The organism is Rhizobium sp. RU20A (genome assembly GCF_900155885.1).
Classification (GTDB): Bacteria; Pseudomonadota; Alphaproteobacteria; order Rhizobiales; family Rhizobiaceae; genus RU20A.
Genome location: NZ_FTMB01000004.1, coordinates 57672 through 172538, shown reverse-complemented (window position 1 = coordinate 172538; position 114867 = coordinate 57672). Strand labels below are relative to the sequence as shown.

Sequence of the window (114867 nt, the reverse complement as noted above, 5' to 3'; positions counted from 1 at the left end):
GTCGCGATCGGCGACGCCGCCAAAGATGCGGTCATGCAGGGGATTGAACCCCATGCGGTAAACGAGCTCGGCCGGCTCGCGGATCGACCACAGGCAGAAATCGGCGCGCTTGCCGACTTCCAGCGTGCCGATCTCGTCAAGGCGCCCGAGGGCCCGCGCCGCCTCGCGCGTCACGCCGGCAAGGCATTCGGCGACGGTCATGCCGAACAGCGTTGCGCCCATGTTCATGGTCAGCAGCAGCGAGGTCAGCGGCGAGGTGCCGGGGTTGCAGTCCGTGGCGAGCGCCATCGCCGTGCCGTGCGCGCGGAAGAGATCAACGGGCGGCTTCCTGGTCTCGCGGATGAAGTAGTAGGCGCCGGGCAACAGCACGGCGACCGTGCCGCTTGCGGCCATCGCCGCTGCTCCGGCCGCATTGGTGTATTCCAGATGATCCGCCGACAGGGCGCCATAGGAGGCCGCGAGCGCAGCGCCATCAAGATCGGAGAGTTGATCGGCATGCAGCTTGACGGGCAGACCATGTGCCGCGGCATGGTCGAACACGCGGCGCATCTCAGCGGGCGAGAAGGCAATGCCCTCGCAGAAACCATCGACGGCATCGACAAGGCCGGCGGCATGGGCGGCTTCAAGACCCGGCAGCACGATCTCGTCGATGAAGGCGCCGTTGCGGCCCTTGTATTCGGCTGGAACCGCATGGGCGCCGAGATAGGTCGTCGTCACCCCGACCGGACGCTGCTCCCCGAGACGCCGCGCCGCGGCAAGCATCTTGATCTCGTCGGCCACCGTCAGCCCATAGCCGGACTTGATCTCGACCGTCGTCACGCCTTCGGCCAGCAGTGCATCGAGCCGCGGCAGGCTTTCGGCCACGAGTTCCGCCTCGCTCGCCGCCCTGACATGCCGGACCGAGGACACGATGCCGCCGCCGGCCCGCGCGATCTCTTCATAGGACGCGCCGGCGAGGCGCATTTCGAATTCGCGGGCCCGGTTTCCGGAATGGATCAGATGGGTGTGGCAGTCGATCAGACCGGGGGTGATCCAGCGGCCACCGCAATCGACGCTTTCGGCTTGAGCGGTAAAATCGGTGGGCAGGTCGGCGTCCGGCCCCACATGGACGATCCGTTCGCCGGACACCGCCAGAACCGCGTCTTCGATCAGACCAAGTCCCTCGCGGCTCGGATCGAGGGTGATGAGGTTGGCATTGCGCCAGATGCGAACCCTGCCTGCCATTCCGCTTCCTCCAAGATCGACCTTGCATCCCGTCTGCGGATCAAATATGTATATACTTATTCCAGTCGGCGCAAGTCGAATTTTTGAACCCGTGACGGAGGGCGGCATGACGGTGATTCACGTGGAACGGGCATGGATCGATGCAGGCTGGGCCGAAAATGCGCGCATCACCGTGCAAAACGGAGTGATCACCGACCTCGTTACAGGGATGCCGCCACAGGCCGGCGACGAGCGCCATGCCGTCGTCATCCCGGCCATGGCCAACCTCCACAGCCACGCCTTCCAGCGCGCTATGGCCGGCCTTGCCGAGCGGCGCGGCCCTGGCGATGACAGTTTCTGGAGCTGGCGCACCGTCATGTATCGCTTCGCGCTCTCCATGACGCCCGAGCAGGTCGAAGCCGTTGCCGCGCAGCTCTACATGGAGATGCTGGAAGCCGGCTTTGCCCGCGTCGGCGAATTCCATTACCTGCACCATGATATCGACGGCCGGCCTTTCGCCGATATCGCCGAAATGGCAGGTCGCATCGCCGCAGCAAGCCAAACGACAGGGATCGGCCTGACACTGCTTCCCGTCTTCTACGCCCATTCCGGTTTCGGCGGTGCGGCGCCCATCGAAGGCCAGCGCCGCTTCATCAACGACATCGACGGCTTTGCCCGGCTTCTGGAAGGCGCCCGCGCCCACCTCGCCCCGCGCGATGGCGTTATCCTCGGCATCGCGCCCCACAGCCTGCGGGCCGTGACGCCGGATGAGTTGACCGCCATCCTGCCGCTCGTCGGCCCCGGCCCCGTTCATATCCACGTGGCCGAACAGGTGAAGGAGGTGGAAGACTGCATCGCGTGGAGCGGCCGGCGCCCCGTCGAATGGCTGCTGGACCATGCCCCGGTCGATGAACGCTGGTGCCTCATCCACGCCACCCACATGACCGAGACGGAGACGACCGCAATGGCGGCGCGCGGCGCCGTCGCGGGCCTTTGCCCGATCACCGAGGCCAACCTTGGTGACGGCGTTTTTAACGCCCCGACCTTCCTGGCGTCCGGCGGGAGGTTTGGTATCGGATCGGATTCCAATGTCCTCATTTCCATGGCCGAGGAACTGCGCACACTCGAATACTCGCAGCGCCTCGCGCGCCGCGCCCGAAACGTCATCGCCGCCCCCGGCGAGGCAACCGGCGACCGGCTGTTCAACCAAGCTCTTGCCGGTGGGGGGCAGGCGCTCGGAACCGCCGCCGGGCACGGTCGCGTCGTTCCCGCCGGCATTGCCCCGGGCCAACCCGCCGATCTCGTTTCGCTCGATCTCTCCCGCGCACCCTACACGCCCACGGAGGCCATCCTCGACAGCCTCGTCTTTGCTGGCACGATCGGCATCGATTGCGTCTGGGCGCGCGGCAGAAAGCAGGTGGAAGGTGGCCACCACATCCGGCGCGATGCCATCCGCGCCCGCTTCGACGCGGCCATGCGCAATCTTGTTTCGGACCTGTGACGCCTGACAAAGACCGCTGCCGCACATTTCCCGCTTTTCCGTCGGCGCAGCCTGCGCTTACAAAGAAAAGAGGCACAGCCCGGAGAAAGACAGACGCGTGACCGACAACAGCATGCATGGCGGGAAGGGCTCGCGTTTGGGAGCAGAGGCAACGGACGTAGAACCTCCGCGCGAACGCACGCGCCACCAGATGATTCTCGGTGAAATCGAAGGTCGAATCATGTCTGGTGAATGGCCGCCTGGCTTTCGCCTGCCCTTCGAAGTGGATCTTGCCGAGCAATACGGCGTCTCGCGCATGACTGTGAACAAGGTCATGACACAGCTGGTGAAGTCGGGTCTGATCGAACGGCACCGCAAGGCCGGAACCTTCGTTACCCAGCCCCGCGCGCAGTCAGCGGTGCTGGAGATTCACGATATCGAGGCCGAGGTCCGCTCGCTCGGCCTGCCCTACCGATTCGAATGCCTGAAGCACGAGCGCCGCACCTCCGGCGCCCCTGACCAAGCCGCGATGGATATCGCCGATGGCACGGAGGTGATGGACCTCGTCTGCGTGCACTTTGCCGGCCCCCGCCCCTTCTGCGTGGAGGAACGCCTCATCAATGCTGCCGCCGTGCCGGACGCGCTGCATGCCGATTTCACGGGAACGCCGCCGGGCCAGTGGCTGCTGCGGCAAGTGCCCTGGAGCACGGCCGAACACCGGATCCAGGCCGTCTCTGCCAGCGGGGACCTTGCCAAACGTCTTGCCATTCCCAAAGGCGCGGCCTGCCTTGTCGTGGAGCGCCAGACGTGGAACGCGCTCGGCCCCATCACGCGCGTTCGCCTGACCTATCCCGGCGATACGCACGCCCTGATCGCCCGCTTCACACCCGCTTCACAGTAAGTGTGAATCCGGCGAAGGATTGCGGCTCATACCGACGTCGTCAGGGTGCAAGGTGCCCGAAGGCGGCCACGACCTTCTCGTAGGCCGGCCGCTTGAAATCCACGATCAGCCCCGGAAGAAGCGCCATTGCCTTCCAGTCCCAGGCGTCAAATTCGGCCGTATGACCACCCGGCGGCGGGTTGATGGCGATCTCGCTATCATCGCCCTCGAAGCGGAAGGCGAACCAGCGCTGCTTCTGGCCGCGATACTTGCCCTTCAGGCCGATGCCGATGAGTTCGGCCGGCAGGTCATAGGTGATCCACTCCGGCGCTTCCGCCAGCAGCGAGACCGAGCGCATGCCGGTTTCCTCGTAAAGCTCGCGATGCGCCGCCTTCAGCGCATCTTCGCCCTCGTCAATGCCGCCCTGCGGCATCTGCCAGAGCTGCGGCGTGCCGGGAACGGCTTCGCTATTGCCCTCCCACAGGCGGCGCCCCACCCAGACAAGCCCATCGCGATTGAGAACCATGACGCCGACGCAGGGCCGATAGGGCAAATCCTCGGCACGCTTCACTGTCTTCTTGTTCATCCTGGTTCTCCTTCACAAGAAAATCCGCCGGATCATTGCGGCTGCGGCTCGCCGATCAGCACAGAGGGGCCGACAATCTCGATGCCGCGACCCGAGGCCTCATCGCTCCATTTCGCAATGGCGGCGACGCTTTCATCGAACGCCGAGGCGACGCCGATCGCGCTGCCGTTCTTGCGCGCGATCCGCTCCAATTCGTCCAGCTTGCGCAGGATCGCCCCTTCGTCCAGCGTGGCATCGAGCGTCAGGTCCGCAAAGCCATGCGGCGCTCCGACGGCACCCGCGACCTTGCCAGACAACGACTGGGCAGAGGAGCCATCATCGAGGAACAGCAGACCACGCCCGCTGACATCGCGGATCACCGTCTCCAGGGCATCGCTGTCAGAGAGGAACTTGCCGCCGAGATAATTCATCACACCCGTATAGCTGCCCATCCGCACCAAAGCGGCTTCGAGGTCGCCCGTCAGCTGTGCGCCCTTCGCACTGGTCAGCAATGTGAGCGGTCCCGGATCGTTTTGCGGATAGTCGAAGGGCTCCATGGGCAATTGCAAAAGCACCTCGTGCCCATCTCGGCGCGCCTGCTGCACCCAGCGCTGCAGGCTGTTGCCCGACGCCGCAAAGGCAAGCGTGATGGGTCCCGGCAGGGTGCTGATGGCGTGTTGCGTGCCTGTCTGGCTGAGGCCGAGGCCGCCCACCACAATGGCAATGCGAACCCCACGAGCACCCGACCAGGCGCGGCCGTAAAAGTCCATGGGCCGTAACCCGTCCGGCCCGATGATCGGGAGTGGGCCGTGCGGCGTGTCCTCGACCAACGCCGGATCGGGAAGACCGGCGCTGCGGGGATCCTGGCGACGATTGTTGCCGACATCGATGAAGGCGGGACCGTCTCCGGCCCGCTGCCCCGGAGAAAAGGTGGTCACGACATTGCCGTCTTCCATCGTCTGACGAGTGACGGTCGCGCCGGAAAGTGGTCCGCTGCGCGGATCGCGGGTGCCTGCTTTCACGTCCTGGGCGGGATCTCCAGCGGCATTTGTCGCGGCCTCATCGGTCTTCGCTGCCTCGACGACGGGGGCCCTGAGCGACGATGTGGAAAGGTGGCTCCAGACCGGCACACCGACAGCAATGCCCACGAGGCAGAGACCGATCAACCCGCCGCCGATGAGGCGACCGGAGCGCCGCCGGCCCTTTTCCGGCTTACGGGGGCCGCCGAGCGGTGCATTTAAATCCGTATTCAATGGTGATCCGGTCTTCGCAAAAAATCCGCTCCAGCCGGCCAATGCCGCGTCGGGCACTGGCGGGTCCGGCACCATCGCTAGCTGATTCGCCGCGCGCCCGCATGCGCGATTTGCCTGCAAGGCAGAGGCTCGAAACGGAAACGGCCGCCCGAAGGCGGCCGCATGATCGTGTTACTGCTTGAGTTCCGCTTTCTGCGGATTGGCCGGGAAAGACGGATCGGTCTTCTTGCCTTCGAGCAGGTCCAGCGCATAATTCAGCTGGATGTCATCCTTGGTTTCCGGCGGCACATAGGCAATTGAACCCGAGCCTTCTTCCGTCTCGCTCTGGCCCTTGATGTGGCCGGTGAGCTGCGATTCGCCGGCGGCCTCGACCTTGCCGAGCAGTTCCGGCGGCAGTGGCTGCTCCACCTTGATGTCAGGCGAAATGCCCGTGCCCTGGATCGACTTGCCCGACGGCGTGTAATAGAGCGCCGTCGTCAAACGCAGCGCCCCGGCATCGCCGAGCGGAATGATCGTCTGCACCGAGCCCTTGCCGAAGGACCGCGTGCCGACAACCGTGGCGCGCTTCAGATCCTGCAGCGCGCCGGCGACGATTTCCGAAGCCGAAGCAGAACCGCCATTGACGAGCACGATGACCGGCTTGCCGTCCGTCAGATCGCCCGGCGTCGCGTTGAAGCGGCGCGTTTCTTCCGGATTGCGGCCGCGCGTGGAAACCACTTCGCCGCGGTCGAGGAAGGCGTCGGAGACGTTGATGGCCTGGTCTAGAAGACCGCCAGGGTTGAGGCGCAGGTCGAGCACATAGCCCTTCAGCTTGTCGGCCGGCACTTCCGCCTTGATCTTCTCGATACCCTTCTTCAGGTCGTCGAAGGTCTTTTCCGTGAAGGAAATGACGCGCAGATAGCCGACATTGCCATTCTCGACGCGATACTTGACCGCACGAACGGCGATGATGTCGCGCACGATGCTGATCTCGATCGGCTTTTCGGCACCCTTGCGCAGGATCGTCAGCTTGATGGGCGTGCCAACGGCCCCGCGCATCTTCTCGACGGCTTCCTCGAGCTTGAGGCCGCGCACATCCTTGTCGTCGATCTTGGAAATCAGGTCGCCGGCCAGAACACCAGCCTTGGCGGCGGGCGTGTCGTCGATCGGGCTCGTTACCTTGACCAGATCGTTCTCCATGGTGACCTCGATGCCGAGGCCGCCAAATTCGCCGCGCGTCTGCGTGCGCATATCCTCGGCATCATTGGCATTCATGTAGCTGGAATGCGGATCGAGCGAGGTCAGCATGCCGCTGATCGCCGATTCGATCAGCTTGTTGTCCTCTGGCTTCGTCACATATTGAGCCCGGACGCGCTCGAACACATCGCCGAAAATCGACAGTTCGCGATAGGTGGACGGATTGGCCGCCACGGCGGGAACAACAGCCGAATAGACCGTGGCCGTCGCCGCGGCACCCACCATCGCCCCGACCATCACAAGGGAAACCCTACGAATCATTGCGCGCCTTTCCAGGTTCTGCGGCGGTCCACCAGGGTCCAGAATCGACCGGCTTCCCGTCCTTTCGAAATTCAATGTAAAGCGTTGGCCGCTCCGTTTCCAGCGCCAATGCCGTCGCACTCGCCACACGTTTGGCACCCATCGTCGCCAGCGGTTCGCCCGCCACCACGAATTGCCCCTGCGTGACATTCGTCGCCTCCATCCCGGTCAGCACCACATGGTAGCCGTCACCCGGATTGAGAATAATCGTCTGCCCATAACTGCGGAACTTGCCGGCGAAGACCACCCATCCGTCCGACGGCGCCGTCACCAGCGCACCGGGGCTCGTCTCGACGAGCGCGCCCTGGAGACTGTGGCCGGTTCCGTCCTCGTCACCGAATTTACGCACCAAGGTACCGGCAACGGGCAGAGGAAGTTTCTTCTTCAAGTCGATAAAAGCAAATGCGGGAGCAATGCGGTTTTTGTCGGGCACGGCCTGTTGGGCCCGCGCCCGCGCCGCCTCCCGCTGCGCCTCGCTCTGGCGAGCCCGTTCGGCATCCAGCTGGCGGGCAGCGTCCGCCGCATCGCGCACACTGGAAATCTCCGTCTCCAGCGCCGCGATCAGCCGGTCAAGGCTGGTGGACCGCGCAGCCAGATCCTCGGCACGGCGCTTTTCAATGGCAAGATCCGCGCTGTTCTGCTCGCGCAGCTTGGCTTTTTCGGCAATCAGCAGATTGGTGCGACGCTCTTCCTCGCTGGCCGACTGCATGGCGGTCTTCAGCGAATCGCGCTCTTTGACCATTTGCGTGCGTACATCCGTCAGCGCCTTGAGATCGGCGACAAGCCGATCCGTCTCCTGGCGAAGACCGGGCACCACCGCACCCATCAAGATGGCGCTGCGCACCGAGTTTAGAGCATCTTCAGGGCTGACCAGCATGGCCGGCGGCGGATTGCGGCCCATGCGCTGCAAGGCGGCCAGGACCTCGGACAGCACATCGCGGCGTGCCAGAAGCGAGGATTTCGCCACGGCTTCCTTGCCAAGCAAGGTCACCAGTTTCTTTTCCCCAATGAGGATCTGCTGTTCAAGATCCTGGCGGCGCTTGGCTGAGGCGACGATCTCGGCCCGCAGCGTCTGCGTGGTCTTGTCGAGATCGGCAATGCTCTTCTCGAGCTCGGCGGCGCGTTCGCGCGAAACGGAAATCGACTGGGAGAGCGCGTCGAGCTCCGCCCGCGTCCGGTCCCGCCGGCCGGCAAGGTCAGCCGCCGCATCGTGCTGGGGCGGCACCGAGGCGGTCGCCGCCGGCTCCGGTAGCGACGTCGCAGGCGTGTCGCCCTCCTGACTCCAGCCGGAAGAGGCCAGCAGCGCCACCACGAGCCCGCAGCCCGCCGAAAGGGCGAAATGCCTGCGCCATGCCGGAGAACGCTTCATCGACGAACGATCCTGAAAGTTGAGGCGGGAATCCGGCCGCCATTGATTCGCGCCGTCCCGTGCCCTGCGACTGTGCCTGTCACCCGCCGGGGTTTCAAGCAATGCAACAACACCGCCTGCCATGCCGATGGGGCCAAATGAGGAAAGGACGCGGCTTGCTGCATTAAGCCGCCTGAAGCTTATGCGACGATGACCTGCCGTCCCGAGAATCAGACACGATGGTAGGGATGGCCCGACAGGATCGTCGTAGCACGGTAGAGCTGTTCGGCGAGAAGGATACGGGCAATCTGGTGCGGCCAGGTCATGCGGCCGAAACAGAGAACCTCGGCGGCGCGATCATGGAGGGATGGCAGCAGCCCGTCGGCACCGCCGATAGCGAAGACCACATCGCGCCGTCCATTGTCCCGCCAGTTGCCGATGCGGCTGGCGAACTCTTCCGAGCCGATCATCTTGCCGCGCTCGTCCAGCAGCACGAGTTGCGTCTGCTCGGTCAGCACCTTCTCAAGCTCGGCCGCCTCGTCCCGCTTGCGCGTCTCGGCATTGCCGGCGCGACTTTCATTAACCTCGATCATACGGCCAAATTCGAGGCCTACCGCAGGCCCTGACTTGGCGAAACGGTCGATGTATCGATTGGCGAGGTCCTTTTCGGGACCTGATTTCAGGCGGCCGACGGCAAACAGGCTGACACGCATCTTGTCTCTCCCGCCGCCCACCGAGGGGAACGGAGGGCGTCAGCCCTCATCTGCGGTCACGGACGAGCCGTCAAGCCCTTCGCAACAGGCGAAGATGTCACGGCCTTATGCCCGGTTCGCTTGCCCGGCTAATGAATGGTCTCGTCGTCGAGGTCGGGCGCCTGCCACATCTTCTCGATGTTGTAGAACTCCCGGATCTCCGGACGGAAGACGTGAACGATCACGTCGCCGGTGTCGATCAGTACCCAGTCGCCGGCATCAAGCCCTTCGACACGGGAATTCCCGAAGCCTTCATCCTTCAGGTCGCTGATCAGGTGATCGGCAATCGCCATGACGTGACGCGTCGAGCGGCCGGAGACGACCACCATGAAGTCCCCGAGCGCCGATTTGCCGGCAATGTCGATTGTCACGATATCTTCTGCCTTGGAGTCCTCGAGGCTTTCGAGGACCAGTTGAAGAGCGCGGCCGGCTGCATCGTCGCTGCGTTCCGGGCTCTTGTGGAAAGTGCTACGAGCACTTGCCTTTGCGTGCACTGTTGTCAGAGTTTTCCCTTTCCCTATGACGGTAACAGGCAGTAAGCGGCGCGAATTGGCGCTTCGTCCGCTCGAAAAAAGTGGCACTGAAGCGTTAACGTTTCAAGACGCAAGAAGTTGCCGACAGGTTTTTACGCTGGTTTGTCCCTTTTGCCCCAAGATGCGGCCCTGAGCGCCGATGAGCTGAGGCTCGATCGCGGCCCGTGAATGAAGGTCCAGGCGGGCGCCGGGCAGGTCGCAAGCGTCGCCGCATGATCCTCGTCAACGCGCGCATAATCAAAGGTGCGCGCCATGCGGCTGGAGAGATAGGCAAGCGTCGATCCCGGCCGATCCACCACGGCAATCGGAAAGGTACGGGCGATATCCTGCCAACGCTGCCAGCGGTGGAAGCTCGCGAGATTGTCGGCGCCCATGATCCAAACGAATCGGATTCCGGGATTGCGCGCCTTGACGATCTTCAGCGTATTGGCCGTAAAGCTCTGGCCGAGCCGCTTTTCAAAGGCCGTGACCCGAATGCGCGGGTTTTTCGCCATGGCCTCGCACAGTGCCAGCCGTTCCGCAAGGGGCGCCAGCTGGCGATGATCCTTCAGTGGATTGCCCGGCGTCACGATCCACCAAAGCTGGTCGAGGTGAAGGCGCCGCAGCGCCGTTTCCGCCACCAGCACATGGCCCTCATGCGGCGGATTGAAGGAGCCGCCGAACAGGCCGATGCGCATGCCGCGCTCGACATGCGGCATCCTCAGATAGTGCTCGTCCACACCCGCGTCGTCACGCACTCAGGGCCTGACCTGACCGGTGCCACGCACCCTGTACTTGAAGGAGGTCAATTGCTCGACGCCGACGGGACCGCGCGCATGCATCTTGCCCGTGGCAATGCCGATCTCGCCGCCCATACCGAATTCCCCGCCATCGGCAAATTGCGTCGAGGCATTGTGCAGCAGGATCGCCGAATCGATTTCGTTGAAGAAGCGCGCCACCGCATCTGCATTCTCGGCAATGATCGCTTCGGTATGGGAAGAGGACCAGCGGTTGATATGGTCGATGGCGCCGGAAACGCCGTCCACGAGGCTGACCGAAATGATGGCGTCGAGGTATTCGGTGCGCCAGTCCTCGTCGGTCGCCGCCCCGAGATCACCGATGCGATCGCGGATTTCCTTCGTCGCCCGCACGTCGCAGCCCGCTTTCACCAGCGCCTCGACCAGCGGCGCCAGCAGCCGGTCCGCATCAGCGCGGTCGATCAGCAGCGTCTCGGCCGCCCCGCAAATGCCGGTGCGCCGCATTTTGGCATTGACGACGATGGCAACGGCCATGTCGAGATCGGCGGACCGGTCTACATAGACATGGCAGAGGCCTTCGAGATGCGCAAAGACCGGCACACGTGCCTCGTTCTGCACCCGCGCCACGAGGCTTTTGCCGCCCCGCGGCACAATGACGTCGATCGCGCCATCGAGGCCACCCAGCATGGCGCCGACGGCTGCGCGGTCCGCGACCGGCACCATCTGGATCGCATGTTCCGGCAGGCCGGCTGCCTTCAGTCCTTCGACGAGGCAGGCATGAATGGCGGCCGACGAATGCAGGCTGTCCGAGCCGCCACGCAGGATAACGGCATTGCCGGCCTTGAGGCACAGCGCGCCGGCATCCGCCGTCACATTCGGCCGGCTCTCGTAGATGACGCCGATGACACCGAGCGGCGTGCGCACGCGCTCGATATGCAGCCCGTTCGGCCGGTCCCATTCGGCAATGATGTCTCCCACCGGATCCTTCAGATCGGCAATCGCCCGGATGCCGTTCGCCATGTCCGCAATGCGCTGCGGTGTCAGTGTCAGGCGATCGAGGAAGGAGCCGGAGACACCAGCCTCCTTCGCCGCCTCAACATCGAGGGCATTCGCGGAAAGAACGGTGCTGCTTTCCACATCGATGCGATCCGCCATCGCCAGCAGCGCGGCACGCTTCCGCTGGGCGGATGCCGTCGCCAGCGGACGCCCTGCGGCCTTGGCCTGGCGGCCGATCGTCGCCATCAGCGTTTGGATGTCCGTCCGGTCCGCAGTCTCAAGCATTGGCAGTGGTCCTTGTTTCGGCGGCCTCGCGCTTGTCGGGCGTCGTCATCACCAGATCGTCGCGATGCACCATGGCCGCGCGTCCGGCATAGCCGAGAATCGCCGCGATCTCAGGCGACTTGCGTCCCGCGATCTGCCGCGCCTCGTCGGCGTCGTAGCCGGCAAGCCCGCGCGCGATCTCCCGCCCGGCAGAGCCGATGATCGCAATCGTATCGCCGCGGCTGAACGAGCCCGTCACCTGACGGACACCGGCCGGCAGCAGGCTCTTGCCGCCCCGCAGCGCCGTTTCCGCCCCCGCATCGATGGCAATACTGCCGGCCGGCAGCAACTGCCCGGCAATCCAGGTCTTGCGTGCCGTCACCGGATGACGCGCCGGCTGGAAGAAGGAGGACCGCGCGCCCGCCTCCACGGCAGACAGCGGCCGGTCGGTCTTGCCCGACGCGATGATCATCGCGCAACCCGCCGTCGTCGCGATTTTTCCCGCGTCGATCTTGGTGCGCATGCCGCCGCGCGACAATTCCGACGCCGCACCGCCTGCCATCGCCTCGATCTCGGCAGTGATCTCCGGAATCACCTCCAGGAACCGCGCATCGGGGTCGAGATGCGGCGGCGCCGTGTAGAGCCCGTCAATGTCGGAAAGCAGCACGAGGAGATCCGCGCCCGCCATGGTCGCCACACGGGCGGCCAGACGGTCATTGTCGCCATAGCGGATTTCGGTGGTCGCCACCGTGTCGTTCTCGTTGATGACGGGCACGACACCGAGTTTCAGGAGCTGCTGGATCGTGGCGCGGGCATTGAGATAGCGTCGCCGTTCTTCGGTGTCACCGAGCGTAAGAAGGATCTGGCCTGCCACGATCCCGTCTGTCGAAAGTCCATCGGACCAGGCGCGCGCCAGCGCGATCTGCCCGACCGCCGCCGCCGCCTGGCTTTCCTCCAGCTTGAGGACACCGGCCGCAAGACCAAGAACGGTGCGGCCAAGCGCAATAGCCCCCGAAGACACCACGAGCACCTCCACGCCCTGGGCACGAAGGGCGGCAATATCCGCGCACATGCCCTCCAGCCAGGCCTTCTTCAGGCCCGATCCGCGATCCACCAGAAGCGCCGAGCCGATCTTGATGACGATGCGGCGATGCTTTGCGAGCGGTTTGCGGTTGGCGCTCATGCTAGTCCGTCTCCCCCGCTTCTTCGGCGCGCGCGGTGTCGATCACCGAGCGCAGCGCCCGGAGCGCCTCTACCATGCCCGTGCCGACGACCGCGGAAATGGCCAGCGGCGTGCTGCCGGCAGCCTTTGCCAGCGCCTTGGTCTTCTTCTTCAGCTCGTCCGGCGTCAGCGTATCGATCTGCGACAGCGCCACGATCTCGTGCTTTTCTGTCAGGTCGCCGCCATAGGCTTCCAGCTCGTGCTTCACCGTCTTGTAGGCCTTGGCAACATCCTCTTCCTGCGCCGAGACCAGATGCAGCAGCACGCGCGTGCGCTCGACATGACCGAGGAAGCGGTCGCCGAGCCCCACGCCCTCATGCGCGCCCTCAATGAGACCCGGAATGTCGGCAATGATGAATTCGCGCCCGTCGGAATTGGCAACCCCGAGGTTGGGATGCAGCGTCGTGAACGGATAGTTGGCGATCTTGGGCCGCGCCCGCGTGCAAGTGGCGAGGAAAGTGGACTTTCCGGCATTGGGAAGGCCGACGAGACCGGCATCGGCAATCAGCTTCAGCCGCAGCCACAGCGTCTTTTCCTCGCCCTCGAGGCCCGGATTGGCCCAGGTCGGCGCCTGGTTGGTCGAAGTCTTGAAATGTGCATTGCCGAAACCGCCATTACCGCCGGCCGCAAGGCGGAAGCGCTGCCCTTCGGCGATCATGTCGATGATCAGCGTCTCGCCGTCATCCTCGAAGATCTGCGTGCCGACCGGGACCTTTAGCGTCACATCCGCGCCCTTGGCACCGGTGCGGTTGCGGCCCATGCCATGAATGCCGGTGCCGGCCTTGAAATGCTGCTGGAAGCGGAAATCGATCAGTGTGTTCAGACCATTGACGGCCTCGACCCAGACGTCGCCGCCACGCCCGCCATCGCCGCCGTCAGGACCACCGAATTCGACGAATTTCTCGCGGCGGAACGACACGGCACCCGCGCCGCCATCGCCCGAGCGGATATAGACCTTGGCTTCATCGAGAAATTTCATCGTTCTGTCCAGCGGGCGCGGAACGGCCCTTTTGTTTCGCCGCCATCGATATCGTCGCTTCGGCAGTAGGTCAAAGATAATGTGCGGCCGAACCACCGGTGAACGGCCGCAAAACCATGATGCCGACGGCCTTCGAGGAGGCCGTCGGCAGGATCGGATCGATCACGGCCGGGTCAGGCCCGCCGCATCGAGCGTCAGTGTGATCGCCATGACCATGCTGGCCCGTCCCGCGCTGTAGACCTCTTCGCAGCCCGTCACCTCGAAACCGAGCTTGCGGGCGAGCTCCAGCGAAGCCGGATTGTCGGCGAAGATGCTCGCATCGACCTCCGCCTCCGGCATGCGCCGGAAGAAGCGGTCGAGCGCAGCATGAACGGCCGCCCTCCCGATCCCCCTGCTCCAGAAGAAGCGATTGACCCAGTAGCCGAGCTCCCAGCGTCCCCCGCGCGGCTCGATCGAGACCGAACCGAGATGGGTATCGTCGCCGCAGGTGACGGCAAGCCGCCAGCCCGGCAGCAGGCCGGAGGTCACCGGCACCAGCCAGTCGAGCGCATCCTGGCGGAAATAGGGTGCAGGCACCCGCGCCAGCATGGAAGATACCCGGCCGTCAGACAGGGACGCCGCGATCGCATCAGCATCTGCGAGACGGTGGGGCCGCAAGGTGACGGAACCGGTGACAATAACCGGCTCCGGCCCCAGCATGGTCAGTGGCGCGCGGACGAGGGGCGAAACGACATGCGCGTTCATCGTCCGGTCCCCCAGCTTCGCAGCGACATCCAGGTCTTGCGATCCAGCCTGTACCATTCGACCGCAATGGAGCCGCCGAGCGCGAGACTCGGCACGAGACCGCTGCCCTGGAACTGGAACCCGCACTTCTGGATGACCCGGCGCGAGGCAACGTTCATGACCCGGCAGCGCGCATCCATATGGCTGATGTCACGGGTGCGGAAGGCCATGTCCGTCAGCGCCTGCGCGGCTTCCGTCGCATAGCCCTCGTTCCAGTACGGCTCCCCCAGCCAGTAGCCGAGCTCGACCGTCGTTCCCATCGCGTCACCCTCGATGCCGCAGCAACCGAGGAAGGCGCCGTCATCCGCTTTGGTAATCGCGTAGACGCACTTGCCAATCGTGCCCGCATTCGCGCGTCGGACAAAGTCCTGCGCGTCCACCACCGTGTAGGGATGCGGCATGCGCGAGACCATGGTGGCAATGTTGGCGTTGTTGGCAAGATGGGCAAGGGCGTCGACATCGTCTTCCAGGGGCGCTCTGAGAACGAGCCTGGGAGTTAACAATATCGGGCAATCGGTCCTTGACCTCTGCGGCCTCAACCGCTCTTCGGGAGACCGGGATGGGTCTACCCTCAACATTTCGCTTTGCATGATCAGGTCCTCCTTGGACAAGACGAAAAGGGGAGATGGGACTTGCCCCATCTCCCCTTCCGATTGTCTCGGGACCTGAGCGATTAGACGCTGCTCCAGCCGGGTCGATGGGACGCCGGCTGTTTTAGAGCGCTACCGGCTTATTCCGCTGCTTCCGCTACTGGCATGACGGACACGTAGACGCGACCGTTGGCTTTCGTACGGAAATTCACATTGCCGGCCGTAAGCGCGAAAATCGTGTGGTCCTTGCCAAGGCCGACATTGGCGCCCGGATGCCACTTCGTGCCGCGCTGGCGGACGATAATGTTGCCTGCAATGACGGTTTCGCCGCCGAACTTCTTCACGCCGAGGCGCTTGGACTCGGAATCGCGACCGTTGCGCGAGGAGCCGCCAGCTTTTTTGTGTGCCATGGGTTTTCTCCTTTACCTGTCCTGAACTTACTCGGCCGCTTCGACGGCTTCGGCCTTCTTGGAGGCCTTCTTCGTCTTGCCGCCGGCTGCCGCGATATCGACGATGCGGACAGTGGTCTGGTGCTGGCGGTGGCCACGGATGCGCTTTGAGTTCTGGCGGCGACGCTTCTTGAAGGAGAGAACCTTCTTGGCGCGGCTCTGGCCGACAACCTCAGCAACAACGACGGCACCTTCGACGAAGGGCGCGCCGATCGTGGCATCGGCACCTTCGCCGACAACCAGCACTTCGGTGAATTCGATCTTGTCGCCGGCTTCGCCCGCGAGCTTTTCGACCACGACGAGGTCGTTGGCCGAAACGCGGTACTGCTTACCGCCGGTCTTGATGACTGCGAACATTTTTTAACCTTTCATGTTCGATCCGGCTCTGTCTTCCTGACTGGAAAACGGCCGTCTTTTTATCAGCCTTAAGTGAAAGCCGCCGGAGCGCTGAAGCGCCCGCCTGCGGCCGGTGAAAGGAAAAGCAGCCTTCGCAGCCTGTCCAGCCTCCGGAGAACACAATGATCCCAAGAGACCGGCAGGCGTTACGTGAGAGGCCGCCCCCTGTCAAGACAATCCCCGGAAAATTCGAGAAAATCTCGCATACGGCCCCTTGCCAACCCCTCCCCCACCCGCTATGACCCCCTCCGCGCCGACAAGCGCCAACCAGCCCCGCGGAGAGGTGGCAGAGTGGTTGAATGCACCGCACTCGAAATGCGGCATGGGTGCAAGCTCATCGGGGGTTCGAATCCCCCCCTCTCCGCCATTTTCCGAGCGATAATAGACTGTTATATCGAGTTTCCATCCGGTGAAACGATTGCCGGAATACGGTGACGGCTCCGGCGATCGCTTCACCGCCGAAACAAACCATCACATCCTCCGGGCCGCCGCAGAGCGCCGGCAGTGGAGTGGTCGCGATTTTTTCGGACGAGAGCAAAGACAGCAGCGCGGGACGTATTGGGCCAGTCCCTCACGGCTGCGACGGACCTGCCGTGTTGGCATGCGCCGCAGCGCGTTCCAGTCGGCCGGCGCGCAGGCTTTCGAGCAGTTCCGGATCCAGTCTGCCGGAGGCGAACTGGCGGCGGATGGTGGCGAGGGAGCCGACGGGGCCGATGACGTTTGCGCCGACAATCGCCCCGTCCCTCAGCGCGATCGACCACCACTTCGTCGAGAAGGCCGGCGCCCTCAGAATTTCGATCTCCGGGTCCTTCGGAAACACGGTCCCGACGCTCAGCAGGTCGATGCCCGCGCTCTTCAATTGCAGAACAGGCTTTGACGTCTCGGTGACGGCCGGTGGATCCATATCCATGATCGCCGCCGCGGCGATGCGCGCATGGGTCACGGCGCTGGACCAGAGGCCGCTGACCACGCCGCCCTGTTCGGCACAATCCCCGATGGCGAAGATGGCGGGATCATCGGTGCGCATGCGCCCGTTGACGAGGATGCCGCGCTCCGTCGCAAGGCCGCAACTGGCGGCCAACTCCGTGTTGGCGGTGTTGCCGATCGCGGCGACGAAGAGATCGGCGTTCATCGCCGGCGGCCGTTCGAGCTTCACTGCCATCAGCCGATCGTCGCCGATCAGCCGTTCGATGCTGGCACCCGTCACGATATCGATGTCGAGGCCGGCGAGATACTGCTCGAGGAGCCGCGCGCCGATGCTGTCAAGCTGGCGTTCCATGAGGTGCCGGCCGCGATGGATGATGCCGACCGACAGACCGGCGCGCGCCAGCGCCTCGGCCGTCTCCACGCCCAGTACGCCGCCTCCGAGCACGAGAGCCCGCCTTGCATGGGTGCGCCGGATGCAGTCGGAAATGGCCAGCGCATCATGGGCGGTGCGCAGGACAAAGCTGTTCGAACGGCCGAGAAAGCCCGGCATCGGAAGGCTGGCCCTCGCGCCGGTCGCCAGCACGAGCCGGTCATAGGCAAGGGTTTCGCCCGTCAACGTGGTGACGGTGCGCCCCGCCCGGTCGATGGAGGACACGCGCGTGCCCAGGCGCACGGATACGCCGACACGCTGCGCCCAGCCTGCATCGATCATGGAAATCCGCTCGAGGCTTTCCTTGCCTGCTGCCACGGGCGCAAGCGCCATGCGGTTGTAGAAGGCATGCCGCTCGATGGACAAAAGCGTGATGCGCACGGCCGGGCTGATGCGACGAAGCTCCTCGGCAGCCGTCGAGCCGGCGACGCCATTGCCGATGATGACGACGTGGCCGACACCGGCGAGGTCCGCCTGATCGAGCGGGGTACGTCCTGCCGCCGCGTCAAGACTGGTGCGGGTGACCAGCACGCCCACCGGCAGGTCCTCGCGCCCCTCTGCCGGTCTCTCCCGCTTTTTCTCCGCATGGCTTTTGTGGCGGGACACATCCGTATCGATGACGAGTGGACCGGAGACGACGGCCTGGCAGGCAAGACGTGCGGCGGTCGGCACGGCAAGACGTGCCAGTGTGGCTGCCTCATCTGCGCCGATTGACGAGAGATGATCGCCGCCTTCGAGAATGACCACCGGGTCTGAGCCGCAGGCACCGGCGCGGCAGACACCCACCACGGGAAGGCCGGCGGCCTGCATGGCGGCCAGAAGGGTCTGGCCAATATCGGCGCTGAAGATGCGGCCCGTACCCCGATCCTCGATGGACACGCTAAGGCCCGTCACGGCGGCTGAGACCGGCTGGAGGGCGGCGGCCGCGGCGTCATAGCGCTGCGCAAGGCGGAACGACTGGAAGAGCAGTGTGCCGCCAATGATGATGCCGAGGGCGGCTAGGACGCCTTCGAAGACGTCGGGCAGGACAAGGCCCGTCAGCGCCTCGACGGCGTGCACGACGACACCGGCTGCCAGCCCGTTGAACAGGGCCACGGCCGCTGCCGCAAACACGGCGGCGGTGCGCGCCGGATCCGTGCCGAGGAAGCTGATGGCGAACTGGTAGAGGCCGACGGTTGCAAGGATCGAGCCGAGGAAGATCGCCAGCCACAGCGGGTAGCCGTGGTTCGCGCCGATCTGGAGAAAATAGCCGGCGATCAGGCCGGGCATCATACTCATGAAAAAGCGGCGCTGGCCCGCCTGGCGCGGGTCGTCGCCGAGAACATCGTCAAAGAGCGTCGCCTGCGGCGCGAAATCATAGCAGCCGCTCTGGCACCCCACACACGTCCCGCACTGCGTGTTGGGCACCACAATGGTCGGTGCGTGGCCATAATCCCGCTGCAGCGGACCAAGCGGACAGAAGGTACCGCACCAGCCACTGCGCCCCTTGAAAAGAAAACCCCCGACAAGGGCAAGAGCGGGTGCGACGAGCAGCAAGGTTGCAACAGCCGTTCCATGATCGTTGAGAATCAGAGGGCGCAGCGCAACGGCACTGACGAAAAGGCTGACGGCGATGGCAAAGGCGCATGCGGCGAGCCACGCGGGCAGCGATCGTCTGAGACCGAAGCCGAGAAGCGACGGCGCCTGATTGGCAAACGCCATGGGGCAGATGGCACGCCAAAGGCCCGGCGCCACGACGAGCAGCGCCGGAAGCGCAGGGACGACGAGGCCCCAGAACACCAGCAGGCCTTGCACCGGCGCAAGCAGCAGCAGCAAAACGAGGGCGAGATAGACGACGAGCACCGTCCAGCGCAGCACGCTTGCCAAGCGAGGCGACAGAAGAGGCGGCAAATGCTGGAAATTCGGGAAAACCTGCGTTCCCGCCAATCTCGTGTCCGCCACGCCCCGTCACTCCTGAAACCGCCGGTATTATGGCGCGGTCGTGCTTAATTTTTGCTTGCCGGCGGCGCGCAGACAATCGCAACGTCGAGCGGGCGGAACTGACGCCGGTCTCCCGGCGGAAAGATGAGTGTCAGGACCAGGCGATCCGGAAGAGGGTCGCCCTTGCGGATCTCGCCCAGGATTGTCTCGCCGCGCGCGTAGGTGAAGGTCGCGCTGCCGATCCCGGCAATGAGCACGGCGGCCCCCGTCTCGGGCGCGCCGTCCTGATCGAGCTGACGCCGCTCGACCAAGGCCGGCACGCCATCGACCAACTCGACCGAAAGGCGCACCCGCACCAGCCCCGGTGCTTCGAAGACGGGATCAGCCGCCGCCACGAAGCCCAATTGCTGCGTCGTGCCCTCGAAATAAAGATCCTGCGGCAGAAGGCTTTGCGACACAGCCTCCGAAATGGTCTTGCGCAAGTGGTCACGGGCAAGCCCCGTCTCGTCGCTGGCATCCATCATCCGGGAAAGCGGCACGGCAGCGCGGATCGCCCTCAGCCCGCCCGAGATGAAGACGCCGATCAGAGCCATCAGCCCGATCACCACCAGAAGTTCCACCAGCGTCAGACCGGCCTCCCCGCTTTCCGTGTCTGGAGTGCCGTGGAGATCGCCGGTCATGGCGCGGCCCCGACGATGACGGAGGTCAAAAGCGGCGGCGCGGCAAGATTGTCGACGCGGATGCGGGCGACCAGTGCCCGAGGGTGTGCCCCCCGTGCCGTGCCTGTCAGGGGCCGAAGATCGACCTGCCAGACAATCCCTTCCATGCTGCCGCTGGTGCGGCCTGCCCTGGCGTCCGGCTGACGGGTCAGGCGGGAGAGGATGTCTTCGGCGATGTCCAGATTGCGGCGGGACTGCTCCACCCGCCGCACCGTATCGGCCGTCGTGGCGAACACGCGGAACATGGCGATGGACAGGAGTGACACGATGGCGAGCGCCACCAGCACTTCCGTCAGCATCATGCCATCCTCGCCACCATCGGCGTCCTTAGCGCGTGGCATGACTGGCCTCACTGACAAGTCCGGTCAGCCAGTTGATGCGGATGTCGCGGGTGATGGCACCGACCTTGACCTGCACCTGCCCGCCAGAGGATCGGCCATCCGGCAGAAAGAGGATCGTGCCGCCGTCCCCGCCCCCGCCGCCCTCGCCAGCGCGCAGCGGCGCGCGGGCCCCTAGCGCGGAAATCACGACCCCCGGCTGAAGCCGGAGGGCCCGCGGTGCCGTCATGGTCACGCCATCGGGTGTGGCAACGAAGCCGACACTGACGGGCGTGCCGCTCTGGATAGCGGATAAACGCGCCTGACGCAGTCCGGCCGCCACAGCGCTGGCGGCTTCCGCGGCCTGCCGTGCGTCACGGGACGCCCCGGTACCGAGCAGGCTGACGCTGGCGACGACCGCTACGATCGCGAGCACCACGAGCACCTCGACCAGCGTGAAGCCAGCCTCGCAATGCGCGCTCGGCCCGTCGCCCGCCCGGATCATGGCGAGGCCGCGAGATCGTTGATCGACAGGATCGACGTCATGATCATCATGATGAGACCGCCGATGACGAGACCCATGACGCAGGTGATGACGGGAGTGAGCAGCGTAAACAACCGATCGATGCGAGTGCGCGCATTCTCCTCGGAAAAATCCGCCACGCGCAGCAGCATCGTATCCAGACGGTTCACCTCTTCGCCGGTACGGATCATGTCGATCATATGCGGCGCGTCCTCACGCATCGGCTCCAGCGCATCGGCAAGCCGCGCGCCCTCCTGCAGCCGGTATTTCGCAGCCGATAAGGTCTCCCGAAAGGCGAGCCCGGCCGGGAGATGTTCGACCACTGCAAGCGCGCGCGGCAGGGAGACGCGGGCGGCGACAAGGGCGGCCAGCACGCGGCAGGTGCGCCCCACATCGATCTCCGTCAACAGGTCGCCCAGAAGCGGCGTGCGGCGGATGAGGCGATTGCGCCGGGCCCGCGCGGCGGGATTGCGCCACCAGACCACGCACGCCGCGAGCGCCACGACAAGCCCGGCGGCCAAGACCTGCCAGTCGTCGATGATCAACCGTTCAGCGCCCTGCATCAACTGGATCGGCAGGGGCGCGACGACGCCGGGTGCATCGAAGAGAGGCGCAATGGACGGCAGGAGCGAGGAAACGACGATGATGATGATGACGACCGACAACACCACGAGCAGGGCTGGATAGATCAGGGCGGAGGTGACGGCACTGCGCATTTCCTCCTGCCGGCGCATGGTCTCCGCCAGACGCTCGAAAATGTCGGCAAGGGTGCCGGTCATCTCGCCGGCCCTCACCATTTCGATGGCCGTGGGAGAGAACACTTGCGGATGGCCGCGCATCGCATCCGAGAGCGCGCGGCCTGCCACGACATTCTCCGTCAGCGCCTGTACCACCGGTCGCATGCGCTTCGTCGCCTGCCGCGCCGAGAGTTTCAAAGCCTTGTCCACCGGCAGACTGGCACCGAGCAGGGTCGAGAAATCGATCAGAAAAGTGAGGACATCCTTGCGCCCCGGCCGATCGCCGCCCAGAAGGTCGCGCTTCCAGAAGGGCACGGCATCGCTTGCCGCTCTGAGTTCGGTCACGCGAACACCAGCCGAACGCAGGGTGGAAAGTGCGGTTTCGCGCGTTGCCGCCTCGACGCGCCCGCTCTTGCGCCGGCCCTCGGCGTCGATGCCGGAAAAATCGAAACCCATCACGCCGCCGCTCCCGTAGAAGCGTCCTCGCCGGTCAGATCCAGCGTGCGCATCACATCCTCGAAGGCGACGTCGCCGGCGAGCGCCTTGTCGATGCCGGCGCGGGCGAGCCCGTGGATGCCCTCGGCGCGCAGGTGGCTGGCGAGTGCCAGTTCGGGCACGCCATCGGCGATCATCTCCCGGATCGTTCTGTCCACTTCCATCACCTCCGCCACCACGGTGCGGCCGCGATAGCCGGTGCCGCCGCATTGCGCGCAGCCGCAGGCGTTGAAAAGACGGAGGGGGCCGGGTTTCAGGTCCGGCCGGTGTCGGCGAATGATGGCCTCGGTCTCCCGCGTCGCGATGCTGGGCAGCCGGCAGTCGGTGCACAGCAGGCGCACGAGGCGCTGGGCCAAAACGCCGTTCAGCACGGCCGCCAGCAAATAGGGCTGGAGGCCCATGTCGATCAGGCGCGTTACCGTCGCAGCGGCGGAATTGGTGTGAAGCGTGGACAGCACGAGATGACCCGTGAGCGCGGCCTGAACCGCAATGCGCGCCGTCTCGCCGTCGCGAATCTCCCCGATCATTACGACATCCGGGTCCTGACGCAGGATGGAGCGCAGCGCGGTGGCAAAGTCGAGGCCGATATCGGCCTGGGTTTGCACCTGTGTCACCCCGCCGATCCGGTATTCGACGGGATCTTCCACGGTGATGATCTTGCGGCTGCGGTCATTGATCGCGCCAAGCGCGGTGTAAAGGGTCGTCGTCTTGCCGCTGCCGGTCGGGCCGGTGACAAGCAGCAGGCCATTCGGGCGGTTGCTCATGCCGGCGATCTGCTCGGCCTGTCGGGTCGAGAAACCGAGATTGGGAAAACCATCGGCCGCCAGGCTGCGGCCCAGAAGACGCATCACGATGCTCTCGCCATGCGGCGTGGGCAGCACCGAGACGCGCACATCCACCTCGCTGCCGCGATCGACCATCTTCAGGCGCCCGTCCTGCGGCAGGCGGCGTTCGGCAATGTTGAGGCCGGCGAGAATCTTCAGGCGAGTCGTCAGCCCGCTCATCAGCGCCTTGGGATAGGTCTCTGGATGCACCAGCATGCCATCGACGCGATAACGCACCGCCACTTCGTTTTCACCGGGCTCGACGTGGATGTCGGTCGCGCCGTGGTCGAAGGCAGAGCGGAAAAGATGGTTTGTCAGTCGGATGATCGGTGCCCGGCGCGACAGGTCTTCCAGCCGGTCGAGCGCATCATCGACAAAATCGCTGTCCTCTTCATCCTCCACGGCTTCCGAGCCGAAGACGGTCTTCAGTCCGGCCTCGAAGGTGACGGGACCGATGATGCGAAAGATGACCGGGCGGGAAAGCGCATAGGCGATCGCCGCCATCAGCTCCTCGTCGAGCGGATCGACCAACGCGATGTCGACAGCGTCTTCGTGCTCGGCGAGCGCGAGGAAGCGCTTGCGCTGGCAGAAGTCGCGCGACAGACGCGCGGCAAAGAGCGGCGTCTCTGGAAAGGCCTGACCGGCATAGGGCAAAAGGCCGCTGAACTGGCAGAGCGCGCCGGTCAGCTCCGCCTCCGCCATGAAGCCGAGTTCGGTGATGAGAACGGGCAGACAATCGAGACGGCCGGCAGCCAGCGCAGCGCGCAGCCGTTCGCTCTGCGGTGCCTCCAGATGACCTTCCGTGACGAGGAAGTCGAGAAAACGATCAGCCGGCCCCTGTTCGGGGACGCGCCCGGCCGTGCGCCGGTCTGGGCGTGGCTGTGCCGGTCGGTTCTTGGATCCCCATATGAGCATGCGTAAAGCCGTCTGCCGCTGCCGAAATTTTAACGAAGCGTAAGGGATCAAGGTTTAGAAAGGCTTAAACAACGGCACGACAGCCAAGGATCCGCCCCCGATGCCCCCATCCGCTCGACATGCGGACAAGACGATCGGCCAGACGCCCGGTCTTACGGAACTGGGCGAGCGCTTCCTTTCATGGTGGCTCGGCGAGTTGCGGGCCATGGTCCCGGCAGCGCTTCTGGCCCGCTCTCCGCGCCGCGCCGCCTGCTCCGTCGAGATCTTTCTCGACGCGGAGGGATCGCTGACCCTCAGGGCCGGCGACAGGGTCGAGTATGTCGCAAATGCGGAGGCCCTTTCCGGCATCGCGGCCACCCTGCCCCTGAAGGGCCGCGCCCGCACTGTCCGGCTCGACGTACCGCGCGCGCTGTGCCTGATCCGCAAGAGCACCGTGCCCAAACGTGCACTGCGCGAGGCACGGCGGCTGATGGCGATCGAGACGGCTGAGAACACGCCGCTTTCGCCGGACGAGGTCCATGCCGATTGGTATGTCGAGAGCGAGGAACCCGAGACCGGGCGGCTGCTTATTCGCCACGTGCTGCTGGCACGAGAGCGGATCGCAGCGATCCGTGAAGCACTCGACGCTGAGCGGCTGACGCTGGCGCGGCTGACGGTGGGGCATAGCGAGGGGCGCCCCGTGCCGGTCGATCTCTTGTCGCGCGACGAACCGGGCCTGCGCGCCTTCCTGCAGACGCTTGGCTGGCCGGCCCGCATTGGCTTTGCGGGAGCGGTGCTCGTCTTTTGCGCCGTGCCGTTCCTTCTCGCCGACCGCGTCGAGCGGCAGACGCGCCTCATCGAGGATCGTCGCGCCGACATCATGCACCGGCTGCAATCCATCCCGGCCGCGACCCCGACCGCTCTCGACCTTGCGGCCATGCCGCCGGCCAATGACGTTCTGGACGAGATCGCCGCCCGACTGCCGGCCAATGCCACGCTCCAGACCATCACGCTCGCCGACGGAAGGGTCAATGTCTCACTCGGCGCCGGCGATGTCTCCGCCTTTGCCGAGGCGATGATGGGTTCGGCCATCCTCAAGGCGGAACCCACGACGGATCCGAGCGTCGCGACCTTCAGCCTGATACGCCGCGGAGCGAACCGATGATAGCGCTTAGAACCGATGGTCTTGCCAGCCGGTTGGCCGCCGTGGGCCTGCTTCTTTTGGTCGGCGTTGCGGTCTTGCCCCTGCTGTCCGCGCCCTTTGATCGGTATCGCGAGGCGCGTGCCGCGCAGGAAACAGAACAGGCCGTGCTCGACGCTGCCGAGACGCGCCTTGCCACCGTCATGACGCTCGCCCGAAACGCACCCATCATCAGGGCCGAAAGCCGCGATGCGGCGCAGGCAGCCATGATGCAGGCGCTGTCGGCCGCTGCACCGCCAGCTGCCATGCGCATCCTTTCCGTCGCCGGTGATACACCGGCCGAGCCGGAAACCGCGCGCATCGACATTGCATTCACGGCCGAAGCGACACCGGCCGGCCTGGATCAGTTCGCCACCGCGCTTTCAGGCGGACAGCCGCCATTGACGATCACAAGCATAGCGATCGCCGCCGGCAGCATTCCGGGCCGCGACGATCACGCGAGCCCCCTAAAGCTCTCGGTTCAACTCGTCGTCAGCGGTCTCTTCGTGAAGGAGGCACAACCATGAAGCTCCTCCCCCTGCCGGAGGGCGCCCGCCTGTCATCGCAGAGCGGGAGCCGAGCCGGTTTCGGACTGGCCGATCGGCTCGCGCTGCTGGCGCCTCTCGTTGCAGCAACCATCGCGGCCGGCATCGTGACCCTGCCGCTTGATGCGCCCGGCGAAGCATCGCGAACCGGCACCGTCTCCACCGCTCCGACCCCTTCGGCGGCCCTGCAGCCGGGCGCCTTCATCGATCTTGCGCCTTTCGATCCCTTCCGCCGGCGCGAAACGTCGATCGCGGCGCTGGATGCCGCCGCATCCGCGCCGATGGCCGCACCTAAAGACGGGACTCCCGTCATCGGTGGCATCCTGCTCGACGGCACCGCACGTCGGGTGATGTTTCGCACCGCGCCTGACCTTTGGCGCGCGGAGGGCGACAGCGTCGATGGCTGGCTGATCCGTCATGTCGAGGCGGAAATCGTGATCTTGACGCGCGGTGCGGACATCCTGACCCTTACCTATCGCGCCGCACTTGAAACGATCGAAGCGACCGCAAAACCGGCCCAACCCTGAACGGATGGAATCATGCGAACCGCACTGCGCATTCTCGGCCTTTCCTGTCTGCTTGCCTTCGGTAGCGTCAGTCCATCTGCCTTCGCGGCCGCTCCCATCGCCTTCTCGCTGACCGACCAGGACGGTCGGACCGTGACGGAGAAGGCGTTTTCAGACCGCTACGCGCTGGTATTCTTCGGCTACACCCATTGCCCCGACATCTGCCCCACGACGCTCTACGAACTCTCCGTTCTCGCAGATGCTCTGCCGGCTCACCTGAAGCGCCAACTCTCGATGGTCTTCGTGACAGGGGATCCGCAGCGCGACACGCCGGAGGTGCTGAAGGCCTATATGTCGCCTTTCGGCGACAAGATCATCGGCCTCTCCGGCCCCGTTCAGTCCGTCGATGCACTGGCATGGTCCTTGAAGGCAGTGGTGATCCGCCACGGCGACGGAACAGGCGATTATCCCGTCGACCACTCTACAAATTACACGCTGCTGCATAATGGCGCGATCGTCACGCAAATCCCAAACACGTTGACCACCGACGAGATGGTGAAGCGGCTTGGCGAGATGATGAAGCCTTAGAGTATTGGCCTTTACGGCGTATCGCTGGTGATGTCGGCATCCTCGCCCTCACCGCCAGGCTTGCCATCGCGGCCAAGGGAGGAAATCACGTAACCGGTTCCTGCCTGGCTGTAGACATAGGCGTGACCCCAGGGATCGGTGAGCGCGGAGCGGCTCTGGATATAGGGGCCGCTCCAGCCCGCCTGTCCTGCCGGTGCGTCAACCAGTGCGCTCAGCCCCTGATCGGGCGTCGGATAGGTGCCCGTGGAAAGATAGTACAGATCGACGGCGGAGGAGAGATTGCGGATCTGCATCTGCACCGTATCCCGCCGGGCACCGCCGAGATAGCCGAGGACCTTCGGCCCGATCAGGGTCGCAAGAAGGGCGATGATGGCAAGCACGACAAGGAGCTCGACCAGGGTGAAGCCCGCCTGCCCGTCAGCCCGCCGGCGGTCCGGACTTGGCAGTGTCGTCGGTTCGAAAGGGCTGATCATCATGTCGATCTCATCCGTCGTCAGGCGCAGGAAAAGGAAATGGTGACCGCTTCCTAGCAGACAAAGGTGAACAAATGCGCCCACGCGGCCTCCGCCTCGGGCAAGCCTGCGCGCTCAGGATCGCAGCATCACCGTGAAAGATCCCGATGCCGACCATTTCCTCCGACATGATCCTCCTTTCGCTCGATCTCGCCTTGCTCACGCTCTGCGCCCTGGCAGCCGTCATCGACTGGCGACACGGCATCCTGCCGAACGGCTGCAATGCCGGCATCGCGGCTCTGGGGCTGGCAGCAAGCATGGTATCCGGTGCAGACATTGTGTGGCGCATTGTCGATGCCGGGACTGTTATCGTCTTGCTGCTGCTTCTGCGGCTTGCCTATCGGCGTCTGCGTGGCCAGACAGGACTCGGGCTCGGCGATGTGAAGTTTCTCGGCGCGGCGACCCTGCGGCTCGGTCTTGCCGGCCTCAACATTCTGGTCCTCGCTGCCTGCCTGAGCGGTCTTGCGGAAATCGCGCTGCGGAGAATGCGGGGCGAGCAGCTGACACGACGCTCGGCCCTGCGGTTTGGTCCGCATCTGGCGATCGGATTTGCGCTCGCCCTTATGCTAGAGCGGGCGGCCGCCGCAGGCTGGTAACGTCACTGCTCCCGTTTCATGCCCGTCACAGGACGGTGCGCAAAGCCGAGATCATGTCCGCCAGCGGAACCGGCGGCTGGATATAGTAGCCCTGCGCGCCGGCACAATCCGCGGCCCGCAAGGCCACCAGTTGTGTCGCTTCTTCGACATTGGCGCCGATGACCGGCACCGAACGCGCCATCGCGCTGCCCGAGAGCTGGTCCAGCACGGCGCAATGGCGCGCATCGATCTTCAGACGGTCGATGCCGACCGGCAAACGCGGCGGCATATCCTCCTCCTCCGAGAGGGTAAGGGTAAGGCCGAAGCCGAGTGCCGAAAGGCTCACCAAGACAGGTGGGGTCCCGTCCGTCCCGCAAAGCGCAGCCAGCGGGAGGATTAAATCAACCGGCCCGCTGCCGCCTTCCCGCAGCGGCGCGAGAAGGTGAGCGAGCGCGGGCAGTCGCAATTGCGCCGCCGACAGATGCACGCACACGCGCAGATCACCATCCGCCGCCTGTGCAAGCCGCGCATGTTCCCGCGCGAGGCGAACGGCGCACCAGCCTGTAAGGTCGGGCAGAAACCCTTCCCGGTCGGCCAGCGCGAGAATGTCGCGCGGCGCACCGTCGCCGTGATCGCCACGGGGCCAGCGCAGCAAAGCCTCCACGCCATCATATCGACCGGTGCGCAGATCAACCTGCGGCTGGTAATGGAAGGCGAGCCCGTCGGCAGCAAGTGCCGCGCGCAGAGCCTGGGCTAGGTCGGGTGAAGCCTTGATCTCGACCGGGCTGCTTGCGAACACAACATCGCCACCGCCCTTGCCAAGGCGGGCCTGCAGCACTGCGGCCGTTGCGGCCCTGCGCAGGCTGCCAGCGTCCGTCCCGTCCCGCGGGCCGCAAGCAACGCCCAGCCGCACCTCCGGCTCAAGTCGTTGTCCGGCAAAGGTGACGGTCTCGTTTGCGATTGTCGCAAGGCGCCGCGCCAGCCCCTCGACCGGAGCCGTGTCTGCCGCGTCAGCACACGCTTGCAGGATCGCGAATTCATTGCCCGTCAGGCGGGCGACTGTCACCATTTCCGCACTCGCCAATGCCGCAAGCCGGCTGGACAGGGCACCCATCAGACCGTCGCCCACGATCGGACCGAAAGTACTGTTAATCTCGGCAAGCCCGGCAACATGGATCAGGTGCAGAGCGACAAGGCCACGTTCACGAGACGCCTTGGAGATCAGCGCTGCGAGGTTCGCAAGAACACCCTCCGGGTTGACGAACGGCCGCCCCCTTCCCGCTTCCGGGAGGTCATCGGGAATGGCTATGACGGCCCGAAGCGGCGTATGGTCCGAAGGATCGATCGTGTGGCTGACCAGAACCAGATGCGATTTTGCATCTCCCGCCTCACCCGACAGCCGCATGCGTCCAGCTGCAGGCCCCTCCGTTGCACCGGGCCCCGCGTCAGCGAGCGTATCGATGACATGCGCATCGCGCGGGCCAAGGCGCATCTCTGCCTGCGGGTCGGCACGCCAGAAGACGGCCGCCTGTCGATTCGCATGGGCAATCGCGCCATCGGGACGAATGAATGCCACTTTTCCCGGCAGCCGATCGAGCAGATCGGTCATCGACGGCTGAGACGCGGATGCCAGCAGGCGATAAACCGCCGTGACCAGTTCCAGGGGATCAACGGGCGGCCGCAGCAAAAGAGCTGCCCCGGCCTCAACCAGCGTCAGCCGACCGGGATGGTGATGGTCGGCAACGACGAGGACGGGGACGCCGGGTCGACGCGCGCCAAGCCGGCGGATGAACGCCTCGGCGGGCGCCGGATCATCATCGAGATCGACGACGAAGACATCGGTGTCGTCCACGACCAATCTCGAAAGAGCCGGCGCGGCGGCGGCGAAAATGCGCACGTTCACATTGGGTGCCGCCAAAACTGCGGCCAGCGGTGGCCAGTTCGTGCGGCTGCCAATCAGGGTCACACTTCTCATTGTCTCGCCGCCAAATTCCGTGGGTGGCTCGGTTACCGCACGAAGCTCCGAGGGAGCCGGATCAGCGTGATCCGCCCGGCCAAGAACTGTGAAAGATTAACATTAAGATCAACTTAAACCAATAAGTAATAGATCATTTATGAGCATACGCTATGGGTTGTATCAGCAGTTTTCGATGGACCAAGAGTCGATGCGTTTTCGTGTCCAAAGCGCACGAAAACCTGTTCCGCCTTGGTTACCGTAGTCTTGGAGAGGACTTCATGAGCATCCCGATCGCCAGCATTCGGCCCTTTGTCGCTTCCGCCGCCCTCCTCCTGCCCCTTGCAGGCGTTGCGCAGGCCGGCACCGTTTCGGAAGTCATCAATTGGGGCTCCATCCCGATCCACGCCGCCCTCACACCGGATGGACGGATCATGACCTTCGGCTCTACCCCGCAGGATGGCCAGGGGGGCTTCGATTACGTTCTTTGGGATCCCGCCAAGGGCAACGGCCCGGAATCGCGCATCCAGCTTCCGAACGGTGTGAATTTCAACTCTTTCTGCGTTGGCGGCGTCATCGATCCCGCAACGGGTCGCCTGATTCTCGCCGGGGGCGCCGGCAAAGCCTCCGATGCGGCCGTCTATGACTATGCCTCCACCCGCATGACGACGAGCCCTGCGCTCAAGTACCCGCGCTATTACGGCACGCTGACGACACTCCCGGACGGTCGGGTGCTTGTGGACGGCGGCTCGCCGGCCTATGGCAACCAGACGAACTCTTCCCCCATCGCGGAAATCTACAATCCCGTATCGGGCAGTTGGACCACCTTGCCGGGCACCGCCGGTTCCCCGCAGAGGCAGGGCGACATTGTCGCCACCGGCAATCCGTTCTGGTATCCGCATGAATACCCGATCGGCAACAACAGCGTCTTCGCACTCGCCGGCAAGTACAGCTATATCCTGAACTATTCCGGGAACGGCAGTTTTAGCGACGTGGCCACGACAACGCGCAACAACTGGGGTGCCAGTTCGACCTCGGTCATGTTCCGCCCGGGCCTTCTCATGCAGCTCGGCGGCGGCACGCCGGGCAATGATCTCGACAACAATCCGGGCTCCAATCTCGCCACGACCTATGACCTGCGCGCCAAGAACCGCGATTTTTCCAGGCCGATCACAGCGACCGACACGACCATGCGCCTGAAGCGCCATTTTGCCACGGCCACGGTGCTGGCAAATGGCGAAGTCGCGGTAACTGGCGGGTCCGAAGGCAACAACACCCTCCTCAACGTCGCCAACCGTATCGAGATCTACAATCCGGACACCAATCAGTGGCGCCTTGACGCCGCGCTGACCCGTCCCCGGCTCTATCATTCCATGGCCCTGCTGCTGAAGGACGGGCGCGTGCTCACCGGCGGCGGCGGCGCTCCAGGCCCGGTCGCCGGCCATGACATCGAGATCTTCACGCCCGATTATCTCCTGGACAGCAGCGGCAAGCCGGCTGTCCGCCCGTCGATCACCGACGGCCCGAGGGCAGCGCTGGCGCTCGGCCAGACCTTCCGCATCACCGCTGACACCCCGATCACGCGTGTCACCATCGTCAAGTCCGGTGTCGCGACCCATAGCTACAACACCGACCAGCGCTTCTTCGAGGCGCAATTCAGCGCCAGCGGCAACAATGCCGACGTGATCTTCCCGAATGACGCCATCAACGCCACACCGGGCCTCTACATGGTCTTCGCCTTCAATGCCGACGGCGTGCCCTCGGTCGGCAAGCTGGTGCGGCTGAAGAGCCCGACGGGTGACACCGGCTTTGCGGTTCCGAACGACATGCCGACCCCGAAGACGCCGACGGGCACGCCGGTGCCGGCCTCCGGCTGGGCGTTCTGCGGCAACGAAAATGACAAATGCCCCGTCAACGGCACGCAACAGGTGCGCTATGGGGCGAATGGCACCTACGTGACACGCACCGTGACCGATATTGTCACCTGCAACAATGGAACGTTCGGCGATCCCCTGCCGGGTGTTGTGAAGCGATGCGAAATCCAGGCGAACACCTACGGCAAGTTCACGACGGCTGGTAGCGGCTCGGCAGGTGAGGGCAGCGGTGGTAGCACCGGTACGGGCAATTCAAGCGCTGTCGGCACCGACTGGACCTTCTGCGCGAATGAAAATCAACAATGTCAGGTTAACGGTACACAGACGGTCCGTTACGGCGCGAACGGCACCTTTGTCACGCGCTCCGTGACCAACAGCGTGGCCTGCAACAATGCCACCTTCGGCGATCCCGTCTATGGCGTGGTCAAGCGCTGCGAAGTGGCAGCCAGTGCCACGAGCAACACCCCTGTCGGCGCTCTGACAATCGGCAGCGTAACGGCCTTCGAGCCTGTGACGTGGCAGGGTTACCTCATCCGCCATGCCAACTTCCTGGGTTACATGTCGAAGATCGGCCAGGGCAGTTCCGCGGTCGACAAGGCAGATTCGACTTTCACGGTTCGTGCCGGCCTTTCCAACAACGCCTGCTACTCGCTGGAATCGAAGAACTACCCAGGCTACTACCTGCGGCACGAAAACTTCCGCATCAAGCTGGCGAAAAACGACAACAGTCAGACCTTCAGGACCACCGCCACCTTCTGCGCGCGGCCGGCCCTTTCGGGCCAGGGGGGTGCCGTATCCCTCGAATCTGTCGATTGGCCGGGCTACTTCATCCGTCATCAGAACTTTGCATTGTCGATTATGAAGGATGACGGCTCGACCTATGCAAAGACGGATACCAGCTTCAAGACGATGACGCCTTACAAGTAAGGCGCATTGGCCAGCCACGGCCGCCCCTTCGAGCAACCGAACGCCCGCCGGCTCAACCCGGCGGGCATCTGTCTTTTCGACACCCCGCGTGAAGGCGGCGTGTGGCTATCCGCATCAATCAGTTGTTAACTATGTTTGATCATACATTCTTATATATGGCCGGCATGAGTACAGATATTGAAAACGCTCGACTCCTCCTTCCTTCGCAGTGCCAGAGGCGCGTTGCTCATCGCAACAGCGTTCTTGTCTGCCTGCCAGAGCCCGCCATCGCGAGGCTACGGGCGCACGGGGCTGGAAGCGACACAGTCCAGCCGCTCCCCTTACTTCGGCAGGCAGAGTCAGCCGCCCGGCGCCCAGGCGCGCCGCGAAATTGCGCTTCTTTCTCCGCAGGCCGAAGCGCCGCAACCGCATTTTGAACCGCAAGGTGACAAGGTTACGCTGAACCTCGTGAACACGCCGATTCCTGTCGTGGCAAAGGTCATCTTCGCCGACATCCTGAAAAGCAATTTCTCGGTGTCCGACCGTGTCAGCGGCAACGTGACAATCCAGACGGCGCGCCCCACCTCCAAGCAGGCGCTTGTCGATATCTTCGAGAGCATTTTGAACGAGCGCGGCTACGGCATAGAAAAGAAGGGCGGCGCCTTCCTCGTCTCGAATACCGACCAGATCCAAACCGGTTCGATCGGCCAGTCGGATGCTTCAGGGGTTTCGGCAGGCAGGCAGGCACGGATCGTACCCCTCAACTACATCGCCGCCAAGCAGATGGCCGATATCATCAAGGCCTATGCGCCGGAAGGCGTGATGCAGATCGATGACCGGCGCAACATCATTGTCCTCAGGGGCAACAATGCCGAAATCGACGGCATGCTTTCATCCGTCCGCCTCTTCGACGTCGACTGGATGCGCGGCATGTCGGCCTCCCTCTTTCCGCTGGAATCGGGCGCCGACCCCACCATCGTCGTCAAGCAATTGCAGACCCTCTTTGCCGCCGCGACATCGGGCGACGGCGATGCCGGCATCGTGAAGTTCCTGCCCAGCCGCGAGTTGAAGGGCATCCTTGTGATTGCCCAGCGTCCGGCCTATCTTGAACGGGCCCGCACGATCATTGCTCGACTGGACGATGCCGCCAGCTACGGCACACGCCAGACCTTCGTCTATCGGGTGCAGAACCGCAATGCCAAGGATCTCGCAAACGTACTCCAGCGCGCGCTCGGCGGTGGCGGTATCACTGCGGCGGTGGAAAGCAGCCAGACGGCGACCGGCGACACGCAGCAGACCAGCAGCGCGCTCGCCGTCGCAAGCCAGCCGACGGGCCTCGGCACGGAGGTCTCGGTTGTCGCGGACGAATCCAACAATTCGCTCGTCATTGTCGCCTCCAAGCGCGACTACAACCGCATTCTCGGCGTGCTGTCCTCGCTCGATCGCATGCCGAGCCAGGTGCTCATCGAGGCCGTTATTGCCGAAGCGGCGCTGAACGATCAGCTAAAATTCGGCCTGCGCTACTCGCTCGGTGCCGGCAATGTCTTCAAGTTCACCAATGACGAGAACGGCCAGGTGCAGAGCGGGCTTGCAGGCTTCACCTATTCGGCGCTCTCCGCAAACTTCAGCGTCGTGCTGAATGCGCTCTCGGCCGTAACGCAGGTCAAGGTGCTTTCCTCCCCGACGCTCACGGTGCTCGACAACCACACCGCCAAGCTGCAGGTGGGTGACCAGGTACCGGTCATCTCCGAAAGTGCCACCTCCAGCACGACGGGAACGACGACGACCTCCATCCAGATGAAGGATACGGGCGTCATTCTCGGCGTGACGCCGCGCATCAGTTCCAACGGCCACATCCTGCTCGACATCGAGCAGGAGGTCAGCGATGTCATCAACACCACGACATCCACGATCAATTCTCCGACAATCCGCCAGCGCAAGGTCTCGTCCACGGTCGAAGTCGGCGACGGCCAGAGCATTGTCATAGGCGGTCTCGTGCAGGAGCAGCAGCAAAAGAGCACGGATGCGGTTCCCATTCTCGGCAAGTTGCCGGTCATCGGTGCGGCCTTCCGCAATCGCACCAACCAGGCAAAGCGCACGGAACTGATGATTTTCATCCGGACCCGGATCATGCGCGACCAGAACGATGCCCAGGCCATCACCGAGGAGTTCCGCAACGGGCTCAGTGCCGTCACGATCGATCGGCGGCCGACGTCCACCTCCAACACCTGGGATCTGTTGCGGATCACCGAATGACCTCGGGCAGCAAAGGTGCGGATCAGCGCGCAGGTCATGGTGACCCGCTCGGCTCCCGCCTGCCCTTCCGCCCAGCCGAGGAAACGTCGCGCGACGGTTTCGTCCTGATATCGGTCCTGATCGTCGCCCTTCTCTTTGTCGCCGTGACCGGCAGCCTCGCGGTGCGCGCCCGGCTTTTCGTGCTGCAAGAGCGCAATCGCGCAGAGACTGTCGCCCTCCAGACGCTCGCCGATGGCGCAGCCCGGCTCGTCGCCCTCGATCTCGCCACAGGGCGCTTCTCGCTGCCGCCCGACGGCACGACCGGTACCTGCAAAAAAGGAGATCTTGAGCTTCGTGTCTCCGCCATCGATCAGGAGATGTTGCTCGATCTCAACGGGGCACCGCCCGAGATGATCGTCGATGTCCTGACCGCCATCGGCATCGACGAGACCGATGCCCGGAGATTGGCCGCGCAGATCGTCGACTACCGCGATCCGGACGACAGGAGCCAGCCCCTCTACGGCGCCGAGGCAGCCGAATATGCGCGCGCCGGTCTACCCTGGCGTCCAAAGAACACATTTTTCGCCGATGTCAGCGAATTTGCGCAGCTCCCCGCAGCAACGCCGCCGCTGATCGCACGCATCGCGCCGATCCTCACCATCAACAATCCACGCGCCAGCATCGATCCGACCCTCATCAACCGCCTGTCCGCAACCCCCTCCGCCGCCAATGAGGCGCTGTCCCGCTGGCTCTCACCCAGTCGTCAAACCCGCTTCGCGGTCATGATCGAACTGAGGGCACCCGGCCGCGCAACGGCGTCGAGAACCGCAACGATAGCAGTCGGCGGCGAAAACGGACTGCCGCAGTTCCTCAAATGGGCCCGTAACGACATGGCAGGCCCGCCCGAAGCCGCTGGCCAAACGCTTGCGGTGTCGGACGCCAGTCTTTGCAGCGCAGTCGGTCACTCCAGACTGGATCAGAGCCGCACCAGGTGACGAATGTCGCGGTCTTTTGAGATTCGACGCGCGCGGCTGTCACCGAATGCTGGGCGATCTGCACACGTTGCGACCGACGACGGAACCAATGCAGCGCACCAACGGTTTGTTTTCTGAATCAGCGGAGAGCGAACATGGCGGCACATCGGGCGCAGTGGAAGGGTCACCTGGAGATCGGCGGACTCAGTTGTGCGGTCGGTCTTTACACGGCCGCATCGACCGCCGAGCGGATCAGCTTCCACATGATCAATGCTGCGACCGGCAATCGTCTGAAGCGCCAGTTCGTTGACAGCGAAACCGGCGAAGTGGTGGAACGCGACCAGCAGGTCAAGGGCTTCGAGCTCGGAAATGGCGACCATGTCATGATCGACCCCGAAGATGTGGGGGCCGTGGTGCCGGATGCCGACAAGACTCTCGAAGCCGAAGCCTTCGTCTCCTGCGACGGGATCGACGACATCTATTTCGACAAGCCCTATTATCTCGTACCGGTCGAAGATGCCGATCACGAGGCCTTCGCCAGTATTCGCGATGCGCTGCTCAAGACCGAGACGACGGCCATCGCGCGGACGGTCCTTTTTCGAAGGATGCGCACGGTGCTGATCCGGGCGCACGGCGCGGGCCTGATCGCCACCACGCTTAACTTCGACTACGAGGTCCGCTCCTCCGAAGAAGCTTTCAAGCAGGTGGCGAGGATCAAGGTCGACCCCGAAATGCTCGACCTTGCCAAGCACATCATCAACACGAAAAAGGGACAGTTCGATCCGGCAGGCTTCGATGATCGCTACGAAGAGGCGCTCGCCGCCCTCGTCAAGGCCAAGGCGGAGGGCAGGGCCATTCCCAAGCCAAAGCCCGTGAAAGTCTCCAAGCCCGGTGACCTCCTGCAAGCCTTGCGCGAAAGTGCGGGCATGGACAAGCCCGCTGCGAAGAAGAAGCCAAAGGCAGCCAACGCCAATGCCGGAAAGAAGCCGGCCGCGTCGAAGTCTTCGAAGACACCGTCCAAAACAACCCGCAAGAAGGTGAGCTGAACGATGGCCGAACAGCGCCCGTATTGGAAAGGCTACCTCAAGCTGTCGCTCGTTACCTGCCCGGTGGCGATGACCCCTGCGACAACAGGGTCCGAAAAGGTCCGTTTCCATACCATGAACCGTGACACAGGAAACCGGGTCGTTTCGCAGTACATCGACAGTGCCACCGGCAAGCCCGTGAAGCAGAAGAATGAAGCGCGCGGCTACGAGCGGGGCGAAGATGACTACATCATTTTGACGGACGAGGACCTCGAAGGCGTCGAACTCGACACGGTGCGCACCATCGATATCGAAAAATTCGTCCCGCGTGACAGCATCGACTGGATCTATCTGGAGACACCCCATTACCTGACGGCGAACGGCAAGATCGGTGGCGAGGCCTTCGCGGTGATCCTCAAAGCCATGCAGGCGGAAGACGTCGTGGGAATCTCGCGCCTGGTCCTCGGACGCCGCGAGCGCGCCATCGTGCTCGAACCGCGGGGCGAAGGCATTGTCGTGTGGGCCCTGCGCTTTGGCGACGAGGTCCGGCCGGAGTCTGAGTATTTCGAGGGCATCGACGCCGCATCGAACGAAAAGGCAGTCTCCGCGCTTGCTACCGTGATCAAAAAACGGATGAAGGACTGGTCGCCGGAGATGGCCGCTGATCCCATTCAGGAAAGCCTCTTGAAACTGATCGCGCGGAAGAAGAAGGCGAATAAGACCTCAAGGGCCAAGACGTCCAAATCCGCGGGCAAGAGCGCAGAGAAGAGCAATGTCATCGACATCATGGATGCCCTGAAGAAATCGGTGGCCAAGGAGCTTAAGTCGCGCAAGGCGGGATGAGAACATCTCATCCTGTGTGCCCACCGTGGGCGGATCAGGTCCGCATCCTGACCGGCTCCGCCACGCGTTCAAGGGTGAAGACATAGCGGCGCGGATCATCCTTGATGACCATCACGCCCATCAGCCTGTCCTGATCGATCCGACGGAAGTGGTCGGTGATCGGCTGGCGATCATAGACCATGGCCGTGCTGGTCGCGCCTTCGAACGGCAGGAGGCGGACCGTGGCGGCCGGGCCACGGGCGCCGAGGCGGCGCTGCAAATAGGAGAAGAGGTTGCTCGCTGCGTTTGTCCGGCCAAATCGGTGGAAGCGGAGCGCGAGCTTCAACGGCACGTAGACGGGATCGACCGCCGTTAGACGCCGTTCCCCGGATCGAAACAGCAATGGATCCGCCTTCAGATCCGCCATGAACCGCTTGCCGAACCAGCCAAGGTTTTCGAGGACGCCGTCGAACGGATGACCGGTGACAATTCCACGGCCCTGCCAGAGCCCAACGAGCTCAGCGGGCTCAACGGCAGGCAGCGCGCGGAACTGGTCCAATGCCGTGTGCCCGTTCTTCCCGTGTTCTTCCATTTGCTCATTCTCACTCTGTTGTCTTCGCAAGTCGCTCGATCGCCTGCTCCAGGGGGCGCGCGGCCTCGCCATAGTCCTGCCATGCAGCGGTCTTTGCGAGAAGGCCCGGAACTGTTCGAATCGTGAAGCGTGTCGGATCAAGATCTGTCCTCACCTGCGTCCACGTCAGCGGCATGGAGACAGTCGCGCCGGGCCGCGCACGCGGCGAGAGGGGTGCCACGGCGGTGGCCAAGCGATCGTTGCGCAGATAGTCGAGGAAGATGCGGCCTTTGCGCAGGCGCTTGGTCATCTTGATGAGATAGCGATCCGGCTCCTCGTCCGCCATCGCCGCGCAGACATTACGGGCAAAGGCCTTCGCAGCGTCCCAGGCCAACGGCTTGCGCGCATTGACCGCAAGCGGCGTGACGACATGCAGCCCCTTGCCGCCCGTCGTCTTGCAGAAGCTTATCAGCCCCAGGTCTTGCAACCGATCCCGAAGCGCGCGTGCGGCTTCCACGACGGCGGAAAAGGGCACGTCCGGGCCAGGATCGAGATCGAAGACGAGACGGCCCGGCACATCGGGCTTTCCGGGAGCGCTGTTCCAAGGATGCAGCTCGATGCCGCCAATCTGGGCAATGGCGACGAGACCTTCGGCGCGATCGACCTCAAGATAGGGCTTGCGGTCGCCGGAAACCTTGACGAGTTCGAGGAGGTTCGACGTTCCCGGCATGGCGTGGCGCTGGAAGAAGCGCTCGCCGTCGATCCCGTCCGGCGCACGCAGGATCGAGCAGGGTCGTCCCCTGACGTGGTCGATCAGCCAGGGTCCGACGGCCTCCTGGTAGCGGGCTAGCTCCTCCTTCGTCACGGGGCGGTCGTCACCGGCATCGGGCCAGAGCGGCTTGTCCGGGTTCGAGATCATGACGCCCATGATGTCGGCCTTGCCGCCCTTGCGGCGCTTCGTCTCCGCAAATGCCGGTTGCGGCTCCGGGGTATCGGCCATCTCCGGCGAGATCGGCATATCCGCTTCGACCTCGCCCGCCGGCTTGTCTTCCCGCAGCCCCTTGAAGGCTGCCTGGCGCACCTGTCCGTCCGCCGTCCAACCGGCAAATTCGATCTCGGCAACGAGGTCCGGCTTCAGCCAGGTGATGTCGGGCGTCTTCTTCGGCGCGCCGATTCCGGTAAAGGGCGAGGTAGACGCTTCATGCGCCTCAAGGATTGGCAGGAGCTTTTTGACCACCGCCGCGCCATAGCCCGTGCCGACGCGGCCGACATAGACGAAATGACTGGCGCGGTTCACGCCGACGAGAAGCGACCGGAACCGGCCATCGGTCGTGGCATAGCCACCGATCACAACCTCGTGGCCGGCCCTGCACTTCGACTTGGCCCATGTGTCGCTGCGCCCGGAGATATACGGCGCATCGGCCTTCTTCGAGACGATCCCCTCCAGCGAAAGCCGACAAGCGGATTTGAGCACCGCATCGCCTCCGGTCTCGAAATGCTCGACAAAACGCAAGCGCGGATCGCCGTTCGCATCGGCCATCAGCGCCGCAAGCTCCTGCTTGCGCTCTGCCAGCGGGCGCTCCCTCAGATCGTCATGTCCGGAAAAAAGCAGGTCGAATCCGAAAAAGACGAGATCGTCGGTCTTCCGCTCCGAAAGCGCTGCCTGCAGCGCAGCAAAATCCGGGGCGCCGCTCTCGTCCAGCGCACAGATCTCGCCATCGATAATGCAGTCCGAAAGTAGGGCGGCAGCTTCGGCAATGGCCGGCCAGCGTGCTGTCCAATCGAGTCCCTTGCGGGTTTTCAGCGACACCTCGCCCTTTTCGATCCGCATCTGGATGCGGTACCCGTCGAACTTGATCTCGTGTAGCCAGCCGGCGCCGGAGGGCGGGCGATCGAGGGACTGGCAGAGTTGGGGCGGGATGAAAGCCGGCATGGATGCAGCCTTGCTCGCACCGGCCGCTATACGTTTCGAAGACTTCGGCTTTGCCTTTCGCCCGCTCTTTCGCCCAGCGGGCTTGCGCTCCTCGGCCGCCAGCCCCTCGCTGCTGTCCCAGACCGCATCGGCCGCGACAGCCGCGGCGGTCAGCATGAAGGGCTTCGGCTTGCGCCCCTTGCCGGCAGCGATGGCCTCCATGGTCCGGCCGGATGCGACCGATGTGGCGTCGCGCTTGAGGACAGCATCCCCCTCCTCCTCGACGGCGTGGTCGTCGTGATGTTTGATCAGCAGCCAGTTGGTGCGTTTGCCGCCCTCCCGGTCCTTGCGCATGCGCACCAGCACAAAGCTTCCCTTCAGCCGGTCGCCGTCGAGGGTGAACTTCAGTTCGCCCTTTGCCAGCGCCGCCTCGGGCGTTTGCTCACCCTCCGGATCCCAGTAGCCTCGATCCCACAGCATCACGGTTCCAGCGCCATATTGGCCTTTCGGGATGGTGCCCTCGAAATCGCCGTAATCGAGCGGGTGATCCTCCACCTCCACGGCAAGCCGCCTGTCATGCGGATCGAGGGACGGACCGCGTGTTACCGCCCAGGACTTGAAGACGCCGTCCACTTCGAGCCGCAGGTCGTAGTGCAGGCGGCTGGCATCGTGCTTCTGAATCACGAAGCGGGCGCGCTTGGCTGCCTTGATCTTGACGGCACCGCTCGGTTCGCCGGTCTTTTGAAAATCGCGCTTGGCACGGTAGGTAGAAAGCGTGTCGGCCATGACCCAGGACCTTTAAAGAACGGCGCGGTTGTCGGAACCGGTCAGGCGCCCGAAACCCTAATGGCGCCGACATCGCCGAAACTGCGCTGCACGGCCGAAACAAGGTCTGCCCGGATATCCGCGGAAACCTCGATATCGCCTTCGTGCGGCGCATCACTGCGCTCGACATCGCCGCGAGAGGCCTGCGTTCCCGTCGTGTTGCTGTCGGATGCGGACTGGACAAAGACATCGGGACGGGAAATGCCGTGTTGCTGCACCAGATGTTCGACAGCAAGTTCGGCTGCCTCCCGGGTTTCGAAGATGGCGCGGATCGTTGTGGTGGCGGTGTCGGACATGATGGAGCTCCTTCTAAGCTGCGAGAGACAACCAAACTCGCGGAAGGGCCCGATGTTTCCAGCGTTTTTGACGATCTCTTCGCAGAAGGAGACGTCAGGGAGCCAGATCGCTGGCTTTTGTCGCAGGCACTCAAGGGTCTCCTTCTGGTGACCCTTTCGCTTGCGGCCAATCGAAGTCCGGGCGCGTCAAGCAGTAGCGCGCCCTTGGATCGTCGATCCAGCCGGCCCTCAGGTCCGCGGCAGGACAATTTCAAACGTCGCGCCCTGGCCGCGGCCGGGGCTGGCGACTGTGATCGTCCCCCCGTGCAGTTCGACCAGTTGCTTGACGAGAGCAAGACCGATGCCGAGGCCGCCGCGGGCGTGTTCCAGATGGCCGCGGATCTGTGTGAACATGTCGAAGATCGTACCGAGTTCGGCCGCATCAAGGCCGAAGCCCGTGTCCGCCACACGAATGACGACTGTCTCGCCGCGCGTTGCGATGCCGGCTTCGATGTGCCCGCCGGAAGGCGTGTATTTGGCGGCATTGTTCAGGAGATTGGCGATGCACTGGGTGATCCGCACCTGATCGGCGACAACCATCAGGGGTTCCGCGAGTCCGGCAAGATGCAGATCATGCTGCTTGGCCTCGATGTTGGACCGCGCCATTGTCGCCGCGGCCGTCAGCGCATCGCGCAGATCGAAACGCTCGGCCAAGAGCTGGATCTTGCCCTCCGTGATCCGCGAGACGTCCAGGAGATCATCAACCAGCCGCACCACATGGCGCATCTGCCCCTCCATGAGCGTCCCGATTTCCTGCGCGCGAGGGCCGGTCGGCGCGCGCAAGAGCAGGCGAAGGCCACCGCTGAGCGCTGCCAGCGGATTGCGCAGCTCATGGGCAAGGATGGCCAGGAACTCGTCCTTCTTGCGGTCGGCGATTTGCAGTGCTGCAGCCTGCGCGGCAAGCTGGTCGCGCTGGGCAGCGATCATCTGGCGCTGCCGGTAGATCTCGAAGAAGACGTCCGTCTTGCTGCGCAGGATATCCGGCTCGATCGGCTTTTGGATGAAGTCGACCGCACCTGCCTCGTATCCCTGGAAACGGCGCTCTGCGCTGTGCGAACCTGCCGTCAGGAAGATGATGGGGATACGGCGCGTCCGCTCATTGCCGCGCATCAGCTCGGCGAGTTCGAAACCGTCAAGGCCCGGCATCTGCACATCAAGGAGCGCGAGCGCCACATCGTGCTGCAGGAGGAGTTCCAGCGCCTCGTCACCCGAGCGCGCCTTGAGCAGGATCAGGTCATCCCGTCGCAGCAGTGCTTCCAGGGAAAGGAGGTTTTCCGGCAGATCATCGACGAGCAGGAATTTGACCGGCGTGTTCATGGGGCTATACTCGAAAGGTAGGGCGCGATGTCACTCAGCGCGAGAATGCGGGCGCCCTGGCAGGCGGCGATGGCGGCGTCGGGCATGGCGCGGGCATAGGCCGTTTCGGGGTCCTGGACGATGGCCATGCCGCCGGCGCGCTGGATGGCGGCAAGTCCCCGCGCGCCGTCCTGATTGGCGCCTGTCAGGACAACACCGACCAGCCCGCCGCCCCAGACATCGACGGCACTTTCGAAGGAGACATCGATCGAAGGGCGCGAAAACAGGACCTGCTCCTCGTTGGACAATGCGATCGTGTGCGGATCCTCGATCAGCAGGTGATAGTCCGGCGGCGCCACATAGATCGTGCCGGGCTCGATCGGCTCCTTGTCCTCGGGCTCGATGACATTGAGCGGCGTGCGCGCGGCAAAGATAGCGGCGAGCACACTGCGCTTGCCGGGCGGCACGTGCACGATGATGAAGATCGGAAGCGGAAAATCGGGCCGAAGCGAGGGCAGGATAGTGCCGAGCGCTTCCAGGGCACCCGCCGATGCGCCGATCATCACGGCTGCGGGAGAAGCACCGCTCATGGATCGGTCCTCTGGTAGATCTTCTCCTCGCGCACGAAGGCGCGGAAGGAGCCCTCGTGGGCGGAAAAGCGCAGCGTTTCCTTCGCACCAAGTCCCAAAAAGCCGTTGCGCGGCAAAGCATCGCGGAAAAGGCCGATCGCGCGATCCTGCAGCGCTCGATCGAAATAGATCATCACATTGCGGCAGGAGACCAGGTGCATCTCTCCGAACACCTGGTCCGTCACGAGGCTATGATCGGAAAACACGACATTGCGCCTCAGGCTCTTGTCGAAAACGCAGCGATTGTACCCGGTGTGATAGTAGTCCGACAAAGACGTCCGGCCGCCCGAGAGGCGATGGTTTTCGGTAAAAAGCCGGATGCGATCGATATCGTAGACGCCAGCTTCCGCCTGCGCCAACGCTTCGGGATTGATGTCGGTGGCATAAAAGAGCGTCCGATCCTCCAGCCCCTCTTCGCGAAACAGGATGACGAAGGAATAAAGCTCCTCGCCCGCGCTGCACCCCGCGATCCAGACTTTCAAGGACGGATAGGTCTTGAGGTGCGGGACGACCTTTTCGCGAACGGCGCGGAAATAGGTGGGATCGCGAAACATCTCGCTGACCTGCACCGTGAGATAACGCAGCAATTGCGGCAGCATGGCGGGATCGTGCAGCGCCCGCTCCTGCATAGCGGAAATGGTAGGAAAACCGAGCTGCTCACGCGCCTGGCGCAGTCGCCGGCGCACCGACGACATCGCATAACTGCGGAAGTCATAGTGATAGCGATGGAAGAGCGCCTCCAGCAGCAGGCGGATCTCGATATCCTCGATCTTTTCGAATGTCTGCACCGTCTCGCTCATTGCGGCATCCAGACGCGAACGAGAGAAAGCAGCTTTTCGACGTCGAGCGGCTTGGCCATGTAATCGTTGGCGCCCGCCTCAATGCAGCGCTGCTGATCATCGGGCATGGCCTTGGCGGTGAGCGTGATGACCGGAAGCTTGGCGAAATCCGGGATCTTCCGGATATGACGGGTGGCGGTCAGGCCATCCATGATCGGCATCATGACATCCATCAGCACGAGGTCGATTTTCTTGTCGACGGACTGGCGGGACTGTTCGAGCTTCTGCAAGGCCTCCTCGCCGTTTCGGGCGATCTCCACCACGGCTCCGCGCGGCTCGAGAATGTTGGTGAGGGCATAGACGTTGCGCACGTCGTCCTCGACGACCAGGATGCGCCGTCCCTCCAGCAGCGCATCCCGGTTGCGCGCCCGACGGATCATCTTCTGCTGTTCGTCCGGCAGGTCGGAGACGACCTGATGGAGGAACAGCGTGACTTCATCCAGCAGGCGCTCGGGGGACTTCGCGCCCTTGATGATGATCGATTTCGAATAGCGGCGCAGCTTTTGTTCTTCCTCGGTCGTCAGCACGCGGCCGGTATAGACGATGACAGGCGGGAAGGAATGGGCGCTGTCTTGGCTGATCGTTTCAAGGAGCGCATAGCCAGAGGCATCCGGCAGCGACAGATCGAGCACCATGCAATCGAAGGTCTGCTCACGCAGAAGCGCCAGGCATTCGGCCGCGGTCGCCGCGCAGATCGTCTCGACCTCGGGCGAGCCGATCAGCTTGGCCACCGCATCGCGCTGGACATCATTGTCCTCGACGATCAGGACCCGGCGCACATTCTGCGAGATCTTCGCATCGAGCGATTTCAGGACATCGACGAGCTGCTCACGCTGGACCGGCTTCAGCGCATAGCCGACCGCGCCGAGCGACAGGGCCCTCTCCGTGTAGTCGTCGGCCGAAATGATGTGGATGGGGATGTGACGGGTCCGCACGTCGCTTTTAAGCCGGTCGAGAACCGAAAGGCCGGATTGATCGGGAAGGCCGACATCGAGCACGATGGCGCTTGGCATGAACTGACGCGCGAGCTCCAGCGCTTCCTGCGCGGTGCCGGCCACCAGTGTCTGGAAGTCGAGATCGCGGGCAAGATCGCGCAGGATCATCGAGAAACTGTGGTCATCTTCGATGATGAGCAGCTTGCGGCCCTGTTCCTTGACCTGCTTTCGATCATCCTCGACGATCGCCGGTGGACGAGCGCGTGAGCTGGCAGCGCGCGGGGGCGCGGCAAATGGCAATTCCACAACGCCCTGTTCCGGCATGACCGGCGGCGCAGGGATCATGGCAGGCGCGGGCCTCGCGGCCATCTCGGGGACGAAGACCTCGGGCAGGACAACCGTAAAGGTGCTGCCTTCGCCGGCACGGCTCGTCAGATGGAGTGTCCCGCCGAGAAGCCGGACGAGTTCGCGCGAGATCGAAAGGCCAAGGCCCGTCCCGCCGAAACGGCGGCTGATGGTGCTGTCGGCCTGGTGAAACGCCTCGAAAATTCGCTTCTGCTGGTCTTCCGCAATGCCGATCCCGGTGTCGGTGACGGAGATCGCGATATGACCGTCGGGCGCCGGACGGATATGGAGCGAAACCGTACCCTTTTCGGTAAACTTGATCGCGTTTGCCAGGAGATTCCTCAGAACCTGCTCCAGCCTTTGCTGGTCCGTCTCGATAACGACCGGCACATCCGCTGCCACGTCGATCGAAAGCTGAAGCCCCTTGTTGGAGGCCAGCGGATCGAAGACCTGTTGCAGCGACTTGACCATGCGCTCGACGAGCACAGGCTCGGCGTGAACCTCCACATGCCCGGCCTCGATCTTCGAGAGATCGAGAATATCGTTGATGAGGTTGAGAAGATCGTTGCCGGAGGCCTGGATGGTCTGCGCATAGCGAACCTGCTCGGGCGTCAGGTTTTCCTCTGTGTTGTCGGCGAGAAGCTTGGCAAGGATCAGCGAGGAATTGAGCGGCGTGCGCAGCTCATGCGACATGTTGGCGAGGAAGTCGGACTTGTAGCGGCTGGCCTGTTCCACCTCCCGCGCCTTGGCCTGGATGGCATCGTTGGCCATTTCCAGATCATCGCGCTGGCGCTCCAATTCGCGCGCCTGTTCCTCGAGCTGCGAGTTGGTCTGTTCCAGCTCCACCTGCTGCTGTTCGAGGCGCGCCTGGCTTTCTTTCAGCGCCTTGCCCTGCTCCTCCAGCTCCTCGTTGGACACGCGCAGTTCCTCGCCCTGCACCTGCAACTCCTCCGCCTGACGCTGAGTTTCGGTGAGGAGGCGTTGCAGCTGGGTGCGGAACTCGGCCGAGCGTATGGCCGTTGCGATGGTCGAAGAGGATTGGTCGAAGAGTTCCAGCACGTGATCGGGCACGCCGTTCAGGAAGCCGAGCTCGTAGACGGCGCGGATCTCGCCATCGATGCTGGCGGGCGAGAGCGTCAGGAAAGCGGGCTTGTCGCGGCCAAGTCCGGAGCCGAAACTGATATAGCCATCCGGCACCTGCCCGACGACGATTGGGCGCGGATCGGTAAGCACATGCGCATAGAGCCCGTCATTGCGGCCGATCCGCTGCGGAACGACCGTTGTCTCGGGAACGCCGAAGGTGGCGCTGCGCTGAAATCCGTCCTCGGTCCTCACATACATGATGCCGGCAACGGCACCGACGTAATCGGTCAGATAGCGCAGGATGCTTTCGCTCAGCGCATCCGTGTTCCGGTCGCCGATGACGGACTGGCCGAGGCCGACCTGGCCGCGCTGCAACCACTCCTGCCGCCGCCGCGCCAGGGTAAGACGCCGCAGCAGGACGCCGATCACGAGGGTCAGGGCCAAGCCGAGCACGGCGGTGCTGATGACGACGGCGTAGGCGGCCGTATAGGACCGGCCCATGTCGACAAGACGCTCGGCCCGCTGGCGCGTCTCTTCCGCGCGCATATCGGCGACCGTCGCCCGGATGGAGTCCATGGCGCGCTTGCCGAGATCGGAATTCACGAGTTGCAGGGCTCCCGCCGCGTCGCCGGTCCGCTTCAGGTCGATTGTGCGCTCCAGCTCGTCGAACTTGGTTTTGATGTGAGCCCTGAGATCGCCGAGCCGCCGGCTTTGAAACGGGCTTTGCGAAACAAGGCCATCCAGAGCTGCCAGACGGCTGACGATCTGCACCTTTGCCTGTTCGAACGGCTCGAGGTAACGCTCATCTCCCGTCAGCAGATAGCCCCGCTGACCCGTTTCCGCATCCTGCATTTCCGATTGCAGTTGGCCGATGGCAACGATGAGATCATGGGTCTGTACGACGCGCAGATTGTTGGTCTGCAGCGACTTGGTCGTATAGAGCCCCGTCGCGGCGCTGATGATGAAAAACAGGAGGGCAGCGGCAAGCCCGGTCGCGACCAGCGGGTCGAGCCCGAGACCCCCTGTCAGGCGAGCGGAAGCGTTCTTTCTGTGCATTCTTTAAATCCGGGCGTTCCTGTTCCTGAAGAACGATACAGCAAGCGGTCTCAACCGGGTGCAGCGTCGGGAAACCGCCCCCTAAAGGTCGAGCCTCGCGCACATCGATCAACCGGCATGAATCGTTTGCCGGCTGATCGTCTCCCCCACCTGTATGAAGCAAGCGATTGCTGCATCTTACGTTGGTGGAACATAGGCCAGACCGTCAGATTTTCTTCTTCATTTTGCATCCTCCTGCAAATTTGGACACAGAAATCGCGACGCGTGCCGCGCCAGACGAAAATTTCAACCTTCCATTGCAACGACGTGCCGCTTCGCATCGAGCGCACATTCTCCGGCAACGCTCGTGGAACTCACAGGAGGACTGCCGCTTCTCTTGATCCATCGCGCTAGCGCGCCCGTAAACCGGTAGGATGTCGGAGGATGCTGTGGCATGGATGAGAGGGCGTTTCTTCCCCGGGTCACCGTGTGGTTTGACAGTGGCTGCCCGCTCTGCCAGCGCGAGATTGCGCTGATGCGGCGCCTCGATCGACGCGGCGCGATCCGTTTTGTGGATGCTTGCGATCCGCATGTGACCTGCCCGGTCGATCGGGCCGAAGCTCTGGCCCGCTTCCACGCCGAGGAGGAGGGCCGACTTCTGCGGGGCGCCGCCGCCTTTGGCGCCATGTGGCGGGCGATACCGCTTCTCCGCCCGCTTGGTCTTTTGGCCGGATTTGCGCCGCTGACGCCGGTCTTTGACGCCGTCTATCGCGGCTTTCTGCGCATTCGGCCCCGTTTGCAACGCCTGATGCGCAACCCCCGGGTATGAGCCCTGGCGTGCAGCCTATAGCGGCGGCGGCTGACGCCGATCACCCGTCGCCTCGAAGGCGGCGGCGAGCGTCAGGAGCGCAGTGTCTTCATAGGCACGCCCCGCGAAGGTCAGGCCGACCGGCATGGCCGTATCCGTCATCGTTCCCATCGGTACCGTCACGGTGGGAATGCCGAGGTGGCGAATGGCGAGATTGCCGTTCGCGACCCAGACGCCGTTGCGCCAGCCAAGGTCGGCGGAAGCCGGATTGACGTCCATATCCGCCGCGCCAATATCCGCAACCGCCGGAAAGACGACCGCATCGAGACCGAGGCCATCCATCCAGTCATGAAGATCACGCCGCCGCGTTTCTTCCAGGCCCCTCAGACCCGCCTCAAGCTCTGGAATGTCCGTGAACGACGCATGGGAGTGCTTCCGGACCTGATCCGGATAGGTCGAGATGTCATCGGGAAAGCCCGTATAGCGATCCGGCAGCGCGCCCGCCGGACGCGGGAAAATGGTCGCACCATCGACATCGGCAAGTGTGTCAAACTCCGGGTCGCCATTCGCCCTCAGAAAGTCCTCCCAGGCGAAGGCAGAGAGAGCGTTGATTTCGCGCGTGATGAAGTCACGGCTGACGAGACCGCGCGTGAAGAGCGACGGCGCGCCCGGACGGTCGGCCTCGTATTGGCTCACGACGGGAAAATCCACGACGACGACGCTGGCGCCTGCCGCCTCCAAATCACGTCGCGCCTTGTTCCAGAGATCAAGGATGGATGCGCGCGTCTCGATGGGCCGGCCCGTGGAGCCGCCGACGCCACCGTCGGGGTTGCTGCCGGCCGTGCTATCGGCGTTGATATACATGGCGGGAATACCGATCCGCTTTCCGGCAAGGGCCGCCAGAGCGTCTTGCCGAGAGGCCGGCCGCAGAGCCGGATAGGAGGCCGGCCGCACCGCACTGGCCTTTGGCAGTGAGACCCATGGCTGGGCCCGCCAGAAGTCGCCGCGCGTTTCGGCATCATCCGCCACGATCACGTCGAGAACCTCGAAAAGATCGGCCATGCTGCGCGTATGGGGCACGACAACGTCCATGGTCGGCACCAGCGGCCAGTTGCCGCGCACCGAAATCACGCCGCGCGAGGGCGTGTAGGCGCAAAGCGCGTTATAGGAGGCCGGCGCCCGTCCGCTCGACCACGTCTCTTCGCCAAGGCCGAAGGCGCAAAAAGAGGCCGCTGTTGCCGTGCCCGAACCGTTTGAGGAGCCGGATGCGAAGGCGCTGGTCAGAAAGGCGCGATTGTAGGGGCTTTCGGCGCGGCCGTAGAGACCGCGCTGCATGCCGCCATTGGCCATGGGCGGCATGTTGGTAAGGCCGAGGCAGATAGCGCCTCCGGCCCGCAGCCGCTCGATGGTAAAGGCATCCCGCATCGCCCGAAGATGCGCAAAGGCAGGACTTCCGGCCGCCGCCGTCAGCCCCTTCACCAGGTAGCTGTCCTTGGCGGTGTAGGGAATGCCATCGAGAGGCCCGAGCAAAGCGCCCGCAGCGCGCCGCGCATCCGACGCCCGTGCTTCCTCGAGCGCTTCCGGATTGAAGACGATGACGGAATTCAGCGCTGTCGGCGTATCCGGCGCATCGAAGCGGCGGATGCGTTCCAGATAGGCCTCGACCAGGGCGACGCTGGTCACGGCACCCGTTTCAAGCGCGCTCCGCAACGCGGCAATCGGTGCTTCCACGACGTCGAAAGCGGCCATTCTACGCTCCTTGGCCGAGTGCCGGCTGCTGCTGCGTGATGCAGTGGATGCCGCCGCCCCGCGCAAAAATCGGCCGCGAATCGATCGTCACCACCCGCCGGCCGGGATAGGCCGCTTCCAGAATGGCCCGCGCCGACGCATCGGCCTTGTCATCGCCGAAGCCGCAGGCAACCACGCCGTCATTGACGACGAGGTGGTTGACGTAGCTGTAATCCACAAAGCCGTGCGCATCCGCGATCGTTTCGGGCGCATCAAGATCGAGGATCGCAAAAGGCCGCCCCTTGGCATCGGTCTCGGCAGAAAGAAGCGCGCGGATCTCGGCCATCACGGCATGATCCGGATGATCGGCATTCGGCTGGCGATGCACGAGCACCTGACCCGGCGCGGCGAAGGTGGCGACGATATCGACATGGCCGTTGGTGCCGAACTCCTCATAGTCGCGCGTCAGCCCGCGCGGCAGCCAGATCACCTTGGTGACGCCGAGGGTGCGGATCAGCTCGGCTTCCACATCCGCCTTGGTGAGGGTCGGATTGCGGCGCGGATCGAGCTGCACGGTCTCCGTCACCAGCACGGTTCCCTCGCCGTCCACGTGAATGCCACCGCCCTCATTGACGATCGGGCTTGTCACCAGCTCCGCACCGACATGAGCGGCGATCCGCGGTGCGATGGCCGCGGATTTCTCCCATGTTGCCCAGGCATTCGCGCCCCAGCCGTTGAACACCCAGGAAACCGCGCCGAGCACACCGGGACGGGCGGGATCGACCACGAAGGTCGGACCGAAATCACGCATCCAGAACTCGTCGAGCGGCGCCTCGACAATCTCGATATGGCTGCCGAGCATACGCCGGGCCCGCGCCATCTCGCTGGGGTCCACCACCATCGACACGGGCTCGAATTCACCGATCGCATGGGCCACCTCAGTCCAGGCCTGATAACCCGTTTCCTTGTAGGCCTCTCCTTCACCCAGCGTCAAACCTTCGCGCGGAAACGCCATCCAGATGCGGTCGTGGCGCGCGGTTTCGGGGGGCATTATCCAGCTCATGGCGACAGTTCCATTCTGATAGGCGCCGAACCTGTCAGGTCCGGCTCACCGGACGCAAGCGGGCAACAGTTTGCCGATCCTGTCAAGCCTGCCGAGCGGGCCAGACATGAGCCTCGCCCTGGCGCGGACCGTCTGTTGTTCGATCCGCTGAAACAGCCCACCAAATGCGCAAACATACCTTGAGAAAAGTCATACTTTTCCCACATAAGAAAAGGCCGGCCTTCGCCGGGCGGGCGGAGAGGCAGGAGCAGCCGGCCATGGAACGATCCGCGCTCCGCACCATTCCTGCCAGGTAAGAAACCGCCGCTGAACCCGCGGCGACCCCATTCCTCTTGCCGCTTCCCGCGGCTTTGACACTCAAGCGAAAGGACGCTTCAGCGTGCACACCTATTCTGACGTGAACCTCCACATTGACGGCGAATGGCGCTCCGCCCGCGCCGGCGAGACCCTCGATATCATCGATCCCGCCACGGAAGAGGTGATCGGCAAGCTCGCCCATGCGCGCAAGGCCGATCTTGATGAGGCTCTCGCCTCGACCGAAAAGGGCTTCCGCATCTGGTGCAACACCTCGCCGCTGGAGCGCTCTAAATTGATGCGTAAGGCCGCCGATCTCCTGCGCGAGCGCGTCGAGAAGATCGCCTTCCTGATGACCCGCGAACAGGGCAAGCCGCTTGCCCAGTCCAAGGCAGAAATCCTTGGCGCCGCCGATACGATCGACTGGTTCGCCGAAGAGGGACGCCGTACCTACGGCCAGATCATCCCAGCCCGCTCGGCAGACGTCGCGCAGATGGCGATCAAGGTGCCCGTCGGCCCCGTCGCTGCCTTCACGCCGTGGAATTTCCCGATCAACCAGGTGGTCCGCAAGCTGTCGGCAGCCCTGGCCACCGGTTGCTCGATCATCGTCAAGGCACCCGAGGAAACCCCGGCGTCGCCCGCCGAACTGATCCGCGCCTTTGTCGATGCCGGCGTCCCGACCGGGGTTATCAACCTCGTCTACGGCACGCCCTCGGAAATCTCCGAATATCTGATTGCCCATCCCGTGATCCGCAAGATCTCGTTTACCGGCTCCACCCCGGTCGGCAAGCAGCTCGCGTCCCTGGCCGGCAAGCACATGAAGCGCGCGACGATGGAGCTGGGCGGCCACGCCCCGGTCATCGTGACCAATGATGCCGATCTCGAAAAGGCCATCTCCGTCAGCGCCATGGCGAAGTTTCGCAATGCCGGCCAGATCTGCGTGGCACCGACGCGCTACCTGATTCAGGACGGTGTAGCCGATGAGTTCATCGACGGCATCGTCAAGGCTGCAGAGGCCATCAAGGTCGGCAACGGTCTGGAAGACGACGTCACAATGGGCCCGCTTGCCAATGAGCGGCGCATCCCGGCTCTTGAGGAGCTTTTGCAGGACGCCCTCTCGCATGGAGCGACGCTGAGGACCGGCGGCAAGCGGATCGGAAACAAGGGCTACTTCTTCGAGCCGACGGTGGTGACGGACGTTCCAACCGCGGCGCGCATGATGAACGAGGAGCCCTTCGGCCCGCTTGCCATCGTCAATCGTTTCTCGGATATCGATGAGGCGATTGCGGAAGCCAACCGCCTGCCCTTCGGCTTGGCCTCCTACGCCTTCACCGGCTCGCTGAAGACGGCGCAGACGCTGTCGAGCACCATCGAGGCCGGCATGCTGACGATCAATCACAATGGCCTTGCCCTGCCGGAAGTACCCTTCGGCGGCGTGAAGGACTCCGGCTATGGAACCGAAGGCGGCTCCGAAGCTGTGCAGTCCTATCTCGACACCCGCTTCGTCAGCCAGATGCGCTGAGTGGCAAGACAAGAACGCCGGCCGGATCTTCCCGATCCGGCCGGCGCTGCTTTGGTTTCTCGGATCTCAGGCGGCCCGTAGCCGGCTGGCGAGCCGGTGGATATGTTCCGCACCGATGCCACAGCAGCCGCCGATCATCGTCGCGCCCGCATCCGCCCAGGCGCAGGCAAAATTGGAGTAGACATCGCCCGTCAGATCCGCGCGCGTTTCGTGCAGGTCTTCATTGGCCGCCTTCTCGTCCGTGTCCGTCTCGAAGGCGTTGGCGTAGACACCGATCCTGAGATCCGCCCCCAGCGCAGCAAAGGTGCGTTTTGCCACTTCGACCGCCGCCTGCATGACTTCCGGCTTGGAGCAGTTGAAAAGCAGCGCCTCTGCGCCGGAACCCGCCGCCCAGCGCGCTGCCTCTTCCACCGTCTCGCCCGAACGCAATTTCGGAACGCCACCAGCCCGATGCGCGGCATCATCGGCCAACGTGAAGGAGATCCAGAACGGTTTGCCGTGCCCGGCGATTGCCCGCCTCACCGCCTCACCTTCCGCGATGAGGCTCAGCGTTTCCCCAAGCCAGACATCAACGTGCGGTGCAAGATGCGTGACGAGGACGCTCAGATAATCCTGCACACGGCTCGGGTCGAAGCGCTCTGGCTCGTAGGAGCCGAAGATCGGCGGCAGGGATCCGGCGACAAGAACCTTGCGATCGGCGGCATCGGCCGCCTCCCGCGCCAGACGGCCGGACAGGTCGATGAGCGTTGCTCCCTGTTCGGCAAAGCGCGCCTCGCCGATGTGGAAGGGGACCAGGGCATAGGAATTGGTTGTGACGACATCCGCACCGGCCGCGATGAACTCCGCATGCACCTGCCGAACCGTATCGGGACTGTTCATCAGCGCCAGCGCCGACCACTCCGGCTGCTTGAGTTCGGCCCCGAGCCGCACCAGCTCGCGGCTCATGCCGCCGTCGAGAATGAGAGTATCTGCCATGGTCTGGTCTCCATAAACTGTGCTCAGGGCGTCAGCGCCTGATCAAGATCTGCAAGGATGTCGGCGGCCGTCTCCAGCCCGATCGACAGGCGGAACAGGCCGTCACTGGCAAAGGCGCGGTAGTCTTCCAGCGCCTCACCGCTCAGCCGGAAGGTCGAAGCCATCATCTCGGCCGTGTCGAGCAGCACGACGAGACTGCGCTGGTGGCCGAGCGAGAAGGCGTAGTGCACGATCCGCAGCCGCTCGGCGAGCCGCGCCGCCGCCGCCTTGGGGTCGCGGGTCCGAAAACCGATCATGCCGCCGAAAACTGTCATCTGGCGCGCCGCAAGTTCATGCTGCGGGTGGGAGACAAGGCCGGGGTAGACGACCTGCTCGACCTCCGGATGGGTCTCGAGAAAGGTCGCGACGGCACCGGCGCTTTCGCAGATCGTACGCATGCGGGGATAGAGCGTGTCGATGCCGCGCAGGATGAGCCAGGCCGACTGAGCCGAAAGCGTTGCGCCGAGGTAAACGCCGGCCCGGCCCCGGATTTTCGCCACGAGGGCACGCCGCCCAATGACAGCACCGCCGAGCACATCGCCGTGGCCGTTGATGAACTTCGTCAGTGAATGAATGACGAGATCCGCCCCGAGCGACAGCGGGCGTGTGGCGACCGGCGTCGCGAAGGTTGAATCGATCGTCAGCACCGCCCCCGCCTGATGCGCGAGGGCAGACACGGCGGCGATATCGACGATCCGCAGGATCGGGTTGACGGGGCTTTCGCAGTGGATGACGCGCGTGTTGGGCCGGATCGCCGCCGCGACGGCATCGAGCCTTGCCATGTTAACCGGCGTCACCGCGATGCCGAGGTCCGGCAGCACGCGCTGCGTCAGCTCCACCGCGCCGGCATAGCAGACGTCGGAAACGACGAGATGGTCGCCCGCCTTCAGGAAGGTGAGCAGCGTGCCGGCAATCGCCGCCATGCCGGTGGCCGTAGCCAGCGCATCCTCAGCCCCCTCCAGAGCCGCAAGACGTTGCTCCAGCTGCCGCACGGTCGGGTTCGTCCAGCGGGCATAGAGATAGGGAAGATCCGCGAGATCGGCGACGCCATCGGCCGAAAAGGCGCCATCGCCGGGGGCGAGTGCATTGTTCACCGACATCGATACATTCGGCGCGATCGCCCCCGTCGAGGGATCGATGATCAGCCCGGCATCCAGCGAGCGCGTTTCGGCACCGGCAGTGGCCGGAAGGGGATGGGTCGTGAAGGCGTTCGACATCGGCTGTCCTTTCGCGCAGTCTCGGGGCTCGGTCACCGGCGGATCGGCACCTGCGCCTCGACGATGCCGAAGGCGCGGGTGATCAGCGCCGTCAGCGCCACGTAGAAAAGGGTGACGACGATCAGGGGCTCATAGACCAGCAGCGTGTCCTGCCGGATCTTGTAGGCGACCGCATAGAGATCCATGACCGTGACCGTGAAGGCGAGCGGCGTTGCCTTGAGCTGCAGCACGACCTCGCCGGCAATCGTGGGAAGAGCTGTGCGGATGGCGCGCGGCAGCCAGACGCGGCGGATTAACGTGAAACGGTTCATGCCGAGCGCCTGCCCCGCCTCCAGCTCGCCCCTGGGGACGGAAAGCAGCGCGCCACGCAGCACTTCGGCCTCATAGGCCGCATAGTTCAGCGTGAAGGAGAGCGCCGCAAAGAAGAAGCCCTCGCGCAGCAGCGGCCATAGAAAACTCTGCCGCAACCCCGGTACCAGAGGCAGCAGAGAGCCGATGCCGTAATAGAACAGCCAGAGCTGGATGAGCAGCGGCGTGCCGCGAAATACGGTCGAATAGCCGCGCGCAAGCCCCTTGAGGACCGGGCCGCCGCTGACCATTGCAAAGGCAAGCCCGATCGCCAGCACGAAACCGGAGCTGACGGAAATGACGAGCAGGGCGATGGTCTGCAAACCCCCATCGATCAGAAGTGGCCAATATCTCTGCAGCCAGTCGAAGGTCATGCGCCACCGCCTGACGCCATCGGCTTCTGCCCGCGCCGCACGCGCCGCTCCAGCCAGTTGAAGACGAGGTTGGAGAGAAGCGTGATGGCGAGATAGAGCACCGCCGCGGCAAGGAAGAACAGGAAATACTGCTTGGTGTTGGCGCCGGCCAGCCGCGTCGTCAGCGCCAGTTCCTGGTAGCCGACGACGGCAACGAGCGCACTGTCCTTCGTCACCGACATCCAGAGATTGGCCATGCCCGGCAGCGCATTGGGCAGCATGGCCGGCAGGGTAACCCGGCGAAAGAGCAGCATGGGCGACATGCCGAAGGAGCGCGCCGCCTCGATCTGGCCGACGGGGATAGACAGGATGGCGCCGCGCAGCACCTCCGTCATATAGGCGCCCTGTACAAAGCCGAGCACCGCAACGGCCGCCACGAAGCCATTGACCTCGACAGGCGGAAGCCCGAGCGCCATCAGGAGCCGGTTCAGCCCGTCGGTGCCGGCATAATAGAGGCCGACGATGAGGATGAGCTCCGGCACCGCGCGGATGACCGAGGTGTAAAGATTGAGCAGGAGCCCGACGACCCGGCTGCCCGAAAGCTTGCCGAGCGCGCCAAGCAAGCCGATGCCGAGCCCGATCCAGTAAGCCGAGAGCGAGATGGCCACGGTGGTGGCGGCACCGGTCAGCAATGCGCCGCCCCAGCCCGGAGGCTGAAGCGCCAGCAATTGCCATGCCGTCATCGATCCCGTCGCCATTTCTCTTGCGGCCTCCGGCGCTTACTTGCCGTAGATGTCGAAGTCGAAATACTTTTTCGAGATCTCGTCATACTTGCCGGAGGCGCGCACAGCCGTGATCGCTGCATCGAGCTTCGCCTTCAGCTCGGTATCGCCCTTGCGAAGCCCCCCGCCGATACCGGAACCCAGAACGGCCGGATCGTCCGCCACATTGCCGGCATCCGAGCAGCACTCCTTGCCGAAATCGGACTTGAGAAACTCCGCCAGCGGAATGGCGTCGCCGAAGACATAGTCGATACGACCGGCGGCGAGATCCTGGAAGGCTTCGTCGAGCGTCTGGTAGGTCTGCTCCGACGCCTTGTCGGCGAAATACTTCTTGTAGTAGTCCGACTGCACGGTCGAGACCTGGATGCCGATCGTCTTGCCATCCACGGCCTCCGGCGTCGCACCCGGCGCGGCATCCTTGGCCGCGATCAGCTTGCTCGGCGTGTTGTAGTATTTCACCGTGAAGTCGATCGTTTTCAGTCGCTCGTCGGTAATCCCCATGGACGACCAGATCACGTCGAACTTCTTCGTCTGCAGCGCCGGGATGAGGCCATCCCAGGAGACGTCGACCACCGAGCAGCTTTCCTTCATTTCCGCGCAGACGGCGTTCATGAGCTCGATTTCCCAGCCGTGCCAGGTGCCGGCGGCGTCCTTGGCGAAGAAGGGCGGATAGGCCTCGTTCATGATGCCGAAGCGTACCTCGGCGCTAGCGGTCGCGGCACTGGCGAAAAGCGCAGCGCCGGCAAGAAGGACGGAGATCAGTTTCATGGTCGTGTTCCCTGTTCGAAGGATGAAGTGAGCGGGCGTATCCCCTCAGGACTGGCGCCCGCTGAAGCTACGGGTGAAATCGCGGCACCGGGCCGTCTGCGGATCGCCGAAGACCTGCGCCGGGGGGCCCTCTTCGCCGACGGCACCGCGATCGAGAAACATCACATGGCTCGAAACGTCGCGTGCAAAGCCCATTTCATGCGTGACGAGCAGCATGGTGCGCCCCTCCTCGGCGAGATCGCGAATGACCTTCAACACCTCGCCGACAAGTTCGGGATCGAGCGCCGATGTCGGCTCGTCGAACAGCATGACGGCCGGATCGACGCAGAGCGCCCGCGCGATCGCCGCGCGCTGCTGCTGTCCGCCGGAGAGAAAAGCCGGATAGGCATCGCGCTTGTCGTAGAGACCCACCTTGGCCAGCAGGGCCTCGCCCTTTTCGATCGCCGCGCTGCGTGGCATTTTCTGCACATGAACCGGCGCCTCGATGACGTTTTCAAGGATGGTACGGTGGGCCCAGAGGTTGAAGCTCTGGAAAACCATGCCAAGGCCGGTGCGCAGTCTCTCCAGCTGCCGGCGATCGGCGGCCTCAAGGCTGCCCTTGCGCCCTGGCCTGAGGCGCAGTTCCTCGCCGCCCACGACGATGCGGCCGCGATCGGGTGTTTCGAGAAGATTGATGCAGCGCAGAAAAGTGCTCTTGCCGGAGCCGGATGATCCGATGATGGAAATGACGTCGCCACGTCGCGCCGTCAGCGAGATGCCCTTGAGCACCTCGAGATCGGCGAAACGCTTGTGAATATCCTCAACGTCAAGCGCAATCGACGCCGCTGTGGTCATCTATATCCCGGTCCCCTGCAAGACCGTGACCATAAAAGGGAGGCTGCGCTGATTTCCTGCACATTTTTCCGTTCTGCGCCAAAAGTGAAGCGCATTGCGAGCTTTTGCGCAAAAGGACCGCATCCTGTAGGAAATCTGTCATTCTTTGTCCGAACGCGCTGTCACGGCGCGCGCCAGACCGCCAGGGAAACAGCCCATGACAGACCGCCTCGACCAGTTCGACAGCGCCATCCTCGATCTCGTGCAGCGGGATTGCCAGATGAAGGCAGAGACCATCGCCGACAGGGTGGGGCTTTCGGCCTCCGCCGTTCAGCGCCGTCTGAAGCGCCTGCGCGCCGACGGCATCATCACCGCCGAGATCGCCGTGGTCGACCGCAAGGCGACGGATTTTCCGATGACCTTCATCACCGGCATGGAGATCGAACGCGACAACTACGATGCGCTTGCCCGTTTCCGCAGCTGGGCGGAGAAGCAGGACAATATCCAGCAGGTCTACTACGTCACCGGCAATGTCGATCTCGTCGCCATCATCACCGCCCGCGACGTCGAGCATTACGACGATATCAGTGCCCAATTGATGTCGGAAAACCCGCAGATCCGCCGGATGCACACCAATGTCGTGCTGCGCGACGTCAAGGTGGGGTTGCACACTCCCGTGCGCACCAACCGGCGCTGACGCTGCAGCGATACATATGCCGAGGCAAGGGGCACCGACATGGGGGATCGAAAGCCGAATCCGGCTTCCGATCCCGTTGCGTTGGCCTCAGATCTGTTCCGCCTGGGCGCCGCTTCCGGCCTTGGCCTTGCCGAGATCTGGCAGGGGGCCCATGGAGGTCATGACATGGGCGGTGAAGCGGCCTTTGCCATCCGGCGACGGGCCCTCGGACCAGCGCCCCGAGACGGGATCGCTGCCGTCCTGCTGGAAACCAAGGAAGGCATAGCTGAACTCGTTGTTTTCCATCTCCTGCGGGAAGCTGTTGGGAATCGGAAAGACCGTCTTCGGGCCTCCGAGTTCTTCCAGCGCCGCCAGCCACTGGTTTTGATGCATCGTATCCCGGGCGATGAGGTAGGAGAGCATCTCCTTCATGCCGGGGTCGCTGGTCATGTTGAACAGGCGAACCGCGAGCGTGCGCCCGGTGGATTCGGCGGCCACATTCGCCGTCATATCAGCGGCGATGTTACCACTGGCATAGATGTGGGACATGTCGAAAGGCACGCCGTCGGAATCGACCGGCATGGCGGAAAGGCCCGCCGACAAGAGATTTTTGAGGTTCAACCCGCCGAGAACGGCGCCGCCCACCGGATCGGCGGCCACCTCCTCACGCAGCGACAGCGGGGCGCCTTCGAGATTGAGGGCGACGGCGGTGGCAAGCATCTCGATATGGCCAAGCTCTTCCGCCGCCGTGTTCATCAGGAGATCGCGGAACTTCGGATTTCCCCGCGCGCCACAGGCCTGAAAGAAATATTGCATCGCAACCCGGATTTCGCCCTCGACGCCGCCAATGGCCTGTTGCAAGGCACGCGCAAAAAGCGGATCGGGCGTATCCACGCGAACGGGGAACTGCAGCTTGTTGTCGGTATAGAACATGATCGTCTCCTTGTGGTACGGCGTGCCAGCGGCAAGGCATGGCAAAACCTCCAGCAACCTGGGCTGGCACCGCGACGTCGGATGGGGATGCACCAGCAGGCTATCCGCCTGCCTGATCGATAGTCGTTCTTCCCTGCTGGCAGGGCCCATCCAACTTCAAGGTCTTGAGAATGTTCCGGCCTCTAACGGAAAGCTGCGCCAATTCAGCGCTCGAAGAGCGCTGAAAGCTGGGCGTAGACCTCAGGGTTACCGGCAATCACGGGTTGCCCTTTAACAGGCCCTCGCCGGCCAGAAAGTCGCTGCGCATCAATCCCGCACCCTCGAGAACGCCGATGGCGCCGAGGCAGTCCCAGGAATTGATGTGCGGCTCGATGAACCCGTTGAGGCGGCCCGCCGCGACATAGCAGAGCGTCAGGGCCCCGGAGCCGTCGCGATAATACATGCAGCCGGCTTTGAGCAATCGCTCGAACAGTGGCAAAAACGCCTCCGGCTTGAGGCGCGGCGAATAGCCGACGCCGCAGATGCCCTCGCCGATGGAACGGGCGGGGTGGCGATCGACCGGGGCGCCGTTCAACGTGGCGGGAAAGTCCTTGCCGCCGGCGAAGAGTTCGTCGCGAGCCCGCGCGCCACGCGATTGACGTAACGATCCCACAGGAGACCACAGAGCCGATCGCCGGCCCGCATCTTCTCGATGATGGCGCGCGCCTTGAGTTCCTCATTCGTGTGCCGGCTATAGTCCGCCTCGAAGGCGCGGCCCGAAACCCAGGTTTCAAGGCAGCCGTGGCGGCCGCAATAGCAGGGGCGCGGCACTTTTGTGATATCCGGATAGGGCAGCGGATTGTGCCACCATTCGCCGCCGCTGATATTGGGGCCATCATGAGCGCGTCCGCCGACGGCAATGCCGGCCCCAGCGCCCGAGCCCAGGATGACGGCGAAAACGACATTGTGGCCGACGCCCGCACCATCGACGGCCTCCGAGGCGGCAAAACAGTCAGCATCGTTCTCGACACGCAGCGGCCGCTTCAGCGCGTCGTCTAGGTCCCGCTCAACGGGCTGGCCGAGCAACCCGGTGAAGCTTGCACCCTTGCTGAACCGGCTTTTTGGCTCCAGCGCACCGGGAATGCCGATACCGACCGATCCGGTCCGTCCCGTCTTTTCTTCCAGTGCCGCGATCATCTCGCCGATCAAACGGATGCAGCCGGCATAGTCGTGCCGGCGGGTATCGTGCCTGAGGCGCAGCAATTCGCGGCCGTCCGGCTCCATCGCTACGCCTTCGACCTTGGTGCCGCCCCAGTCGATCCCGATGAGCATCTCTCGCTCCCCAAGCGCTGTTGCTTTACGCAACAAATCCCTGCGGACGCATTCCGTCAAGTGCGCGCCGCTGTCGTGGGGCGACTCTGGCTATCTTTCCTGCGTGATGATGGCGCGACCGCTGGTGAGATCGACAAGGAGGTTCTCCAGCCTCTCCGCCTCCCCCTCGGGCACGCCGAGCGTCAGCACCGCGCCGGTCTCCACGAAACGTTCGCTGCTGACGAGGAGATCTTCGACCGACTGAAGCCTTGCCCTCACACGGGCCAGATCCGAAAAGCCGATGGTGACGGCGAGCGGCACCCTGAGGACGATCCGCCGCTTCTCGGCAAGCTGAAGGCACTTTGCCGCCACGCCGCCATAGGCCCGGATCAGCCCGCCGCTGCCGAGCAGAATCCCACCGAACCAGCGGGTCACGACCACGACGATGCCATCGAGCGCCTGCCCGTCGATCGCCTGCAGCATCGGCTTTCCCGCCGTACCGGAAGGTTCGCCGTCGTCGCTGAAGCGGTAGGCCTGTCCGATGCGAAAGGCCCAGCAATTGTGGTTCGCATCCGCCGCCGAAACACGCTCGATGAAGGCACGCGCCGACGTCTCGTCATCAACAGGCGCGGCCTGCGCCAGAAAGCGGCTGCGTTTGATCTCTTCCTGATGGGTGGCCGGACCGGTGAGCGTGAACATCAGATCTGACTACAACATTCCGCAGCGCTTGCAAAAGCACGTAGCCGCAGGCGCATTTGATGTTTGTCTTCCGCCGCACTTGCGCTAAGAACGCGCCACCTTTCCGGAAAATGAGGATGAACATGACGCGTTCCCTGTTCCTGCTGCCGGGTGACGGCATCGGCCCCGAAGCCATGGCGGAAGTCCGCAAGATCATCGCCTTCCTGAACGAGGCCCGGGGCACCGGCTTTGTGACGGATGAAGGCCTGGTCGGCGGCTCGGCCTACGACGCCCACGGCGCAGCCATCTCCGACGCCGACATGGAAAAGGCCATGGCCTCTGACGCCGTGCTTTTCGGCGCCGTCGGCGGGCCGAAGTGGGATGCCGTTCCCTATGAAGTCCGTCCCGAAGCCGGCCTCTTGCGCCTGCGCAAGGACATGGAACTCTTTGCGAACCTGCGCCCGGCCATCTGCTATCCAGCACTCGCCTCCGCCTCTTCGCTGCGCCCGGAAGTCGTCGAAGGCCTCGACATCCTCATCGTGCGCGAACTGACCGGCGGCGTCTATTTCGGCGAGCCCAAGGAGATCCGCGATCTCGGCAATGGCCAGAAGCGCGGCATCGACACGCAGGTCTATGACACCTACGAAATCGAGCGCATCTCCGCCGTCGCCTTCGAACTGGCCCGGACCCGCAAGAACAAGGTCTGCTCCATGGAGAAGCGCAACGTCATGAAGTCGGGCGTTCTCTGGAACGAGGTCGTGACGGCAACCCACAAGGCGCGCTTCCAGGATGTCGAGCTCTCGCACATGCTGGCCGATGCCGGCGGTATGCAGCTCGTGCGCTGGCCGAAGCAGTTCGACGTCATCGTCACCGACAACCTCTTCGGCGACATGCTCTCCGACGTCGCCGCCATGCTGACCGGTTCGCTCGGCATGCTGCCGTCGGCCTCGCTCGGCGCCCCCGACGCCAAGACCGGCAAGCGCCGCGCGCTTTATGAGCCCGTGCACGGCTCGGCTCCGGACATTGCCGGCACCGGCGCCGCCAATCCGATCGCCATGATCGCTTCCTTCGCCATGTGCCTGCGCTACTCCTTCAACCTCGTCGATGAAGCAGACAAGCTGGAAGCGGCGATTGCCGACGTGCTGAACAGTGGCGTGCGCACGGCCGACATCATGGCAGAAGGCGCCCGCAAGGTCGGCACGGTCGAAATGGGCGACACGATCCTCGCCCGCTTCAAGGAACTGCTGGCGGCCTAAGACGTAGCCGGAACAGATGCCCATGCGAGGCGCTGCGGTTCATCCGCGGCGCCTTTTCCGTTCGTATGATCACGTCGAAGAAGCGTTGACTCTTTTCCAAATCGGCGTATGCAGCAGGTCGGAAAAGGAAGAGGCCCCATGCACTGCGTCGACGGTGACATCGCAGCGTCGCTGAACCCGGCACAGGATGCCGGCGCTCTGCCTTTCCATATTTTCTCCAAATCGGCCAAAACGACGACGAAAACCGTCTGACGTCTCTGGCCTGCCGCTCTCTCCCCGGCTCGGCCGGGGATGAACGAACCTGCATTGGCCGCAGGTTCGGATCAAACAAGCGGAGAGAGGTCAAGAAAGAGGTTTCTCATGGGTTTCAAGATTGCCGTTGCGGGCGCGACTGGAAATGTCGGCCGCGAAATGCTCAACATCCTTGCCGAACGCGGTTTCCCGGCCGATGAGGTCGTGGCGCTCGCCTCGGCCCGCTCGCAGGGCACCGAAGTTTCCTTCGGCGACAAGACGCTGAAGGTGCGCAACCTCGAAAACTACGACTTCTCCGACACGGACATCTGCCTGATGTCGGCCGGCGGCGCCGTTTCGCTGAAGTATTCGCCGAAGATCGGCGCCCAGGGCTGCGTCGTCATCGACAACTCCTCCGCCTGGCGTTACGATTCCGAAGTGCCGCTGATCGTTCCGGAAGTGAACCCCGATGCGATCGCGACCTTCTCCAAGAAGAACATTATCGCCAACCCGAATTGCTCGACCGCCCAGCTCGTCGTGGCCTTGAAGCCGCTGCACGACCATGCGGTGATCAAGCGCGTCGTCGTCTCGACCTACCAGTCGGTCTCCGGCGCCGGCAAGGACGGCATGGACGAGCTCTTCAACCAGACCCGCGCCGTCTTCGTTGCCGATCCCATCGAGAGCAAGAAGTTCACCAAGCGCATCGCCTTCAATGTCATTCCGCACATCGATAGCTTCATGGAAGATGGCTATACGAAGGAAGAATGGAAGGTCCTGGCCGAAACCAAGAAGATGCTGGACCCGAAGATTAAGGTGACCTGCACGGCCGTGCGCGTTCCGGTCTTCATCGGCCATTCCGAATCGGTGAATATCGAATTCGAGAAGGAAATCACCGCAGACGAGGCGCGTGACATCCTGCGCGAAGCGCCCGGTTGCCTCGTCGTCGACAAGCATGAAAACGGCGGCTACGTCACGCCCTACGAATGCGCCGGCGAAGACGCGACCTATATTTCGCGCATCCGCGAGGACGCCACGGTCGAAAACGGCCTCAACATGTGGGTCGTTTCCGACAACCTGCGCAAGGGTGCGGCCCTTAACGCGATCCAAATCGCCGAGTTGCTCGTCAACCGCAATCTGATCCGCGCCAAGAAGCAGGCCGCCTGATCGGACGATGCGACCAAGAAAAAACGCCCGCTGCCAATGCCGCGGGCGTTTTACTTAAGAGTGCATTTACCCTTCTTGATCAAAAAGTTGTTCCTGACACAGCCGCAGACGTGCGGTGACAGCACGCTGGCGGAATGGCATCCTCCGATGAAAGAAATCGGACTTTGACGGGGTTTTTCATGCAGAAGACATCTGGCCTCCTGGCCGGGCTTGCTTTGGCCGCAACGCTTTTGGCCACACCGGCCGCAAGTTTCGCCGCCCAGTGCGGCAACACATCCGCAGGCTTCAACGCATGGGTCCAGGACTTCAAGCGCGAAGCGGCCGGCCGCGGCGTGAGTGCCTCCGTGCTCGACGCAGCCTTCTCCGGTGTTTCCTACGCCAATGCCACGATCCGCGCCGACCGCGGCCAGAAGAGCTTCAGGCTCTCGCTGGAGGAATTCATGCGCAAGCGCGGCGCCAATGCCATCATTTCCCGCGGCAAAAAGTTGCGGGCGCAAAACGCCGCCCTTTTCGACAGCATCGAACAGCGCTTCGGCGTTCCCCCCGGCCCGCTCCTCGCCATCTGGGGCATGGAGACCGGCTTCGGTGGTTTCCTGGGCAAGGAGCACACCATGTCGGCGGTGGCGACGCTCGCCTATGACTGCCGGCGTTCGGACTACTTCACCAATCAGCTCTACGCGGCCCTGACGCTAGTCGGGCGCGGCGACCTCAGCCCGTCGGCTCGCGGTGCGGCCCATGGCGAAATCGGCCAGACCCAGTTCCTGCCGGCCAATGTCGTGAAATACGGCGTGGATGGTGACGGCAATGGCCACGTGGACATGGTCCGCTCCAAGGCCGACGCCCTCGCCTCGACCGCCAACTTCCTGCGTGGCCACGGCTGGCGCCCGGGCGCCGGCTACCAGCCCGGCGAGCCGAATTTCGCCGCCATCCAGGGCTGGAATGCGGCCAGCGTCTATCAGCGCGCCATCGCGATCATCGCTGCCGAGATCGACGGCCGCTGAGCCGGACGACAAAGGGCATCAGACTCCTCAACGCTGGCGAAAGCCGGCGTTTTGTTTGCACGCCATCACAGCGAGGGACGCGAAAAGTCGCCGGTCTTGTGGTCCATGACCCATAATTCTCCGGTCGAAATATCGAACCAGGCACCGTGCAGGTTCAGCTTGCCGCGCTGTTCAAGAATGGAAACGCAGGGAAATGTTCTCAGATTGCTGATGGAATTGCGGATCGATACCCGCTCAAGAACGCGCTGGCGCTCGGTGGCGGTCAGAACCTCCGCATTCTGGATCTGCGCGGCCGCCGACTTCAAGAGCCCCATCCACTTGCCAATGAAATCGCCCGGCGACAAGGGATCTGCATCCGGATCGAGCGCCGCCTTGATACCCCCGCAGCGACCGTGTCCCATGACGACGATGTCCTGCACTTTCAGGGCCTGAACCGCAAATTCGAGTGCCGCCGATGTCGAGTGGTACTGGCCATCCGGCTCGTAGGGCGGCACCATGTTCGCGACGTTACGAACGACGAAAAGCTCGCCAGGACCGGAATCGAAGATAGTCTCGGGAGCGGCACGCGAGTCGCAGCAGGCAACCACCAGCACCTTCGGCGTCTGTCCGGCATCGGCGAGCTGCTTGTAGCGCTGCTGCTGCTCGGTAAAACGCCCGTCCATGAAGTTGCGGTAGCCCTTCAGCAACTGCTCCGGAAATCGGTTCATCGTTTGCATCCCTCTTCGCCCTTCAAACTCGCGCTCCGCCTCTCAGAACAAACCGGCACCACTTGGCGGAAGTCATCAGTGCGCAAAGCGCACATTTAACGGCTTTGCGCAATGCAGCAAGAGCAGCAGCGGGATCATCGGCCGCGTCTGTTCACCGGGTGGAGAAGGTGGCGGATCTGGACGAGGGCCATGGGGGAGACGAGGCTCGTCGCATCTTCTTCCAGCATCATTTCCGAGGCCGAACGGCGCGCCGACCGCGCGATGATCTCGAACACCGCGGCTGTCGCCAGTTGCAGGCAGCGCTCTTCCGAATGGCCCTCCGTCAGCCGCGCCGTGAAAAGGGCCGTCAAAAGATCGCCTGTTCCCTTGGGAGCATCCTCGATATGGCGGTGCTCAGCGAGCAGCGCGTGGGAACCGGAGAGAAACAGGTTTCCGGTGCCGCCGTTCAACATGGAATAGGCCGACGTCACCAGCACCCGCGCCGGCCCGAGTGCCAGGGCCGCTTCCATGATCTCGTTGTTGTCGCGAAGATCCGCGCCGCAAAGCCACGAGAGTTCGAAACGATTCGGCGTCGTCAGATCCGCAAGTGGCAGCAACCTGTCGCGAATGGCTTCCGCCGTCGCGTCCGAAACGTAGATGCCACCGTGATCGCCGATGACGGGATCGCAGACATGCAGGAGCGCGGGGTTGCGGCGCTTCAGGCGCTCGATGAGGTCCGCCATGACGGCGACCTGGTCGGCACTGCCGAAATAGCCGCATACCACCGTACCGATCTCGTCGGCAAAGGCCGAGGCCGCGATGTCGTCGGCCATGGCGGCGAGATCCTCGGCCTGCAACACGCTGCGCGTGGAGCGCCCGTGACCGGGATGCCAGGGCAGGACGACCGTCGGCAGGGCCCAGACCGGCAGGCCGAGCGTTTGAAAGGCGAAAACCATGGCACGGTTTCCGACCGAGCCCCGCACGACATGGCTCGAGATGGAAAGAACCGCCTTTCCGTTCCCTGCCTTTGATGACCCGTCGTGCATGTCATTCGCCCCAATTGCGCTCCCTTGATTCCGCAGCGCCGCCCCCCTTGTCAACGCTCGTGCGGTCAGCGGCCTGCATCCCGAAAGCAGTTTTGCGCCAGTTTTATCGAAAATTCACAGTGGGCGGCTCAGATTTCATCCAGAATGACCGAAAACCGTCACGAACCGGTGCGTTTTTCGTGAAAATCATCGCGCAGCAACCCGAGTCTGCTAGGGTCGCGCCAGTCGGAGGGGAGACATCCATGGCATCCAGAAACCAGAACCGCCGCGAGCGGCAGATCGACCTTGCAACGCAGGCCATGGAGGGCACCGGTCCGGGCGGGCTGTCGCCAGCCATGCTCTTCGGCCGCGCCAGCAATGACGACCTGGAGCTCTACACACCGGAAATGCTGGCCAGGACGGTTTCCCATGCGGCGCGCGTCATCGCGGCCTGGCACCGGACCGAGGCGGACGTGCGGATCGAAACGGTCGAGGGCGTGGCCATCGGGGGCGTGCCCGTCTCCGTCCTGACGGTCACCGATCGCAACATGCCGTTTCTCTATGATTCGGTGATGGGTGAGGTCACCTCCACCCACCGCGACCTGCATCTTGCCGTGCATCCCATTCTCGTCGTCACGCCAGGCCAGCCGATCGCCCTTTTCGACCCGGAAGGCAGCAGCGATCCGGGCGACCGTGTCAGCCATATCCAGATCCATCTGCCGCCGCTTGGCGAGGCAGAAGCGCAAAGCCTTGTGGCGCGGGTCCGCACCGTGCTGAGCCATGTGCATGAAACGGTCGAGGACTGGCGCGCCATGACGCTGCTGCTCGACCAGGCCATGCAGGAGATGGAAGCCCATGGAACCGGGCGCCGCAAGGGCGACAAGGAAGAGGCCCTCGCCTTCTTGCGCTGGCTGCGCGCCAACAATTTCACCTTCCTCGGCATGCGCGAATACACCTATTCCGGCAGCGGCGAGACGGCCGTCGTGGAACGCGGCGAGGGTCGCGGCCTCGGCATTTTATCCAATCCGGAAGTGCGCGTGCTGCGCCAGGGCAAGGATGCCGTGCTGACGACGCCCGAGATTCTCGAATTCCTCGAAGGCCCAGATTTCCTGATCGTCACCAAGGCGAATGTGAAGTCGCTGGTGCATCGCCGCGCCTATATGGATTATGTCGGCATCAAGCGGTTCGACGCCAATGGCAAGGTCATCGGGGAGTTGCGCGTCGTCGGTCTCTTCACCTCCACGGCCTATACCCGCCCAGCCTCCGAAATTCCGCTGCTGCGCCTGAAGGTCCAGCGCATCATCGACCAGTTCGGCTTCGATCCGCAGAGCCATTCCGGCAAGATGCTGATCAACACGCTGGAATCCTATCCGCGTGATGACCTTTTCCAGATCGAGTTGCCGCTGCTGGCCAATTTCTGCGAGCAGATCAACGAACTCGGCGATCGTCCCCGCATTCGGGTCCTCTCCCGCGTCGATCATTTCGACCGCTTCGTCTCGGTCCTCGTCTATGTGCCGCGCGAACAGTACGATTCCGACGTTCGCGAAAAGATCGGCACCTATCTGAAGACCATCTATGACGGCCGCGTCTCGGCCTATTATCCGGCCTTCCCGGAAGGGGGCCTTGCCCGCGTCCACTTCATCATCGGCCGCTCGGGCGGGCGCACGCCGCGCGTGCCGCAGCCGAAACTGGAAGCGGCCGTACGCGACATCGTCACGCGCTGGACCGACCGTTTTGCCGATCTTGCTCGCAATGACAGCGTAACCCTGACAGCGGGCGATGCCTATCATGCCGCCTTCACGCCGGCGGAAGCCTATGCGGACCTCGCCGACATGCGGGCGGTGGAGACCAAGGATCCGATCCGCATCCAGTTCTACCGCCGCAGCCTCGCTCGCGCCGAGACGATCGAGCTCAAGATCTTCCACGCCGAAGACGCCGTCTCCCTCTCGCGCCGTGTGCCGCTGCTGGAAAATCTCGGCTTTAGCGTGGTCAGCGAACAGACCTACGAACTTGTCCTCGGCGAGCCCGACGGCGCCCAGCGCCTGGTGATTCTGCACGACATGGAACTCGTGAAGCGCGACGGAAGCGGCACCGACCTCGGTCTCCTGGGTCCGGCCCTGGAAGAGGCCTTCCTCTCGGCATGGACCGGAAAGGTGGAGGATGACACCTTCAACCGCCTCATCCAGTCCTCCGGCCTTGGCATCTTCGAGATCAACGTCTTGCGCACCTATGCGCGCTATCTGCGCCAGACGGGCATTACCTATTCCCAAGGCTATATTGCGGACACGCTCGGCAAATATCCGGTGACGGCAGGCGCGCTCTTCCGCCTCTTCCACACCCGGCTCGACCCCGCCCTCGATGACAAGACCCGCGCCCGCAAGGTCAAGGCGATCGAGGCAGCGTTGGAGGAAGAATTCGCCAAGGTTCCGAACCTTGACGAAGACCGTATTCTTCGCCGGCTCAAGAATGTCGTCGATGCGACGCTGCGCACCAACTTCTTCCAGTCCGATCTGGAGGACCGCGGCGTGGTCCTCGCGGTCAAGCTGGATCCCAAGGCGCTGGACGGCCTGCCTGAGCCGCGCCCCTTCCGCGAAATCTTCGTTTACGGCGCCGATGTCGAAGGCGTGCATCTGCGCTTCGGGAAAGTCGCGCGTGGCGGCCTGCGCTGGTCGGACCGGGCCCAGGATTACCGCACGGAAGTCCTGGGTCTCGTAAAAGCACAGCAGGTGAAGAACGCCGTCATCGTGCCGGTCGGCGCCAAGGGCGGCTTCTTCCCCAAGCAGCTTCCGGTGGGCGGCAATCGCGACGAGGTGTTCCGCGTCGGGACCGAGGCCTACAAGACCTTTATCCGTTCGCTGCTTTCCGTCACCGACAACATCGTCGGTGCCGACGTCGTTCCACCGGCCGACACGGTACGGCACGACGGTGATGATCCCTATTTCGTCGTGGCGGCCGACAAGGGCACGGCAACCTTCTCCGACACCGCCAACGGCATTGCCCAAAGCCTTGATTTCTGGCTGGACGACGCCTTTGCATCCGGTGGCTCGGCCGGCTACGACCACAAGAAGATGGGCATCACCGCCCGCGGCGCATGGGAAACCGTCAAGCGCCACTTCCGCGAAATGAACATCGACATCCAGACGACGCCCTTCACCGTGGCCGGCGTCGGCGACATGTCGGGCGACGTCTTCGGCAACGGCATGCTGCTGTCGCGCCAGATCCGGCTCGTCGCAGCCTTCGACCACCGCGACATCTTCATCGACCCTGCACCGGAAACCGAGAGCGCCTTCCGCGAGCGCGAACGCCTCTTTGCCCTGCCGCGCTCCAGCTGGCAGGATTATGACACGTCGCTGCTTTCGGCGGGCGGCATGATCATCTCGCGGTCGGAAAAATCCGTGACGCTGACGCCGGAAGCGATGGCGGCGATCGGGCTCGACAAGGTCAAGGCGACCCCCTTCGAGATCATGAATGCCATTCTGAAGGCGCCTGTCGATCTCCTGTGGTTTGGCGGCATCGGTACCTACATCCGCGCCGCGACCGAAAGCGATGCGGAGGCGGGCGACCGCGCCAATGACGCGATCCGCGTGACCGCCGACGAGGTACGCGCCCGAGTGATCGGGGAAGGCGCCAACCTCGGCGTCACCCAGAAGGGCCGCATCGCCTATGCGCTGTCCGGCGGACGGTGCAACTCCGACGCCATCGACAATTCGGCCGGCGTCAACTCGTCCGACGTCGAGGTCAACATCAAGATCGCGCTGGCATCGGCCATGCGAAGCGGACGCCTGACACGACCCAAACGCAACACGCTTCTGGCGGCCATGACAGACGAAGTGGCAGGCCTCGTGCTGCGCAACAATTACGAGCAGTCTCTGGCCATTTCGCTGACCGCGATGGATGGCGGCGCCAACCGCGTGCTGCTCGGTCGCCTGATGAGCCGGCTGGAAGCGGCGGGCCTCCTCAACCGCAAGGTCGAAACCCTGCCCGACGATGCGGCGCTTGCCGAACGCTACGAGACCGGGCGCGCACTCACCCGGCCGGAAATCGGCGTGCTGCTGTCCTATGCCAAGCTCACGCTCTTCGAGGAACTGCTCCACAGCGACCTGCCGGACGGCCCCTTCTTCGAGCAGACGCTCTTCCATTATTTCCCCCAGAAGATGCAGAAGGACTATGCCGGCGAGATCTGCGATCATCGCCTGCGCCGTGAGATCATCGCCACCATCCTCACCAACGCCGTCATCAACTGGGGCGGTCCGGCCTTCGTGAGCGAACTCATGGACGCCACGGGGCGCTCCGCGGCTGACGTGGTGCGTGCGGCCATCATTGCCAATGAAGGCTTCGGTCTGTCTGCACTGCGCCGCACCGTCGATGGTCTCGACAACCAGATCCACGGCACCGTGCAGAACAAGCTGTACCACCGCCTGCGCCACACCCTGCGCATCACCACCGGTGCCCTTCTGTTTGCCAAACTGTTTGACGGCGATATTGCTGCCACGGCGAAGGATATCCGCGCTGGCATTGCCAAGCTGACCGCGCCCATTCATGAGTCCGTGGGCTCTGATGTCATCCACCGCGAAACGGCGGCGCTGCGGGAAGGCAACGTGCCGGATGATCTTGCCGCACAGATCGGGGAACTTGGGTTCTTCGCCTCGGTGCCGGAGATCCTGTCCCTCGCAAAAGCCACTGATCTTCCGCTCACAAAGACGGCCCAGACCTACCTTGCGGTGTCAGGACGCCTGAGGATCGGTCGTCTGGTGCAGGCCGCCGACCGGTTGCAGCCGAGTGATGCCTTCGATGCCATGGCCGTGGCACGGGGCGTTGCCGCCGTTGCCCGTGCGCGCCATGATCTGGCGGCCGCGCAGTTGCGCCTTCAAAGCAACGATCCGGCCTCGGAAGCGGCCATGCAGAGGACGGTGGAGCAATTGACCGCACTCAGCGAGAGCGGCGATTTGACCCTCTCGAAGCTGACAGTGGCGGCCGGCCTGCTGACCGATCTTGCCCGCGAGCACGGAGCCTGACACAACAGACGGGCGCGGAAGCAAACCCGGGGACGGCAGGCATGGCCATCGAGACGAAGACCGAAGGGGCGCGCACGTCGCGCCTCGCCATTGGCGGCTGGATGCTGTTCGACTGGGCAGCCCAGCCCTTATTCACCGTCATCACCACCTTCATCTTTGGCCCCTATCTCGTCTCGCGCCTGACCGAAGACCACGCCGCCGGTCAGGCGGCGTGGAGCTATACACTCACCATCTCCGGCATCATCATCGCGCTTCTCTCACCGGTCCTCGGCTCGATCGCCGACGCGACCGGCCGGCGCAAACCCTGGATCGGCGGCTTTGCTATCATCCAGATCCTTTCGCTGGCTGCCCTCTGGTTCGCCGTGCCCGGCAGCAGCCTCGTCTTCGCGCTGACCATGATCGTTCTTGCCTCCGTTGCGGCGGAGTTTTCGATCGTCTTCAACGATTCCATGATGCCGCGCCTTGTGCCGCCACAGGAGGCCGGCCGAATCTCCAACATCGCCTGGGGGCTCGGATATCTCGGCGGGATGATCGTGCTCATCGCAGTCGTCGCCCTGCTGGCCGGCAATCCGGAAACCGGCAAGACGGCCCTCGGGATCGAGCCGCTTTTCGGGCTCGATCCGGCGACGGGCGACGATGCCCGCGTGACGGGTCCGATATCCGCCCTCTGGTATCTCGTCTTCATCCTGCCGATGTTTCTTTTCACGCCCGACCAAGCGCGTGGCCTGCCGATACGTGCTGCCGTGACCTCCGGTATGTCGGAGCTGAAAAGCACTTTTCGCGAATTGAAGGCGCGACCGGGCATCCTGCGCTTTCTGGTAGCCCGTATGGTCTATCAGGACGGGGTCAACGGCCTGCTGGCGCTCGGCGGCACCTTTGCGGCCGGCATGTTTGCCTGGCAAACGCTGGAACTCGGTATCTACGGGATCATCCTCAATGTCGTCGCCATCGGCGGCTGCCTTTATGCAAGCCGGCTGGACACGCGCCTGGGATCAAAGACCGTCGTGATGGCCAGCCTCTTCTGCCTTCTTATCGCCACCATCGGCATCGTTTCGACCGGCCCCGGCTTCACCCTGTTCGGCCTCATTCCCTTGCCGACGGCGGACAGCGGCGGCCTCTTCGGCACGGCGGCAGAGAAGGCCTATATCCTCTACGGCTTGCTGGTCGGGGTCGCATTCGGGCCGGTACAGGCCTCGGCCCGCTCCTACCTTGCCCGCAGCATCGCGCCGGAGGAAGCCGGACGCTACTTCGGCATCTATGCCCTCACGGGACGGGCAACCTCCTTTGCCGCGCCGCTCTCGGTTGCTCTCGTTACCTCGGCGACCGGATCGGCGCGCGCCGGCATGGCCATGCTGGTCATCTTCCTCGCCGTTGGTTTTCTGGCAATGATCCGCACGCCCTACCCAGCCTACCGCCTCCAGGGAAACTGAAACGACGCCGAAACGATGTCGTTTCGGCGTCGCTCGATCGGTAGGTTGTGATGGCCAGCCGTCAGTGCCGGAAGTGCCGCATACCCGTGAAGACCATGGCAACGCCAGCATCGTCAGCAGCGGCAATGACTTCCGCATCACGCATCGAGCCGCCCGGCTGAATGACGGCCGTGGCGCCCGCGGCAATGGCCGAGAGAAGACCGTCGGCAAAAGGCAGGAAAGCCTCCGAAGCAACGGCGGACCCCTTCGTCAGCGGCGTTGCAAGACCCATGGCCTTGGCCGCCTCTTCCGCCTTCAGGGCAGCGATGCGAGCCGAATCGACACGGCTCATTTGCCCGGCGCCGATGCCGGCCGTCTGGCCATCCTTGGCATAGACAACCGCATTCGACTTCACATGCTTGGCGACCTTGAAGGCGAATTTCATGTCTTCCAGCTCCTGGGCGGACGGCGCGCGCTTCGTCACGACCTTCAGCTCGAGGTCATCGACCATGCCATTGTCGCGCGTCTGCACCAGCAGGCCGCCAGCGACGGTCTTGGCGGAAAGGCCGGGAATGCGCGGATCTGGCAGGCCGCCGGTGACGAGCAGGCGAAGGTTCGGCTTGGCCGCGATGACCGCACGTGCGGCATCGTCCACCTCGGGCGCGATGATGACCTCGGTGAAAAGCTTGACAATCTCTTCCGCCGTCGCAGCATCCAAACGGCTGTTGAGAGCGATGATACCGCCAAAGGCCGAAACCGGGTCGCAGGCCAGCGCCCGCTTGTAGGCTTCGACAAGGCTCGGACCGGTGGCGACACCGCAAGGGTTGGCGTGCTTGATGATGGCGCAGGCCGGACCCTTGTCGGTCGGAAACTCCGCAACCAGCTCGAAGGCGGCATCGGTGTCGTTGATGTTGTTGTAGGAAAGCTGCTTGCCCTGCAACAGAGTCGCCGTCGCGACACCCGGACGGTTTTCGCCGGTCACATAGAAGGCCGCCTTCTGGTGCGGGTTTTCGCCGTAGCGCATCTCTTCCTTCAGTTCCCCACCGATAACGCGATGGCGCGGCGCATCGATCTGAAGCTCTTCGGCAAACCAGTTGGAGATGGTCGTGTCATAGGCTGCCGTGCGGGCAAAGGCCTTGGCGGCCATGCGCTTGCGGAAGGCCAGCGTCGTCTCGCCGCCATTGTCGAGCTCGGCAGTCAGCGTCGCATAATCGGCGGGATCGGTGATGACGGTGACATAGGCATGGTTCTTGGCCGAAGCGCGGATCATCGCCGGGCCGCCAATGTCGATATTTTCGACCGTCGTCGGATAATCGGCGCCCTTGGCCCGGACCTCCTCGAAGGGATAGAGATTGATGATGGTCAGGTCGATCGGCGTAATGCCATGAGCCTCCATGGCCGCCTGATGATCGGCATCGTCGCGGATGCCGAGCAGGCCGCCGTGAACGCCCGGATGCAGCGTCTTGACGCGGCCATCCATGATTTCCGCAAAGCCCGTCAGTTCCGACACATCGCGCACGGCAAGTCCGGCCTCGGACAGAGCCTTGTGCGTGCCGCCGGTGGAAACCAGCGCGACACCGCGCTCGACGAGCGCCCTGGCGAGATCGACAATACCAGTCTTGTCCGAGACGGAGAGCAGCGCCGTCTTGACGGCAACGCGATCGGGGGCGGGAATTTTCTTGGATTGAACGGCCATCGCGCCATCTCCTGTGTGAGCCAACGGGCTTTCGACGATGGAGGTGCCGTTAGCACAGGATCAGGCGGCGCGAAACCGTGGGCATCAGGCTTCCCGCGCGATCACCCACTGGATTCCCGAGGTTTCGACAATATCGAAGCTGACGACGATCTGCAGTGCGGTGCGCATGCCCGAGGGGTCGGCAAAGAAGACATCCTCCTCAATATCCATCTGGCCATCCCGGCAGCTGAAGGCCCAGACTTCGCCCTCGGTCGCCATCATCAGGATTTCCGTATCGCTGTGCCGCCGGAGCGTGATGGACGGATGAATGTGGAATCGCGCCACGGCCGGCAGGCTGTCCGGAAACGACCGCCCTTCTAGCAGCCGGAAATGATCCTGCCCGCGCACCAAGCCGCCGGCAAGCCGCACCGCGAGATCGCGTTCATGGAGCACGCCATAGCTTTCCGCATAGCCATCATGGGTCGCCACGACCCGATCAAAGCCGGCAAGCGCACCGTCACGGCTGACGGCAACGCTGGAGACGCCCGACAGCATCACCGGCCCGACGAACCGTGAACGGCACATGCGAGCGGACGAAGTATCGTTGATGGTCACGGTCGAATGACACGCGGTCACGCGCGCCATCTGCCGGAAACGCTCGCCGGCAAAACGCGGCGCGCCGGAATTGACAATGAATCGATATCGCCCCGACGACATCTCAAAGGAGAGACAACCGGCATGGGCGGTACGCGACAGAACCGTCGACCGTGGCTTGCCGGTATCGATCACCACCACCGTATCCTCGGCCGCGAGGCGATGATACTGCCCGTCGGGAAGCTCCCGGAACGGAGCGCCCGCCGTCTCGTCATAGCGCAGCACCGACACCAGCTCATTGGCAAGAATAGTCGTTGCACCGTTGAACAGCGCCAGATCCCCGCTCTTGTGCCGGAAGAAGCGCAGCACGGGATACATGCGGTCGATGCAGGGGATCAGCTTCGGCGGGGCGTCGTGGCCGAGATTGACATAGGTCTGGCGCAACGGAAGGAGATCGAGCAGCAGTTCGAGCACCACGCGCGGGTCGCGCGAAATGTGGCTCCCGTCCGGCAGAATTTGCGCATCGAGTTCCCGGTCGAGGTGGCGCGCCGCCGATTTGATGGCCTTTGGCGCGGTTTCCATGCTCAGCGAGGCCATGGCAACGGCGATGCGAATGCGCAGGCGCACATCCGCCGCCGGGACATGATCGACAATACGGCGCAGATATTTCAGCTGGATCGCCAGACTCTTCAGGAATCGCCGGTAAAAAGCGTGATCGGCATCCTTGAGAATGACCGGCGAATGGCTGAGCCAGGCAATGCAGCGCTGCGCTGTGACATCCGGCTGCAGCGCCAGCGCGTTGAGATCGCGCCCATGCAGCTGGATCCAGTCGTCAACGAGGCGGCGCACCACCTCCTGCACCCGGTCATCGCGAAGCGTTCGCATATGGCGAAGCCATGCAAAAGAATGCAGGCGAACAGCAAATTCGCGAGAAGGAAGATCGACTTCAAAAGGCGAAAGGCCCTCCGGATCGAGGAACCGTCCGGCCAACGGAAACTGGCCGTTCAGGATCTCCTCGGCGGTGTGGACGTCCGTCGCCCTCAGATCCGTCGGCGCCACCAGAAGCTTGCCACCGCCGCGCCAGCCCATCCGCTCCAGCGAAATCCGCGCAAGGGCCAGTCGCCGGCTCAGCCGTCGCCACCCCTCGCGGACGTAAAGGCCTGCAAGCCTTTGACGACTGGAAATGTTCATGTGGAACCGATTGCCCGAACTACGCGTCCGCCCGCTTTGCGAAGCGACGGACGCACAGCATAGAATGCTCTTCGCCTCCCTGTCCAATTATCGCACAGGGTTAAGTTGCTCTCTACACGAAAAGATCGGGTGCGCTTACCTATGCGCTCTATGGATTGCGCTGCAACACGGCCGCGAAGAAGCCGTCCATGCCGCCGGGCGAACTGCCGACCGGCGCCACCATGTCAGGCGTGGTGCGCAGCGTGCCCTCGCTGGTGAACGCTTCGGGCAGGCCCGGAAAAAGCGACGGATCGACGGGACGCAGCGAAACGGACGGGTCCGAGGCCAAGACGCGTGCAACGACCGCCTCGCCCTCGGTCTTGTCGATCGAGCAATTGGAAAAGACAACGAGACCGCCGGGCCGGACCAGCGACAGCGCCTTGCGCAGCATGCGCTCCTGCAGCGCCGCCAGCGTTTCGATATCGGCGGCGTCCTTGATCCACGGCACGTCCGGATGCCGGCGGCAGGTCCCCGTCGAGGAGCAGGGCGCATCGAGAAGCGCGCCATCGAAGAGATGGTCGGTCTGAAAATCCAGCATGTTGGACTGGATGGTCTGCGCAGCCATACCGAGGCGCTTCAGATTGTCCTGAAGGCGCGCGAGGCGGCTGGCGGATTGATCAAGCGCCGTCACCTCGGCACCGGCGGCAACGAGCTGCGCCGTCTTGCCGCCCGGCGCCGCGCAGAGATCGACGATCGCAAGGCCACTGACATCGCCGAAGAGACGCGCGGGAATGGAAGCAGCCGCGTCCTGAACCCACCAGGCACCCTCCTCGAACCCTTCGAGCTTTGGAATGGACCCGGCATCGGCGGGAAGACGAACCGACCCCGTCGGCAGCACGCGGCCGCCAAATTTATCGGCCCACTGCTCGGGATCGGATTTGACAGTGAGATCGATCGCCGACGGCGCAAGCTGGGATGCCTCGATAGTCGTGGCCACCTCCGCGCCATACTGCGTTTCAAGGCGCGCCCGGAACCAGTCCGGAAGCACAGGCGCATCGGACATCGCGGCCAGCATCTCGTCGCGCTCGCGCCCAATGCGCCGCAGCAGCGCATTGACCAGATTGGCAAAGCGGCGCGTGCGAGGATCGGCCAGTGCATGCTCGACAGCCAGATCGACGGCGGCGTGATCCGGGACATCGAGATAGAGGATCTGCACCGCACCGATCATCAGGATGTGCTCGAGCGAGCGGGCGCCCTCCGGCAGCGGTGTCTTCAGCAGGCTATCGAACAGGCCCGCGAGCCGGCGTCGATGACGAAGTGCCGTGGTGACGAGTGCGCGGGCAAGACCGCGATCCGCCTCGTCGAGCCCGAGGATGGCGGGATTTCCGCCCTTGGAATCGAACATGCCGTCCAGCGACGTCTTCCGGTCGACGACGGCAGACAACACCTTGGCTGCAGCCTTGCGCACCGCAAGACCCGGCTTTTCTGGTAGCGGCGCTGGACGCTCGTTCCGCACCGCTTTCGGCTTTGCCTTGTGGAAGGGTCGCCCCTGAGGGCGCTTGTTTTTCTTTACGGTGTCATCGGTCAAGACCACGGGCCCTTTGGCGGTTCGGAAGGACCGCGTCCGAAGCCGGTGGTGGGAACGGAGCGCGAGCGTCGGCCCGACGTAGCAGGCCCGGGCGCCGCGGTCGAGGCCGAACGCCTCTCTCCGAAGCCGCCGGAGCTACCCGGCCCCATTTCCTGCGCGAGCGCGACCAGCGCCTTGATCCGGTTGTCCGTGTTGGGGTGGGTCGAGAAGAGATTGTCCATACGCTCGCCGGAGAGCGGGTTGATGATGAACATATGCGCCGTTGCCGGATTGCGCTCGGCGGCATTGTTGTGGACCACATGGGCGGCGCCGGCAATTTTCTGCAGCGCGGAAGCAAGCGCCATCGGGTTGCCGCAGATCTCCGCGCCGCGCCGGTCGGCCGAATATTCGCGCGTCCGGCTGATCGCCATCTGCACCAGCATGGCCGCGATCGGGGCGACGATCATAGCCACGAGCATGCCGATGCCACCGAGCGGATTGTTGTTGTCGCGGTTGCCGCCGAAGAAGAAGGCAAAGTTGCCGAGCATGGAAATAGCGCCGGCAAGCGTTGCCGTCAGCGTCATCGTCAGCGTGTCGCGGTTCTGGATATGGGCTAGTTCATGCGCCATGACGCCCGCCACTTCCTCGTAGGTCAGCGCATTGAGAAGGCCGACCGAGGCGGCGACGGCCGCGTTCTCCGGGTTGCGGCCGGTCGCGAAGGCGTTGGGCTGCGCGCTGTCGAGGACGTAGACGCGCGGCATAGGGAGGTTGGCGTTGCGGGCGAGATCGCGAACGATACCGTAATATTCCGGGGCCGAACGCTCATCGACCTCCTTGGCTCCGTACATGCGCAGGACCATCTTGTCGGAATTCCAGTAGGAGAAGAAGTTCATGGCGGCCGCCACGAGCAGCGCGATCATCATCCCGCCGCGCCCGCCGATCAGAAAGCCGACAGCCATGAAGAGCGCCGTCATGAAGGCGATCAACATTGCGGTGCGTGCGATGTTCATGGTCGTCTCCTCGAAAGGACGGCACAGCAGCGCTGAGATGCGCTCTTCAATCCGTCTGAACACGGTATATATGATGGGATGAGGCCCCGGCGAGTTCAAGCAAGGAGCCCAATGAGAGATTCGTGAAGAGTGGGACGACACGAGATGAGCGACAAGGCCGAAATCTCGCAGGCGGAAGGGTCCGTCGAGCCGCAGAAGAAACTTTCGCCGGCCGCGATCAGGGCTCTCAAAGAAGCCGAGGAGCGGCGCCAGCAAGAAAAGCGGTCGGCGGCCGAGCCGGAAGTCGGTGGCCGCGGTGGCGCCGATCCTGCCCGCTTCGGCGACTGGGAAATCAACGGCCGCGCCATTGATTTTTGAGCGCTGGCAGCGCGCCTGTTCCACGTGGAACAACGTGAACACGGATGGCATGCGATTGTCGGGTCACTGGATGAGACGGGCTCATCCTCCTGAACCGACAAGGACCTCATCCATGCGCAAGATCGTTCTCTCCACCGTCATCGCAGCCTTCGCCGCCATCTCCTTCGCCGCCCCCTCCCAAGCCGGCTACTACAGCTACGACTACCAGCCGGTCTGCCACATCAAGAAGATCAAGACCTGGGACACCTACGGCAACCTCGTCATCAAGAAGATCAAGGTCTGCAAGTAATCCTGACATGGAAAAGGGCGCCGCGATCCTCTCGCGGCGCCCTTGTCGTTGTTCCGTTCGGCCGGTCTATTCGGCCTTGCGGTTTTGCCGGTTGGCGATGAGGTCGTCCACCACCGCCGGATCGGCGAGCGTGGAGGTGTCGCCCAGGGAACCGAAATCGTCCTCGGCGATCTTGCGCAGAATGCGGCGCATGATCTTGCCGGATCGTGTTTTCGGCAGGCCCGGCGAGAACTGGATTTTGTCCGGCGTCGCGATCGGGCCGATTTCGCTGCGTACGTGCTTCACCAGTTCCTGGCGCAGCGCATCGGTCCCTTCCTGTCCAGCCATCAGTGACACGTAGCAATAGATGCCCTGCCCCTTGATGCCGTGGGGATAACCGACCACGGCGGCTTCCGAAACGAGGTGGTGGGATACGAGGGCGGATTCGACTTCCGCCGTGCCGAGCCGGTGGCCAGACACGTTCAAGACGTCATCGACGCGGCCTGTGATCCAGTAGTAGCCGTCCTCATCGCGGCGGCATCCGTCACCGGTGAAGTACATGCCCTTGTAGGTCGAGAAGTAGGTCTGGATGAAGCGGTGATGGTCGCCATAGACGGAGCGCGACTGACCCGGCCAGCTGTCGGTGATGCACAGATTGCCGTCAGTCGCCCCTTCCAGCAGCTTGCCCTCGTTGTCGACGAGAACCGGCTTGATCCCAAAAAAGGGCCGCGTTGCCGAACCCGGCTTGAGGTCCGTGGCGCCCGGCAGCGGTGTGATCATGATGCCGCCGGTTTCCGTCTGCCACCAGGTATCGACGATCGGCGACTTCTGTTCGCCGACGACGTTGTAATACCATTCCCAGGCTTCCGGGTTGATCGGCTCGCCGACCGAACCGAGCAGGCGCAGCGATTCGCGCGAGGAACGCTTCACGAAGTGATCGCCCGCGCCCATCAGCGATCGTATCGCCGTCGGTGCTGTGTAGAAGATGTTGACCTTGTGCTTGTCGATGACCTCCCAGAAGCGCCCCTGATCCGGGAAGTTCGGAACGCCCTCGAACATCAGCGTCGTGGCGCAGTTCGCCAGGGGGCCGTAGACGATGTAGGAATGGCCGGTCACCCAGCCCACATCCGCCGTGCACCAGTAGACGTCGCCCTCGTGGTAATCGAAGACATATTCGTGCGTCATCGAGGCATAGACGAGATAGCCGCCCGTGGTGTGCACGACGCCCTTCGGCTTGCCGGTCGAGCCCGACGTATAGAGGATGAAGAGCGGGTCTTCCGCGCGCATCTTTGCCGGCGGGCAATCCGGCTTCACCGTGGCGGTTTCTTGGTGGTACCAGAGGTCGCGGCCCGGCGCCCAGCCGATCTTGCCGCCCGTGCGACGCACGACCAGCACCTTGTTGACGATCACATGCTGCTTGGCGGCAATGTCGATTGCGGTATCGGTGTTTTCCTTCAGCGGCACCGGCTTGCCGCCGCGCACGCCTTCATCACAGGTGATCACAAAGGTGGATTCGCAGTCCACGATACGGCCCGCCAGCGCATCCGGCGAGAAACCGCCGAAGACAACCGAATGAACGGCACCGATGCGGGCGCAGGCCAGCATCGCATAGGCCGCTTCCGGGATCATCGGCATGTAGATGGTGACGCGATCGCCCTTCTTCACGCCGTGCTTCTTCAGAACGTTCGCGAGACGGCAAACGTGGTCGTAGAGTTCGTTGTAGGTGATTTTCTTGTCGATATAGGGATTGTCGCCTTCCCAGATGATGGCGGTCTGCTCGCCATGCGTCTTCAGGTGACGGTCGATACAGTTGTAGGAAACGTTGGTGAGGCCGTCCTCATACCACTTGATCGGCACCTTGCCCTTGAAGGACGTATTCTTGACCTTTGTATAGGGCTTGAACCAGTCGATGCGCTTGCCGTGTTTGCCCCAGAACTTCTCGGGATCCTCGACGCTTTCCTCGTACCACTTCAGGTACTTTTCATTGTCGATCAGAGCTTTGGTTCTGGCTGATTTCAGCACGGGATAGGTCTTGGCTGACATGCATTCCTCCTCGAACACCTTGAGCCAGCAGTACAAAATGCAGCCAGCCCTTCCTCCTGGCGCATTCATAACAGGTCAAATATCGACCGCAATTAGACAAAAGCCGATTTGGCGTGAATGAATTGCATTTTTGAGACGATGCGGCTATAGAGACCGCATTTCCCGGAAATCAAGTGGTTTCAAATCCACGTCCCGCGACACCGGCGCGGACGGACAGAAGGACTATATCCATGGCCCAACAACTGCTGATGCCCAAGGCCACCGCCGTCTGGCTCGTGGACAACACCGCTTTGTCGTTCGAACAGATCGCCACCTTCTGCAAGCTGCATCCGCTTGAGGTCAAGGCCATCGCGGACGGTGAATCGGCGCAGGGCATCAAGGGTCTCGATCCCATCGCCACCGGCCAGCTCTCGCGCGACGAAATCGCCCGCGCCGAAAGCAACCCGGCCCACAAGCTGAAGCTTGCTGACCCCAAGGTTCGCGTTCCCGAATCCAAGCGCAAGGGCCCGCGCTATACGCCGGTCTCCAAGCGCCAGGACCGTCCGAACGCCATCCTTTGGTTGGTGCGCAACCATCCGGAGCTGAAGGACGCGCAGATTTCGCGCCTCGTCGGCACCACCAAGTCCACCATCGAGCAAATCCGCGAACGTACCCACTGGAACGCCGCCAACCTGACGCCGATGGATCCGGTGACGCTTGGCCTGTGCAGCCAGATCGATCTCGACCTCGAAGTCGAACGCGCCGCCAAGAACCGTCCGCTGCCGACCGCAGAAGAGCTGGGCGCAACGCTTGAGGCCGCCGAGAAGACCCAGAAGCTCGATTTCAACTTCTACCGCGAGGAAGAGAAGGAAATCGACGCCGACGCCGTCTTCGCCAAGCTGAAGTCGCTGAAGTCGACCCGCACCGAGGACGAGGAAGACGACGCCTATTGAGGCACGCCTTCCGCACCGTGAGAAAACCGGCGCCGTGGGCCACGACGCCGGTTTTTCTTTGTCTGTCAATCACCTTCGCAGACCCTACTTGTGATGCGCTTCCTCCGCATGCAGCACGGCCGTGATCTCGTCGAGAATGGCGGGATCATCGATCGTCGCCGGCATTTTCCACGGCAGGCCGTCCGCGATCTTCTGCATGGTGCCGCGCAGGATCTTGCCCGAACGCGTCTTCGGCAGACGCTCGACAACGAGCGCGCTCTTGAAAGCGGCGACCGGCCCGATCTCCTCACGGACGAGTTCAATCACCTCGCGCCGGATTACAGAGAGATCCTGTGTGACGCCGGCCTTCAACACCAGGAAACCGCAGGGTACCTGTCCCTTCAGCGTGTCGTGAATGCCGATGACGGCGCATTCTGCCACGGCCGGATGCCGCGCCACGACCTCCTCCATGCCACCGGTCGAAAGGCGGTGACCGGCGCAGTTGATGATGTCGTCTGTGCGCGCCATGATGAAGAGGTAGCCGTCCTCATCGATCGTACCGGCATCCGCCGTTTTGTAATAGCCAGGAAACTCTTCGAGACAAGCAGTCCGGAACCGCGCATCGGCATTCCAGAAGGTAACGAGGCAGCCGGGCGGCAAGGGTAGCCGGACAACGATATTGCCGAGCGTACCCGGCGCCACCGCATGTCCCTCGTGATCCAGCACCGTAACCTCATAGCCGGGCATCGGCACGGTCGGCGATCCATGCTTGATTGGCAGACGCTCGATACCGGCAGGATTGGCGGCGATCGCCCAGCCGGTTTCGGTCTGCCACCAATGATCGATGACCGGGACATGGAGGAGCCTCTCCGCCCATTTGATCGTTTCGGGATCGGCCCGCTCGCCGGCGAGATAAAGCCCACGGAACTGCGAGAGATCATAGCGGGCAACATGGGCGCCCTCGGGATCATCGCGGCGAATGGCGCGCAGCGCCGTTGGCGCCGTGAACAGCACCTTGACGTCGTGCTCCTGGATCACCCGCCAGAAGGTGCCGGCATCGGGCGTTCCCACCGGCTTGCCTTCGAAGATCACCGTGGTGCAGCCGGCCAGAAGCGGGCCGTAGACGATGTAGGAGTGACCAACGACCCATCCGATATCGGAGGCCGACCAGAAGACCTCGCCGGCTTCCATACCGTAGATGGCCCGCATCGACCAGGCGAGCGCCACCATATGGCCGCCCGTATCGCGAACGACGCCCTTCGGCTGTCCCGTCGTGCCGGATGTGTAGAGAATATAGGCGGGATCGGTTGCCGCAACGGCCACACAGGCAGCGGTTTCTCGGCGCGCTTTTGCCGCCGCCACAGCGCTGGCGAGATCGATATCACGCCCATCGACCATCTCTGCCGCCAGCTGCGGCCGCTGGAAAATCAGGCACGTCTGGGGCGGATGGGCGCAAAGTTCGATCGCATGATCGAGCAGAGGCTTGTAGGCGACCACCCGGCCCGGTTCGATGCCGCAGCTTGCGGAAATCACGATCCGCGCGCCGCAATCGTCGATACGCGTCGCCAGTTCCTGCGCGGCAAACCCGCCGAAGACCACGGAATGAATAGCGCCAAGGCGCGCCACCGCCAGCATCGCAAAGACCGCTTCGGGGATCATCGGCATGTAGATGATGACGCGGTCGCCTTTTTCCACGCCCTTGGCCCGCAGCACTGCGGCCAGCGTCGCGATCTCGCCCTGCGCCTCGCGGTAGGTGATACGCCGCTTCGTGCCGGTGACGGGGCTGTCATAGATTATCGCCGTGCGGTCGCCGTTGCCAGCCTCCACATGGCGGTCGATGCAGTTGTGGCAGGTGTTCGTTTCCCATCCTGGAAACCAGCGGCCGTATACGTCGGCATCGGCATCGAACACCGCCTCCCCAATTCGATACCAGTCGATGGCCCCGGCCGCCGTGCGCCAGAATGCTTCAGGCGCACGTTTCCAATCCGCATAAACGGTCTGATATTCTCCTGCCATGATCCTCAAGCCTCCTCGCCCGATGGAGAAAGCTTATAAAAGATCGCTTCAAGGTCCAGAAGCCCGACGAAAGCTGAATAGGCGTAAGACGCGATCAACGCGTGCCGAAGATGGCCGACCCGACGCGAACGCTCGTCGCGCCGAAAGCAATCGCGGTTTCGAAATCGCCGGACATGCCCATGGAGAGCTTCTCGGCGCCCGCCTTTTTGGCGAGATCGGCAAGCAGCGCGAAATGCGGCCCCGGATTTTCCTCCGCGGGCGGAATACACATGAGCCCCTCGACGGGAAGACCGAGCGTGTCGCGGCAAAGAGCGACGAAGGCCACCGTCTCCTCCGGCGCAATCCCTGCCTTCTGCGGCTCGAGGCCTGTATTGACCTGCACATAGAAGCGGAGCGAACGTCCCTGCCGCTTCACCTCCTCGGCGAGCGCGCGAGCGATTTTTTCGCGGTCCACCGTCTCGATCACGTCGAAGAGCGTCACGGCATCCGCGGCCTTGTTGGATTGCAAAGGGCCAATCAGGTGCAGCTCAAGCCCCGCATACTTCTGCTTCAGGGCCGGCCATTTGCCCTGCGCCTCCTGCACACGATTTTCGCCGAAGACACGCTGGCCGGCCAGAATAGCCGGCTCGATCGCCTCCGCATCGAAGGTCTTGCTGACCGCGACCAGACCGGCGCTGCCTTCGGCGCGGTCGGCTTCCGCTTCCGCCTTGCGAATCCGGCTGACGATCTGGACGTAGTTCTCTTCGATACCCATATCTGGCTCCTGCAAGGCGCGACAATGCCCCCCCCTCTACCCTGTTTCGTCCGGCCGTGCCAGTTTCGGAGGATGCCAGGCATGGTCGGGTGGCCAGACCCGCCGACATCCTGAAAACCTTGACGCTCCAGCGGTTTCATGGTGAAGGTCACCCCGACCCCCGTGCGGCGCAACGCGCCTGCCCCGAACGATTTCCGGAATTCGAAGACATGGCCTCTGAACGTTACAATCCCCGAGACGCTGAACCCCGCTGGCAGAAGGAATGGGACGCCCGCAAGGTCTTCGAAACCGACACCAGCGATCCGCGCCCGAAATATTACGTGCTCGAGATGTTCCCCTACCCTTCTGGCCGCATCCACATGGGCCATGTGCGCAACTACACGATGGGTGACGTGGTCGCCCGTTTCAAGCGCGCTCGCGGCTTCAACGTCATGCACCCCATGGGCTGGGACGCCTTTGGTATGCCGGCCGAAAACGCCGCCATGGAGCGCGGCGTGCATCCGGGCGCCTGGACCTATCAGAACATCGAGGCCATGAAGGCGCAACTGAAGATCATGGGCCTGTCGCTGGACTGGAGCCGTGAATTTGCGACCTGCGACGTAGAGTACTACCAGCGGCAACAGCACCTGTTCCTGGATTTTCTGGAAAAGGGCCTCGTCTACCGCAAGCAGTCCAAGGTCAACTGGGACCCGGTCGACAACACCGTTCTGGCCAATGAGCAGGTGATCGACGGCCGCGGCTGGCGCTCTGGCGCCTTGGTCGAACAGCGCGAACTGACCCAGTGGTTCTTCCGCATCACCGATTTCAGCCAGGACCTGCTGGACTCGCTGGACGACCTGAACGACTGGCCGGAACGCGTCCGCTTGATGCAGAAGAACTGGATCGGCCGCTCCGAAGGCCTGTCCCTGCGCTGGGAAGTGGCCAATCGCGACGCCGCCACCGGCCACAAGGACATCACCGTCTACACGACCCGTCCCGACACGCTGTTTGGCGCTTCGTTCCTGGCGATCTCGGCCGACCATCCGCTGGCCCGCGACATCGCCGCCAGTTCCCCCGAGGTTGACGCCTTCTGCGAGGAGTGCCGTCGCGCCGGCACATCGCTGGCGGCGCTGGAAACGGCCGAGAAGAAGGGCATCGACACCGGTGTTCGCGTACGCCACCCCTTTGATCCCGCCTGGGAACTGCCGGTCTATGTCGCTAACTTCGTGCTGATGGATTACGGCACGGGGGCGATCTTCGGATGCCCGTCCGGCGACCAGCGTGACCTCGATTTCGCCCGCAAATACGGGCTCTCGGTCGTGCCCGTCGTCATGCCCGCCGGCGCCGACAAGGATGCCTTCACCGTCGGCGACACAGCCTTTACCGACGACGGCGTGATGATCAATTCGCGCTTCCTGGACGGCTTGACCACCCACGCCGCCTTCAAGGAGGTTGCCGATCGTCTCGAAGCGACGATGCTTTTCGGCACCCCTCAGGCCGAGCGCAAGGTGAACTTCCGCCTGCGCGACTGGGGCATCTCTCGCCAGCGCTATTGGGGCTGCCCGATCCCCGTCATCCATTGCGACGATTGCGGCGTGGTCCCCGTTCCGAAAAAGGACCTGCCGGTCAAGCTTCCGGAGGACGTGACCTTCGACAAGCCGGGCAATCCGCTGGATCGTCATCCCACTTGGCGCCATGTCGCCTGCCCCTGCTGCGGCAAGGACGCGCGCCGTGAAACCGATACGATGGACACCTTCGTCGATTCCTCCTGGTATTTTGCGCGCTTCACCGCGCCCAAGGAAGATGCACCGACGGACAAGGCCATCGTCGATCGATGGCTACCCGTCGATCAATATATCGGCGGCATCGAGCACGCGATCCTGCACCTGCTCTACTCCCGCTTCTTCACCCGCGCGATGCGCGAAGCCGGTCACGTCGGACTGAAGGAGCCCTTCAAGGGCCTCTTCACCCAGGGCATGGTGGTCCACGAGACCTATGCCCGCGCTGAAGGCCAGCGCGACTGGGTGCCGCCAGCCGAAGTGCGCTTCGAGGAAACGGACGGCAAGCGCCGCGCCTTCCACATCACGACTGGCGAAGAACTGGTCATCGGCTCGATCGAGAAGATGTCGAAGTCGAAGAAGAATGTTGTCGATCCCGACGATATCATCGGCTCCTACGGCGCGGATACGGCACGCTTCTTCATGCTGTCGGACTCACCGCCCGACCGGGACATCATCTGGTCAGAGGCCGGCGTAGAAGGCTCGTTCCGATTCGTGCAGCGCGTCTGGCGCCTGATTTCGGAAGCCGCGGATGCCCTTAAGAGTGCCTCTTCGAATCCGGCTAAGGAGGGCACCGCCTTGTCGATCTCGCAGGCCGCCCACAAGACGCTGAAAGCCGTCGAGGGCGATTTCGAGAAGCTCGCCTTCAACAAGGCGGTTGCCCGCGTTTACGAGCTCGTCAACACTCTCGCCCAGCCGCTGACGCAGGTTGCCGAAGGCAAGGCTGATGCAACGACCGTCGGTGCCGTCAAGGACGCGGTGATGATCCTCATCGGCATCATCGCCCCAATGATGCCGCATCTGGCCGAGGAGTCGGCCCGGCTGATCGGCCATGACACCCTCATGGCAGAGACGCCTTGGCCGGTCTTCGATCCTGAACTGGTCGCCGAAAACGAGGTTACCATGCCGGTGCAGGTGAACGGCAAGAAGCGCGCCGAATTGACAATCGCGCGGGACGCGGATCAGACTGCCGTTGAAGAGGCCGCCTTGGCCCTTGAAGCCGTAAAATCGGTCCTCGACGGCGCGAAGCCGAAGAAGATCATCGTCGTACCCCAGAGGATCGTCAATGTCGTCATCTGAGTCCCCCCGGCCCACGCAGACTCGGCGTCCCATGGCACGACATCCCTTGGCACGACGAGCCTTCCTGGCTGCCGCCCTGGCTGTCAGCCTCGCATCCCTGTCAGGGTGTCAGGTTCGCCCGCTCTATTCCAGCGATGGCCAGACGGCGGAAGCCCTGAAGTCGATCGTAATCAGCGAAGCACGGGACCGCGTGGAGCAGGAAGTGCGCAACAGCCTGATCTTCCTTCTGGCAGGTGGTGCGGGAGAACCCGCCAATCCCGCCTATAGGCTGGAACTGACGGTCACGAACCGCCTCGTCGGCGTTCTCTTCGACTCCTCGACGGACCTCGCCGCAGCCGGGCGCGTGGTGGTGAAAGCGGACTTCAATCTGATCGAGACCGCCACCGGCAAGACCATCCGGTCTGGCAATCGTGCGTCCGTCGCGCTTGTGGATCTGCCGAATCAGGAATTTGCGAAGGTCCGCGCGATTCGCGATGCGGAATCTCGCGCTGCGCGTGAGCTCGCTGAGATCATTCGCGCCGATCTCTCAGCTGCCGTCGCGGCAGGCCATTCACGATAGACGTCTCAGCCTATATCGACGCATGGGCGTTCGTAACGCCTGTTGGCTGCGAGGATTCCTGCTTCAGGCGACAATGCCGTCTGAAGCCGCTCCTATCTTTAAATTGGAGACGCGCTTGCCGGAGATCAAATCCCACGAGTTTGAGCGGTCTCTAAACCGTTTCGGTTCCGAAGTGATTGGTGCGATACTCTACGGCCCCGATCGAGGCCTTGTTTCTGAGCGCGCCGAAGAACTTGCCCGGGCATCTGGCGTGGATCTCAAGGACACCTTTTCCCTTGTTCGACTGGAGGGCTCGCAGATTGCCAGCGATGCCGGCCGTCTCATCGATGAGTCACGTTCGATCGGTCTTTTCGGCGGCAAAAGGCTGATCTGGATCCGCCACGCGATGAACGAACGGGGCTTGTGCGATGCCTTGCAGGTCATCGACAAGGAATGTCCGACCAATTGCGTCCTCATCATCGAAGCTGGAGACCTGAAAAAGGGTTCAGCCCTGCGCAAGGTGGGGGAAGCGGCGCGTGCCTTCATCCAGATCCCCTGCTACGCGGACGACATGAAGACCCTGTCGCAACTGATCGACAGCGAACTGAAGGTCGCCGGGCTGACCCTCTCCGGCCCAGCGCGTGAGCGTCTGCAATCAGCTTTGGGCGGCGACCGTCGCGCCTCGCGCAACGAATTGCGCAAGCTCGCCTTATATTGTGCGGGCCGACGACAGATCGAGGAAGAGGACGTGGCTGCCATTGTCAGCGACGCAAGCTCCAGCACCGCCGAAGACGCTGTCGATGCGATGTTATCAGGGGATATTGATGGCCTATCATCAAGCTTTTCCCGGATCGCTGCATCCAAGACACCTGTGTTCCTGGTTTTGCACGCATGCCTTCGGCAGATCCAATTGCTGGATGCCATGCGCGCCGACATGGAAACCAATGGACGCTCCGTGGGAGATGCCATGGCGTCGCATGGTCGGCATCTCCATTTTCGACGCAAACCGCTCGTTGAATCGGCCCTGCGGCGATGGACGGGTGCTGCGACGCAGCGCGACCTCACGCGGCTTCAGAACGCAATTTTCCAGACGAGAAGCCAGTCGAGCCTCGAAGACAGTATCGCGTTTCACACCCTGCTCGCGATCACAGTCCAGGCCCAGCGCGCTGGCCGATAGTCGGTCTACCCTCCACCGCACACTGGTGCCCGATCGCGGTAGCTAGGGTTCAATCGTGAGAACAACGGTCGAGATTACCGTCAGCGGCGCTCCAGGAGACGACAAATGTCTTCGAGTTGCTCAAGCGTCTTGTAGGAAATCCGAACGAAGCCGCCGGTGGTCTTGTGATTGACGGTTACGTCCAGTCCAAGACTATCCGAAAGGGTGCGCTCAAGCGCGACCGTATCAGAGTCTTTCTGTGCACGAATGGCCGGCTGAGCTGATCCGGTTAGCCCCCGAATATCGTTCTGCGCGAGCTTTTCCGCATCGCGGACGGACAGCCCCTTTGCGACCACGGCGCGGGCGAGCGCAACGGGATCGGACGTCGGAATGAGGGCACGGGCGTGACCTGCGGACAATTCACCGGATGCCAGCATGTCTCGGACGGGCTCCGGAAGCTTGAGCAACCGCAGCGAGTTGGCCACATGGCTGCGGCTTTTGCCGATGATTTCTCCGAGATCGTTCTGGGTATAGCCATGCTCCGCGATGAGCTGGTCATAGCCCAATGCCTCTTCCAGAGGATTAAGGTCCGAGCGCTGCACGTTTTCGACGATGGCGAGTTCAAGCGCCGTGCGATCGTCGACATCCCGCACAATGACGGGAATATCCGAGAGACCTGCTAGCTGGGCCGCGCGCCAGCGGCGCTCTCCGGCAATGATCTCGTAGCGACCACCTTCGATGGTGCGCACCACGACAGGCTGAACGATTCCGTGCTGACGAATCGAAGCGGCTAGATCCCGCAATTCGTCCTCGTTGAACGCCTTTCGAGGATTGCGTGGATTGCGCGTCACGAACTCAATGGGAACATGCCGGTCCGCTGCCGCCGGCTTGCTGCCACTCGTTTCAAGCGGCTGGTCCATTTCGCCAATCAAAGCAGCAAGTCCGCGCCCGAGACGCCGTTTCGAACCATCTTCATTCATCGCGAATTTCCATATCAGATGTCTTGGTCATCAAGGCCGAGGTGGGCACAGCGGCCCTCAGGCCGCCTTGCGCTGTCGTTCGCGTTGGATCACCTCTGAGGCCAACTGGAGGTAGGCCTGGCTCCCGGCGCACTTCAGATCGTACAGGATCGCCGGTTTGCCATAGGACGGTGCTTCAGAGACGCGAACATTCCTGGGAATCAACGTATGATACACCTTATCCCCCAGATACGTCCGCACATCCGAGACAACCTGCTGCGCAAGATTGTTGCGCGCGTCAAACATCGTGAGGACAATCCCTTGGATATCCAGCGTCGGATTCACAGATCGGCGCACCTGGTCGACCGTTTCCAGCAACTGACTCAGACCCTCGAGAGCGAAGAACTCGCACTGCAAGGGAACCAGAACCGAATGCGCCGCAGCCATCGCATTCATGGTGAGTAGATTGAAGGACGGAGGGCAATCGACGAGAATATAGTCGAAGTCAGCTGCGCAGGCCGCGAGCGCCTTGCGAAGGCGGAAAACACGATCCGGTTCGCGCGAAATTTCCATCTCCACGCCGAGAAGGTCGAGCGTTGACGGTACGATCGACAAGTTGGGAACAGCGGTCGCTTGTACCGTTTCAGAAAGCGCATGCTGCCCGACCATAAGGTCGTACGAGGACATTTTCCGATCGCGACGCTGAATCCCAAGACCAGTGCTCGCATTTCCCTGCGGGTCGAGATCAACAATCAGAACACGCTGGCCGATTGCAGCAAGGGCTGTCGCCAAGTTGATGGCTGTCGTCGTCTTGCCGACGCCGCCTTTCTGGTTTGCGATGGTGATAATACGTTGCGTTGTCCTGAGCATGGCAATCTCATCCGGGAGAGGTGCTAGAGTCGCGCCACGTTCCGCAATTCGAGGATGACGGATTCCGTTGCGACGCGACTATCATGCTTTACCAGATCGAAACCAAACCGGCCACGGGCTTCATTAAGCTCTCGCTCGAAATCCCGGCCTTTATGATAGGCGGCGAAGCAACCGGAAGCACTCAGCCAGGGAAAAGACAGCTCCAGGAGATCAGAGAGGTCCGAAAGTGCGCGCGCAGACACTGCCTGAACCGGACCAACCCGGTCATAGCTCGATTCAATGCGCACAACGTGTACGCTCGCACGGGCATTGGTTTCAAGAATCACTTGTCTGAGGAATGCAGCCTTTTTGTTGTTACTCTCGACGAGATGCACCCACCCATCGCCCAATTCCTTGAGGCATATCGCCGTCACCAACCCCGGAAAACCGGCGCCGCTGCCAATATCAGCCCAGACGAGCGGTTGCCGATAGAGCTCGAACAACCTCAAACTATCATCAATATGCCGCGCTCTCGCATCGGGAACTGTCGAAGGACCAACAAGATTGATCCGCTTTTGCCACTGCGCCAGCAAACAAAGGTAATGGTCGAGCGCTTCCTGGGTTTCACGTGAAACACGGTATGCGGCAGGTGATTGCATATGACTCGTCATCCTTGTGCAGCCGAGACAGAAGAGGCCGCAGCAGCCATACGTCGGATCTCGAAATGCAGCAATGCCAGCGCCGCGGGCGTCATACCCTCAACTTGCGCCGCCTGCGCCAAGGTGCTTGGGCGCACTGCAATCAATTTCTTCTTCAACTCATTTGAAAGCCCCGGCAGAACCGCGTAATTCAGCGCCTCCGGCAAAAGTGTCAGTTCATCCCGTCGGACAGACTCGACATCCCGCTGTTGACGATCAAGATAGACCGAATATTGCGCTTCAGTCTTCAGCATGAAGTGAAATCGTTCCGGGATCGAATCAAACTCAGGCCAGATCGCAGACAAGGCCGGACCAAACGTCAGCTCGGGTCGCGAAAGGAGCTCGAACGCCGACCGCACGCGACCATCCATATTCAATGCCAATCCTGCGCTGGCGGCAGCGCTGGGCGTTACCGTCAATCGGCGGAGCGTTGTCAGGTGTCCATCAGCTTCGCTGCGCCACTGGCGAAAACGCTGAGCGCGCGCTTCCGACACAATCCCGAGCTCGATACCCAAGGGTGTCAACCGCGAGTCAGCATTATCGGATCGTAGTGACAGACGGTATTCAGCTCGAGACGTGAACATGCGGTAGGGTTCGCTGACGCCGCGCGTGACAAGATCGTCAATCATCACCCCGATATAGGAATCGGTGCGGGAGAACGCATGTCCCGGCTGCTGCCGCGCGTAACGCGCCGCATTCAAGCCCGCAACCAACCCTTGGGCGCCAGCCTCCTCGTAGCCCGTCGTTCCATTGATCTGCCCTGCCAGATAAAGACCTGGCAGTGCCTTCACCATCAGCTGGGACGTCAATTCTCGGGGATCGACGTAATCATACTCGACAGCGTAGCCAGGCTGCAGGATCTCAACCTCTTCTAGACCGGGGATCGAGCGGACGTAGGCGTGTTGAATTTCGACAGGCAACGACGTGGAAATGCCGTTGGGATAAACGGTTGAATCGTCCAATCCCTCCGGTTCCAGAAACACCTGATGACCGTCGCGATCGCCGAAGCGCATAACCTTATCTTCAATTGATGGACAATAGCGGGGCCCGACGCCGGAAATATGACCCGCATACATTGCCGAGCGATGGATGTTGTCACGGATAATCTGATGCGTGGCCAGCGTCGTGCGGGTGACACCACACGCAATTTGCGGTACCTCGATCGCATCGGTCATGAAGGAAAACGGGATGGGATCATCATCGGCCTGCTGGTGGTCGAGACTGCCCCAGTCGATGGTCTTACCGTTGAGACGGGGCGGCGTCCCCGTTTTTAACCGACCCATACGGAGACCGGCGTCGCGGAGAACTTTCGAGAAGCCGTTTGATGCTGCCTCGCCCCATCGTCCCGACGGACGTTGCTCATCGCCGATATGGATGACCCCAGAAAGAAATGTTCCCGTTGTCAGAACGATCGCTTCAGCCTCAAGTTCGCGGCCGTCTGCGAGCACCAGGCGTTGCGGATGACTGCTTGTGCGAATGAGGTCAACTGCGTCGCCCGCGATCACGGTCAGGTTATCGCACTTGGCGATCAAATGTTGGATGGCGTTTCGATAGAGCTTACGGTCAGCTTGGGTGCGGGGCCCCCAAACAGCCGGTCCTTTGCGTCGATTGAGCATACGGAATTGGATGCCCGCCTGATCGGCGGCACGGCCCATCAGTCCGTCAAGGGCGTCGATTTCCCGGACAAGATGACCCTTGCCCAAGCCGCCAATGGCGGGGTTGCACGACATCGCACCGATTGTTGATCTGTCATGGGTGACGAGAGCCGTCAGCACGCCTGAACGGGCAGCAGCGGCGGCAGCCTCGGTGCCCGCGTGACCCCCGCCAATGACAATGACATCAAAATTCAATTCACTCATCGCGCAACTTTCGTTTCACGTGAAACATGTAGTGAGACTCGCCATAGGTGTAAGGTCATTTTCCGATGCAGAACGATGTGAAGATCACATCCAGCAAATCATCCACATTCGTCTGACCCGTTATCCGACCAATGCCTGTCGCTGCCCGTCGCAAATGTTCGCTCCGAAGTTCAAGACTGAGATCTTCGGACTTCAGGGCGTAAGTGAGTTCGTCATGCGCAAGCTTCAAGCCCTCAGCATGCCGTCGGCGAGCCGGCGTCGCCGCCGTTTGGAACGCCGCGAGATCCGGAAGACAAGCACCGATTATGGCTCGGAGCCGATCCATTCCCGTGCCTGAAACGACGGAGATCGCGACATCATAACATTCCCCCTCCGCAAGCGGAAGAACATCGATTTTGGTACGGACCCGAATCAATTGTCCAATACAATTGTCTGGAAGGGGAAGAAAGGTGGACGAATCGGAGAGGCTGAGGATGACGTCCGCTGATTCAACGGCCAATTCTGCTCGGCGTATGCCCTCCGCCTCGACGACATCCTGTGTCTCCTGGATGCCAGCGGTGTCGAAGAGTCGGATGGCAAATCCATTGAGGACAAGGTCGGTCGTCAGAATGTCGCGTGTCGTGCCCGCAACATCTGTCACAATCGCAATGGAATCTCCAGACAACGAATTGATTAAGCTGGATTTTCCGGCGTTCGGCGGACCATGGATAACCACCCGCAACCCGTCGCGCGCGATCGCCGCAACCGCACTTCGATCAAGATGCCGGCCCATAGCATCGGCGATCTCCGCGACATCGGCCCATATTCTCTCGGAAACGCTTCCAGGGACATCTTCTTCATCAGCGAAATCGAGTTCCGCCTCGATCATGGCCCGCGCATGGAGAATCCGCTCCGCCCATCCTCGGTATAAGACCGAGAGATGACCACTGGTGAGGTCCTGGGCAAGACGGCGTTGTGCCTCGGTCTCCGCTTCAAGGAGATCCCCCAGCCCCTCGGCCTGGGCAAGGTCCATCTTGCCATTGGCAAGCGCGCGCCGTGTGAACTCACCGGCTTCCGCGTGCCGTAGTCCGGTGTAGGACGAGAACAGGTCAAGGACGGCCGCCACTGTTGCGCGACCACCGTGCAGATGCAACTCGACACAGGTCTCGCCCGTAAACGAGGCGGGGGCAGGGAAAACGACGACGAGCGCCTCATCCAGCACGTTTCCGTTTCGGGTGCGAATCGTCCGGCGACCCATCACACGCGGTGAAGGCAAGGCGCCGCTGATCGAAATCGCCACTGACTCCGCCTGGGGTCCGGACATGCGAATAACGGCGACCCCCGATGGGAGGCCGCCGCTGGAAAGCGCGTAAATGGTGTCATTCGGCATCATGGCCGGATCGACGCTCCGGAGTTGGCGCAGGCGGCGGCTTCGTACCGTTGGGCCGTCCGCGTTGCGATCACGTGTTCATGGAGTCGAAGAAATCGCCATTCGTCTTCGTCTGTTTTAACTTGTCGATCAGGAACTCGATCGCATCGGTGGTGCCCATCGGCGCGAGGATACGGCGCAGGACAAAGATCTTCTGCAGATCCTGGCGCGGCACGAGCAGGTCTTCCTTGCGCGTCCCGGACTTCAGAATATCCATGGCCGGGAAGATGCGCTTGTCGGCGACCTTGCGATCGAGCACGATTTCGGAATTGCCGGTGCCCTTGAACTCTTCGAAGATGACTTCGTCCATGCGGCTGCCCGTATCGATGAGGGCCGTCGCGATGATCGTCAGAGAACCCCCTTCTTCGATGTTGCGCGCTGCGCCGAAGAAGCGCTTCGGCCGTTGCAGGGCGTTGGCATCCACACCACCCGTCAGAACCTTGCCGGAAGAGGGAACAACCGTGTTGTAGGCACGGCCAAGACGCGTGATCGAATCAAGCAGGATGACAACGTCACGGCCATGCTCCACGAGACGCTTGGCCTTCTCGATGACCATTTCGGCGACCTGCACATGCCGCGTCGCCGGCTCGTCAAAGGTGGAAGAGACAACCTCGCCCTTCACCGAGCGCTGCATGTCCGTCACTTCTTCGGGACGTTCATCGATCAGGAGAACGATGAGATAGCATTCCGGATGGTTCGCCGTGATCGAATGGGCGATGTTCTGCAGCAGCACGGTTTTACCGGTGCGCGGCGGCGCCACGATCAGGCCGCGCTGACCCTTGCCGAGCGGAGCGACGAGATCCATCACGCGTGCCGACAGATCCTTGGAGGTCGGAACCTCCAGTTCCATCTTGAAGCGCTCATTGGGGTAAAGCGGCGTCAGATTGTCGAAGTGAACCTTGTGGCGGATCTTCTCCGGATCGTCGAAATTGATCGTGTTGACCTTGAGGAGGGCAAAATAGCGCTCGCCTTCCTTGGGGCCCCGGATTGGTCCTTCCACGGTGTCGCCGGTCTTCAGGGAGAAGCGGCGGATCTGGGAGGGCGAAATGTAGATGTCATCCGGACCCGGCAGATAGTTGGCATTGGCCGAGCGCAGGAAGCCGAAGCCGTCCTGCAGCACTTCAACCACGCCCTCACCGATGATTTCCGTATCCTGCGTGGCCAGCATCTTCAGGATCGCAAACATGAGTTCCTGCTTGCGCATCGTGCTCGCGTTTTCGACTTCCAGCGATTCGGCAAAGGCGAGGAGGTCGGTCGGAGTCTTGTTCTTGAGTTCTTGAAGCTTCATTTCAGCCATGAAGGACCACGTTCAATCGAAAAGGAGAGACCCGGCGGTGATAAGCGTCGCAGAGCGTGCGGGGGGAATGAGAGGGCAGGCTCGGAGATCAACACATGCCGCAAAGGATGAGATGGCGGAAAATAGCGATTCACCGCCCAAACCGCAAGGGCCCCCCGGAAAATCACCGGAAGGGCTGAAAAGTCGTGATCCGGCGTGATCGTCAGAAGGGTTTGACGATTACGAGAAGGACGATCCCGACCATCAAGAGCGTCGGGACTTCGTTCAGCATGCGCCACTGGCGATGGGTCAGGCGGTTGGCATCGCCAGCAAAGCGGCGTACGGCACCACCGAGATAACCGTGATAGGCGGACAGCAGGACAACGAGCAGAAGCTTGCCATGCAGCCACCCGCCCTCGAAGGCAAAACTCGACCAGGCAAGGTAAAGCCCGCAGATCCACGATACAATCATCGCTGGCGTCATGATGATACGGTAGAGCTTGTCTTCCATCACCTTGAAGGTCTCGGACTGCACCGATCCCGCTTGCGCACCACAATGGTAAATGAAGAGCCGGGGAAGATAAAAAAGCCCGGCCATCCAGGAGATGACTGCCATCACATGCAGCGCCTTGATCCAGAGATCATAGGCACCGCCGCTGGCATAGCTTGCACCGACCGCCGCAAGGGTCAGCACGGCGGTGATGGCATGGCCTCTCCCTGTCGGCCTTGGTTCTGATCGTGTCGCCATCAGGCGGCGACCCCGCGGACCCGGGCCACCAGTGCGGCGACGGTCTCGGGATCGGCCTGCGGCGTGATGCCGTGGCCAAGATTGAAGATCAGCGGTCCATGTCCGAGTTGATCGAGAATGCGGTCGATGCCTTCGTTCAGGGCAGTACCGCCCGCCACAACCCGCATCGGATCGAGATTGCCCTGCACGGGGCCCTCGCGTTGCAGCTCGCGGGCAAAGTCGAGCGGTACGCTCCAGTCAAGGCCGATCGCATCGGCTGTGGTGTCCTGCCGATAGCTGCGCAGCAAGGTTCCCGCGCCCTTGGCGAAGGCGATAATGCGCGCGCCCGGCCGACGAGCACGGATACTGTCGATCATGCGGCGCACCGGCCGCGTCGCATACTGTTCGAATTCGACCTCCCCAAGCACACCGGCCCAGGAATCGAAGATCTGCACGGCATCGGCGCCGGCATCAAGCTGCGAGACCAGATAGTCGGCAGACATATCAGCGAGAATGTCGAGGAGCCGCATGAAAGCCTTGGGCTCGCGATAGGCAAAGAGACGCGCCGGTGCCTGGTCCGGCGTGCCATGACCGGCAATCATGTAGGTCGCAACGGTCCAAGGCGCCCCGCAGAACCCGAGCAGCGTCGTTTCAGTCGGAAGGTTTGCGCGGATCTTCATCACCGCCTCAATGGCGGGAGCGAGATGCGCAGGACCGCGGGAGGGGTCAAGGCCGCTTATGCCGTCAACGTCGATCGGCGTCATCCGGGGCCCATGGCCCTCTTCGAAATAGACGCCGCGTTCCAAGGCATCGGGAATGACGAGAATGTCTGAAAAGAGGATCGCTGCATCAAAGCCATAACGGCGGATCGGCTGCAGTGTCACTTCTGTCGCAAGATCCGGATTGTAACAGAGATCAAGGAAGCTTCCGGCCTCGCGCCGTACCTCCCGATATTCCGGGAGATACCGCCCCGCTTGACGCATGAGCCACAGAGGCGGAGGCGAGAGCGTTTCGCCCGCCAAAACCCGCATGATTGATCGATCCTCTGAGCGCACCGGCACCTGCCTATAAAAGAGAAAGAGATAGAGAACCTTTTTCTATTTCTTAGAGTCTGTGGGTATCAAGGATTAAATCCTCTCCACCGAAAATGCCGCAGCGCGTTCATGACGGACAAGACCGCGGCCCTTCCGCCGAGCTTTCTCGGGATAATGGGGATAACGGGGAATCGGCAAATGGATTCAGTCACGTATGGCATTAGTTTCGACGGGCATGACTGGGGATGACCGGGGATAAGACTGGCATGCTCCGAATCTTTGCCCGGAATTCACAAGGTGCTGCAAAAAAGGCTTTGGAATCTCGATTGTTCACGAAACGGACGTTTTCCCCTTGCCCCCTCTTTGCCGGCGGGATTAGCCTCTCCTGTCCCGGTCTATCCACAATGGGCGGAGAATCATGTGGAGAATGTGAAAAGCTATTTCCACCTGCATCTCATCTCCGATTCGACGGGTGAGACGCTGATTGCGGCGGGCCGCGCGGCTGCCGCGCAGTTCCAGGCCTCGCATGCCCTCGAACACGTCTACCCCCTGGTGCGCAATCGCAAGCAGGCGCTGCAGGTGATGGAAACGATCGATGCAGCGCCGGGCATCGTGCTCTACACGGTCGTCGATCGCGACATCGCCGATCTCATAGCAACCCGATGCCGGGAACTCGGGCTTCCCTGCGTGTCGGTGCTCGAGCCGATCATCGATGTGTTCCAGTCCTATCTGGGTGCGCAGTCGCGGCGTCGCTCCGGCGCCCAACATGTGATGGATGCCGGCTACTTCGCCCGCATCGAAGCCTTGAACTTCACCATGGATCATGACGACGGCCAGTATCCCGCCGATTTCGATGATGCCGATTTGGTGTTGCTCGGCATCAGCCGCACCTCAAAAACGCCGACGAGCATCTATTTGGCCAACCGCGGCATCAAGACATGCAACATTCCGCTTGTTCCCGGCATCGATCTTCCCGAGCGGCTTTATAAGGCGACGAAGCCGCTGATCGTCTGCCTCGTTGCCTCGGCTGAGCGCATCTCGCAGGTGCGCGAAAATCGAGTGCTTGGAGCCAGCCCCGGATTCCGCGGTCACGACTATGTTGACCGGGCCTCGATTGCCGAAGAGCTGAAATATGCGCGCGCTCTTTGCGCCCGCAACAACTGGCCGATGATCGATGTGACGCGCCGTTCGATCGAAGAGACGGCTGCCGCGATCGTTGCCCTCCGGCCCGGATTGCGCTAGGGCGATTCCACCCCGGCCCGCTCCGGGATGGGTGAGGCATCACCCTCCCCCTCCCATGACAGGAAATCCGGCATGCCCTCAGCGCTCATCCTCGCATCGGCCAGTCCCTTCAGACGCAGCCTGCTTGAAAATGCCGGTGTGACCTTTACGTGGGAAGCGGCCGAGATCGATGAGCGCGGGGTCGAGGAACCGCTCTACCGCGATGGAGCAAGCCCTGAGGAAATCGCCCTGCATCTGGCAAGGGCCAAGGCGTTCGATGTGTCGTCGCGCCATTCGGGTGCTATCGTGATCGGCTCGGATCAAACCATGTCCCTCGGCGAGCGCGTGTTTCACAAACCGATCGATCTCGATGAGGCCCGCCGTCACCTTGAGGCCCTCTCAGGAAAGGTTCATCAACTCAACAGCGCCATCGCCCTCGTGCGGGATGGCGCGGTGGTGTTCGAAACGGTCGTCTCGGCGCGTTTGGCCGTGCGTGATCTTTCGCCGGCTTTCATTGAAACCTATCTATCCGCCACCGGTCCACGAATCCTGAAAAGCGTCGGCGCCTATCAGTTGGAGGCTGAGGGCGTCCAACTCTTCGAGGCCATCGATGGCGATTACTTCACGATCATCGGTCTCCCGCTTCTCCCGCTTCTCGCCGCGCTTCGCAAGGAAGGTTTGCTGGATGCGTGATTCACGTGAAACATTTGTTAACCATGCCTTCGTGATCGGCCATCCGATCAAGCATTCGCGGTCGCCCATCATCCACGGGCACTGGCTGAAGACGCTCGGGCTTGGAGGCAGATACCGCGCCATCGACGTCAGCCCCGAGGAGTTGCCAGCATTCTTCGCCGGCATCCGCAACGGCACGGCAGCGCTCGTCGGGGGTAATATTACCATCCCCCATAAGGAAGCGGCACTCACGCTCGTCGATAACCCGGACGAGCGGGCGAAGGAGATGGGCGCGACGAACACGATCTGGCTGGAGGATGGCCGCCTGCATGCCACCAATACGGACGGCGAAGGCTTCATCGGCAACCTCGACGCAGCCGTACCGGACTGGTCGGCGCAGGTTGCGACAGCCGTGGTGCTGGGTGCGGGAGGAGCAGCGCGCGCGGTCATCCAGTCGCTGCGCGATCGCGGCATCCGGGACATCCGGATTCTGAACCGCACCGAAGCCCGGGCGCGCGAACTCTCCGAACGCTTCGGTCCCGCGACCAGCGCCCATGCCCTTGATGGCATCGCCGAGCACCTTGCGGATGCCGACCTTCTGGTCAATACCACCTCGCTCGGCATGGATGGCGGCGAAAGCCTCACCCTCCCCTTCGCGCGGATGAAACGGTCCGCGCTTGTCACCGACATCGTCTATGTTCCGCTGAACACGCCCTTCCTTAAGGAGGCGTCGGCCCATGGGCTGAAAACGGTCGATGGTCTCGGCATGCTGCTGCACCAGGCGGTGCCCGGTTTCGAACGCTGGTTCGGAAAAAGACCGACCGTCACAGACGACCTGCGGGCGCTGCTCGAGGCCGATATCGAGACACACCGATGATCCTCCTCGGACTGACGGGATCGATCGGCACTGGAAAATCGACGACGGCCGCGATGTTCCGAGACCAGGGAATCGCCGTTTCCGACGCTGACGCCATTGTTCATGACCTCTATAGAACGGACGCCGTGGCGCCGATCGCCGCGGCCTTTCGGGAAGCGGTGCAGTCGGGTATCGTGGATCGGTCGATCCTGTCGCGGCTGCTCGCGGAAAATCCAGCCCGCTTCCGCGATCTTGAAGCTATCGTTCATCCGATGGTGCGGGACCGCGAACGGGCTTTCGTCGATGCCGCGCGCCGCGCCGGTGACGCGCTTGTCGTCGTAGATGTCCCGCTGCTGTTCGAAACCGGTGCGCGAGACCGCGTCAACAAGGTGCTCGTCGTCACCTGTGCGCCGGATATCCAGCGCCAGCGCGTTCTCGGCCGGCCGGGCATGACGCCGGAAAAATTCGAGATGATCCGGGCCCGGCAGGTGCCGGACACCGAGAAGATCAGCCAGGCGGATTTCGTCATCGACACCGGTCTGGGCTATGATGCGGCACGCGAGGCGGTTGCCGAGATCATCGAGGAATTGACAGGCTCAGTTGGCGGGGAAGGAAAAACGGACGATGCGTGAAATCATCTTCGACACGGAAACCACGGGCCTCGATAGCCGCGAAGACCGCATCATCGAAATCGGCGGAATCGAGCTCGACAACTCCTTCCCGACCGGCCGGACCATCCATCTCTATATCAATCCGGGCGACCGCAAGGTTCACCCCGATGCGCTTGCCGTGCACGGCATTACCGACGAGTTTCTCGCCGACAAGCCGCGCTTCGATGCCGTCGCCGAGGAGATCATCGCCTTCTTCGGCGACGCGCGTTGGGTCGCCCACAATGCGACGTTCGACATGGGCTTCATCAATGCCGAATTTGCGCGCATTGGCCGCGCGCCGGTCGAGCAGGATCGCGTTCTCGACACGCTCGCCATGGCGCGACGCAAGTTCCCGAAGGGGCCGAATTCGCTCGATGCCCTCTGCCGCCGCTTCGGCATCGACAATTCCCACCGCACCAAGCACGGCGCGCTTCTCGACAGTGAGCTTTTGGCTGAAGTCTATATCGAGATGATCGGCGGCCGGCAGGCAGGCCTCTCCCTGGTCTCGAACACCAGCCGCAAGGCGGCGGCCACGGCCCGGGGCGATGATGCAGAGATTGCCGTTTTGCCGCCGCGCCCGGTCCCACTCGCGCCGCGCCTGTCCGACGACGAACGCGCCGCCCATGCGGCCATGGTGGCCAAGATGGGTGACAAGGCCATCTGGTCGAAATTCGGGACGGGTGAGTAAAGCACCCGAAAAACGAAAGGCCCGGTTGCGAAAACCGGGCCTTCTTCATGATGGTACAGACGTCCGATCAGTTGGCGACTTCAGCCACCTGGGAGCGGACCTTTTCTTCAGCCATGCGCTGGGCGAACATCGCGGCGAAATCGATCGGGTCGATCAGCAGCGGCGGGAAGCCGCCGTTGCGGGTCGCATCGGCAACGATCTGGCGGGCGAAGGGGAACAGCAGGCGCGGGCACTCGATAAAGAGCAGCGGCAGCATGTGTTCCTGCGGGAAACCGGCCACGCGGAAGACCCCGCCATAGGTCAGTTCAACGTTGAAGACAGCCTTGTCGCCGTCCTTGGCGATGGCGTTCAGCGTCAGCACCACGTCGAACTCCGTCTCCGACAGCGGATTGGCATTGACGTTGACATTGATGTTGATCGCCGGCGCGCGATCGCGGGCCTGCAGCGAACGCGGCGCACCCGGATTTTCGAAGGAGAGATCCTTCACGTACTGGGCGAGAATGTTCAGGGACGGCGCCGTCTGGGCACTGCCATTGCCGTTGGTCGAAGGATCGGTGGTCATGAATGCTTCCTCGAAATGATGCTGTCAGCCATCTATCATTTCGACCGGAGCCTTACAACCCGAGCGACCGGCGCACGCGCGCCGCTACGATCAGGGCTCGTTAGGCCGGTTCAGGCGGCCGCGACCGTCTGTATTGCCGTCGCGGTGAAACTCTTCCGGGTCGAGGTCGACGACTGGCTGCGCACCCGGCCGATGCGGGTGAGCGGAGCCTTCTTTCGAAAAACCACGCTGGCGAAGATCCTCTTCGAAGCCGGCACCGGTCGAGCGGAATTCGGCAGAAAAGCCGCCCCTGACATCGTTGCGCGTCACCACGACCTTGCCGACCAGCGCGCGGGCCAGAAGAACCCGCGTTGGCGGGAAGAGGATCAGCAGGCCCAGCACGTCGGTAACGAAGCCCGGAATGGCAATGAGCACGCCGGCCAGCACGATGGCGCTGTTCTTCACGAGTTCGCCGATCTGTGCCCGGTCGCTCAACGAGAACATGCGCTGCGACTTCATGCGCGCGCCCGAAAGGCGAATGAGTAGTCCGCCGATGAGGAGATCGAGAGCAAGCCATCCGACCGTTGCCAGGAAGCCGAGCTTGGAGGCCACGAGAATAATCGAGAAGAGCTCGATCACCGGCATGAGCAGCACAAACGGCACGAGAATAGAGCGCAGCATGATTATCCTTCCACGGACGGTGCCGTTTGTCGCTGATCAAGGCATCGGCATTTGAATGAACCGACCGAGCGGACTATATGGGTATTCAGGACTGAACGTTAAGATCGGCTTCGGGTGGAAATGGGATCGTTCGACTTTGTGACATTGTTTTTTCTGGTGGCGGCGGTCGTCATCTTTTTCCAGCTGCGCAGCGTGCTCGGTCGTCGGACCGGTCATGAAAAGCCGCCATTTGATCCCATGTCCTCTCGCGATGCGGCCGAGGCAGTGGATTCGGGCAAGGTCGTGCAGTTGCCGCGCCGCGAGGAAATGATGGAACCGGGCGAGCGTTACGCGGCGGTCGATGCCTACGCTCCTGTTGGTTCCGACCTCAATGGCCAGCTACGCAAGCTGCAGGATGCCGACCCCAGCTTCAACCCGAAGGAATTTGTCGCCGGTGCCCGCATGGCCTACGAAATGATCGTGATGGCTTTTGCTGATGGCGACCGGAAGACCTTGAAGGGCCTTCTATCCAAGGAGGTCTTCGACGGCTTCAGTGCTGCCATCGGTGAGCGCGAAGCCAAGGGCGAAGTCGTCAAGTCCAGCTTCGTCGGCATCGACAAGGCCGATATCGTGCAGGCCGATCTGCGCGGTACGGAAGCGACCGTTACGCTGCGCATCGCCAGCCAGTTGATCTCGGTCACCCACGACAGGGACGGCAACGTCGTCGATGGCGATCCGGAAGCGGTCGGTGAGGTCAACGATCTCTGGACCTTCGCCCGTGATACGCGCTCGCGCGATCCGAACTGGAAGCTGATCGCGACCGAATCCGAAGCCTGAGGTCATAGCATGGCGCCGGGTCCGGATTACAGCCTTCGCCCCGTCGCCTGGAGCGAAATGGCGGGATGGGATGAGGACGATCCCTCCCCTGTTCTCGCAGCCATCCTTCGCTGCCGGCACTATCTTGAAGCCGGCGGCAAGCCCTACAAGCCGGGCCATGTCGGTGTCACCGCCGATGATCTTCTCTCGGCCTATCGGCTCCTGCCCGCTTCTGCTGAAAGCGCCGGCGCGGCGCGGCAAGCGATAGAAATGGCCTTCTCGCCTTTCCTGGTGCAGCCGGAACGGACTGAGCGTGGCTTCGTAACCGCCTTCTATGAACCCGAAGTAGAGGTCCGCTCCGTTGCGGACGCCGACTACCGTTTCCCTTTCTATTGCCGCCCCGATGATCTCGTTGATCTCGACGCTGCAAACCGGCCGCAGACCATCGAAGCATCCATCGCCTTTGGCCGCCGGGAAGCGGATGGAACGATCGGCCTCTATCCCGATCGCCGCGCCATCGACGAAGGGTATCTTGCGGGCCGCAATCTCGAAATCGCCTATGCGCGTTCCAAAGTGGATGTCTTCTTCGCCCATGTGCAGGGCGCTGCGCGCCTCCTCTTCCCCGATGGCCGCATGACGCGCATCACCTATGCCGCGAAGGCTGGACACGCCTTCTCGCCGATCGGCAGACATCTGATCGACCTCGGCGAAATCGACCCGGTGACGATTTCCATGCAGAGCATTCGCGCCTGGCTTGCTGCCCATCCCGAGCGCGTCGATGAGATCCTCTGGCACAATCGCTCCTATATCTTCTTCCGGGAAGCGGAGGTCGAGGATAAGAGCCTCGGGCCGATCGCGGCCGCCAAGGTCGCGCTGCAGCCCGATCGCTCGCTGGCTGTCGACCGCACCATTCACACGTTCGGCACGCCTTTCTTCATCGTGAGCGAGAGCCTGACACAGCTGGATGCTGGCAAGCCCTTTGCCAGGACGATGCTTGCGCTGGACACGGGCTCCGCCATCGTCGGTCCGGCACGCGGCGATATCTTCACCGGCTCGGGAGATGAGGCCGGTGAGCGGGCCGGCGCGGTGCGCAATGCGGCCGACTTCTATGTTCTCCTTCCGAAAGCGACGGCGGCGCGGCTCGGTCATGGCTAAAGGCAAGACCCCTGCGGCCGACGATCGCGTTCTCTGGGGAAAGGTGGCGCGCACGGTCAATCCGCTGCCCGGGCGCAAGGCGGAGCTCGATGCATACCTTACGGAGTTGATGCCGCCGGACCCGAAGCCTGAGCCCGCCCCGCAGACGGCCAAAAGTGCCGCGGCCACAAAATCCGATCTTGCCAGCGGCGTCGCGCTGACGGCGAAGAAGCCGGACAGCCCGCGCATCCACCATCCACTGGAGCGCCCGGTCAAGCGCAAGCTTCAGAAGGGCCGCCTTCAGTTGGAGGCTCGCATCGACCTGCATGGCCTGATCCAGAGCGAGGCGCATGGTCTGCTCCTGCATTTCCTCATGCAGGCCCATCAGCGCGGGCTTCGCCATGTCCTCGTCATCACCGGCAAGGGCGCGTCCTTCGGCAGCGATGGCGCGCTGAAACGCGCGGTGCCGCTCTGGTTCTCGCTGCCGGAGTTTCGGCAGCTGATCTCGTCCTATGAACCTGCCGCCCGCAATCATGGCGGCGATGGTGCCCTCTATGTCCGCCTGGCGCGCCGGGCCGGAGGCCATGATGACCCCGCTTGGTGAGACGCTGCGCCTCCTGCGCGAACGCAAGGGCGTTTCGCAAAAGGAGATGGCGGCGGGCATCGGTGTGTCCCCCGCCTATCTGTCCGCCCTCGAACATGGCCGACGCGGCGCGCCGAGCTTTGATCTTCTCCAGCGCATCGCGGGCTACTTCAACATCATCTGGGATGAGGTGGACGATCTTTTCCGCGTCGCTGGCCTCTCCGATCCGCGCGTGACGGTAGATACGGGCGGCCTTTCCCCGCGCCACACGCTGCTGGCCAATATCCTGGCGCGCGATATTGCCGATCTAGCGCCCACCACCGTCGAGAAAATCCTTGAAATCCTCTCCAACACCGATGAAAGCCCGCAAAACCGGCAATGATCCCCCGATTTCTGCCGTTTTCGACGCCTAGCTGTTTGATACTCCCTGCCCAACTCCTGTAGCGTCAACAGGACGAAAACCGTTGATTCGGCAACCGCATTCGTGGTTCGGCCGATCAGATGAAAGAACCGAACGGAATGACCGATACCCAACCGACCGAAACCGGTGCCGGCGCCGAATATGGTGCCGATTCGATCAAGGTGCTGAAGGGGCTCGATGCCGTGCGCAAGCGGCCGGGCATGTATATCGGCGATACCGATGATGGCTCCGGCCTGCATCACATGGTCTACGAAGTCGTGGACAACGCCATTGACGAGGCCCTTGCCGGTCATGCCGACATCGTGACCGTGACGCTGAATGCGGATGGCTCGGTGACCGTCACGGACAATGGCCGCGGCATCCCGACGGACATCCACCGCGAAGAAGGCGTGTCCGCTGCGGAGGTCATCATGACCCAGCTGCATGCTGGCGGTAAGTTCGACCAGAACTCCTACAAGGTCTCGGGCGGTCTGCACGGCGTCGGCGTCTCCGTCGTGAACGCGCTCTCCGTGAAGCTGAAGCTGAAGATCCGCCGCGCCGGCAAGGTGCACGAGATGAGCTTCACCCACGGCGTGGCCGATGGCCCGCTTCAGGTGACCGGCGAGGCCGGCACGGAGACGGGCACCGAAGTGACCTTCCTGCCGAGCCAGGAGACCTTCACCAAGGTCGATTTCGACTATGGGACACTCGAGCATCGCCTGCGCGAACTCGCCTTCCTGAACTCCGGCGTCCGCATCCTTCTGACGGATAAGCGCCACTCGGACATCAAGTCGGAAGAAATGCTCTATGACGGCGGTCTGGAAGCCTTCGTGGCCTATCTGGACCGCGCCAAGAAGCCACTTGTGCAGCGTCCCGTCTCCATTCGCGGCGAAAAGGACGGTATCACCGTCGAAGTCGCCATGTGGTGGAACGACAGCTACCACGAGAATGTGCTCTGCTTTACCAACAACATTCCGCAGCGCGATGGCGGCACGCATATGGCGGGCTTCCGCGGCGCGCTGACCCGCCAGGTCGTCTCCTACGCCGACAGTTCGGGCATCTCCAAGAAGGAGAAGGTGACACTGCAGGGCGAAGACTGCCGCGAAGGCCTGACCGCGGTACTCTCCGTCAAGGTGCCGGACCCGAAGTTCTCGTCCCAGACCAAGGACAAGCTGGTGTCCTCTGAAGTCCGCCCGGTCGTCGAGAACCTCGTGAACGAAGCGCTCTCCACTTGGCTGGAAGAACATCCGACCGAAGCGAAGATCCTCGTTGGCAAGGTTGTGGAAGCCGCCGCCGCCCGCGAAGCGGCCCGCAAGGCGCGCGAACTAACGCGGCGCAAAGGCGCTCTGGACATCTCCTCCCTCCCCGGCAAGCTCGCCGATTGCTCCGAGCGCGATCCGGCAAAGTCCGAACTTTTCCTCGTCGAGGGTGATTCGGCAGGCGGTTCTGCCAAGCAGGGGCGCTCGCGCGAGAACCAGGCGATTCTGCCGTTGCGCGGCAAGATCCTCAACGTCGAGCGTGCCCGCTTCGACAAGATGCTCTCCAGCCAGGAAATTGGCACGCTGATCACCGCGCTCGGCACGTCGATCGGCAAGGACGAATTCAACCCGGACAAGCTGCGCTATCACAAGATCATCATTATGACGGACGCCGACGTCGACGGCGCCCACATCCGCACCCTGCTGCTCACCTTCTTCTTCCGCCAGATGCCGGAACTGATCGAACGCGGCCATCTCTATATCGCCCAGCCGCCGCTTTATAAGGTCGCGCGCGGCAAGTCCGCCCAGTATCTGAAGGACGAAAAGGCGCTGGAGGATTACCTCATCAACGCCGGCCTTGACGATGCGACGCTCGAACTTGGCACCGGCGAAGTGCGCGCCGCACAGGATCTGCGTGAGGTTATCGGCGACGCCCTGCGCCTGCGCAGCCTCGTGGACGGCCTGCATTCCCGCTACAATCGCAGCGTGGTCGAGCAGGCCGCGATTGCCGGCGCCCTGAATGTCGATCTCATCACCCGCGGCCCTGAAGCCGAAGGCGTTGCGGCGGATGTCTCGGCGCGCCTCGATCGTATCGCCGAAGAGACCGAACGCGGCTGGACCGCCCGGATCACCGACAGCGGCGCTTTGCGCTTCGAGCGCATGGTGCGCGGCGTGCCGGAAGTCGCCCTGCTCGACAACGCCCTGCTGGGCTCCTCCGATGCGCGCCATATCGACCAGATGTCGGCGCGCCTGAAGGAAATCTATGCAACGCCGCCGCTTCTCAAGCGGCGCGATGGGACGCAGGAAATCAGTGGTCCGCGCAGCCTGCTCGACGCCATCTTCGCCTCCGGGCGCAAGGGCCTGTCCATGCAGCGCTACAAAGGTCTCGGCGAGATGAATGCCGAACAACTCTGGGAAACGACGCTTGATCCGAACGTCCGCTCCCTGCTGCAGGTGCGCATCAACGATGCGACGGATGCCGACGGTCTCTTCGCCCGCCTCATGGGCGACGAAGTGGAGCCGCGCCGCGACTTCATCCAGGAAAATGCCCTGAGCGTGGCCAACCTAGACATCTGATCGATCGAACCTAACTGTTTGATAGAGGCGCGTGCGGAGCGATCCGCGCGCGCTTTTTCATTCGAGGAACAAACTCGATAGCGCAGGCTGAGCGAATTTTCGCTGACCCCCATTGTGGTGGGCAAGAAAACTTATATTATTTCTGCAAAGATTATCGTCATCCGTCGCGCCGCTCCGGCATTGACCGTGTTTCAGAGGAAACCCCATGCAGCTCAAGGACCCCACCCTTCTCCGCCAGGCCGCCCTTGTTGGCGGCCGCTGGATCGACGCAGACACTGCGACCGGGATCGCGGTCACGAATCCGGCTACCGGAGAGACGATCGGTCACGTGCCGAAGCTTGGCGCTGCCGATACCCGCGAGGCAATCGAAGCCGCGCGCAAGGCCCAGAAAGGCTGGGCGGCCCGCACAGCCAAGGAGCGCTCTGGCATTCTGCGAAAGTGGTTCGATCTGATGATCGAAAACAAGGATGATCTCGGCCGCATCCTGACTGCGGAACAAGGCAAGCCGCTCGCTGAAGCGACGGGCGAGATCGTCTATGGCGCGAGCTTCATTGAATGGTTCGCCGAGGAAGCGCGCCGCCTCTATGGCGATCTGATGCCGGGTCATCAGCCGGACAAGCGCATCATGGTGATGAAGCAGCCGATCGGTGTGGTCGCCGCCATCACACCCTGGAACTTTCCGAATGCGATGATCACCCGCAAGGCCGGCCCGGCCTTTGCCGCCGGTTGCGCCATGGTGCTGAAGCCGGCGTCGCAGACGCCTTTCTCGGCGATTGCGCTTGGTGTGCTTGGCGAGCGCGCCGGCCTTCCCGCCGGTCTCTTCAGCGTCATCACCGGCTCAGCCTCGGCCATTGGCGGCGAAATGACCTCGAACCCCACCGTGCGCAAGCTGACCTTCACCGGTTCGACGGAAATCGGCGCCGAGCTCTACAAGCAGTGCGCGCCGACCATCAAGAAGCTCGGCCTCGAGCTTGGCGGCAACGCACCCTTCATCGTCTTTGACGATGCCGATTTGGATGCGGCTGTCGAAGGCGCGCTGATCGCAAAATTCCGCAACAATGGCCAGACCTGCGTGTGCGCCAACCGCATCTATGTCCAGGACGGCGTCTATGAGGCCTTCGCCGAAAAGCTGGCAAACGCTGTGGGCAAGCTGAAGACCGGCAACGGCTTTGATGAAGGCGTCATCCTCGGTCCGCTGATCGATGAAAACGCCCTCGAAAAGGTCGAGGAACACGTGAACGATGCCGTCTCCAAGGGCGGCCGGGTCATCCAGGGCGGCAAGCGCCACAGCCTCGGTGGCACGTTCTTCGAAGCCACCGTCATTGCCGACGTGACCAAGGCCATGGCCGTCGCGCGGGAAGAGACCTTTGGTCCCGTCGCCCCGCTCTTCCGTTTCAAGGACGAGGCCGATGTCGTCGAACAGGCCAATGACACGGAATTCGGCCTTGCCTCCTACTTCTATGCCAAGGATCTCGCCCGCGTCTTCCGGGTTGCGGAAGCGCTCGAGTATGGCATGGTCGGCGTCAATACGGGCCTCATCTCGACGGCCGAAGCCCCCTTCGGCGGCGTCAAGCTTTCCGGCCTCGGCCGCGAAGGCTCGCGTTACGGGCTGGAGGAATTCACCGAGATCAAATATGTCTGCCTCGGCGGTATAGCCTGATCGACAGTCAGCGTCCGGGCGGCGCCGCAACCTTCCACGTGACCGGAGAGACCGCGTGCCCGCCCCGACCAATCCCTTCAAGGCTGCGCTCGCCGCGCGTCAGTTCCAGCTTGGCCTCTGGGTCGCCCTCGCTACGCCCTATGTCACCGAAGTCGTCGGACAGTGCGGCTATGACTGGCTACTGATCGACGGCGAGCACGGTCCGAACGATATCCCGCTCCTCTCGGCCCAGCTCGGCGTCCTCGCTGCCAGCAACAGTCATCCGATCGTTCGTCTGCCCATGGGCGAAGCCTGGCTGATCAAGCAGATTCTGGATGCGGGCGCCCAGACCCTGCTAATTCCCATGGTCGAAAGCGCCGAGGAGGCGGCTGCCTTGGTGCGTGCCACGCGCTATCCGCCGGAAGGCATTCGCGGCGTCGGCGCCAGCCTTGGCCGCGCGACCCGCTTCGGCCAGATCGGCGATTACATGACGAATGCCAATCGGGAAATCTGCCTCATCGTGCAGGTCGAAAGTCTGAAGGGAATCCATGCCCTCGACGCGATTGCCGCTACCGACGGCATTGACGGCGTCTTCATCGGTCCATCGGATCTGGCTGCCGACATGGGCCATCTCGGCCAGCCAGATAGCCCCGAGGTCCGCGCCGTGATTGCGGACGCCTTCGTACGGATCGCAAAGGCCGGCAAGCCGCGTGGCATCATGACCAGCAATCTGGCTGAGGCCGAACGCTACCGCCAAATGGGCGCGGACTTCATGGCGATCGGCACCGATGTGACCCTGTTGACCCGCGCCTTGGTCGATCATCGCAAGCGCTTCATGGCGGGCGACATCCCCATGGTGGGCGAATCCGGCTATTGACCGTTTCTCTGTTCGATGGCGCTGAGTTGCGGCGTGCTGGTCGCGCCGCTCCAGGCGCGAAGCCCGCCAATGCGGCGGCGGATCTTTTCCGCGTGGTTACCGGCGATGTCCGAAAGGCGATGGTTGAGGAAGGGGTTGTCGAAACGCTCAAGCGTCTCGGCAACATAATTCTTGGCCTCGGTGCCCAGCCCCATGCGGGCAAAGGCTGGAATGACCTCTTCCTCGTAGATCGAGAGCAAGATGCCGCGAATTCGGGCGTCGGTCAGGAGTTCCCGCACCGTCTCGCCGGCGTCGCGCTGTTCCGCCAGCCAGATGTCCGCAAGGACCGTGTGTCCGAGATTGAGGATGTGCAGCTTCAGCTTTTCGTAGGGCGTCAGATCCGCGACGACCTTTACGGCCGGATGTCGGCAGGGCACCGCAAGGCCCGGCTGCGCCTCGATGGCCCAGAGCGCATAGGGTTCGGCAATGGCGCCGGCCGGTTCGATAGGTTCGGAGACGATGCGATCGACGAGACTGTTTGCCCAGACGATGGCGTTGGAAAGCCAGTTATGGAAGCCGGTGTCGGCCGGATAGCGCGCACGGGCAAGTTCCGCCATCAGGCGTGACAGGACCTCGCCATTACGGGGCACCAACTCGCAGGGAAGTATGGTGAGCGCCCGTCCGCCGGCCTCGAAGCGTGCCCGCAGCAGCAGGAGCAGCTTTCCGGGAAAAGACTTTGAGGGAACGTTCGACAGATCATCCGCAGGAATCTGATAGCCAGCATCCCCGGTGTTGCTGATCAGGATCTCGGCTTCTTCGACGCACACCCGCACCACGCTGTCCCAGTTTGCGGCGGTCGAAAGTGCACGCACGACACTTCGTACCCGCACTTCACTGTCCTGCGGTACGCCATCCACAAGTCCCCGGATCCGCACCGGAAACCCATTGGGATCGGCAAGTGCCGGCAGGCGCGCACTGCGCTCCGCCGCGCCCGTCGTCTGCACCACGGTGATGAGCCCCACGGCCTGCCCGACGGCCAGCGCCTCGCTGATGAAAAGGTCCGCATGGGCCTGCAGGAAGCGGCTCGTTCCAAACTGCACGATTGGCGTCTTCATGAAAATATCCTGATATCGAGGCAATGATGCGGGCAAGCCGGCTTCGCATTCGACCGTTCGCCCGGCTTTCACGGTTCTTGTATGGATTGCAGAAGAGTCTCCCTGGCGGAGCGCAGATGCAGCCGGCACGCCTCCTCGGCCCGCTTGGGATCGCGCGAACGCAGGGCGTCGATGTAGACGAGATGTTCTTCCAATGCGCGCTGGTTGCGCGTGCGCGCATTCGTCTTGTTCCACTGGTAGTGATAGTGAAAGACAATGGTGATGATGTCGTAGAAATCGATGATGAAGCGGTTGCGGGACGCGCGCTGCACCAAAAGATGGAACCGCTCGTCGAGCTCCGAAAATTCCTGATAACGCGCGTCGATATCGGCAAGCAGCGTGTGGTGCACGCTTTCGATCTCGTCCAGGTCAACCCAGGCCGGGTGGTCGTCTGGCAGGCCAACAAAGCCACGTGCCGAGCGCAGCTCGAACATTTCACGCACTTCGGTCAATTCCAGCGCAAACTCACGCGTAAAGCCTTTCAGAATCCAGTGACTGTTCGGTCGCTTTTCGATCAGCCCGAAACGGCTGAAGCGGATCAGGAATTCCCGCACGCTTGTCGTTCCGATACCGATCTCTCGGGCGAGCTCCAGTTCGTTGATCTGCATGCCCGGCTGCGCTCCGCCCGCCAGAATCCGGCGCATGAAGCTGCGTTCAATGATCTCCGAGAGCGAATCGGTTTCCTCTGTCGGAAAGAAATCGGCTTCGAGCGGCGCCCGCAAAACGATTTTATCGCGCCGGTCCCACGCAATCAGCCCGGTCTCTGTGAGCCGGGTCAGAACTGCCCTGACGGTCGTGCGGCTGACGCCGAGTTGTGCACCAAGTTCGGGTTCCGAGGGCAGGTGGTCGCTGTTGGTTATAAGGGTAAGACAGCGATTATAGGCTTCCTTGAAGACTGTATTTTGCTTTGCCATGGAGTGTCTTTCAAATGCTGCCTCTACCGCAAGGTCGGAAGCCGTGTTTCACGTGCAACGCCCTTGGACCCATCGGGAAGTGCGCATCATACCCATTGACGTTAATCTGTCTATTGTCGATAAAAGACAAAATTCGGAGAAGGTACACCTTCAGCGGCACAGACGTCGGTGGAGGAAAGTCTCGCTTCCTCCGTCCCGGTTCGGCTCCGTCGCCCGGCCGGAGTCGCAGCGCGGCAGAGGAGAAAAACGTCGTGATCGCAAAACGCCGCATTGGCAAGACCGCACTCGAAGTGACTGAATGGAGCTTTGGAACAGCAGCTCTCGGCGGGCTTTACCGAGAATGTCCGCGCCCGCAGGCCATGGAGACACTGGAAACGGCCTGGGATCACGGCATCCGCTATTTCGATACGGCGCCCTGGTATGGTCTCGGCCTTGCCGAACGTCGTGTTGGTGATTTCCTGCGCGACAAGCCGCGTAACGAGGTCGTCCTGTCGT

At 63.0% G+C, this 114867-nt stretch carries 103 protein-coding genes and 1 tRNA gene (2 of these 104 running past the window's edge); 41 read left to right on the top strand and 63 right to left on the bottom strand.

Going from position 1 to position 114867, the window contains the following annotated elements:
• Positions 1-1224, bottom strand: partial view of an imidazolonepropionase gene (gene hutI, locus F3H41_RS12820; protein WP_149739080.1) — the 5' portion only. The gene continues 39 nt to the left of window position 1, outside the view; only the first 1224 of its 1263 coding nucleotides appear in the window; the start codon lies at positions 1222-1224; its stop codon lies beyond the left edge, outside the window.
• Between the two features lie 106 nt (positions 1225-1330).
• On the opposite strand from hutI, the gene F3H41_RS12815 reads away from it, so the two are divergent.
• The gene (locus tag F3H41_RS12815; RefSeq protein ID WP_149739079.1) at positions 1331-2704 is read left to right on the top strand and encodes a formimidoylglutamate deiminase; all 1374 of its coding nucleotides are present in this window, start codon (positions 1331-1333) and stop codon (positions 2702-2704) included.
• 190 nt (positions 2705-2894) lie between these two features.
• Positions 2895-3584, top strand: coding sequence for a histidine utilization repressor (gene hutC, locus F3H41_RS12810; protein WP_244616185.1), 690 nt, complete (start codon positions 2895-2897; stop codon positions 3582-3584).
• Between the two features lie 40 nt (positions 3585-3624).
• Here the strand turns inward: hutC and F3H41_RS12805 are convergent, their stop codons facing one another.
• The 14 genes from F3H41_RS12805 to rplU form a co-directional block, all read right to left on the bottom strand.
• Positions 3625-4149 carry an RNA pyrophosphohydrolase gene (locus F3H41_RS12805; protein WP_149739078.1) on the bottom strand — a complete coding sequence of 175 codons (525 nt, stop codon included), beginning with the start codon at positions 4147-4149 and terminating at the stop codon, positions 3625-3627.
• Positions 4150-4181: 32 nt separating this feature from the next.
• Complete coding sequence (locus tag F3H41_RS12800; protein ID WP_149739192.1) at positions 4182-5381, bottom strand: divergent polysaccharide deacetylase family protein; 1200 nt, start codon at positions 5379-5381, stop codon at positions 4182-4184.
• A gap of 171 nt (positions 5382-5552) precedes the next feature.
• Positions 5553-6878, bottom strand: a complete 1326-nt coding sequence (locus F3H41_RS12795) for a S41 family peptidase (protein WP_149739077.1) — start codon at positions 6876-6878, stop codon at positions 5553-5555.
• Complete coding sequence (locus F3H41_RS12790) at positions 6868-8409, bottom strand: murein hydrolase activator EnvC (RefSeq protein WP_244616180.1); 1542 nt, start codon at positions 8407-8409, stop codon at positions 6868-6870. The genes F3H41_RS12795 and F3H41_RS12790 overlap by 11 nt, the downstream gene beginning before the upstream one ends.
• 86 nt (positions 8410-8495) lie before the next feature.
• Positions 8496-8978, bottom strand: a complete 483-nt coding sequence (gene rlmH / locus F3H41_RS12785; protein WP_149739076.1) for a 23S rRNA (pseudouridine(1915)-N(3))-methyltransferase RlmH — start codon at positions 8976-8978, stop codon at positions 8496-8498.
• 128 nt (positions 8979-9106) lie between these two features.
• The gene (gene rsfS, locus F3H41_RS12780) at positions 9107-9553 is read right to left on the bottom strand and encodes a ribosome silencing factor (RefSeq protein ID WP_149739190.1); all 447 of its coding nucleotides are present in this window, start codon (positions 9551-9553) and stop codon (positions 9107-9109) included.
• 89 nt (positions 9554-9642) lie between these two features.
• The gene (locus F3H41_RS12775) at positions 9643-10269 is read right to left on the bottom strand and encodes a nicotinate-nucleotide adenylyltransferase (RefSeq protein ID WP_149739189.1); all 627 of its coding nucleotides are present in this window, start codon (positions 10267-10269) and stop codon (positions 9643-9645) included.
• Between the two features lie 18 nt (positions 10270-10287).
• Positions 10288-11568 carry a glutamate-5-semialdehyde dehydrogenase gene (locus tag F3H41_RS12770; RefSeq protein ID WP_149739075.1) on the bottom strand — a complete coding sequence of 427 codons (1281 nt, stop codon included), beginning with the start codon at positions 11566-11568 and terminating at the stop codon, positions 10288-10290.
• Entirely contained in the window at positions 11561-12730 is a 1170-nt protein-coding gene (proB, locus tag F3H41_RS12765) for a glutamate 5-kinase (protein WP_149739074.1), read from the bottom strand. Before proB ends, F3H41_RS12770 begins: the two co-directional genes overlap by 8 nt.
• 1 nt (position 12731) lies before the next feature.
• A complete protein-coding gene (gene obgE / locus F3H41_RS12760; RefSeq protein WP_149739073.1) occupies positions 12732-13748 on the bottom strand; it encodes a GTPase ObgE in 1017 nt (338 codons plus the stop codon).
• Between the two features lie 162 nt (positions 13749-13910).
• Positions 13911-14492: a GNAT family N-acetyltransferase gene (locus F3H41_RS12755; protein WP_149739072.1), complete on the bottom strand. Its 582-nt coding sequence runs from the start codon at positions 14490-14492 to the stop codon at positions 13911-13913.
• Positions 14489-15121, bottom strand: a complete 633-nt coding sequence (locus F3H41_RS12750) for a GNAT family protein (RefSeq protein ID WP_149739071.1) — start codon at positions 15119-15121, stop codon at positions 14489-14491. Before F3H41_RS12750 ends, F3H41_RS12755 begins: the two co-directional genes overlap by 4 nt.
• Positions 15122-15261: 140 nt before the next feature.
• Entirely contained in the window at positions 15262-15531 is a 270-nt protein-coding gene (gene rpmA, locus F3H41_RS12745; RefSeq protein ID WP_149739070.1) for a 50S ribosomal protein L27, read from the bottom strand.
• A gap of 27 nt (positions 15532-15558) precedes the next feature.
• Positions 15559-15927: a 50S ribosomal protein L21 gene (rplU, locus tag F3H41_RS12740; protein ID WP_149739069.1), complete on the bottom strand. Its 369-nt coding sequence runs from the start codon at positions 15925-15927 to the stop codon at positions 15559-15561.
• 316 nt (positions 15928-16243) lie between these two features.
• On the opposite strand from rplU, the gene F3H41_RS12735 reads away from it, so the two are divergent.
• Positions 16244-16333: transfer RNA gene (locus F3H41_RS12735), tRNA-Ser, on the top strand.
• Between the two features lie 204 nt (positions 16334-16537).
• Here the strand turns inward: F3H41_RS12735 and F3H41_RS12730 are convergent.
• The 6 genes from F3H41_RS12730 to F3H41_RS12705 are packed head-to-tail and all read right to left on the bottom strand — an operon-like array spanning position 16538 to position 23773.
• Entirely contained in the window at positions 16538-19264 is a 2727-nt protein-coding gene (locus F3H41_RS12730; protein WP_149739068.1) for an FAD-dependent oxidoreductase, read from the bottom strand.
• 44 nt (positions 19265-19308) lie between these two features.
• Positions 19309-19923: a hypothetical protein gene (locus F3H41_RS12725; protein ID WP_149739067.1), complete on the bottom strand. Its 615-nt coding sequence runs from the start codon at positions 19921-19923 to the stop codon at positions 19309-19311.
• On the bottom strand, positions 19920-20303 hold the full coding sequence (locus F3H41_RS12720; RefSeq protein ID WP_149739066.1) for a hypothetical protein: 384 nt from the start codon (positions 20301-20303) through the stop codon (positions 19920-19922). The genes F3H41_RS12725 and F3H41_RS12720 overlap by 4 nt, the downstream gene beginning before the upstream one ends.
• The gene (locus F3H41_RS12715) at positions 20290-20784 is read right to left on the bottom strand and encodes a GspH/FimT family pseudopilin (RefSeq protein ID WP_149739065.1); all 495 of its coding nucleotides are present in this window, start codon (positions 20782-20784) and stop codon (positions 20290-20292) included. Before F3H41_RS12715 ends, F3H41_RS12720 begins: the two co-directional genes overlap by 14 nt.
• Positions 20781-21995, bottom strand: coding sequence for a type II secretion system F family protein (locus F3H41_RS12710; RefSeq protein WP_244616184.1), 1215 nt, complete (start codon positions 21993-21995; stop codon positions 20781-20783). The genes F3H41_RS12715 and F3H41_RS12710 overlap by 4 nt, the downstream gene beginning before the upstream one ends.
• Positions 21995-23773, bottom strand: coding sequence for a GspE/PulE family protein (locus F3H41_RS12705; protein ID WP_149739063.1), 1779 nt, complete (start codon positions 23771-23773; stop codon positions 21995-21997). The genes F3H41_RS12710 and F3H41_RS12705 overlap by 1 nt, the downstream gene beginning before the upstream one ends.
• Before the next feature lie 100 nt (positions 23774-23873).
• On the opposite strand from F3H41_RS12705, the gene F3H41_RS12700 reads away from it, so the two are divergent.
• From F3H41_RS12700 to F3H41_RS12685, 4 genes are read left to right on the top strand one after another with little or no spacing between them, the layout of a single operon-like run.
• Entirely contained in the window at positions 23874-24917 is a 1044-nt protein-coding gene (locus tag F3H41_RS12700) for a hypothetical protein (protein ID WP_149739062.1), read from the top strand.
• Positions 24914-25459, top strand: coding sequence for a GspMb/PilO family protein (locus F3H41_RS12695; RefSeq protein ID WP_149739061.1), 546 nt, complete (start codon positions 24914-24916; stop codon positions 25457-25459). The genes F3H41_RS12700 and F3H41_RS12695 overlap by 4 nt, the downstream gene beginning before the upstream one ends.
• Positions 25456-26004, top strand: coding sequence for a hypothetical protein (locus tag F3H41_RS12690; protein WP_149739060.1), 549 nt, complete (start codon positions 25456-25458; stop codon positions 26002-26004). The genes F3H41_RS12695 and F3H41_RS12690 overlap by 4 nt, the downstream gene beginning before the upstream one ends.
• 12 nt (positions 26005-26016) lie before the next feature.
• Positions 26017-26571, top strand: a complete 555-nt coding sequence (locus tag F3H41_RS12685) for an SCO family protein (RefSeq protein ID WP_149739059.1) — start codon at positions 26017-26019, stop codon at positions 26569-26571.
• 11 nt (positions 26572-26582) lie between these two features.
• On the opposite strand, the gene gspG is transcribed toward F3H41_RS12685, so the two are convergent.
• Complete coding sequence (gspG, locus tag F3H41_RS12680) at positions 26583-27047, bottom strand: type II secretion system major pseudopilin GspG (RefSeq protein ID WP_149739058.1); 465 nt, start codon at positions 27045-27047, stop codon at positions 26583-26585.
• Between the two features lie 143 nt (positions 27048-27190).
• Between gspG and F3H41_RS12675 the strand changes: the two genes are divergently transcribed.
• Positions 27191-27679 carry an A24 family peptidase gene (locus tag F3H41_RS12675; protein WP_149739057.1) on the top strand — a complete coding sequence of 163 codons (489 nt, stop codon included), beginning with the start codon at positions 27191-27193 and terminating at the stop codon, positions 27677-27679.
• A 25-nt stretch (positions 27680-27704) separates the two neighbouring features.
• On the opposite strand, the gene F3H41_RS12670 is transcribed toward F3H41_RS12675, so the two are convergent.
• A complete protein-coding gene (locus F3H41_RS12670) occupies positions 27705-29345 on the bottom strand; it encodes a bifunctional diguanylate cyclase/phosphodiesterase (RefSeq protein ID WP_188129453.1) in 1641 nt (546 codons plus the stop codon).
• Positions 29346-29390: 45 nt separating this feature from the next.
• Between F3H41_RS12670 and F3H41_RS21290 the strand changes: the two genes are divergently transcribed.
• From F3H41_RS21290 to F3H41_RS12645, 6 genes are all read left to right on the top strand, one after another.
• Positions 29391-29750, top strand: a complete 360-nt coding sequence (locus tag F3H41_RS21290; RefSeq protein WP_188129452.1) for a hypothetical protein — start codon at positions 29391-29393, stop codon at positions 29748-29750.
• 143 nt (positions 29751-29893) lie between these two features.
• On the top strand, positions 29894-32413 hold the full coding sequence (locus F3H41_RS12665) for an AbfB domain-containing protein (protein ID WP_188129451.1): 2520 nt from the start codon (positions 29894-29896) through the stop codon (positions 32411-32413).
• 447 nt (positions 32414-32860) lie between these two features.
• A complete protein-coding gene (gspD, locus tag F3H41_RS12660; protein ID WP_188129450.1) occupies positions 32861-34648 on the top strand; it encodes a type II secretion system secretin GspD in 1788 nt (595 codons plus the stop codon).
• Positions 34645-35622, top strand: coding sequence for a type II secretion system protein GspK (locus F3H41_RS12655; RefSeq protein ID WP_149739053.1), 978 nt, complete (start codon positions 34645-34647; stop codon positions 35620-35622). Before gspD ends, F3H41_RS12655 begins: the two co-directional genes overlap by 4 nt.
• A gap of 134 nt (positions 35623-35756) precedes the next feature.
• Positions 35757-36647 carry a Ku protein gene (locus F3H41_RS12650; RefSeq protein WP_149739052.1) on the top strand — a complete coding sequence of 297 codons (891 nt, stop codon included), beginning with the start codon at positions 35757-35759 and terminating at the stop codon, positions 36645-36647.
• 3 nt (positions 36648-36650) lie between these two features.
• Entirely contained in the window at positions 36651-37469 is an 819-nt protein-coding gene (locus tag F3H41_RS12645) for a Ku protein (protein ID WP_149739051.1), read from the top strand.
• A gap of 34 nt (positions 37470-37503) precedes the next feature.
• Here F3H41_RS12645 and F3H41_RS12640 read toward each other — a convergent pair whose 3' ends face one another.
• From F3H41_RS12640 to F3H41_RS12610, 7 genes are all read right to left on the bottom strand, one after another.
• A complete protein-coding gene (locus F3H41_RS12640) occupies positions 37504-38040 on the bottom strand; it encodes a DUF4334 domain-containing protein (RefSeq protein WP_149739050.1) in 537 nt (178 codons plus the stop codon).
• Positions 38041-38050: 10 nt separating this feature from the next.
• Entirely contained in the window at positions 38051-40717 is a 2667-nt protein-coding gene (gene ligD, locus F3H41_RS12635) for a DNA ligase D (RefSeq protein ID WP_149739049.1), read from the bottom strand.
• A gap of 41 nt (positions 40718-40758) precedes the next feature.
• Complete coding sequence (locus tag F3H41_RS12630) at positions 40759-41052, bottom strand: hypothetical protein (protein WP_149739048.1); 294 nt, start codon at positions 41050-41052, stop codon at positions 40759-40761.
• Between the two features lie 228 nt (positions 41053-41280).
• Positions 41281-42408 (bottom strand): hybrid sensor histidine kinase/response regulator, encoded by a 1128-nt coding sequence (locus tag F3H41_RS12625; RefSeq protein WP_149739047.1) that lies wholly within the window; start codon positions 42406-42408, stop codon positions 41281-41283.
• Positions 42405-42977, bottom strand: coding sequence for a chemotaxis protein CheB (locus tag F3H41_RS12620; protein ID WP_149739046.1), 573 nt, complete (start codon positions 42975-42977; stop codon positions 42405-42407). Before F3H41_RS12620 ends, F3H41_RS12625 begins: the two co-directional genes overlap by 4 nt.
• Positions 42974-43816, bottom strand: a complete 843-nt coding sequence (locus F3H41_RS12615; protein WP_149739045.1) for a CheR family methyltransferase — start codon at positions 43814-43816, stop codon at positions 42974-42976. Before F3H41_RS12615 ends, F3H41_RS12620 begins: the two co-directional genes overlap by 4 nt.
• Positions 43813-47274 carry a response regulator gene (locus F3H41_RS12610; RefSeq protein WP_149739044.1) on the bottom strand — a complete coding sequence of 1154 codons (3462 nt, stop codon included), beginning with the start codon at positions 47272-47274 and terminating at the stop codon, positions 43813-43815. The genes F3H41_RS12615 and F3H41_RS12610 overlap by 4 nt, the downstream gene beginning before the upstream one ends.
• 433 nt (positions 47275-47707) lie before the next feature.
• Between F3H41_RS12610 and F3H41_RS12605 the strand changes: the two genes are divergently transcribed.
• Positions 47708-48082: a DUF393 domain-containing protein gene (locus tag F3H41_RS12605; RefSeq protein ID WP_149739043.1), complete on the top strand. Its 375-nt coding sequence runs from the start codon at positions 47708-47710 to the stop codon at positions 48080-48082.
• 15 nt (positions 48083-48097) lie between these two features.
• Here the strand turns inward: F3H41_RS12605 and F3H41_RS12600 are convergent, their stop codons facing one another.
• Both F3H41_RS12600 and F3H41_RS12595 read right to left on the bottom strand, forming a co-directional pair.
• On the bottom strand, positions 48098-49810 hold the full coding sequence (locus F3H41_RS12600; RefSeq protein WP_149739042.1) for an amidase: 1713 nt from the start codon (positions 49808-49810) through the stop codon (positions 48098-48100).
• A gap of 1 nt (position 49811) precedes the next feature.
• Positions 49812-50852, bottom strand: a complete 1041-nt coding sequence (locus tag F3H41_RS12595) for an agmatine deiminase family protein (protein WP_149739041.1) — start codon at positions 50850-50852, stop codon at positions 49812-49814.
• A gap of 379 nt (positions 50853-51231) precedes the next feature.
• On the opposite strand from F3H41_RS12595, the gene F3H41_RS12590 reads away from it, so the two are divergent.
• The gene (locus tag F3H41_RS12590) at positions 51232-52668 is read left to right on the top strand and encodes an NAD-dependent succinate-semialdehyde dehydrogenase (protein ID WP_149739040.1); all 1437 of its coding nucleotides are present in this window, start codon (positions 51232-51234) and stop codon (positions 52666-52668) included.
• 66 nt (positions 52669-52734) lie between these two features.
• Here F3H41_RS12590 and F3H41_RS12585 read toward each other — a convergent pair whose 3' ends face one another.
• The 6 genes from F3H41_RS12585 to F3H41_RS12560 are packed head-to-tail and all read right to left on the bottom strand — an operon-like array spanning position 52735 to position 57984.
• Complete coding sequence (locus tag F3H41_RS12585; RefSeq protein WP_149739039.1) at positions 52735-53643, bottom strand: homocysteine S-methyltransferase family protein; 909 nt, start codon at positions 53641-53643, stop codon at positions 52735-52737.
• 23 nt (positions 53644-53666) lie between these two features.
• Complete coding sequence (locus F3H41_RS12580; RefSeq protein ID WP_149739038.1) at positions 53667-54899, bottom strand: aminotransferase class I/II-fold pyridoxal phosphate-dependent enzyme; 1233 nt, start codon at positions 54897-54899, stop codon at positions 53667-53669.
• Positions 54900-54931: 32 nt separating this feature from the next.
• Positions 54932-55621, bottom strand: a complete 690-nt coding sequence (locus F3H41_RS12575; protein ID WP_149739037.1) for an ABC transporter permease — start codon at positions 55619-55621, stop codon at positions 54932-54934.
• Positions 55618-56358 (bottom strand): ABC transporter permease subunit, encoded by a 741-nt coding sequence (locus tag F3H41_RS12570; protein WP_188129449.1) that lies wholly within the window; start codon positions 56356-56358, stop codon positions 55618-55620. Before F3H41_RS12570 ends, F3H41_RS12575 begins: the two co-directional genes overlap by 4 nt.
• A 21-nt stretch (positions 56359-56379) precedes the next feature.
• Positions 56380-57150, bottom strand: a complete 771-nt coding sequence (locus F3H41_RS12565) for a transporter substrate-binding domain-containing protein (protein WP_149739036.1) — start codon at positions 57148-57150, stop codon at positions 56380-56382.
• Positions 57151-57195: 45 nt separating this feature from the next.
• Positions 57196-57984: an ATP-binding cassette domain-containing protein gene (locus F3H41_RS12560; RefSeq protein ID WP_149739035.1), complete on the bottom strand. Its 789-nt coding sequence runs from the start codon at positions 57982-57984 to the stop codon at positions 57196-57198.
• 196 nt (positions 57985-58180) lie between these two features.
• On the opposite strand from F3H41_RS12560, the gene F3H41_RS12555 reads away from it, so the two are divergent.
• Complete coding sequence (locus F3H41_RS12555) at positions 58181-58660, top strand: Lrp/AsnC family transcriptional regulator (RefSeq protein WP_149739034.1); 480 nt, start codon at positions 58181-58183, stop codon at positions 58658-58660.
• A gap of 87 nt (positions 58661-58747) precedes the next feature.
• On the opposite strand, the gene F3H41_RS12550 is transcribed toward F3H41_RS12555, so the two are convergent.
• The 4 genes from F3H41_RS12550 to F3H41_RS12535 form a co-directional block, all read right to left on the bottom strand.
• A complete protein-coding gene (locus F3H41_RS12550) occupies positions 58748-59572 on the bottom strand; it encodes a manganese catalase family protein (RefSeq protein WP_149739033.1) in 825 nt (274 codons plus the stop codon).
• A gap of 256 nt (positions 59573-59828) precedes the next feature.
• Positions 59829-60146 (bottom strand): inositol monophosphatase family protein, encoded by a 318-nt coding sequence (locus F3H41_RS12545; protein ID WP_188129448.1) that lies wholly within the window; start codon positions 60144-60146, stop codon positions 59829-59831.
• A complete protein-coding gene (locus F3H41_RS12540) occupies positions 60143-60883 on the bottom strand; it encodes an ROK family protein (RefSeq protein ID WP_149739031.1) in 741 nt (246 codons plus the stop codon). Before F3H41_RS12540 ends, F3H41_RS12545 begins: the two co-directional genes overlap by 4 nt.
• 90 nt (positions 60884-60973) lie before the next feature.
• Positions 60974-61561 carry a YigZ family protein gene (locus tag F3H41_RS12535; protein WP_149739030.1) on the bottom strand — a complete coding sequence of 196 codons (588 nt, stop codon included), beginning with the start codon at positions 61559-61561 and terminating at the stop codon, positions 60974-60976.
• 122 nt (positions 61562-61683) lie between these two features.
• Between F3H41_RS12535 and leuB the strand changes: the two genes are divergently transcribed.
• The 3 genes from leuB to F3H41_RS12520 all read left to right on the top strand — a co-directional run bounded on the left by leuB (position 61684) and on the right by F3H41_RS12520 (position 65192).
• Positions 61684-62796, top strand: coding sequence for a 3-isopropylmalate dehydrogenase (leuB, locus tag F3H41_RS12530; protein WP_149739029.1), 1113 nt, complete (start codon positions 61684-61686; stop codon positions 62794-62796).
• Positions 62797-63156: 360 nt separating this feature from the next.
• Positions 63157-64191 (top strand): aspartate-semialdehyde dehydrogenase, encoded by a 1035-nt coding sequence (locus tag F3H41_RS12525; protein ID WP_149739028.1) that lies wholly within the window; start codon positions 63157-63159, stop codon positions 64189-64191.
• Positions 64192-64370: 179 nt separating this feature from the next.
• On the top strand, positions 64371-65192 hold the full coding sequence (locus tag F3H41_RS12520; RefSeq protein ID WP_149739027.1) for a lytic murein transglycosylase: 822 nt from the start codon (positions 64371-64373) through the stop codon (positions 65190-65192).
• A 65-nt stretch (positions 65193-65257) separates the two neighbouring features.
• On the opposite strand, the gene F3H41_RS12515 is transcribed toward F3H41_RS12520, so the two are convergent.
• Together F3H41_RS12515 and pdxY are read right to left on the bottom strand one after the other, a co-directional pair.
• Entirely contained in the window at positions 65258-65899 is a 642-nt protein-coding gene (locus F3H41_RS12515; RefSeq protein ID WP_149739026.1) for a carbonic anhydrase, read from the bottom strand.
• Positions 65900-66033: 134 nt separating this feature from the next.
• Positions 66034-66924: a pyridoxal kinase PdxY gene (pdxY, locus tag F3H41_RS12510; protein ID WP_149739025.1), complete on the bottom strand. Its 891-nt coding sequence runs from the start codon at positions 66922-66924 to the stop codon at positions 66034-66036.
• A gap of 242 nt (positions 66925-67166) precedes the next feature.
• Between pdxY and F3H41_RS12505 the strand changes: the two genes are divergently transcribed.
• Complete coding sequence (locus F3H41_RS12505) at positions 67167-71918, top strand: NAD-glutamate dehydrogenase (RefSeq protein ID WP_149739024.1); 4752 nt, start codon at positions 67167-67169, stop codon at positions 71916-71918.
• Positions 71919-71959: 41 nt separating this feature from the next.
• Positions 71960-73348, top strand: coding sequence for an MFS transporter (locus F3H41_RS12500; protein WP_149739023.1), 1389 nt, complete (start codon positions 71960-71962; stop codon positions 73346-73348).
• 61 nt (positions 73349-73409) lie between these two features.
• Here the strand turns inward: F3H41_RS12500 and purH are convergent, their stop codons facing one another.
• The 4 genes from purH to htpX form a co-directional block, all read right to left on the bottom strand.
• Complete coding sequence (purH, locus tag F3H41_RS12495; protein ID WP_149739022.1) at positions 73410-75023, bottom strand: bifunctional phosphoribosylaminoimidazolecarboxamide formyltransferase/IMP cyclohydrolase; 1614 nt, start codon at positions 75021-75023, stop codon at positions 73410-73412.
• A gap of 84 nt (positions 75024-75107) precedes the next feature.
• Positions 75108-76787, bottom strand: a complete 1680-nt coding sequence (locus F3H41_RS12490; RefSeq protein WP_149739021.1) for a heparinase II/III family protein — start codon at positions 76785-76787, stop codon at positions 75108-75110.
• Positions 76788-76935: 148 nt separating this feature from the next.
• Complete coding sequence (locus F3H41_RS12485) at positions 76936-78282, bottom strand: RsmB/NOP family class I SAM-dependent RNA methyltransferase (RefSeq protein ID WP_149739187.1); 1347 nt, start codon at positions 78280-78282, stop codon at positions 76936-76938.
• Positions 78283-78350: 68 nt separating this feature from the next.
• A complete protein-coding gene (gene htpX / locus F3H41_RS12480) occupies positions 78351-79343 on the bottom strand; it encodes a zinc metalloprotease HtpX (RefSeq protein WP_149739020.1) in 993 nt (330 codons plus the stop codon).
• Between the two features lie 144 nt (positions 79344-79487).
• Between htpX and F3H41_RS12475 the strand changes: the two genes are divergently transcribed.
• Together F3H41_RS12475 and F3H41_RS21285 are read left to right on the top strand one after the other, a co-directional pair.
• Entirely contained in the window at positions 79488-79700 is a 213-nt protein-coding gene (locus F3H41_RS12475; protein ID WP_149739019.1) for a DUF1674 domain-containing protein, read from the top strand.
• Positions 79701-79812: 112 nt separating this feature from the next.
• Entirely contained in the window at positions 79813-79989 is a 177-nt protein-coding gene (locus F3H41_RS21285) for a hypothetical protein (RefSeq protein ID WP_188129447.1), read from the top strand.
• A 66-nt stretch (positions 79990-80055) separates the two neighbouring features.
• On the opposite strand, the gene acs is transcribed toward F3H41_RS21285, so the two are convergent.
• Positions 80056-82011 (bottom strand): acetate--CoA ligase, encoded by a 1956-nt coding sequence (gene acs, locus F3H41_RS12470; RefSeq protein ID WP_149739018.1) that lies wholly within the window; start codon positions 82009-82011, stop codon positions 80056-80058.
• A gap of 230 nt (positions 82012-82241) precedes the next feature.
• Between acs and F3H41_RS12465 the strand changes: the two genes are divergently transcribed.
• Positions 82242-82943: a DUF1013 domain-containing protein gene (locus F3H41_RS12465; RefSeq protein ID WP_149739017.1), complete on the top strand. Its 702-nt coding sequence runs from the start codon at positions 82242-82244 to the stop codon at positions 82941-82943.
• A gap of 84 nt (positions 82944-83027) precedes the next feature.
• On the opposite strand, the gene F3H41_RS12460 is transcribed toward F3H41_RS12465, so the two are convergent.
• Both F3H41_RS12460 and F3H41_RS12455 read right to left on the bottom strand, forming a co-directional pair.
• Positions 83028-84938, bottom strand: coding sequence for an AMP-binding protein (locus F3H41_RS12460; RefSeq protein WP_149739016.1), 1911 nt, complete (start codon positions 84936-84938; stop codon positions 83028-83030).
• 94 nt (positions 84939-85032) lie between these two features.
• Positions 85033-85692: a YggS family pyridoxal phosphate-dependent enzyme gene (locus tag F3H41_RS12455; protein WP_149739015.1), complete on the bottom strand. Its 660-nt coding sequence runs from the start codon at positions 85690-85692 to the stop codon at positions 85033-85035.
• Between the two features lie 209 nt (positions 85693-85901).
• Here F3H41_RS12455 and leuS point away from each other — a divergent pair, with 209 nt between their 5' ends.
• From leuS to holA, 3 genes are all read left to right on the top strand, one after another.
• The gene (leuS, locus tag F3H41_RS12450) at positions 85902-88529 is read left to right on the top strand and encodes a leucine--tRNA ligase (RefSeq protein WP_149739014.1); all 2628 of its coding nucleotides are present in this window, start codon (positions 85902-85904) and stop codon (positions 88527-88529) included.
• Positions 88530-88560: 31 nt separating this feature from the next.
• On the top strand, positions 88561-89088 hold the full coding sequence (gene lptE, locus F3H41_RS12445) for an LPS assembly lipoprotein LptE (RefSeq protein WP_149739013.1): 528 nt from the start codon (positions 88561-88563) through the stop codon (positions 89086-89088).
• A gap of 115 nt (positions 89089-89203) precedes the next feature.
• Complete coding sequence (holA, locus tag F3H41_RS12440) at positions 89204-90244, top strand: DNA polymerase III subunit delta (protein ID WP_149739012.1); 1041 nt, start codon at positions 89204-89206, stop codon at positions 90242-90244.
• Between the two features lie 80 nt (positions 90245-90324).
• Here holA and F3H41_RS12435 read toward each other — a convergent pair whose 3' ends face one another.
• From F3H41_RS12435 to hemE, 8 genes are all read right to left on the bottom strand, one after another.
• Positions 90325-91203, bottom strand: a complete 879-nt coding sequence (locus tag F3H41_RS12435; protein ID WP_149739011.1) for a ParB/RepB/Spo0J family partition protein — start codon at positions 91201-91203, stop codon at positions 90325-90327.
• 57 nt (positions 91204-91260) lie between these two features.
• Positions 91261-92052: a ParA family protein gene (locus tag F3H41_RS12430; protein ID WP_149739010.1), complete on the bottom strand. Its 792-nt coding sequence runs from the start codon at positions 92050-92052 to the stop codon at positions 91261-91263.
• 23 nt (positions 92053-92075) lie between these two features.
• Positions 92076-92690, bottom strand: a complete 615-nt coding sequence (gene rsmG / locus F3H41_RS12425) for a 16S rRNA (guanine(527)-N(7))-methyltransferase RsmG (RefSeq protein ID WP_188129446.1) — start codon at positions 92688-92690, stop codon at positions 92076-92078.
• An 8-nt stretch (positions 92691-92698) separates the two neighbouring features.
• On the bottom strand, positions 92699-94588 hold the full coding sequence (gene mnmG, locus F3H41_RS12420) for a tRNA uridine-5-carboxymethylaminomethyl(34) synthesis enzyme MnmG (RefSeq protein WP_149739008.1): 1890 nt from the start codon (positions 94586-94588) through the stop codon (positions 92699-92701).
• Positions 94589-94643: 55 nt separating this feature from the next.
• Complete coding sequence (gene mnmE / locus F3H41_RS12415) at positions 94644-95960, bottom strand: tRNA uridine-5-carboxymethylaminomethyl(34) synthesis GTPase MnmE (RefSeq protein WP_149739007.1); 1317 nt, start codon at positions 95958-95960, stop codon at positions 94644-94646.
• A gap of 67 nt (positions 95961-96027) precedes the next feature.
• Positions 96028-97293: a transcription termination factor Rho gene (gene rho / locus F3H41_RS12410; protein ID WP_149739006.1), complete on the bottom strand. Its 1266-nt coding sequence runs from the start codon at positions 97291-97293 to the stop codon at positions 96028-96030.
• 202 nt (positions 97294-97495) lie between these two features.
• Positions 97496-98020 carry a protoporphyrinogen oxidase HemJ gene (gene hemJ / locus F3H41_RS12405; protein WP_149739005.1) on the bottom strand — a complete coding sequence of 175 codons (525 nt, stop codon included), beginning with the start codon at positions 98018-98020 and terminating at the stop codon, positions 97496-97498.
• Complete coding sequence (gene hemE, locus F3H41_RS12400; RefSeq protein WP_149739004.1) at positions 98020-99030, bottom strand: uroporphyrinogen decarboxylase; 1011 nt, start codon at positions 99028-99030, stop codon at positions 98020-98022. The genes hemJ and hemE overlap by 1 nt, the downstream gene beginning before the upstream one ends.
• A 423-nt stretch (positions 99031-99453) precedes the next feature.
• On the opposite strand from hemE, the gene F3H41_RS12395 reads away from it, so the two are divergent.
• From F3H41_RS12395 to dnaQ, 5 genes are all read left to right on the top strand, one after another.
• A complete protein-coding gene (locus tag F3H41_RS12395; protein WP_149739003.1) occupies positions 99454-100275 on the top strand; it encodes a pyruvate, water dikinase regulatory protein in 822 nt (273 codons plus the stop codon).
• A gap of 72 nt (positions 100276-100347) precedes the next feature.
• On the top strand, positions 100348-100947 hold the full coding sequence (locus tag F3H41_RS12390; RefSeq protein WP_149739002.1) for a Maf-like protein: 600 nt from the start codon (positions 100348-100350) through the stop codon (positions 100945-100947).
• Positions 100940-101803 (top strand): shikimate dehydrogenase, encoded by an 864-nt coding sequence (locus F3H41_RS12385; protein ID WP_149739001.1) that lies wholly within the window; start codon positions 100940-100942, stop codon positions 101801-101803. Before F3H41_RS12390 ends, F3H41_RS12385 begins: the two co-directional genes overlap by 8 nt.
• Positions 101800-102414 (top strand): dephospho-CoA kinase, encoded by a 615-nt coding sequence (gene coaE, locus F3H41_RS12380; RefSeq protein ID WP_149739000.1) that lies wholly within the window; start codon positions 101800-101802, stop codon positions 102412-102414. Before F3H41_RS12385 ends, coaE begins: the two co-directional genes overlap by 4 nt.
• Entirely contained in the window at positions 102407-103120 is a 714-nt protein-coding gene (dnaQ, locus tag F3H41_RS12375; RefSeq protein ID WP_149738999.1) for a DNA polymerase III subunit epsilon, read from the top strand. Before coaE ends, dnaQ begins: the two co-directional genes overlap by 8 nt.
• Before the next feature lie 67 nt (positions 103121-103187).
• On the opposite strand, the gene secB is transcribed toward dnaQ, so the two are convergent.
• Both secB and F3H41_RS12365 read right to left on the bottom strand, forming a co-directional pair.
• Positions 103188-103682: a protein-export chaperone SecB gene (gene secB / locus F3H41_RS12370; RefSeq protein ID WP_149738998.1), complete on the bottom strand. Its 495-nt coding sequence runs from the start codon at positions 103680-103682 to the stop codon at positions 103188-103190.
• 90 nt (positions 103683-103772) lie between these two features.
• Positions 103773-104342: an FxsA family protein gene (locus tag F3H41_RS12365; RefSeq protein ID WP_149738997.1), complete on the bottom strand. Its 570-nt coding sequence runs from the start codon at positions 104340-104342 to the stop codon at positions 103773-103775.
• A gap of 120 nt (positions 104343-104462) precedes the next feature.
• Here F3H41_RS12365 and F3H41_RS12360 point away from each other — a divergent pair, with 120 nt between their 5' ends.
• The 7 genes from F3H41_RS12360 to F3H41_RS12330 all read left to right on the top strand — a co-directional run bounded on the left by F3H41_RS12360 (position 104463) and on the right by F3H41_RS12330 (position 112325).
• On the top strand, positions 104463-105158 hold the full coding sequence (locus F3H41_RS12360; protein WP_149739186.1) for a Tim44/TimA family putative adaptor protein: 696 nt from the start codon (positions 104463-104465) through the stop codon (positions 105156-105158).
• A 9-nt stretch (positions 105159-105167) separates the two neighbouring features.
• Entirely contained in the window at positions 105168-106292 is a 1125-nt protein-coding gene (locus tag F3H41_RS12355; RefSeq protein ID WP_149738996.1) for a murein transglycosylase A, read from the top strand.
• Positions 106285-106875: a Smr/MutS family protein gene (locus F3H41_RS12350; protein WP_149738995.1), complete on the top strand. Its 591-nt coding sequence runs from the start codon at positions 106285-106287 to the stop codon at positions 106873-106875. The genes F3H41_RS12355 and F3H41_RS12350 overlap by 8 nt, the downstream gene beginning before the upstream one ends.
• Positions 106859-107236 (top strand): helix-turn-helix transcriptional regulator, encoded by a 378-nt coding sequence (locus F3H41_RS12345; protein ID WP_149738994.1) that lies wholly within the window; start codon positions 106859-106861, stop codon positions 107234-107236. The genes F3H41_RS12350 and F3H41_RS12345 overlap by 17 nt, the downstream gene beginning before the upstream one ends.
• Before the next feature lie 137 nt (positions 107237-107373).
• Entirely contained in the window at positions 107374-109809 is a 2436-nt protein-coding gene (gene gyrB, locus F3H41_RS12340; protein ID WP_149738993.1) for a DNA topoisomerase (ATP-hydrolyzing) subunit B, read from the top strand.
• A gap of 205 nt (positions 109810-110014) precedes the next feature.
• Positions 110015-111469, top strand: coding sequence for an NADP-dependent succinate-semialdehyde dehydrogenase (gene gabD / locus F3H41_RS12335; protein WP_149738992.1), 1455 nt, complete (start codon positions 110015-110017; stop codon positions 111467-111469).
• Positions 111470-111524: 55 nt separating this feature from the next.
• Complete coding sequence (locus F3H41_RS12330) at positions 111525-112325, top strand: HpcH/HpaI aldolase/citrate lyase family protein (protein ID WP_149738991.1); 801 nt, start codon at positions 111525-111527, stop codon at positions 112323-112325.
• Here F3H41_RS12330 and F3H41_RS12325 read toward each other — a convergent pair.
• Both F3H41_RS12325 and F3H41_RS12320 read right to left on the bottom strand, forming a co-directional pair.
• Positions 112319-113419 (bottom strand): mannitol dehydrogenase family protein, encoded by a 1101-nt coding sequence (locus F3H41_RS12325; RefSeq protein ID WP_149738990.1) that lies wholly within the window; start codon positions 113417-113419, stop codon positions 112319-112321. The two genes, F3H41_RS12330 and F3H41_RS12325, sit on opposite strands and share 7 nt — an antisense overlap.
• 68 nt (positions 113420-113487) lie before the next feature.
• On the bottom strand, positions 113488-114372 hold the full coding sequence (locus F3H41_RS12320) for a GntR family transcriptional regulator (protein ID WP_149738989.1): 885 nt from the start codon (positions 114370-114372) through the stop codon (positions 113488-113490).
• A 254-nt stretch (positions 114373-114626) separates the two neighbouring features.
• On the opposite strand from F3H41_RS12320, the gene F3H41_RS12315 reads away from it, so the two are divergent.
• On the top strand, positions 114627-114867 hold the start of the coding sequence (locus F3H41_RS12315; RefSeq protein WP_149739185.1) for an aldo/keto reductase. The gene runs 779 nt beyond the window's last position; 241 of the gene's 1020 nt are visible here — the first part of the coding sequence; the start codon lies at positions 114627-114629; its stop codon lies beyond the right edge, outside the window.

Excerpts from the sequence above, each read along its gene's own strand:
- F3H41_RS12815 (WP_149739079.1), top strand. The coding sequence starts at position 1,331 with ATGACGGTGATTCACGTGGAACGGGCATGGATCGATGCAGGCTGGGCC.
- hutC (WP_244616185.1), top strand. The coding sequence starts at position 2,895 with ATGATTCTCGGTGAAATCGAAGGTCGAATCATGTCTGGTGAATGGCCG.
- F3H41_RS12805 (WP_149739078.1), bottom strand. The coding sequence starts at position 4,149 with ATGAACAAGAAGACAGTGAAGCGTGCCGAGGATTTGCCCTATCGGCCC.
- F3H41_RS12795 (WP_149739077.1), bottom strand. The coding sequence starts at position 6,878 with ATGATTCGTAGGGTTTCCCTTGTGATGGTCGGGGCGATGGTGGGTGCC.
- F3H41_RS12790 (WP_244616180.1), bottom strand. The coding sequence starts at position 8,409 with ATGGCAGGCGGTGTTGTTGCATTGCTTGAAACCCCGGCGGGTGACAGG.
- rlmH (WP_149739076.1), bottom strand. The coding sequence starts at position 8,978 with ATGCGTGTCAGCCTGTTTGCCGTCGGCCGCCTGAAATCAGGTCCCGAA.
- F3H41_RS12770 (WP_149739075.1), bottom strand. The coding sequence starts at position 11,568 with ATGCTTGAGACTGCGGACCGGACGGACATCCAAACGCTGATGGCGACG.
- proB (WP_149739074.1), bottom strand. The coding sequence starts at position 12,730 with ATGAGCGCCAACCGCAAACCGCTCGCAAAGCATCGCCGCATCGTCATC.
- obgE (WP_149739073.1), bottom strand. The coding sequence starts at position 13,748 with ATGAAATTTCTCGATGAAGCCAAGGTCTATATCCGCTCGGGCGATGGC.
- F3H41_RS12755 (WP_149739072.1), bottom strand. The coding sequence starts at position 14,492 with ATGAACGCGCATGTCGTTTCGCCCCTCGTCCGCGCGCCACTGACCATG.
- F3H41_RS12750 (WP_149739071.1), bottom strand. The coding sequence starts at position 15,121 with ATGCAAAGCGAAATGTTGAGGGTAGACCCATCCCGGTCTCCCGAAGAG.
- rpmA (WP_149739070.1), bottom strand. The coding sequence starts at position 15,531 with ATGGCACACAAAAAAGCTGGCGGCTCCTCGCGCAACGGTCGCGATTCC.
- rplU (WP_149739069.1), bottom strand. The coding sequence starts at position 15,927 with ATGTTCGCAGTCATCAAGACCGGCGGTAAGCAGTACCGCGTTTCGGCC.
- F3H41_RS12725 (WP_149739067.1), bottom strand. The coding sequence starts at position 19,923 with ATGACCGGCGATCTCCACGGCACTCCAGACACGGAAAGCGGGGAGGCC.
- F3H41_RS12720 (WP_149739066.1), bottom strand. The coding sequence starts at position 20,303 with ATGCCACGCGCTAAGGACGCCGATGGTGGCGAGGATGGCATGATGCTG.
- F3H41_RS12715 (WP_149739065.1), bottom strand. The coding sequence starts at position 20,784 with ATGATCCGGGCGGGCGACGGGCCGAGCGCGCATTGCGAGGCTGGCTTC.
- F3H41_RS12710 (WP_244616184.1), bottom strand. The coding sequence starts at position 21,995 with ATGGGTTTCGATTTTTCCGGCATCGACGCCGAGGGCCGGCGCAAGAGC.
- F3H41_RS12705 (WP_149739063.1), bottom strand. The coding sequence starts at position 23,773 with ATGCTCATATGGGGATCCAAGAACCGACCGGCACAGCCACGCCCAGAC.
- F3H41_RS12700 (WP_149739062.1), top strand. The coding sequence starts at position 23,874 with ATGCCCCCATCCGCTCGACATGCGGACAAGACGATCGGCCAGACGCCC.
- F3H41_RS12695 (WP_149739061.1), top strand. The coding sequence starts at position 24,914 with ATGATAGCGCTTAGAACCGATGGTCTTGCCAGCCGGTTGGCCGCCGTG.
- F3H41_RS12690 (WP_149739060.1), top strand. The coding sequence starts at position 25,456 with ATGAAGCTCCTCCCCCTGCCGGAGGGCGCCCGCCTGTCATCGCAGAGC.
- F3H41_RS12685 (WP_149739059.1), top strand. The coding sequence starts at position 26,017 with ATGCGAACCGCACTGCGCATTCTCGGCCTTTCCTGTCTGCTTGCCTTC.
- gspG (WP_149739058.1), bottom strand. The coding sequence starts at position 27,047 with ATGATGATCAGCCCTTTCGAACCGACGACACTGCCAAGTCCGGACCGC.
- F3H41_RS12675 (WP_149739057.1), top strand. The coding sequence starts at position 27,191 with ATGCCGACCATTTCCTCCGACATGATCCTCCTTTCGCTCGATCTCGCC.
- F3H41_RS21290 (WP_188129452.1), top strand. The coding sequence starts at position 29,391 with ATGGTCGGCAACGACGAGGACGGGGACGCCGGGTCGACGCGCGCCAAG.
- F3H41_RS12665 (WP_188129451.1), top strand. The coding sequence starts at position 29,894 with ATGAGCATCCCGATCGCCAGCATTCGGCCCTTTGTCGCTTCCGCCGCC.
- F3H41_RS12655 (WP_149739053.1), top strand. The coding sequence starts at position 34,645 with ATGACCTCGGGCAGCAAAGGTGCGGATCAGCGCGCAGGTCATGGTGAC.
- F3H41_RS12650 (WP_149739052.1), top strand. The coding sequence starts at position 35,757 with ATGGCGGCACATCGGGCGCAGTGGAAGGGTCACCTGGAGATCGGCGGA.
- F3H41_RS12645 (WP_149739051.1), top strand. The coding sequence starts at position 36,651 with ATGGCCGAACAGCGCCCGTATTGGAAAGGCTACCTCAAGCTGTCGCTC.
- F3H41_RS12640 (WP_149739050.1), bottom strand. The coding sequence starts at position 38,040 with ATGGAAGAACACGGGAAGAACGGGCACACGGCATTGGACCAGTTCCGC.
- ligD (WP_149739049.1), bottom strand. The coding sequence starts at position 40,717 with ATGGCCGACACGCTTTCTACCTACCGTGCCAAGCGCGATTTTCAAAAG.
- F3H41_RS12630 (WP_149739048.1), bottom strand. The coding sequence starts at position 41,052 with ATGTCCGACACCGCCACCACAACGATCCGCGCCATCTTCGAAACCCGG.
- F3H41_RS12625 (WP_149739047.1), bottom strand. The coding sequence starts at position 42,408 with ATGAACACGCCGGTCAAATTCCTGCTCGTCGATGATCTGCCGGAAAAC.
- F3H41_RS12620 (WP_149739046.1), bottom strand. The coding sequence starts at position 42,977 with ATGAGCGGTGCTTCTCCCGCAGCCGTGATGATCGGCGCATCGGCGGGT.
- F3H41_RS12615 (WP_149739045.1), bottom strand. The coding sequence starts at position 43,816 with ATGAGCGAGACGGTGCAGACATTCGAAAAGATCGAGGATATCGAGATC.
- F3H41_RS12610 (WP_149739044.1), bottom strand. The coding sequence starts at position 47,274 with ATGCACAGAAAGAACGCTTCCGCTCGCCTGACAGGGGGTCTCGGGCTC.
- F3H41_RS12605 (WP_149739043.1), top strand. The coding sequence starts at position 47,708 with ATGGATGAGAGGGCGTTTCTTCCCCGGGTCACCGTGTGGTTTGACAGT.
- F3H41_RS12600 (WP_149739042.1), bottom strand. The coding sequence starts at position 49,810 with ATGGCCGCTTTCGACGTCGTGGAAGCACCGATTGCCGCGTTGCGGAGC.
- F3H41_RS12595 (WP_149739041.1), bottom strand. The coding sequence starts at position 50,852 with ATGAGCTGGATAATGCCCCCCGAAACCGCGCGCCACGACCGCATCTGG.
- F3H41_RS12585 (WP_149739039.1), bottom strand. The coding sequence starts at position 53,643 with ATGGCAGATACTCTCATTCTCGACGGCGGCATGAGCCGCGAGCTGGTG.
- F3H41_RS12580 (WP_149739038.1), bottom strand. The coding sequence starts at position 54,899 with ATGTCGAACGCCTTCACGACCCATCCCCTTCCGGCCACTGCCGGTGCC.
- F3H41_RS12575 (WP_149739037.1), bottom strand. The coding sequence starts at position 55,621 with ATGACCTTCGACTGGCTGCAGAGATATTGGCCACTTCTGATCGATGGG.
- F3H41_RS12570 (WP_188129449.1), bottom strand. The coding sequence starts at position 56,358 with ATGGCGACGGGATCGATGACGGCATGGCAATTGCTGGCGCTTCAGCCT.
- F3H41_RS12565 (WP_149739036.1), bottom strand. The coding sequence starts at position 57,150 with ATGAAACTGATCTCCGTCCTTCTTGCCGGCGCTGCGCTTTTCGCCAGT.
- F3H41_RS12560 (WP_149739035.1), bottom strand. The coding sequence starts at position 57,984 with ATGACCACAGCGGCGTCGATTGCGCTTGACGTTGAGGATATTCACAAG.
- F3H41_RS12555 (WP_149739034.1), top strand. The coding sequence starts at position 58,181 with ATGACAGACCGCCTCGACCAGTTCGACAGCGCCATCCTCGATCTCGTG.
- F3H41_RS12550 (WP_149739033.1), bottom strand. The coding sequence starts at position 59,572 with ATGTTCTATACCGACAACAAGCTGCAGTTCCCCGTTCGCGTGGATACG.
- F3H41_RS12540 (WP_149739031.1), bottom strand. The coding sequence starts at position 60,883 with ATGCTCATCGGGATCGACTGGGGCGGCACCAAGGTCGAAGGCGTAGCG.
- F3H41_RS12535 (WP_149739030.1), bottom strand. The coding sequence starts at position 61,561 with ATGTTCACGCTCACCGGTCCGGCCACCCATCAGGAAGAGATCAAACGC.
- leuB (WP_149739029.1), top strand. The coding sequence starts at position 61,684 with ATGACGCGTTCCCTGTTCCTGCTGCCGGGTGACGGCATCGGCCCCGAA.
- F3H41_RS12525 (WP_149739028.1), top strand. The coding sequence starts at position 63,157 with ATGGGTTTCAAGATTGCCGTTGCGGGCGCGACTGGAAATGTCGGCCGC.
- F3H41_RS12520 (WP_149739027.1), top strand. The coding sequence starts at position 64,371 with ATGCAGAAGACATCTGGCCTCCTGGCCGGGCTTGCTTTGGCCGCAACG.
- F3H41_RS12515 (WP_149739026.1), bottom strand. The coding sequence starts at position 65,899 with ATGAACCGATTTCCGGAGCAGTTGCTGAAGGGCTACCGCAACTTCATG.
- pdxY (WP_149739025.1), bottom strand. The coding sequence starts at position 66,924 with ATGCACGACGGGTCATCAAAGGCAGGGAACGGAAAGGCGGTTCTTTCC.
- F3H41_RS12505 (WP_149739024.1), top strand. The coding sequence starts at position 67,167 with ATGGCATCCAGAAACCAGAACCGCCGCGAGCGGCAGATCGACCTTGCA.
- F3H41_RS12500 (WP_149739023.1), top strand. The coding sequence starts at position 71,960 with ATGGCCATCGAGACGAAGACCGAAGGGGCGCGCACGTCGCGCCTCGCC.
- purH (WP_149739022.1), bottom strand. The coding sequence starts at position 75,023 with ATGGCCGTTCAATCCAAGAAAATTCCCGCCCCCGATCGCGTTGCCGTC.
- F3H41_RS12490 (WP_149739021.1), bottom strand. The coding sequence starts at position 76,787 with ATGAACATTTCCAGTCGTCAAAGGCTTGCAGGCCTTTACGTCCGCGAG.
- htpX (WP_149739020.1), bottom strand. The coding sequence starts at position 79,343 with ATGAACATCGCACGCACCGCAATGTTGATCGCCTTCATGACGGCGCTC.
- F3H41_RS12475 (WP_149739019.1), top strand. The coding sequence starts at position 79,488 with ATGAGCGACAAGGCCGAAATCTCGCAGGCGGAAGGGTCCGTCGAGCCG.
- F3H41_RS21285 (WP_188129447.1), top strand. The coding sequence starts at position 79,813 with ATGCGCAAGATCGTTCTCTCCACCGTCATCGCAGCCTTCGCCGCCATC.
- acs (WP_149739018.1), bottom strand. The coding sequence starts at position 82,011 with ATGTCAGCCAAGACCTATCCCGTGCTGAAATCAGCCAGAACCAAAGCT.
- F3H41_RS12465 (WP_149739017.1), top strand. The coding sequence starts at position 82,242 with ATGGCCCAACAACTGCTGATGCCCAAGGCCACCGCCGTCTGGCTCGTG.
- F3H41_RS12460 (WP_149739016.1), bottom strand. The coding sequence starts at position 84,938 with ATGGCAGGAGAATATCAGACCGTTTATGCGGATTGGAAACGTGCGCCT.
- F3H41_RS12455 (WP_149739015.1), bottom strand. The coding sequence starts at position 85,692 with ATGGGTATCGAAGAGAACTACGTCCAGATCGTCAGCCGGATTCGCAAG.
- leuS (WP_149739014.1), top strand. The coding sequence starts at position 85,902 with ATGGCCTCTGAACGTTACAATCCCCGAGACGCTGAACCCCGCTGGCAG.
- lptE (WP_149739013.1), top strand. The coding sequence starts at position 88,561 with ATGGCACGACATCCCTTGGCACGACGAGCCTTCCTGGCTGCCGCCCTG.
- F3H41_RS12435 (WP_149739011.1), bottom strand. The coding sequence starts at position 91,203 with ATGAATGAAGATGGTTCGAAACGGCGTCTCGGGCGCGGACTTGCTGCT.
- F3H41_RS12430 (WP_149739010.1), bottom strand. The coding sequence starts at position 92,052 with ATGCTCAGGACAACGCAACGTATTATCACCATCGCAAACCAGAAAGGC.
- rsmG (WP_188129446.1), bottom strand. The coding sequence starts at position 92,690 with ATGCAATCACCTGCCGCATACCGTGTTTCACGTGAAACCCAGGAAGCG.
- mnmG (WP_149739008.1), bottom strand. The coding sequence starts at position 94,588 with ATGAGTGAATTGAATTTTGATGTCATTGTCATTGGCGGGGGTCACGCG.
- mnmE (WP_149739007.1), bottom strand. The coding sequence starts at position 95,960 with ATGATGCCGAATGACACCATTTACGCGCTTTCCAGCGGCGGCCTCCCA.
- rho (WP_149739006.1), bottom strand. The coding sequence starts at position 97,293 with ATGGCTGAAATGAAGCTTCAAGAACTCAAGAACAAGACTCCGACCGAC.
- hemJ (WP_149739005.1), bottom strand. The coding sequence starts at position 98,020 with ATGGCGACACGATCAGAACCAAGGCCGACAGGGAGAGGCCATGCCATC.
- hemE (WP_149739004.1), bottom strand. The coding sequence starts at position 99,030 with ATGCGGGTTTTGGCGGGCGAAACGCTCTCGCCTCCGCCTCTGTGGCTC.
- F3H41_RS12390 (WP_149739002.1), top strand. The coding sequence starts at position 100,348 with ATGCCCTCAGCGCTCATCCTCGCATCGGCCAGTCCCTTCAGACGCAGC.
- F3H41_RS12385 (WP_149739001.1), top strand. The coding sequence starts at position 100,940 with ATGCGTGATTCACGTGAAACATTTGTTAACCATGCCTTCGTGATCGGC.
- coaE (WP_149739000.1), top strand. The coding sequence starts at position 101,800 with ATGATCCTCCTCGGACTGACGGGATCGATCGGCACTGGAAAATCGACG.
- dnaQ (WP_149738999.1), top strand. The coding sequence starts at position 102,407 with ATGCGTGAAATCATCTTCGACACGGAAACCACGGGCCTCGATAGCCGC.
- secB (WP_149738998.1), bottom strand. The coding sequence starts at position 103,682 with ATGACCACCGATCCTTCGACCAACGGCAATGGCAGTGCCCAGACGGCG.
- F3H41_RS12365 (WP_149738997.1), bottom strand. The coding sequence starts at position 104,342 with ATGCTGCGCTCTATTCTCGTGCCGTTTGTGCTGCTCATGCCGGTGATC.
- F3H41_RS12360 (WP_149739186.1), top strand. The coding sequence starts at position 104,463 with ATGGGATCGTTCGACTTTGTGACATTGTTTTTTCTGGTGGCGGCGGTC.
- F3H41_RS12355 (WP_149738996.1), top strand. The coding sequence starts at position 105,168 with ATGGCGCCGGGTCCGGATTACAGCCTTCGCCCCGTCGCCTGGAGCGAA.
- F3H41_RS12350 (WP_149738995.1), top strand. The coding sequence starts at position 106,285 with ATGGCTAAAGGCAAGACCCCTGCGGCCGACGATCGCGTTCTCTGGGGA.
- F3H41_RS12345 (WP_149738994.1), top strand. The coding sequence starts at position 106,859 with ATGACCCCGCTTGGTGAGACGCTGCGCCTCCTGCGCGAACGCAAGGGC.
- gyrB (WP_149738993.1), top strand. The coding sequence starts at position 107,374 with ATGACCGATACCCAACCGACCGAAACCGGTGCCGGCGCCGAATATGGT.
- gabD (WP_149738992.1), top strand. The coding sequence starts at position 110,015 with ATGCAGCTCAAGGACCCCACCCTTCTCCGCCAGGCCGCCCTTGTTGGC.
- F3H41_RS12325 (WP_149738990.1), bottom strand. The coding sequence starts at position 113,419 with ATGAAGACGCCAATCGTGCAGTTTGGAACGAGCCGCTTCCTGCAGGCC.
- F3H41_RS12320 (WP_149738989.1), bottom strand. The coding sequence starts at position 114,372 with ATGGCAAAGCAAAATACAGTCTTCAAGGAAGCCTATAATCGCTGTCTT.